At 74.0% G+C, this 113,336-nt stretch carries 94 protein-coding genes and 1 pseudogene (2 of these 95 running past the window's edge); 48 read left to right on the plus strand and 47 right to left on the minus strand.

Features of this window, described 5'->3' with window-relative positions; translation table 11 throughout:
- Window positions 1-656: the 3' portion of an NUDIX domain-containing protein gene (locus ACIGXJ_RS14020; RefSeq protein ID WP_399644292.1), read on the plus strand. Its footprint begins 385 nt before the window's first position; 656 of the gene's 1,041 nt are visible here — the last part of the coding sequence; the start codon falls outside the window, past its left edge; its stop codon occupies window positions 654-656.
- Between the two features lie 59 nt (window positions 657-715).
- Here ACIGXJ_RS14020 and ACIGXJ_RS14025 read toward each other — a convergent pair whose 3' ends face one another.
- Window positions 716-2,071 (minus strand): dipeptidase, encoded by a 1,356-nt coding sequence (locus tag ACIGXJ_RS14025; protein ID WP_399644294.1) that lies wholly within the window; start codon window positions 2,069-2,071, stop codon window positions 716-718.
- Window positions 2,072-2,205: 134 nt separating this feature from the next.
- Here ACIGXJ_RS14025 and ACIGXJ_RS14030 point away from each other — a divergent pair, with 134 nt between their 5' ends.
- The gene (locus tag ACIGXJ_RS14030) at window positions 2,206-3,522 is read left to right on the plus strand and encodes a geranylgeranyl reductase family protein (protein ID WP_399644296.1); all 1,317 of its coding nucleotides are present in this window, start codon (window positions 2,206-2,208) and stop codon (window positions 3,520-3,522) included.
- Here ACIGXJ_RS14030 and ACIGXJ_RS14035 read toward each other — a convergent pair.
- A complete protein-coding gene (locus ACIGXJ_RS14035) occupies window positions 3,512-3,967 on the minus strand; it encodes a nitroreductase family deazaflavin-dependent oxidoreductase (RefSeq protein WP_399644298.1) in 456 nt (151 codons plus the stop codon). The two genes, ACIGXJ_RS14030 and ACIGXJ_RS14035, sit on opposite strands and share 11 nt — an antisense overlap.
- A 643-nt stretch (window positions 3,968-4,610) precedes the next feature.
- Between ACIGXJ_RS14035 and ACIGXJ_RS14040 the strand changes: the two genes are divergently transcribed.
- Window positions 4,611-5,351 carry a TetR/AcrR family transcriptional regulator gene (locus tag ACIGXJ_RS14040; protein WP_399644301.1) on the plus strand — a complete coding sequence of 247 codons (741 nt, stop codon included), beginning with the start codon at window positions 4,611-4,613 and terminating at the stop codon, window positions 5,349-5,351.
- Here the strand turns inward: ACIGXJ_RS14040 and ACIGXJ_RS14045 are convergent.
- Window positions 5,335-6,153 (minus strand): BTAD domain-containing putative transcriptional regulator, encoded by an 819-nt coding sequence (locus tag ACIGXJ_RS14045; RefSeq protein ID WP_399644303.1) that lies wholly within the window; start codon window positions 6,151-6,153, stop codon window positions 5,335-5,337. The two genes, ACIGXJ_RS14040 and ACIGXJ_RS14045, sit on opposite strands and share 17 nt — an antisense overlap.
- 129 nt (window positions 6,154-6,282) lie before the next feature.
- On the opposite strand from ACIGXJ_RS14045, the gene ACIGXJ_RS14050 reads away from it, so the two are divergent.
- The 3 genes from ACIGXJ_RS14050 (at window position 6,283) to ACIGXJ_RS14060 (ending at window position 10,401) form a co-directional block, all read left to right on the plus strand.
- Window positions 6,283-8,418, plus strand: coding sequence for an MMPL family transporter (locus ACIGXJ_RS14050; protein ID WP_399644305.1), 2,136 nt, complete (start codon window positions 6,283-6,285; stop codon window positions 8,416-8,418).
- Window positions 8,419-8,470: 52 nt separating this feature from the next.
- On the plus strand, window positions 8,471-9,673 hold the full coding sequence (locus ACIGXJ_RS14055) for a sensor histidine kinase (protein WP_399644308.1): 1,203 nt from the start codon (window positions 8,471-8,473) through the stop codon (window positions 9,671-9,673).
- Window positions 9,674-9,735: 62 nt separating this feature from the next.
- Window positions 9,736-10,401 (plus strand): response regulator, encoded by a 666-nt coding sequence (locus ACIGXJ_RS14060; protein ID WP_399644310.1) that lies wholly within the window; start codon window positions 9,736-9,738, stop codon window positions 10,399-10,401.
- Here ACIGXJ_RS14060 and ACIGXJ_RS14065 read toward each other — a convergent pair.
- Window positions 10,362-10,676 carry a DUF6332 family protein gene (locus ACIGXJ_RS14065; protein ID WP_399644314.1) on the minus strand — a complete coding sequence of 105 codons (315 nt, stop codon included), beginning with the start codon at window positions 10,674-10,676 and terminating at the stop codon, window positions 10,362-10,364. The genes ACIGXJ_RS14060 and ACIGXJ_RS14065 overlap by 40 nt on opposite strands.
- Window positions 10,677-10,751: 75 nt before the next feature.
- Entirely contained in the window at window positions 10,752-12,245 is a 1,494-nt protein-coding gene (locus ACIGXJ_RS14070; protein WP_399644316.1) for an MFS transporter, read from the minus strand.
- 85 nt (window positions 12,246-12,330) lie between these two features.
- Between ACIGXJ_RS14070 and ACIGXJ_RS14075 the strand changes: the two genes are divergently transcribed.
- The gene (locus tag ACIGXJ_RS14075; protein ID WP_399644319.1) at window positions 12,331-12,744 is read left to right on the plus strand and encodes a MarR family winged helix-turn-helix transcriptional regulator; all 414 of its coding nucleotides are present in this window, start codon (window positions 12,331-12,333) and stop codon (window positions 12,742-12,744) included.
- 12 nt (window positions 12,745-12,756) lie between these two features.
- Here ACIGXJ_RS14075 and ACIGXJ_RS14080 read toward each other — a convergent pair whose 3' ends face one another.
- Window positions 12,757-13,497 (minus strand): maleylpyruvate isomerase family mycothiol-dependent enzyme, encoded by a 741-nt coding sequence (locus tag ACIGXJ_RS14080; RefSeq protein WP_399644322.1) that lies wholly within the window; start codon window positions 13,495-13,497, stop codon window positions 12,757-12,759.
- A gap of 206 nt (window positions 13,498-13,703) precedes the next feature.
- On the opposite strand from ACIGXJ_RS14080, the gene ACIGXJ_RS14085 reads away from it, so the two are divergent.
- Window positions 13,704-14,351, plus strand: coding sequence for a hypothetical protein (locus ACIGXJ_RS14085; protein WP_399644324.1), 648 nt, complete (start codon window positions 13,704-13,706; stop codon window positions 14,349-14,351).
- 70 nt (window positions 14,352-14,421) lie between these two features.
- On the opposite strand, the gene ACIGXJ_RS14090 is transcribed toward ACIGXJ_RS14085, so the two are convergent.
- The gene (locus ACIGXJ_RS14090; protein WP_399644326.1) at window positions 14,422-16,254 is read right to left on the minus strand and encodes a glycoside hydrolase family 15 protein; all 1,833 of its coding nucleotides are present in this window, start codon (window positions 16,252-16,254) and stop codon (window positions 14,422-14,424) included.
- Window positions 16,255-16,317: 63 nt separating this feature from the next.
- Complete coding sequence (locus tag ACIGXJ_RS14095; protein WP_399644328.1) at window positions 16,318-17,097, minus strand: DeoR/GlpR family DNA-binding transcription regulator; 780 nt, start codon at window positions 17,095-17,097, stop codon at window positions 16,318-16,320.
- A 158-nt stretch (window positions 17,098-17,255) separates the two neighbouring features.
- Between ACIGXJ_RS14095 and ACIGXJ_RS14100 the strand changes: the two genes are divergently transcribed.
- Both ACIGXJ_RS14100 and ACIGXJ_RS14105 read left to right on the plus strand, forming a co-directional pair.
- The gene (locus ACIGXJ_RS14100; RefSeq protein ID WP_399644330.1) at window positions 17,256-18,137 is read left to right on the plus strand and encodes an SIS domain-containing protein; all 882 of its coding nucleotides are present in this window, start codon (window positions 17,256-17,258) and stop codon (window positions 18,135-18,137) included.
- A 33-nt stretch (window positions 18,138-18,170) separates the two neighbouring features.
- The gene (locus ACIGXJ_RS14105; protein WP_399644333.1) at window positions 18,171-19,034 is read left to right on the plus strand and encodes a ketose-bisphosphate aldolase; all 864 of its coding nucleotides are present in this window, start codon (window positions 18,171-18,173) and stop codon (window positions 19,032-19,034) included.
- Here the strand turns inward: ACIGXJ_RS14105 and ACIGXJ_RS14110 are convergent.
- A complete protein-coding gene (locus ACIGXJ_RS14110) occupies window positions 19,024-20,157 on the minus strand; it encodes a methyltransferase (protein ID WP_399644849.1) in 1,134 nt (377 codons plus the stop codon). The two genes, ACIGXJ_RS14105 and ACIGXJ_RS14110, sit on opposite strands and share 11 nt — an antisense overlap.
- A gap of 67 nt (window positions 20,158-20,224) precedes the next feature.
- Here ACIGXJ_RS14110 and ACIGXJ_RS14115 point away from each other — a divergent pair, with 67 nt between their 5' ends.
- Together ACIGXJ_RS14115 and ACIGXJ_RS14120 are read left to right on the plus strand one after the other, a co-directional pair.
- A complete protein-coding gene (locus tag ACIGXJ_RS14115) occupies window positions 20,225-21,013 on the plus strand; it encodes an alpha-ketoglutarate-dependent dioxygenase AlkB family protein (RefSeq protein ID WP_399644336.1) in 789 nt (262 codons plus the stop codon).
- Between the two features lie 25 nt (window positions 21,014-21,038).
- On the plus strand, window positions 21,039-22,283 hold the full coding sequence (locus ACIGXJ_RS14120) for an ROK family protein (RefSeq protein ID WP_399644338.1): 1,245 nt from the start codon (window positions 21,039-21,041) through the stop codon (window positions 22,281-22,283).
- 12 nt (window positions 22,284-22,295) lie between these two features.
- Here the strand turns inward: ACIGXJ_RS14120 and ACIGXJ_RS14125 are convergent, their stop codons facing one another.
- Window positions 22,296-23,060, minus strand: a complete 765-nt coding sequence (locus ACIGXJ_RS14125; RefSeq protein ID WP_399644340.1) for an SDR family NAD(P)-dependent oxidoreductase — start codon at window positions 23,058-23,060, stop codon at window positions 22,296-22,298.
- Between the two features lie 225 nt (window positions 23,061-23,285).
- Window positions 23,286-23,870 (minus strand): TetR/AcrR family transcriptional regulator, encoded by a 585-nt coding sequence (locus ACIGXJ_RS14130; protein WP_399644343.1) that lies wholly within the window; start codon window positions 23,868-23,870, stop codon window positions 23,286-23,288.
- Between the two features lie 140 nt (window positions 23,871-24,010).
- On the opposite strand from ACIGXJ_RS14130, the gene ACIGXJ_RS14135 reads away from it, so the two are divergent.
- Window positions 24,011-28,636 carry a DNRLRE domain-containing protein gene (locus ACIGXJ_RS14135; RefSeq protein ID WP_399644345.1) on the plus strand — a complete coding sequence of 1,542 codons (4,626 nt, stop codon included), beginning with the start codon at window positions 24,011-24,013 and terminating at the stop codon, window positions 28,634-28,636.
- Between the two features lies 1 nt (window position 28,637).
- Window positions 28,638-29,081 carry a lipoprotein gene (locus ACIGXJ_RS14140; RefSeq protein WP_399644347.1) on the plus strand — a complete coding sequence of 148 codons (444 nt, stop codon included), beginning with the start codon at window positions 28,638-28,640 and terminating at the stop codon, window positions 29,079-29,081.
- Between the two features lie 49 nt (window positions 29,082-29,130).
- Here ACIGXJ_RS14140 and ACIGXJ_RS14145 read toward each other — a convergent pair whose 3' ends face one another.
- From ACIGXJ_RS14145 to ACIGXJ_RS14155, 3 genes are all read right to left on the minus strand, one after another.
- Window positions 29,131-29,316 carry a DUF1272 domain-containing protein gene (locus tag ACIGXJ_RS14145; protein ID WP_399644350.1) on the minus strand — a complete coding sequence of 62 codons (186 nt, stop codon included), beginning with the start codon at window positions 29,314-29,316 and terminating at the stop codon, window positions 29,131-29,133.
- Between the two features lie 111 nt (window positions 29,317-29,427).
- Window positions 29,428-30,012: a DUF4865 family protein gene (locus tag ACIGXJ_RS14150; RefSeq protein ID WP_399644352.1), complete on the minus strand. Its 585-nt coding sequence runs from the start codon at window positions 30,010-30,012 to the stop codon at window positions 29,428-29,430.
- Between the two features lie 3 nt (window positions 30,013-30,015).
- On the minus strand, window positions 30,016-30,594 hold the full coding sequence (locus tag ACIGXJ_RS14155; protein WP_399644354.1) for a TetR/AcrR family transcriptional regulator: 579 nt from the start codon (window positions 30,592-30,594) through the stop codon (window positions 30,016-30,018).
- A 137-nt stretch (window positions 30,595-30,731) separates the two neighbouring features.
- Between ACIGXJ_RS14155 and ACIGXJ_RS14160 the strand changes: the two genes are divergently transcribed.
- Genes ACIGXJ_RS14160 through ACIGXJ_RS14170 form a run of 3 tightly spaced genes read left to right on the plus strand, consistent with a single transcriptional unit; the run spans window position 30,732 to window position 34,323 of the window.
- Entirely contained in the window at window positions 30,732-31,019 is a 288-nt protein-coding gene (locus ACIGXJ_RS14160) for an SHOCT domain-containing protein (protein WP_399644356.1), read from the plus strand.
- Window positions 31,016-31,765, plus strand: a complete 750-nt coding sequence (locus ACIGXJ_RS14165) for an ABC transporter ATP-binding protein (RefSeq protein WP_399644359.1) — start codon at window positions 31,016-31,018, stop codon at window positions 31,763-31,765. Before ACIGXJ_RS14160 ends, ACIGXJ_RS14165 begins: the two co-directional genes overlap by 4 nt.
- On the plus strand, window positions 31,762-34,323 hold the full coding sequence (locus tag ACIGXJ_RS14170; protein ID WP_399644361.1) for an ABC transporter permease: 2,562 nt from the start codon (window positions 31,762-31,764) through the stop codon (window positions 34,321-34,323). The genes ACIGXJ_RS14165 and ACIGXJ_RS14170 overlap by 4 nt, the downstream gene beginning before the upstream one ends.
- Window positions 34,324-34,488: 165 nt before the next feature.
- Here ACIGXJ_RS14170 and ACIGXJ_RS14175 read toward each other — a convergent pair whose 3' ends face one another.
- Together ACIGXJ_RS14175 and ACIGXJ_RS14180 are read right to left on the minus strand one after the other, a co-directional pair.
- The gene (locus tag ACIGXJ_RS14175) at window positions 34,489-35,034 is read right to left on the minus strand and encodes an ATP-binding protein (RefSeq protein WP_399644363.1); all 546 of its coding nucleotides are present in this window, start codon (window positions 35,032-35,034) and stop codon (window positions 34,489-34,491) included.
- A 364-nt stretch (window positions 35,035-35,398) separates the two neighbouring features.
- Entirely contained in the window at window positions 35,399-35,722 is a 324-nt protein-coding gene (locus ACIGXJ_RS14180) for a hypothetical protein (RefSeq protein WP_399644366.1), read from the minus strand.
- Between the two features lie 439 nt (window positions 35,723-36,161).
- Between ACIGXJ_RS14180 and ACIGXJ_RS14185 the strand changes: the two genes are divergently transcribed.
- The gene (locus ACIGXJ_RS14185) at window positions 36,162-37,286 is read left to right on the plus strand and encodes a PLP-dependent cysteine synthase family protein (protein ID WP_399644368.1); all 1,125 of its coding nucleotides are present in this window, start codon (window positions 36,162-36,164) and stop codon (window positions 37,284-37,286) included.
- Between the two features lie 37 nt (window positions 37,287-37,323).
- Here ACIGXJ_RS14185 and ACIGXJ_RS14190 read toward each other — a convergent pair whose 3' ends face one another.
- On the minus strand, window positions 37,324-37,794 hold the full coding sequence (locus ACIGXJ_RS14190) for an SRPBCC family protein (RefSeq protein WP_399644370.1): 471 nt from the start codon (window positions 37,792-37,794) through the stop codon (window positions 37,324-37,326).
- A 59-nt stretch (window positions 37,795-37,853) separates the two neighbouring features.
- Window positions 37,854-38,732: a DeoR/GlpR family DNA-binding transcription regulator gene (locus ACIGXJ_RS14195; protein ID WP_399644372.1), complete on the minus strand. Its 879-nt coding sequence runs from the start codon at window positions 38,730-38,732 to the stop codon at window positions 37,854-37,856.
- A gap of 371 nt (window positions 38,733-39,103) precedes the next feature.
- On the opposite strand from ACIGXJ_RS14195, the gene ACIGXJ_RS14200 reads away from it, so the two are divergent.
- Window positions 39,104-41,383, plus strand: a complete 2,280-nt coding sequence (locus ACIGXJ_RS14200) for a hypothetical protein (protein ID WP_399644851.1) — start codon at window positions 39,104-39,106, stop codon at window positions 41,381-41,383.
- Window positions 41,384-41,410: 27 nt separating this feature from the next.
- Here ACIGXJ_RS14200 and ACIGXJ_RS14205 read toward each other — a convergent pair whose 3' ends face one another.
- The 4 genes from ACIGXJ_RS14205 to ACIGXJ_RS14220 all read right to left on the minus strand — a co-directional run bounded on the left by ACIGXJ_RS14205 (window position 41,411) and on the right by ACIGXJ_RS14220 (window position 46,347).
- Complete coding sequence (locus ACIGXJ_RS14205) at window positions 41,411-43,840, minus strand: right-handed parallel beta-helix repeat-containing protein (RefSeq protein ID WP_399644374.1); 2,430 nt, start codon at window positions 43,838-43,840, stop codon at window positions 41,411-41,413.
- A gap of 431 nt (window positions 43,841-44,271) precedes the next feature.
- Window positions 44,272-44,874 carry a hypothetical protein gene (locus ACIGXJ_RS14210; RefSeq protein WP_399644376.1) on the minus strand — a complete coding sequence of 201 codons (603 nt, stop codon included), beginning with the start codon at window positions 44,872-44,874 and terminating at the stop codon, window positions 44,272-44,274.
- A gap of 170 nt (window positions 44,875-45,044) precedes the next feature.
- Window positions 45,045-45,866 (minus strand): MOSC domain-containing protein, encoded by an 822-nt coding sequence (locus ACIGXJ_RS14215; RefSeq protein ID WP_399644378.1) that lies wholly within the window; start codon window positions 45,864-45,866, stop codon window positions 45,045-45,047.
- A 43-nt stretch (window positions 45,867-45,909) separates the two neighbouring features.
- On the minus strand, window positions 45,910-46,347 hold the full coding sequence (locus ACIGXJ_RS14220) for a DUF6643 family protein (RefSeq protein WP_399644380.1): 438 nt from the start codon (window positions 46,345-46,347) through the stop codon (window positions 45,910-45,912).
- A gap of 322 nt (window positions 46,348-46,669) precedes the next feature.
- Here ACIGXJ_RS14220 and ACIGXJ_RS14225 point away from each other — a divergent pair, with 322 nt between their 5' ends.
- Complete coding sequence (locus ACIGXJ_RS14225) at window positions 46,670-48,037, plus strand: TerD family protein (protein ID WP_399644382.1); 1,368 nt, start codon at window positions 46,670-46,672, stop codon at window positions 48,035-48,037.
- 10 nt (window positions 48,038-48,047) lie between these two features.
- Here the strand turns inward: ACIGXJ_RS14225 and ACIGXJ_RS14230 are convergent, their stop codons facing one another.
- Window positions 48,048-49,241 carry a glycosyltransferase gene (locus tag ACIGXJ_RS14230; protein ID WP_399644384.1) on the minus strand — a complete coding sequence of 398 codons (1,194 nt, stop codon included), beginning with the start codon at window positions 49,239-49,241 and terminating at the stop codon, window positions 48,048-48,050.
- A 39-nt stretch (window positions 49,242-49,280) separates the two neighbouring features.
- Between ACIGXJ_RS14230 and ACIGXJ_RS14235 the strand changes: the two genes are divergently transcribed.
- Together ACIGXJ_RS14235 and ACIGXJ_RS14240 are read left to right on the plus strand one after the other, a co-directional pair.
- Window positions 49,281-50,075 (plus strand): glutamate racemase, encoded by a 795-nt coding sequence (locus tag ACIGXJ_RS14235; RefSeq protein ID WP_399644386.1) that lies wholly within the window; start codon window positions 49,281-49,283, stop codon window positions 50,073-50,075.
- 115 nt (window positions 50,076-50,190) lie between these two features.
- Window positions 50,191-50,736, plus strand: coding sequence for a hypothetical protein (locus ACIGXJ_RS14240; RefSeq protein WP_399644387.1), 546 nt, complete (start codon window positions 50,191-50,193; stop codon window positions 50,734-50,736).
- A gap of 12 nt (window positions 50,737-50,748) precedes the next feature.
- Here ACIGXJ_RS14240 and ACIGXJ_RS14245 read toward each other — a convergent pair whose 3' ends face one another.
- Together ACIGXJ_RS14245 and ACIGXJ_RS14250 are read right to left on the minus strand one after the other, a co-directional pair.
- A complete protein-coding gene (locus ACIGXJ_RS14245; RefSeq protein WP_399644389.1) occupies window positions 50,749-52,425 on the minus strand; it encodes a SpoIIE family protein phosphatase in 1,677 nt (558 codons plus the stop codon).
- Window positions 52,426-52,547: 122 nt separating this feature from the next.
- Window positions 52,548-53,558, minus strand: coding sequence for an O-antigen ligase family protein (locus tag ACIGXJ_RS14250; RefSeq protein ID WP_399644391.1), 1,011 nt, complete (start codon window positions 53,556-53,558; stop codon window positions 52,548-52,550).
- Between the two features lie 295 nt (window positions 53,559-53,853).
- Here ACIGXJ_RS14250 and lnt point away from each other — a divergent pair, with 295 nt between their 5' ends.
- The 4 genes from lnt (at window position 53,854) to ACIGXJ_RS14270 (ending at window position 58,887) form a co-directional block, all read left to right on the plus strand.
- Complete coding sequence (gene lnt / locus ACIGXJ_RS14255) at window positions 53,854-55,464, plus strand: apolipoprotein N-acyltransferase (RefSeq protein ID WP_399644393.1); 1,611 nt, start codon at window positions 53,854-53,856, stop codon at window positions 55,462-55,464.
- Between the two features lie 56 nt (window positions 55,465-55,520).
- Window positions 55,521-56,000 (plus strand): NUDIX hydrolase, encoded by a 480-nt coding sequence (locus ACIGXJ_RS14260; RefSeq protein WP_399644396.1) that lies wholly within the window; start codon window positions 55,521-55,523, stop codon window positions 55,998-56,000.
- A gap of 54 nt (window positions 56,001-56,054) precedes the next feature.
- Complete coding sequence (locus ACIGXJ_RS14265; protein WP_399644398.1) at window positions 56,055-56,873, plus strand: 3-hydroxybutyrate dehydrogenase; 819 nt, start codon at window positions 56,055-56,057, stop codon at window positions 56,871-56,873.
- A gap of 76 nt (window positions 56,874-56,949) precedes the next feature.
- Complete coding sequence (locus ACIGXJ_RS14270; RefSeq protein ID WP_399644401.1) at window positions 56,950-58,887, plus strand: helix-turn-helix domain-containing protein; 1,938 nt, start codon at window positions 56,950-56,952, stop codon at window positions 58,885-58,887.
- 42 nt (window positions 58,888-58,929) lie between these two features.
- Here the strand turns inward: ACIGXJ_RS14270 and ACIGXJ_RS14275 are convergent, their stop codons facing one another.
- Window positions 58,930-60,321, minus strand: coding sequence for an MFS transporter (locus tag ACIGXJ_RS14275; protein ID WP_399644404.1), 1,392 nt, complete (start codon window positions 60,319-60,321; stop codon window positions 58,930-58,932).
- A 246-nt stretch (window positions 60,322-60,567) separates the two neighbouring features.
- On the opposite strand from ACIGXJ_RS14275, the gene ACIGXJ_RS14280 reads away from it, so the two are divergent.
- Entirely contained in the window at window positions 60,568-61,470 is a 903-nt protein-coding gene (locus ACIGXJ_RS14280) for a universal stress protein (RefSeq protein ID WP_399644406.1), read from the plus strand.
- Between the two features lie 223 nt (window positions 61,471-61,693).
- Window positions 61,694-64,078, plus strand: coding sequence for a phosphoketolase (locus ACIGXJ_RS14285; protein ID WP_399644408.1), 2,385 nt, complete (start codon window positions 61,694-61,696; stop codon window positions 64,076-64,078).
- Between the two features lie 13 nt (window positions 64,079-64,091).
- Here ACIGXJ_RS14285 and ACIGXJ_RS14290 read toward each other — a convergent pair whose 3' ends face one another.
- Window positions 64,092-66,212 carry a SpoIIE family protein phosphatase gene (locus ACIGXJ_RS14290; protein ID WP_399644410.1) on the minus strand — a complete coding sequence of 707 codons (2,121 nt, stop codon included), beginning with the start codon at window positions 66,210-66,212 and terminating at the stop codon, window positions 64,092-64,094.
- Window positions 66,213-66,793: 581 nt separating this feature from the next.
- On the opposite strand from ACIGXJ_RS14290, the gene ACIGXJ_RS14295 reads away from it, so the two are divergent.
- The 9 genes from ACIGXJ_RS14295 (at window position 66,794) to ACIGXJ_RS14335 (ending at window position 82,419) form a co-directional block, all read left to right on the plus strand.
- Window positions 66,794-67,588, plus strand: coding sequence for an SDR family NAD(P)-dependent oxidoreductase (locus ACIGXJ_RS14295; protein ID WP_399644412.1), 795 nt, complete (start codon window positions 66,794-66,796; stop codon window positions 67,586-67,588).
- Window positions 67,589-67,901: 313 nt separating this feature from the next.
- The gene (locus ACIGXJ_RS14300) at window positions 67,902-69,092 is read left to right on the plus strand and encodes a S8 family serine peptidase (RefSeq protein WP_399644853.1); all 1,191 of its coding nucleotides are present in this window, start codon (window positions 67,902-67,904) and stop codon (window positions 69,090-69,092) included.
- A 360-nt stretch (window positions 69,093-69,452) separates the two neighbouring features.
- Window positions 69,453-69,974: a peptide-methionine (S)-S-oxide reductase MsrA gene (gene msrA / locus ACIGXJ_RS14305; RefSeq protein WP_399644414.1), complete on the plus strand. Its 522-nt coding sequence runs from the start codon at window positions 69,453-69,455 to the stop codon at window positions 69,972-69,974.
- A 247-nt stretch (window positions 69,975-70,221) separates the two neighbouring features.
- Window positions 70,222-72,174 carry a rhamnogalacturonan lyase gene (locus ACIGXJ_RS14310; RefSeq protein WP_399644417.1) on the plus strand — a complete coding sequence of 651 codons (1,953 nt, stop codon included), beginning with the start codon at window positions 70,222-70,224 and terminating at the stop codon, window positions 72,172-72,174.
- 183 nt (window positions 72,175-72,357) lie between these two features.
- Entirely contained in the window at window positions 72,358-73,233 is an 876-nt protein-coding gene (gene hchA / locus ACIGXJ_RS14315; RefSeq protein ID WP_399644419.1) for a glyoxalase III HchA, read from the plus strand.
- A gap of 390 nt (window positions 73,234-73,623) precedes the next feature.
- Entirely contained in the window at window positions 73,624-76,884 is a 3,261-nt protein-coding gene (locus ACIGXJ_RS14320) for a type 2 lanthipeptide synthetase LanM family protein (protein ID WP_399644421.1), read from the plus strand.
- Between the two features lie 167 nt (window positions 76,885-77,051).
- Entirely contained in the window at window positions 77,052-77,252 is a 201-nt protein-coding gene (locus ACIGXJ_RS14325; RefSeq protein WP_399644423.1) for a hypothetical protein, read from the plus strand.
- Between the two features lie 219 nt (window positions 77,253-77,471).
- Window positions 77,472-80,453 (plus strand): AAA family ATPase, encoded by a 2,982-nt coding sequence (locus tag ACIGXJ_RS14330; protein WP_399644425.1) that lies wholly within the window; start codon window positions 77,472-77,474, stop codon window positions 80,451-80,453.
- A gap of 175 nt (window positions 80,454-80,628) precedes the next feature.
- Window positions 80,629-82,419, plus strand: coding sequence for a BTAD domain-containing putative transcriptional regulator (locus ACIGXJ_RS14335; protein WP_399644427.1), 1,791 nt, complete (start codon window positions 80,629-80,631; stop codon window positions 82,417-82,419).
- Here the strand turns inward: ACIGXJ_RS14335 and ACIGXJ_RS14340 are convergent.
- The 6 genes from ACIGXJ_RS14340 to ACIGXJ_RS14365 all read right to left on the minus strand — a co-directional run bounded on the left by ACIGXJ_RS14340 (window position 82,409) and on the right by ACIGXJ_RS14365 (window position 88,351).
- Window positions 82,409-83,815 (minus strand): MFS transporter, encoded by a 1,407-nt coding sequence (locus ACIGXJ_RS14340; RefSeq protein WP_399644429.1) that lies wholly within the window; start codon window positions 83,813-83,815, stop codon window positions 82,409-82,411. The two genes, ACIGXJ_RS14335 and ACIGXJ_RS14340, sit on opposite strands and share 11 nt — an antisense overlap.
- On the minus strand, window positions 83,812-84,729 hold the full coding sequence (locus ACIGXJ_RS14345) for a DUF6895 family protein (protein WP_399644431.1): 918 nt from the start codon (window positions 84,727-84,729) through the stop codon (window positions 83,812-83,814). Before ACIGXJ_RS14345 ends, ACIGXJ_RS14340 begins: the two co-directional genes overlap by 4 nt.
- A gap of 2 nt (window positions 84,730-84,731) precedes the next feature.
- Entirely contained in the window at window positions 84,732-85,952 is a 1,221-nt protein-coding gene (locus ACIGXJ_RS14350; RefSeq protein ID WP_399644433.1) for a radical SAM protein, read from the minus strand.
- A complete protein-coding gene (locus ACIGXJ_RS14355; RefSeq protein WP_399644435.1) occupies window positions 85,949-86,911 on the minus strand; it encodes a DUF6895 family protein in 963 nt (320 codons plus the stop codon). Before ACIGXJ_RS14355 ends, ACIGXJ_RS14350 begins: the two co-directional genes overlap by 4 nt.
- A complete protein-coding gene (locus ACIGXJ_RS14360) occupies window positions 86,883-88,103 on the minus strand; it encodes a glycosyltransferase (protein WP_399644437.1) in 1,221 nt (406 codons plus the stop codon). Before ACIGXJ_RS14360 ends, ACIGXJ_RS14355 begins: the two co-directional genes overlap by 29 nt.
- 125 nt (window positions 88,104-88,228) lie before the next feature.
- A complete protein-coding gene (locus tag ACIGXJ_RS14365; RefSeq protein WP_399644438.1) occupies window positions 88,229-88,351 on the minus strand; it encodes a hypothetical protein in 123 nt (40 codons plus the stop codon).
- Window positions 88,352-88,638: 287 nt separating this feature from the next.
- On the opposite strand from ACIGXJ_RS14365, the gene ACIGXJ_RS14370 reads away from it, so the two are divergent.
- The 6 genes from ACIGXJ_RS14370 to ACIGXJ_RS14395 are packed head-to-tail and all read left to right on the plus strand — an operon-like array spanning window position 88,639 to window position 95,599.
- Window positions 88,639-89,721, plus strand: a complete 1,083-nt coding sequence (locus ACIGXJ_RS14370) for a radical SAM protein (protein WP_399644439.1) — start codon at window positions 88,639-88,641, stop codon at window positions 89,719-89,721.
- Window positions 89,718-90,380 (plus strand): iron-containing redox enzyme family protein, encoded by a 663-nt coding sequence (locus tag ACIGXJ_RS14375; protein ID WP_399644441.1) that lies wholly within the window; start codon window positions 89,718-89,720, stop codon window positions 90,378-90,380. The genes ACIGXJ_RS14370 and ACIGXJ_RS14375 overlap by 4 nt, the downstream gene beginning before the upstream one ends.
- On the plus strand, window positions 90,377-90,586 hold the full coding sequence (locus tag ACIGXJ_RS14380) for an aroma-sacti cluster domain-containing protein (protein ID WP_399644443.1): 210 nt from the start codon (window positions 90,377-90,379) through the stop codon (window positions 90,584-90,586). The genes ACIGXJ_RS14375 and ACIGXJ_RS14380 overlap by 4 nt, the downstream gene beginning before the upstream one ends.
- Window positions 90,587-90,619: 33 nt before the next feature.
- Window positions 90,620-94,165, plus strand: coding sequence for an adenylate/guanylate cyclase domain-containing protein (locus tag ACIGXJ_RS14385; RefSeq protein WP_399644444.1), 3,546 nt, complete (start codon window positions 90,620-90,622; stop codon window positions 94,163-94,165).
- Window positions 94,162-94,995, plus strand: a complete 834-nt coding sequence (locus ACIGXJ_RS14390; RefSeq protein ID WP_399644445.1) for a S8 family peptidase — start codon at window positions 94,162-94,164, stop codon at window positions 94,993-94,995. Before ACIGXJ_RS14385 ends, ACIGXJ_RS14390 begins: the two co-directional genes overlap by 4 nt.
- A gap of 25 nt (window positions 94,996-95,020) precedes the next feature.
- On the plus strand, window positions 95,021-95,599 hold the full coding sequence (locus ACIGXJ_RS14395) for a GAF domain-containing protein (RefSeq protein WP_399644447.1): 579 nt from the start codon (window positions 95,021-95,023) through the stop codon (window positions 95,597-95,599).
- A 6-nt stretch (window positions 95,600-95,605) separates the two neighbouring features.
- Here the strand turns inward: ACIGXJ_RS14395 and ACIGXJ_RS14400 are convergent, their stop codons facing one another.
- The 8 genes from ACIGXJ_RS14400 to ACIGXJ_RS14435 all read right to left on the minus strand — a co-directional run bounded on the left by ACIGXJ_RS14400 (window position 95,606) and on the right by ACIGXJ_RS14435 (window position 103,027).
- Complete coding sequence (locus ACIGXJ_RS14400) at window positions 95,606-96,508, minus strand: squalene/phytoene synthase family protein (RefSeq protein ID WP_399644448.1); 903 nt, start codon at window positions 96,506-96,508, stop codon at window positions 95,606-95,608.
- Window positions 96,465-98,243 (minus strand): ABC transporter ATP-binding protein, encoded by a 1,779-nt coding sequence (locus ACIGXJ_RS14405; RefSeq protein ID WP_399644449.1) that lies wholly within the window; start codon window positions 98,241-98,243, stop codon window positions 96,465-96,467. The genes ACIGXJ_RS14400 and ACIGXJ_RS14405 overlap by 44 nt, the downstream gene beginning before the upstream one ends.
- An 8-nt stretch (window positions 98,244-98,251) precedes the next feature.
- Window positions 98,252-98,668, minus strand: coding sequence for a lasso peptide biosynthesis B2 protein (locus ACIGXJ_RS14410; protein WP_399644450.1), 417 nt, complete (start codon window positions 98,666-98,668; stop codon window positions 98,252-98,254).
- Between the two features lie 21 nt (window positions 98,669-98,689).
- On the minus strand, window positions 98,690-98,953 hold the full coding sequence (locus ACIGXJ_RS14415) for a lasso peptide biosynthesis PqqD family chaperone (protein ID WP_399644451.1): 264 nt from the start codon (window positions 98,951-98,953) through the stop codon (window positions 98,690-98,692).
- Entirely contained in the window at window positions 98,944-100,794 is a 1,851-nt protein-coding gene (locus ACIGXJ_RS14420; protein ID WP_399644453.1) for an asparagine synthase-related protein, read from the minus strand. The genes ACIGXJ_RS14415 and ACIGXJ_RS14420 overlap by 10 nt, the downstream gene beginning before the upstream one ends.
- Window positions 100,795-100,874: 80 nt before the next feature.
- Window positions 100,875-100,985, minus strand: a complete 111-nt coding sequence (locus ACIGXJ_RS14425; RefSeq protein WP_399644456.1) for a keywimysin-related RiPP — start codon at window positions 100,983-100,985, stop codon at window positions 100,875-100,877.
- 100 nt (window positions 100,986-101,085) lie between these two features.
- Window positions 101,086-102,063, minus strand: coding sequence for an RNA polymerase sigma factor SigJ (gene sigJ, locus ACIGXJ_RS14430; protein ID WP_399644458.1), 978 nt, complete (start codon window positions 102,061-102,063; stop codon window positions 101,086-101,088).
- A gap of 4 nt (window positions 102,064-102,067) precedes the next feature.
- Entirely contained in the window at window positions 102,068-103,027 is a 960-nt protein-coding gene (locus ACIGXJ_RS14435; protein ID WP_399644460.1) for an NAD-dependent epimerase/dehydratase family protein, read from the minus strand.
- A gap of 293 nt (window positions 103,028-103,320) precedes the next feature.
- Here ACIGXJ_RS14435 and ACIGXJ_RS14440 point away from each other — a divergent pair, with 293 nt between their 5' ends.
- The 5 genes and pseudogenes from ACIGXJ_RS14440 to ACIGXJ_RS14460 all read left to right on the plus strand — a co-directional run bounded on the left by ACIGXJ_RS14440 (window position 103,321) and on the right by ACIGXJ_RS14460 (window position 108,180).
- A complete protein-coding gene (locus ACIGXJ_RS14440) occupies window positions 103,321-103,752 on the plus strand; it encodes a tetratricopeptide repeat protein (protein WP_399644462.1) in 432 nt (143 codons plus the stop codon).
- Between the two features lie 318 nt (window positions 103,753-104,070).
- A pseudogene (locus ACIGXJ_RS14445) lies at window positions 104,071-104,565 on the plus strand (family 43 glycosylhydrolase); the annotation flags it as partial.
- Window positions 104,566-104,665: 100 nt separating this feature from the next.
- Window positions 104,666-106,420, plus strand: coding sequence for a hypothetical protein (locus ACIGXJ_RS14450; RefSeq protein ID WP_399644464.1), 1,755 nt, complete (start codon window positions 104,666-104,668; stop codon window positions 106,418-106,420).
- Window positions 106,421-106,458: 38 nt separating this feature from the next.
- Window positions 106,459-107,205 (plus strand): hypothetical protein, encoded by a 747-nt coding sequence (locus ACIGXJ_RS14455; RefSeq protein ID WP_399644466.1) that lies wholly within the window; start codon window positions 106,459-106,461, stop codon window positions 107,203-107,205.
- A 564-nt stretch (window positions 107,206-107,769) separates the two neighbouring features.
- A complete protein-coding gene (locus tag ACIGXJ_RS14460; protein ID WP_399644467.1) occupies window positions 107,770-108,180 on the plus strand; it encodes an SseB family protein in 411 nt (136 codons plus the stop codon).
- A gap of 245 nt (window positions 108,181-108,425) precedes the next feature.
- On the opposite strand, the gene ACIGXJ_RS14465 is transcribed toward ACIGXJ_RS14460, so the two are convergent.
- From ACIGXJ_RS14465 to ACIGXJ_RS14490, 6 genes are all read right to left on the minus strand, one after another.
- The gene (locus ACIGXJ_RS14465) at window positions 108,426-108,836 is read right to left on the minus strand and encodes a MarR family winged helix-turn-helix transcriptional regulator (protein WP_399644469.1); all 411 of its coding nucleotides are present in this window, start codon (window positions 108,834-108,836) and stop codon (window positions 108,426-108,428) included.
- A gap of 81 nt (window positions 108,837-108,917) precedes the next feature.
- A complete protein-coding gene (locus ACIGXJ_RS14470; protein WP_399644471.1) occupies window positions 108,918-109,268 on the minus strand; it encodes a VOC family protein in 351 nt (116 codons plus the stop codon).
- 244 nt (window positions 109,269-109,512) lie between these two features.
- Window positions 109,513-110,544 carry a LacI family DNA-binding transcriptional regulator gene (locus ACIGXJ_RS14475; RefSeq protein WP_399644474.1) on the minus strand — a complete coding sequence of 344 codons (1,032 nt, stop codon included), beginning with the start codon at window positions 110,542-110,544 and terminating at the stop codon, window positions 109,513-109,515.
- Window positions 110,541-111,446, minus strand: a complete 906-nt coding sequence (locus ACIGXJ_RS14480; protein WP_399644476.1) for a carbohydrate ABC transporter permease — start codon at window positions 111,444-111,446, stop codon at window positions 110,541-110,543. Before ACIGXJ_RS14480 ends, ACIGXJ_RS14475 begins: the two co-directional genes overlap by 4 nt.
- Entirely contained in the window at window positions 111,443-112,366 is a 924-nt protein-coding gene (locus tag ACIGXJ_RS14485) for a carbohydrate ABC transporter permease (protein ID WP_399644478.1), read from the minus strand. Before ACIGXJ_RS14485 ends, ACIGXJ_RS14480 begins: the two co-directional genes overlap by 4 nt.
- On the minus strand, window positions 112,363-113,336 hold the 3' portion of the coding sequence (locus ACIGXJ_RS14490) for an ABC transporter substrate-binding protein (RefSeq protein WP_399644480.1). The gene runs 355 nt beyond the window's last position; 974 of the gene's 1,329 nt are visible here — the last part of the coding sequence; its start codon lies off the right edge, out of view — the gene reads right to left on this strand; the stop codon is at window positions 112,363-112,365. Before ACIGXJ_RS14490 ends, ACIGXJ_RS14485 begins: the two co-directional genes overlap by 4 nt.

Raw genomic sequence — 113,336 nt, forward strand, 5'->3', positions numbered from 1 at the left:
CCGGCCTCGCGGACGGCGAGCTACGCCAACGCCAGTGGGCCCACGACCACATCGAGCCCTACCGCGCCGCCCTGGCAGGCTGGCTCGGCGCCGACGCCCACCCCGTCGACAACGGCACCCTCACCCCGCGCCAGACCGCCGTACGCATCGCCGAGGCCGTCGCCTCCGAGGCCGCGCCCGCCTGCGCCATCGTGCAGACCGCCGAACCCACCGCGGAGACCGTCGCCGCCGGTGTGCTGCTCTTCGACGACCACGACCGGGTGCTGCTCGTCGACCCCACCTACAAGCCCGGCTGGGAGTTCCCCGGCGGTGTCGTCGAACCCGGCGAGGCACCTGCCCGCGCCGGCGTGCGCGAGGTCGCCGAGGAGACCGGCATCCGCCTGGACGACGTACCCGCTCTGCTCGTCGTCGACTGGGAGCGCCCCGCACCCCCCGGCTACGGCGGACTGCGCCTCCTCTTCGACGGCGGCCGCCTGGACCGCGCGGCCGTCGAGGGGCTCCTGCTGCCCGGCCCCGAACTGCGCGGCTGGCGCTTCGCCACCGAGGACGAGGCCGCCGCCCTGCTGCCGCCCGTCCGCTACGAACGCCTGCGCTGGGCCCTGCGGGCGCGCGAGCGGGGCGCGGCCTACTACCTGGAGGCCGGCGTGCCCGTGTGACGGGCCGCCCGAGGGCCCCGCCCGCAGGCGAGGCCCCTTCGGTCACAGCCCGGCGAGTGTCAGCCCGCCGCGTAGTTCCGCAGGAACAGCGCCTCCGCCACCGACAGGCGCTCCAGCTCCTCGGGGGACACGCTCTCGTTCACGGCGTGGATCTGCGCCTCCGGCTCGCTCAGGCCGATCAGCAGGATCTCCGCCTGCGGGTACAGCGCGGCCAGGGTGTTGCACAGCGGGATCGAGCCGCCCTGACCGGCGTACTGCATCTCCTCACCCGGATACGCCACCGCCATCGCGTCGGCCATCGCCTGGTACGCCGGGCTCGAGGTGTCCGCCCGGAACGCCTGGCCCTGGCCCACCTGCTCGGTCGCCACCCGGGCACCCCACGGCGTACGCGCCTCCAGATGCGCCTGCAGCAGCTTCGTCGCCGCGGCCGCGTCCACGCCCGGCGGAACCCGCAGGCTCACCAGCGCGCGGGCGCTGGCCTGCACCGACGGCGTGGCCCCCACCACCGGCGGGCAGTCGATGCCGAGCACGGTGACCGCGGGGCGCGCCCAGATCCGGTCCGCCACCGTGCCCGAACCGATCAACCCGACCCCGTCCAGCACCTTGGCGTCCTTGCGGAACTGCTCCTCGTCGTACTGCAGCCCGTCCCACGGCGCGCCCTGCGCGAGCCCGTCGACCGTCGTGGAGCCGTCCTCCGCCCGCAGCGAGTCCAGTACGCGGATCAGCGCGGCCAGCGCGTCGGGCGCGGCACCGCCGAACTGGCCGGAGTGCAGGTTGCCCCGCAGCGTGTCCACCTGCACCCGCAGCAGCGTCATGCCGCGCAGGGTGGTCGTCACCGTCGGCAGGCCCACCCGGAAGTTCCCCGCGTCACCGATCACGATCGTGTCCGCCGCGAGCAGCTCCGGGTGCGCCTCGGCGTACCGCTCCAGACCGCCGGTGCCCATCTCCTCGGAGCCCTCGGCGATGAACTTGACGTGCACCGGTATGCCGCCGTTCGCCTTCAGCGCGCGCAGCGCCAGCAGGTGCATGATCACGCCGCCCTTGCAGTCGGCGGCACCGCGCCCGTACCAGCGGCCGTCGCGCTCGGTCAGCTCGAACGGCGGGGTGTCCCAGCCGGCCTCGTTCAGCGGCGGCTGCACGTCGTAGTGCGCGTACAGCAGCACCGTCTTGGCGCCCTCGGGCCCCGGCAGAAAGCCGTACACCGACTGCGTGCCGTCCGGCGTGTCCAGCAGCGCCACGTCCTCGAAGCCCTCCGCGGCCAGCGCGTCGGCGACCCAGCGGGCCGCGCCCTCGCTCTCGCTCCTCGGGAACTGGTCGAAGTCCGCCACCGACTTGAAGGCCACCAGCTCGGCGAGCTCCGCCTTCGCCCCGGGCATCAGGGAGGCGACGGTCTCGGCGACCGGATTCGACGACATGGGCACGCTCCTCGTAGGTGCGACGTTGTACCTGTGGGTATCGAGATCCTCCCACAACGGCCTGCGGCGATCACCGCCGTAGGATGCGGGGGACAGGATGCGGCAGGCGGCTGGACCGGGAGCGGTAGACCAACGTGAGCAGCGAGAACTCTTCGGCGGACGACGAGCGGCAGGTGTGGGACGTCGTCGTGGTGGGCGCGGGACCCGCGGGGGCCTCCGCCGCATACGCGGCGGCGGTCGCGGGGCGGCGCGTGCTGCTGCTGGAGAAGGCCGACCTGCCCCGCTACAAGACGTGCGGCGGCGGCATCATCGGCCCCTCGCGCGACTCCCTGCCGCCCGGCTTCGAACTGCCCCTGCGAGACCGGGTGCACGCGGTCACCTTCTCCCACAACGGCCGCTTCAGCCGCACCCGCCGGTCCAAGAACATGCTGTTCGGCCTGATCAACCGCCCCGAGTTCGACCAGCAGCTGGTCGACCACGCCCAGAAGGCGGGCGCCGAACTGCGCACCGGCGTCACCGTCTCGCGCGTCGAGCAGCACGGCTCGGCGGTGCCCGACCGGCGCACGGTCGCCGTGGTCCTCCAGGGCGGCGAGACCCTCCTCGCCCGGGCGGTGGTCGGCGCCGACGGCAGCGCCAGCCGCATAGGGGCCCACGTCGGCGTCAAGCTCGACCAGGTCGACCTCGGCCTGGAGGCGGAGATCCCGGTGCCGGAGACGGTCGCCGAGGACTGGAAGGGCCGGGTGCTCATCGACTGGGGCCCGATTCCCGGCAGTTACGGCTGGGTCTTCCCCAAGGGCGACACCCTGACCGTCGGCGTCATCTCGGCGCGCGGCGAAGGCGCCGCCACCAAGCGCTACCTTGAGGACTTCATCGGCCGCCTCGGCCTCGCCGGGTTCGAACCGAGCATCTCCTCCGGCCACTTGACCCGCTGCCGCGCCGACGACTCCCCGCTCTCCCGCGGACGCGTCCTGGTGTGCGGGGACGCGGCGGGACTGCTGGAGCCGTGGACCCGCGAGGGCATCTCCTTCGCGCTGCGCTCCGGGCGGCTCGCGGGGGAGTGGGCCGTCCGCATCGCCGAGGCCCACGACGCCGTGGACACCCGCCGCCAGGCCCTCAACTACGCCTTCGCCGTCAAGGCGGGCCTCGGCGTCGAGATGGCCGTCGGCAAGCGTCTGCTCGCCGCGTTCGAACGCCGCCCCGGGCTGTTCCACGCCGCCCTGACCGGGTTCCGGCCCGCCTGGCGGGCCTTCATGGACATCACCCGCGGCTCGACGTCCCTGGGCGAGATCGTCCGCAACCGCCCGATCGCCCAGCGCGCGCTGACCGCGCTGGACCGGCGTACGGGGGCCGAGCCGGTGCCTGGCGGTGACGCGAACGGTGGCGCGGACGGTGACGCGAACGGTGGCGCGGACGGTGACGCCGAGGGCGTGACGGGGGGCGTCACCTCCTGACGTCGATCCGGAACACCGGGTGGTCCGAGGCCGCGGCGAGGAGTTCGTCGTCCGAGGACTTCGCGGTGACGCCCAGGAAGTACTGGTTGACCTCCCAGCCCCACTTCTCCAGGTAACTCCGCAGGATCGGGAGCTTCTCGGCGTCGGGAAGCTCCTGCGCGGTGAACGTGCGCACCTTCCGCCCGACCCGCAGCTCGCCCTCCCCGGCCGCGCGCATGTTCCGCACCCACTGGGAGTGACCGCGCGCCGAGACGAGGTACTGCGCGCCGTCGTGGTTGTGCGGGTTCACGGGCAGCCGCAGCATCTTGCCGGTCTTCCGGCCGCGAACGGAGAGCTCCGCGGTGCCGGCGAGGCTGATGCCGTGCCGGGCGAGCCAGCCGATGGCCTGGTTGAGGCGCGTGGCGACGGGGCCGGCCTTGAGGTAGTAGGGCGCGGATGACGACATGGTGGTCCCCCTGGGGTGTGAGTGGTTGTGAGCGGGTTGCGAGCGGATGGGGTGGAGCGGGTGGAGCGGCGGAGTGGGTGAAGCGGGTGGAGCGGCTGGAGCGGCGGAGTGGGTGGAGCGGTGCTCTGCTTTGTGAGCGGTGCTCTCGCTTGAGATCAGTGTGCACTGGGTGGTGCTGCTGAAGCAAGAGCGGTGCTCTCTTTTTTGTGCAGTGCTCTTGGTGGGAGGTGGTGCTCGGGCTGGGGGCGGGGCTCTTGGGGGCGAGGCTGCTCGGTGGGGGGTGCGCTTCGGGGGCTTGGGCTGCCTGCGAGCGCCGCTTTTTGCTGGGCGCTGCTCTCTGTGTCGAGCGGCACTTTCCTCGCTGGGCGCTGCTCTCGATGGTGAGTGCTGCTCTCGATGGTGAGCGCTGCTCTCGACCTTGAGCGCTGCTCGGCCTGCCAAGCGCGGCCGGCCGGGCGCGGGCTCCACTCGTGAGGGCCGCTTCCTCCGGCGAGCGCTGCTCTCAACCCCTGAGCGCTGCTCTCACCCCTGAGTGCTGCTCTCGCAACTGCGCGCCGCCGCTCTCGCCCCCGAGCGCCGCTCTCACAACTGATCACCGCTCTCGTTCGTGTGCACCGCTCTCCTCCTATGGCAAACTGCCCCCATGACCACCCCGCAAGGACCGCAGGGAGCCCGCGCCCGGGCCAGGATCGAGATCACCGCGGCCATCAAGGACGAGGCCCGCCGGCAGCTCGCCGCGGAGGGCGCCGCCAAGCTCTCCCTCCGTGCCGTCGCCCGCGAGCTCGGTATGGCCTCTTCCGCGATCTACCGCTACTTCCCCAGCCGCGACGACCTCCTCACCGCGTTGATCATCGACGCGTACGACTCCCTCGGCGCGGATGCCGAGGCGGCGCACGTCGCGGTCGCCGACGCCGGCCCCCTGCGCCGATGGACCGCGGTCTGCGAGGCGGTGCGCGCCTGGGCGCTAGCGCATCCGCACGAGTACGCGCTGATCTACGGCTCCCCGGTGCCCGGGTACGCCGCGCCGCAGGCGACCGTGCAGCCCGCCTCCCGGGTCGGCCTGCTCCTCATCGAAATCGTCCGCGACGCCCACCGAGGGCTCGGAGTGGCACGCACCAAGCTCCCGGCCGAGTTGCGCGCGGAGGCCGACCGGATGGCGGCCGACCTCGCGCCCGACCTGCCCGCCGAGGTCGTGGCGACGCTGGTCGCGGCCTGGGCGCAGCTGTACGGGCTGGTGGGGTTCGAGTTGTTCGGGCAGTTCAACCGGATCGTGGAGGACCGCGAGCCGTTCTTCCGCCACGCGGTGACCCAGCTCGCGCACACGGTGGGCCTGGTCTACCCGCAGAAGGGCAGGGCGAAGAGCGCGGTCAGCCCACAGGGGTAGCCAGCAGCGCCGGATCCTGGCGCAGTACCCGCACGTGCAGGGCGCGCAGCGCGGGCCCCGGGTCGGCGCCGAGCGCGTCGGCGAGCCGCCGCCGGGCCGCCTCGTACGCCGTCAGGGCGTCGCTGGGCCGCCCAGTCCGGCACAGGGCGAGCATGAGCAGTTCGACGAGCCGCTCGCGCAGGGGGTGGGCGGAGACGAGCCGCATCAGTTCGTGGACGTGGCCGAAGGCGCGGCCCAGCTGGATCTCGCCCGTGAGCCGCTCCTCCAGGACGGTGAGCCGTTTCTCGGTCCAGCGCAGCCGTTCCGCCGTGAGGCAGGGCGCCCGGAGCCCCTCGGCAAAGTCGCCGCGCCACAACTCCTCCGCGCGGCGGGCCAGTTCGACGGCGCCCTCGACGTCTCCGGCGTCCCGTGCCGCCAGTGCCGCGTCGACCAGGAGCCGTCGCTCGCGCAGGTCGGCGACGTCCGCGCCGGTGAGCCGGTACCCGGTGCCCGTCCACACCAGCTCGGGTCCCGCGCCGAGTGCCCGGCGCAGCCCGGAGACGTACTTCTGGACGAGGTTGCGCACATGGACGGGCGGGGCGCCGCCCCACACGGCCTCGACCAGAGCGTCGTAAGAGATCGGCCGCCCCTCCTGGAGCAGCAGGACCGCGAGCACCGCACGCTGCATGGGCGGACCGAGCGGGATCTCCACGCCGTCGCGCAACGCCCGCAGAGGGCCCAGCAGTTCGAAGCGCAGCCCGCGCGGCGCCCCGTCCGCCTCGACCCCCGGGCTCCCCGAACTCTCCCTCGTGCCCTCACCCATGCTCCGAGCCTAACCCGCACGACCCGCACACCGCGTTCCAGTGGATCTTCCAGCGGGCGTTCCAGCGGCCCTTCCAGCGGGCCGGGTGACGGTGTCCCTCACCCCGAACCCCCGGAGAAAGGCCACCTCATGCTCACCCGGCTCGGCCGACTGGCCGTGCACCGCAGCCGTGCCGTCCTGATCGGTGCCCTGCTCACCTTCCTCGGCCTGCTCGTGTACGGCGCCGGCGCGCAGGACGATCTCGACCTCTCGCGCTGGAGCTCGCCCGGCACGGAGTCGGTGCGTGCCGCCGATGAACTGCGCGACACCTTCCGCACCGGCAACCCGAACCTCGCCCTGCTGGTCACCCCGCGCGACGGGGACGTGGACAGTCCCTCCACCGAGCGAGCGGGGCGGGAACTCGCCGCCGAGGTCGGTGAGTTGCCGCTGGTCACCGACGTCACCTCCTACTGGGACGCCGACAGTGCCGCCCTGCGCGCCCGTGACGGCCGCAGCGCGCTGGTCCTGGCCCGGCTCGAAGGCACCGCCACCGAGACGCGCAGGGAACTGGCGGAGCTGTCGCCCGAGTTGACCCGGACCACGTCCGCGATCGACGTCCGGGTCGGTGGGCAGGAGGAGATCTCCCGACAGGTCGGTGAGGAGGCGAGGGCGGACTTCCTGCGGGCGGAGGCGTTCGCGCTGCCGACCGTGCTGCTCCTGCTGGTGCTGGTGTACCGGCGTACGGTCGCCGCGCTGCTGACCGTGGCGGTCGGACTGTTCGCGGTCGTCGGGACGCTGGCCGGGCTGCGGGCGATCGCACAGTTCACGGAGGTGTCGACGTTCGCCGCGAACCTCGCGCTGGTCCTCGGACTCGGACTGGGCATCGACTACAGCCTGTTCGTCGTCACCCGCTACCGCGAGGAGCGGGCGGCCGGACACGAACAGCCGCACGCGGTCGTCCGGGCGACGGCGGGGGCCGGGCGCACGGTCGTCTTCAGCGGCATCACGGTCGCCGTGTCGCTGTGCGCGCTGTTGGTGTTCCCGTTCTTCTTCCTGAGCTCCTTCGCGTACGCCGGAGTTCTCGTCGTCCTGGCCGCCGTCACGGGGGCGGTGCTGTTCCTGCCCGCCGCGCTGGCCCGCTGGGGGCACCGGGTGGAGCGGTCCGCGGCCCCGGCGTCCGGTTTCTGGCATCGCACCGCGCTGCGTGCCATGCGCCGCCCGCTGCTCGCCGGCGCCGGGGTCCTCGCCGTGCTGCTGCTGGCCGCGTCCCCGGTGCTCGGCCTGCGTTTCGGCCTGCCGGACGAGCGCACGCTGCCCGAGGGCACGTCCTCGCGCACCGTTTCGGCGATCGTGCACCGGGAGTTCGCGGCCGAGCCGACCGACACCGTCCAGGTGGTGCTGACCGAGAGGGCCGGCACGCGCGGCTACGCCGCCCAACTCTCGCGTGTGCCCGGCGTGTTCCAGGTCGACGCGCCCGAGGGCACCTACCGGGACGGCGTGCGTACCGGCGCCCCCGGCCAGGACCGGCTCACCGCGCCCGACGGCAGGGTGCGGCTGGGCGTCGTACCGACGCAGGAGGCGATGTCCGGGGATGTGCCGGGGTTCGTCGAGCGGCTGCGGGACACGCCGTCGCCGGTGCCCGCGCTGGTGGGCGGGTACCCGGCGGAGACCACCGACTTCCGGGCGACGCTGCTGGAGCGGCTGCCGTTCGCGGTCGGGCTCGTGCTGGTGGCGACGTACGTGATCCTCTTCCTGATGACGGGCAGCGTGCTGCTGCCGGCCAAGGCGACCGTGCTGAATCTGCTGAGCCTGTCGGTGATGTTCGGCTGCCTGGTGTGGGTCTTCCAGGACGGGCATCTGTCCGGGCCGCTCGGCTTCACCCCGACCGGCACGATCGAGCCGAGCATCCCGGTGCTCATGTTCTGCGTGGCGTACGGCCTGTCGATGGACTACGAGGTGTTCCTGCTGGCCCGGATCAAGGAGGAGCACGACCGCACCCGGGACACCGGGCGCGCGGTCGCCGAGGGCATCCGGCGCAGCGCCCCGCTGATCACGGCCGCGGCCGGGATCCTGGCGCTGTCCTTCCTGTCGTATGCCACCTCGGGGGTCGTCCTCCTCAAGGAGCTGGGCATCGGCACGGCCCTGACGATCCTCGTGGACGCCACCCTGATCCGGGTCGTGCTGCTGCCGGTGGCGATGCGGCTCGCGGGGCGGGCCAACTGGTGGGCGCCGCGGTGGCTGGCCCGGATGAGGGTGCGGGAGGTACTTCGTGGGGAGTACGTGTGATCACCTCGCCCGGCTGACGCGGCGCGCGGCGGGCGCGGTCTAGCGTGGCGGCATGGAAGCACAGCCCGTCCGACGGCTCCCGTGGGCCCGCGACCACGGCGAGGAGGGCGAGCGCCCCCGGTGGCCGTGGCGCTCGACCGTGCTGATCACCGCGTTCGTGCTGGTCGGCTCCCAGTTCGCGGCCGAGCAGCAGGAGGGCGAGCGGGCGGCGCTGGACGTCTTCGCGCGAGTCTTGCTGGTGCTGGCCTGCGGGCAGCTGCTGTGGCGGCTGCGGCGTCCGGTGCCGGTGGTGTTCGGTACGGCGGCCACGGCGGCCGTGTACCTGGGCGCCGGGTATCCCTACGGGCCGGTGTTCCTGACCGTCGCCGTGGCCTGCTTCGGCGCGGTCGTCGCAGGTCATCGGCGGGCCGCCTGGACGGCCGTGGGCATGCTGTGGGCCGCGCACATGCTGGTGGCGCACCGGCTGTACCGGTGGCTGCCGCCGTCGGGGGACTCGGCCGCGTCCTGGGGGCAGGAGGCGGTGATCGCCGCCTGGGTGGCCGCGATCGTGGCGCTGGCGGAGCTGGCCCGGGTACGGCGCGAGCAGTGGGCCCGCGACCGGGCCGAGCGCGCCCAGGCGGCCCGCCGCCGCGCCGACGAGGAACGGCTGCGCATCGCCCAGGAGCTGCACGACGTCCTCGCGCACAGCATCTCCGTGATCAATGTGCAGGCCGGTGTGGGGCTGGCCCTGCTGGACAGCGACCCCGAGCAGGCGCGGGCCGCGCTCACCACCATCAAGTCCGCCAGCAAGGAAGCGCTCGGCGAGGTCCGCCAGGTCCTCGACACCCTGCGCGCCCCCGGTGACGCGCCGCGCGCTCCCGCACCCGGTCTGGACCGGCTGCCGGAGCTGGTGGAGCAGGCGGCGAGCGCGGGCCTCACCGTCGAGGTCGAGGGCGAGGTCCCGCGTCTGCCGCCGGGCGCGGACCTCGCGGCGTTCCGCATCGTGCAGGAGGCCCTCACCAATGTCGTACGGCACTCGGGGTCCCGCCGCGCGCGGGTGACGCTCGATCACGGTGACCGTACGGCGCTGCGGCTGTGCGTCGACGACGACGGACCGGCGACGGGCGCCGACGCGGGCGGCAGCGGCAACGGGCTGGCCGGCATGCGGGAGCGGGCGGCCGCGCTGGGTGGCACGATCGAGGCGGGGCCCCGGCCCGACGGCGGCTTCCGGGTGCTCGCCGTGCTGCCGTTGAGGGGTGAGGAGGGCGGCGGGTGAAGCATGTGCCGCTGTGGAGGCGTGAAGCGTGTGCCGCCGTCGAGGAGTGAGGAGGCCGGCCGGTGATCCGTGTACTGCTCGCCGACGACCAGTCGCTGGTGCGGGCCGGTTTCCGCGCGCTGCTGGACGCGCAGCCGGACATCGAGGTGGCCGGTGAGGCCGCCGACGGTGAGGAAGCGCTGCGCGCGGTGCGCGAACTGCGGCCGGACGTCGTCCTGATGGACATCCGCATGCCCGCCCTCGACGGCCTGGCCGCCACCCGGGGCATCACCGGGGACGCGGACCTGAAGGACGTGAAGGTGGTCATGCTGACCACGTTCGAGCTGGACGAGTACGTCTTCGAGGCGATCCGCTCGGGCGCGTCGGGGTTCCTGGTGAAGGACACCGAGCCGGACGAACTGCTGCGCGCGGTGAGGGCGGTGGTGGCGGGTGACGCCCTGCTCTCACCGGGTGTGACCCGTCGGCTGATCGCCGAGTTCGCGGCCCGGTCCAAGGAGCCCGCCGCGGCGGGGGAGCTGGCCCGGCTCACCGAACGGGAGCGGGAGGTGATGGCCCTGGTCGGCATCGGCCTCACCAACGACGAGATCGCCCGCCGGCTCGTCGTCAGCCCGCTCACCGCGAAGACCCACGTCAGCCGCACGATGGTGAAGCTCGGCGTCCGCGACCGGGCCCAACTCGTCGTCCTGGCCTACGAGTGCGGGCTGGTGCGGCCGGGCTGGCTGGGCTGAGCCGGCCGCCGGAAACGTACGAGGACCGTGATCACGCGGGCGGCGAACAGGACGGCCGCGAGCACCGTGCCCGCGCGCAGGAGCAGGGTCTCCGGCGTGGCCGGCAGGTCGAAGAGCAGCGCCGGTCCGGCGATCGCCCCGAAGACGACCGCGGCCGCGAAGGCCGCGCTGAACAGCGCGTATCCGATCTCGACGGTGATGGCGTCGCGTTGGGCCTGGGTGCGCCGTGCACCGTTTTCGTGTCGGTCGATGCGGTTTCCCCCGTGCATGGTCATGACCGGAGTGAAACAGGCGAGTGCCCGGCGGGGCAAACGGCCCCGCCGGGCACTCGGGGGAGGCGGTGCCCCCGTTCAGTCGCGGACCGCAACGCGCTCCGCGTCCGCCTCCTTCACGGTGGACCTGGCGACGACGACCGAGTGCGCCTGCGGCCGGCGTCGGGTGAACAGACCCGGGAGGGTGATCAGCAGGCCGAGCGCGGCGATCGCGGCGACCACGATCAGGCCGGGCCGGTAGCTGTCGAGGACGGCCTGGGCCGTGGCCTCCTCGGGGGCGCCCGCCGTGACCACCGCCGTCACGACGGCCAGGAAGATCGCGCCGCCCACCTGCACGGAGGTGTTGAGCAGTCCGGAGACCATGCCCTGCTCGTGGTCCTCGACGCCGTTGGTGGCCTGGATGTTGAGCGACGGGAAGACCAGCGCGCAGGCCGCGCCGATCAGCAGCATGCTCGGCAGGATCGCGACGGCGTACACCGGGTCGAGGTCGACGCCGAGGAACAGCGTGTATCCGACGACCATCAGGGCGAAGCCGACCGCGATCAGCCGTTGGGTGCCGAACCGGTCGACGAACGAGCCGACCTTCGTCGAGGAGATCGCGACCAGGGCACCCGCGGGCAGGAAGGCGAGCGCGGTGTGCAGGGCGGACCAGCCGAGCAGCGACTGCATGTACAGGGTGACCAGGAACTGGAAGCCGACGTACGAGCCGAAGAAGGTCATGGCGCCGAGCTGGGCGCGGATCTGGTTGCCTGAGCGCAGTACGCCCAGCCGGATCAGCGGGCCCGCCGAGCGCCGCTCGACGAGGACGAAGGCGGTCAGCAGGACGGCGACGGCCAGGAAGGACAGCAGGGTGCGGGCCGAGGCCCAGCCGCTCTCGGGGGCCTGGACGACGGTGAAGACCAGCAGCAGCATCGAGGCGGTGCCGAGGACGGCGCCGGGGACGTCGTAGCCGTTGTGGTCCTTCTCGCGGGTGGTGCGCGGCAGCAGCTTCAGGCCGGCGGCCAGGGCGATCAGGGCGATGGGCGCGGGCAGCAGCATGGTCAGCCGCCAACTGGCCTCGGTGAGCAGGCCGGAGAGCACCAGGCCCATGGAGAAGCCGGTGGCGGCGCAGGTGGTGTAGATGGACAGGGCACGGTTGCGCAGCGGGCCCTCGGGGAACGTGGTGGTGATGATCGACAGGCCGGCCGGGGCGGTGAAGGCCGCGCTGAGGCCCTTGATGAAGCGGCTGGCGATCAGCAGGGGGCCGGAGTCGACGAGCCCGCCGAGCAGCGAGGCGAGCGCGAAGACGCCGAGGGCGACCAGGAACACCTGGCGCCGGCCGAGCAGATCGGCCGTGCGTCCGCCGAGGAGCAGCAGGCCGCCGTAGCCGAGGATGTACCCGCTGACGATCCACTGCAGCGTCGAGGTGGACAGGCCCAGGTCCGAGCCGATGGACGGAAGGGCGACGCCGACCATGGAGACGTCCAGGGCGTCGAGGAACATCGCGGCGCAGAGCACCAGCAGGGTGCCCCACAGCCGGGGAGTCCAGCGAGCCGCCGACGCGGCCGCCGTAGTGGTGAGCGGAGAGGTCATGGCGACGACACTACATGCATATGCATGAGATGCAAGCGCATTTTATTCTCGTGCAATAAATGCGCGGCTCTGCTACGGTGCGGCCATGTCGGCGAAGAATGCCCAGCAGGCGCTCGTGGACCAGTGGCGCGACCTCCTCGCGCTGCACGCCCGCACCCAGTGCGAACTCGACCGGGCGCTCGGGCAGCACGGTCTGTGCGCGAGTGACTTCGAGGTCCTGGACGTGCTGGCGGAGGGCGGCTCCTACCGGGTCCAGGAGATCTCCGAGCGTGTGCACCTCAGTCAGAGCGCACTGTCCCGCCTGATCGCCCGGCTGGAGAAGGACGGCCTCGTCGAGCGCGGCATGTGCCCCGAGGACCGCCGTGGTGTGCGTGTGGCGCTCACCGGGAAGGGGCGCGCGCTGCACGGGGCGGTCCTGCCCGAGCAGCGCGCTGTGCTGACGAGGATGCTGACGGAGCCGGCCGGGCCGGCCGAGCCGCCCGGGCCGGAGGGCTGTTAGCCGATCGGGCTGTCAGCCGATCGGCGACAGCTCGCGCCACAGCTCGGCGAGCGCCGCGTCACCGGTGATCCGTGGGACGGGCACCCGGTTCCACAGGGCGAGATACAACTCCCGTGCGGGCCCGGACAGTTCGGCGTCCGCCGGGCCGTCCTCGTCGACCGTGGTCACCGGCGGCGCCGCCGCCGACAGCCGTACGCTCCACACCCCGTCCGGTTCCGTCGCGCGCACCCGCAGCAGCCGCGGCTCGTCCGTGCGCACCCGGCTCTTGGGGCGCGCGTGGAAGCCGCGCAGCAGCTCGTCGATGCCGTCGGCCGCGAATTCGTCGTCCACCGGTGTCGGTTGTACGCCGAGGGCGGTCTGCGCGTCGTAGCGGTGCACGGTCGTCTCATGGGCCTGGCGGCGGGTCCAGAACGCCAGCGGCGAGGGGTTGGGCGCCGGGTGGAAGGTCCAGCACCGCACATCGGCCGGAGCCTCGGCCAGGGTGTCCACGAGCCGGCGGTGGCTGTCGCGGTACCAGGCGACCAGCTCGGCACCGTCGAGGCCGGGCTCCTCGCCGAGGGGGCGCGGCTCGGTGATCCCCTCCCGTACGAACGCGGCCGCCCACACATGCACGGCCCCCGTGTGCCGCAGCAGGTCGCGCACTTGCCAGCCGGGGCAGGTGGGCACCTTGGCGTCCACACCGGCCTCCGCCGCGGCGTCCGCGAGCAGCCGGCCTTCGGTGTCCAGGGTGGCGAGGTGTCGTGCGATCTCCATGGGCAGGAGTCTGCCGGATGGAGGGCGCTCCAGCGCAAGGCGTTTTCCGCACCGGTTCGCCGGCGGTTGCCGCGGTCCGCACCGTGGCCCAGAGTCGAAGGAGAAGGACGGGGAAGGACGGGGAAGGACGGAGAAGGACGAGGCAGCCGCCTGCACCGGTGGAGGTGGAGACCATGTCCGGACGAGTCGGATGAGGCGGAGGACCTATGCGGACTCCTCGATGCCTGACGGCCGCGCTGACCGCGGCCCTGCTGTGGACCGTCACCGGCTGCGGCGCCGCGTCCACGGCGGAGGCGGCGCCCGGCCCCACCCCCGGACAGCGCTACACGACCAGGGCCTTCGCCGTACCGTTCACCGTCGAGGTCCCCGCGTCCCTCGGCAGCCGTCCCACGAAGGACACCCGCACGTTCCTGACCTGGCTGAAGTCCGACGGCGACAGGGTCAGGTTCCTGCTTCCCGCAGCGGTCTACCGGCCGGGCCGCACCACCCCCGAGAAGCCGCCCGCGAGCTACGAGAAGTACCTGGCGTTCCTGCGGGGCCACACCGACTACCACGCCCAGTGGCGGGACAGGCGCGAGACGACCGTCGACGGCCACCCCGCCACCCTGATGACCGGCACCACCGACTGGTCCCTCGACGGCACCCTCGGCTGTCCCACCCGCACCGGTGACGCGGGCGACGACTGCTACGGCCTCCAGCCCGAGTTCTCCCTGCGCCTGGCCGTCGTCGACCTCGACGACAGGTATCTGGTGGCGTGGACGAGCGTGAACGTGGAGAAGGAGCCGGACACGGCACCGGACTTCACCCGGTTCGAGACGATGCTGCGCAGCCTCAGGTTCGCCCCGGGCTCCTGACGGGGGCGCCGTCCGGCGCGTGGTCAGCCGGCCGAGGCATACCTCGGCGGGGCCCGGTCAACGGCCCGGTTCAGCCGAGCGCGCGGTCGAGGTTGAAGGCCGCGCTGATCAGGGCGAGGTGGGTGAACGCCTGCGGGAAGTTGCCCTGTTGCTCCCCGGTGCTGCTGATCTCCTCGGCGTAGAGGCCGAGATGGTTGGCGTAGGTGAGCATCTTCTCGAAGGCGAGACGGGCCTCGTCCAGCCGGCCGGCGTGCACGAGCGCCTCGACGTACCAGAAGGAGCAGATGGAGAACGTGCCCTCGTCGCCGCGCAGCCCGTCGGGGCTGGCCTGCGGGTCGTAGCGGTAGACCAGTGAGTCGGACACCAGGTCCTGGGTGAGGGCGTCCAGCGTGGACAGCCACTTGGGGTCGGTGGGCGCGATGAACTTGGCGAGCGGCATCATCAGCACGGCCGCGTCCAGCACCTCGCCGTCCTCGTGCTGCATGAACGCCTGGCGGGACGCGGACCAGCCCCGGCTCATGATCCGCCGGTAGATGGTGTCGCGGACCTCCCGCCAGTGGCTCAGGTCGGCGGGCAGCCCGCGCCGGTGGGCCATCCGGATGGCCCGCTCGATCGCCACCCAGCACATCAGGCGCGAGTAGAGGAAGTTCTTGCGCCCGCCCCTCGTCTCCCAGATGCCCTCGTCCGGCTGGTCCCAGTGCGCGCACACCCAGTCGACGAGCGCGCACACGTCGTCCCACTGATCGCTGGAGACGGGCTTGGCCCACTTGTCGTAGAGGTAGACGGAGTCGATGAGCGCGCCGTAGATGTCGAGCTGGAGCTGGTCCGCGGCCGCGTTGCCGACCCGGACGGGCGCGGAGCCGCGATGGCCGTCCAGATGGGGGAGTTCACGCTCCGTCAGATCGGTGCGGCCGTCGATGCCGTACATGATCTGCAGCGGTCCGGAGGCACGGCCGTCACCCGGGGTGATGTGCCGGGTCACGAACTCCATGAACGCCTCGGCCTCGCTGCTGAACCCCAGTCGCAGCAGGGCGTAGACACAGAACGCGGCGTCGCGCACCCACACGTAGCGGTAGTCCCAGTTGCGTTCACCGCCGAGCTGTTCGGGCAGGCTCGTGGTGGCCGCGGCGACGATCGCGCCGGTGGGGGCGTAGGTGAGCAGCTTCAGGGTGAGGGCGGAGCGGTGCACCATCTCGCGCCAGCGGCCCCGGTAGCGGGACTGGGCGAGCCAGCGGCGCCAGTACGCCACCGTCGAGGTGAACTGGCGTTCCGCCTCGGTGCGGGCGCAGCCGCGCGGCTGGACGTCGCCGCCGACCTGGTCGAGCGCGAACACCGCGGACTCGCCCTCGGAGAGCTTGAAGTCGGCCCGCGCGTCCGGGCCTCGGAGTTCCAGCGGGACGGTCGCGGTCAGCGCGAGGGAGAGGTTCTCGGACGCGAACACCGCCATGTCGCCGACCATGCGCAGGGTGTGCGGCTGGGCGCCGTAGTCGAAGCGGGGCGCCACCCGCACCCGGAACGGCAGCGACCCGCGCACGCACACCACCCGGCGGATGAGCCGGTGCCGGTCGGCCTCGACCGAGCCGCCGCCGACCGGCATGAAGTCCTGCACCTCGCCGACGCCGTCCTCGGCGTAGAAGCGGGTGATCAGGACGTTGGTGTCGGGGAAGTAGAACTGCTTGGTGCGGGCCGGGCCGATCGCCGCGAGTTCGAAGCAGCCGCCGCGCTCGGCGTCCAGGATCGCGGCGAAGACGCTGGGCGCGTCGAAGGCGGGGCAGCAGTACCAGTCGATCGTGCCGTTCGTGCCGACCAGGGCCACCGTGCGCAGGTCGCCGATCAGGCCGTGGTCGGAGATCGGCAGGTACGGGTCCCCGCCGGCCGCCTCGAACGTCGGTGTCCCGGCCATCGCAGCCTCCCTCACGGGCTCGCAGCACAGCGCGGCTACCAGCTTAGACAGGAAACCCGGAGGTCACACGGCGCGGACGGTGATCCCCGCCTCCTCGAAGCGGCGGACCGTGTCCTGCTCCACCGCCGAGTCGGTGACCAGGGTGTCCACGGCCTCGGCCGCGCAGATCCGGGCGAAGGCGCGGCGGCCCAGCTTGCTGGAGTCGGCGGCGACGACCACCCGCTCGGCGCGCTCGCACAGCAGCCGGTTGATGGCCGCCTCGGCCTCGTCGTGCGCGGCGGCCCCGTGCGTGACGTCGAAGGCGACGACCCCGAGCACCGCCACATCGAGGGTGATCTGGCCGAGCACCCCGTCCGCGAGCGGCCCGATCAGCTCGTACGACTGGGCGCGGGCCACCCCGCCCGTCACCACGATCTTGAACTGGGGCCGCACGGCCAGTTCGTTGGCGATGTTCAGGGCGTTGGTCACGACGGTCAGCGCGGGGGAGCCCGAGCCGAGGTCCGCCCGCACCGCCAGCGCGCGCGCCACCTCGGTCGTGGTGGTGCCGCCGGTCAGGCCGACCGCCTCGCCGGGCGCGATCAGATCCGCCACCGCCCGCGCGATCCGCTGCTTCTCGGAGGCCCGGCGGGCCGTCTTGTAGCGCAGCGGCAGCTCGTACGACACCCCGTGCACGACCGCGCCGCCCCGGGTGCGCACGAGCATCTGCTGCTCGGCGAGCTGGTCGAAGTCGCGCCGGATCGTCGCGGCCGACACCCGCAGCTCGGCCGCCGCCTCCTCGACGTCCAGCCGGCCCCGCTCGACGAGCAGCTCCAGCAGCGTCTTCCAGCGGGCGTCCCGCGACATCCGCACCTCCAGCGGTTCCTTGCGTCTTCCTTGCGTCCCTCGGGTTCCCGGCGACCCTAGCGCACCCGCCGCCAGCAGGAACGACGGCGAAATGCTTGAAGATGCTCGAAAGCTCGCGCTATCTTGCACGAACAATCACCACTCGGGAGGGGTACGGCATGACCCATGTCGAGGACGAGCTCAGCAGCCAGCCGGAGTGCTGGACGCGGGCCGCGCAACAGGCACCGGAGCACCGCGCGGCACTGCCGGCGGCGGGGGAGCGGGTCGCGATCGTCGGCTGCGGCACCTCGTACTTCATGGCGCAGGCCGCCGCCGCCCTCCGCGAGGGCGCGGGACAGGGCGAGACGGACGCCTTCGCCGCCTCGGAGTTCCCGCACGGCCGCTCCTACGACCGGGTCGTCGCGCTCACCCGGTCCGGCACCACCACCGAAGTTCTGGAGCTCCTGCGCGAGTTGAAGGGACGTGTACGCACCGGCGCGGTCACCGCCGACCCCCGCACCCCGGTCATGGACGCCGCGGACGACCTGGTCGTCCTCGACTACGCCGACGAACGCTCCGTCGTCCAGACCCGGTTCGCCACCACCGCGCTCACCCTGCTGCGCGCCCACCTGGGCCTGCACAATGAGGCCGTCGTCGCCGACGTCCGCACCGCCCTCGCCGAGCCGCTGCCCGAAGGCCTGGTCGACCGCGCCCAGTTCACCTTCCTCGGCCGGGGCTGGACCGTGGGCCTCGCCAACGAGGCCGCGCTGAAGATGCGCGAGGCGTCGCTGTCCTGGGCCGAGGCATACCCGGCCATGGAGTACCGGCACGGGCCGATCAGCGTCACCGGGCCCACCACCGCCACCTGGATGTTCGGCCAGGCGCCCGAGGGGCTCGCCGAGCAGGTGCGGGCGACCGGCGGGCGCTGGCTGGCCGGGCGCCTCGACCCGCTCGCCGAACTCGTCCGCGCCCAGCGCCTCGCCGTCGCGGTCGCCGCGGCCCACGGCCTGGACCCGGACAACCCGCGCCATCTGACGCGCTCGGTGATCCTCACGCCCTGAACATCCGACACCCTTCGTCTCCGGGGAGCCCGCGTGTCCCTCAGCACCACCGGTGAGCTCGTCGCCCGCGCCGCCGCGGCCCGCCGTGCCGTCGCCGCCTTCAACGTCGTCACCCTGGAGCACATCGAGGCCGTCATCGCCGGCGCCGAGAACGCCGGTGCGCCCGTCGTGCTCCAGGTCAGCGAGAACGCCGTCAAGTTCCGCTACGGGCGCCTGCTGCCGCTGGCCCGCGCCGCCGTCGCCGCGGCCGAACGGGCCGGCGTGCCCGTGGCCCTGCACCTGGACCACGTGCAGAGCGACGCACTGCTGCGGCAGGCGCCCGAGGCCGGGTTCAGCTCGGTGATGTACGACGCCTCACGGCTGCCCTACGCCGAGAACCTCGCCGCCACCCGTGCCGCCGCCGACTGGGCGCACGCTCAAGGCCTGTGGATCGAGGCCGAGCTGGGCGAGGTCGGCGGCAAGGCGGGGCGTCCAGCGCTGGACGCGCACGCGCCGGGCGCCCGGACCGACCCCACTGAGGCCCGGGCGTTCGTCGCGGACTCCGGCGTGGACGCCCTCGCCGTCGCCGTCGGCAGTGTGCACGCCATGACCACGCGCACCGCCGCCCTCGACCACGAACTGCTCAAACGCCTCGCGACCGCGCTGGACGTGCCGCTCGTGCTGCACGGCTCCTCGGGCGTCCCCGACGACGAACTCACCGCCGCGGTCACCGGCGGCATCACCAAGGTCAACATCGGCACCGCCCTCAACGTCGCCATGACCGGCGCCATCAGGGAGCACCTCGCCGCCCACCCCGAGGCGGTGGACTCCCGCACCTACCTCAGCGTCGGCCGCGAGGCGATGGCGCACACCGTCACCGGCCTGGTGCGGCTGCTCGGCTCCACCGCTACCGCCTGACCGCCTTCAGCACCACGAACTTCGGGTCGCTCGCGACGAGTTCGCTGTTGCCGAAGACCTTGCGCAGCTTCACGTGGTACCCGAGGTGCCGGTTGCCGATCACCCACAGCTCACCGCCCGGCCGCAGCACCCGCCGCGCCCCGGTGAACATCCGCCACGCCGTGGAGTCGGTGGTCGCCTGGTGGGAGTGGAAGGGCGGGTTGTTCAGCACGAGGTCGACGCTGCCCTCCGCCACGCCCGCCAGCCCGTCCCCGACCCGGAACTCGGCGTGCCCCGGCACGCCGTTGGCGCGGTACGTCGCCTCCGCCGAGGCCACCGCCTGGAACGACTCGTCGGTGAACAGCACTTCGGCCTCCGGGTTGGCCAGCGCCACCGCCGTCCCCACGACGCCGTTGCCGCAGCCCAGGTCCACCACCCGGCGGGCGCCGCGCGTCCCGGGCAGGTGCCCGAGGAAGAACCGGGTGCCGATGTCGAGGCGGTCGGCGCAGAACACCCCCGCGTGGTTGACGACCGTACGGCCCGACACGGGACCGACCCCGCCGGGCAGGTCGTAGCGGTACGGCCACGGGTTGGCGGGCCGCTCCAGCGACAGGTCGGGTGTGCAGAAGATCAGCCGCGCCTTCCTCTCGGCGAGCGAGGTGCGGGTCGGGCCGATGATCCGCTCGAACAGCTGGAGCGTGGAGGTGTGGATCTCCTTGACCATGCCGGTGCCGACGACGACCGTGCCCTCGTGCAGCGCGGGTGCCAGCCGCTGGAGCTGGTCCTCCAGCAGGGCGAGGCTCTTGGGCACCCGCACCAGCAGCACGTCGATCTTCCGCGGCGGCGTGTCCTGGGTGGTCAGCAACTGCACGGCACCCGGCTCCACACCGGCCCGGGCGAGGTTGGCCCGGCTCGCCTCCTGGCCCAGATAGGAGTCGGTGATCTGCACCGGCCGGTGCGCCGCCAGAGCCGTCACCAGCGCGCCCCACCGGTCGCCGAGCACCACGACCGTGCCGGACAGGTCGACGCCCGTGCCGGCGAGATGCCGCAGCAGGTACTCGTCGGAGGCGTCCCAGGCGCGCAGCCTGTCGCGCGGGTCCTCGGGGAAGCGGGCCAGCCGAAGCTCGCCCCACGGAGTCGTCATACGGTCGTTCATCGTGCGTCCAGGCTAGCCGAGCCGCAGCTCAGCGCGGGTGGGGGAGGATGGGCGCATGGAAGCCGAGCTGTTCCCCCGCGCGCGCACCGAGCTCGCGCCGGGCGCGGTGCACGTGCCGGACTGGCTCGACGAGGCCCGCCAGCGCGAGCTGCTGGCCGCCTGCCGGGCGTGGGCGCGGCCTCCGGCCGGGCTGCGCACGGTCCGCACCCCCGGCGGCGGCACCATGACCGCCCGCCAGGTCTGCCTGGGCTGGCACTGGTACCCGTACGCCTACGCCCGCACGGCCGTCGACGGCGACGGCACCCCGGTCAAGCCCTTCCCGGCCTGGCTCGGCGAACTGGGCCGACGGGCGGTGACCGACGCCCTGGGCTCACCCCTGGCGGACGAGGCCCTCGCACCACCGGCGGCGGGCGAGCCCCTGGGCTCACCGGCGGTCGGCGAGCCCCTGGGCTCACCGGCGGGGAAGGCTTCGGCCTCACGGGCGGCGGGCGAGACCCCCGGCGGGCAGGCACCCCCGTACGACATCGCGCTGATCAACTTCTACGACGGCGACGCCCGCATGGGCATGCACCGCGACGCCGACGAGCGCTCGGACGCGCCGGTGGTGTCGCTGAGCCTCGGCGACACCTGCGTCTTCCGCTTCGGCAACACCGAGACGCGCAACCGGCCGTGGACCGAGGTCGAGCTGCGCAGCGGGGACCTGTTCGTGTTCGGCGGGCCGTCGCGTCTCGCGTACCACGGGGTGCCGAAGGTGCTGCCAGGCACCGCGCCCGCCTGGCTGGGGCTGACCGGACGGCTGAACATCACCCTGCGGGTCAGCGGCTTCCCGGTGGCCGGGCCCTGACGCGGATCATGGGAGACTCGCCCTCATGAGCGGCAAGGCGGACCCCCGGCCGGCGGGGGAAGGGACCACGTCGAGGACGCGGTTGGACCGGGGGCGCGGTGCGCTCGGGCCCGCGTTGGAGCTCGTGCACACCGGACGGGCCCCCACCCGCGCCGTGCTGACCGCGGAACTCGGCGTCACCCGCGCCACGGCCGGCGCGGTCGCGGCCGAACTGGAGGCGCTCGGCCTGATCCGGGTCGACGCCCGGCCCGGTGCGGGCGCGGGATCGCAGGGGCGGCCCTCGCACCGGCTGGAGGTAGCCGGGAACGGCCCCGTGGCGCTGGCCGCGCAGGTGCACTCCGACGGGTTCCGGGCGGCACTGGTCGGCCTCGGCGGCCGGATCGTGGCGACCGCGCCGGGCTGCGAGGTCGTCGACGCCGACCCGGCGAAGGTGCTCGGCTCGGTCGTGGAGGCGGGCGCCCGGCTGCTGCGGGAGACCGGGCTGCGCTGTGTGGGCGCCGGGCTCGCGGTGCCGTCCGCGATGGCCGAGCCGGAGGGCCTTGCTCTCAACCCGCTGCACCTGGCGTGGCCGGCGGGCGCTCCGGTGCGGGAGATCTTCGCCGAGTGCGTGCGCGCGGCCGGTATCGAGGAGCCCGCCTTCGCCGCCAACGACGTCAACCTCGCCGCGCTGGCCGAGCACCGGCACGGCGCCGGACGCGGCGCCCGTGACCTGCTGTGCGTGGCCACCGGGCACCGCGGCGTCGGCGGCGCCCTCGTCCTCGACGGCCGGCTGCACACCGGCAGCGGCGGCCTCGCCCTGGAGGTCGGCCACCTCACCGTCAACCCCGAGGGCCGCCCCTGCCACTGCGGCAGCCGCGGCTGCCTGGACGTCGAGGCCGACCCGCTGGCCCTCCTCACCACCGCCGGACGCACCCCGGGACCCGAGGTGTCCCTGCTCCAGCAGGCCAACGACCTGCTCCGTCGGGAGTACGCCGACCCGGTCGTGCGGATGGCCGCCGAGGCGCTCATCGACCGGCTCGGCCTGGGCCTCGCCGGGCTGGTGAACATCCTCAACCCGGACCGCATCATCCTCGGCGGCCTGCACCGCACACTGCTGGAGGCCGACCCGGACCGGTTGCGGGCCGTCGTCGCCGACCGCAGCCTGTGGGGCCGCAGCGGCGGCGTCCCCATCCTGGCCTGCTCCCTGGACCACAACAGCCTGGTCGGCGCGGCCGAACTGGCCTGGCAGCCGGTCCTGGACGACCCGCTGGGGGCACTGGCCAGGACCTGACCGGACGCCGCGCTACAGCGCCGACCCGCCGTCGATCACCAGGTCGGTCCCCACCACGGCGTCCGCCGCGTCGGACGCCAGGTACAGCACCGCCTCGGCCACCTCCCGCGTCGCCGCGACCCGGCCCAGCGGCGACTCGTCCTTCATGCGTACGGCGCGCTCGGCCTCGCTCTCCCCGGGGCGCAGGGACATGGACGTGTCGGTGGCGCCGGGGCTGACGGTGTTGATGCGCACCCCGTCGGCGATGTACTCCAGGGCCGCGCCCCGGGTCAGCGAGGTCACGGCCGCCTTGCTCGCCGAGTACGCCGTCGTGCCCGGCACCTGCTTGTGCCGGCCCAGGTTGGAGGAGACGTTGACGATCGCGCCGCCGCGCGGCTGGGTCCGCATCTGCGCCACCTCGGCCCTCAGCGCGAGGAACACCCCGGTGACGTTGGTGTCGAACAGGTCCCGCCAGTCCTCCTCCGCCATGCCGGCGAGCGGCCCGCCACGGAAGACGCCGGCGTTGTTCACGGCCACGTCCAGCGACCCGAACCGCTCGGCCACGCCCCGCACGAGCGCCTCCACGTCGGCGGCCCGCGACACGTCGGCGACCCGGGCGACGGCCGTACCGCCCGCCTTCCCGGCGAGGGCGACGGTCTCCTTGAGCGCGGCGATGCCGCGCCCGGCCGCCACCACCCGGGCCCCCTCGGCGGCGAACGCGAGGGCGACGGCCCGCCCGATGCCGGAGCCGGCGCCGGTGACGAGGACGGTCCTGCCGCTGAAACGGTGAACTGACATGGGAGCAACTTCCTTTGTCGTCTGGATGGAGCCGAGTGATGCGCGGCGGATGCGCCGCGCGTGCCGGGTGCGGTCCGCGTGGAGTGGGCAGTCGCGGTCACGTCCCCCTTACTTGACCGATCGGTTCAGAATCCGGGCGTGCGAAACCCATGGCGCAACCCGTGACGGGGCCCATGGCGCAACCCGTGACGGAGCCCACGACCCCATCGCGGCGGCCCCGCAGTTTCAGTCCAGCAGCCGCAACGCCTGTTCCGCCGCGTCCCGTACGCGCGCCGGGTCCGTGGAGGCCTTGCCCACCACCCGCAGCCCCTGCATCAGCACCAGCAGCATCCGGGCCAGGGCCGCGGGGTCGCGGTCCGCGGGGAGTTCGCCCTGTTCCTGCGCGCGCACGAGCGCCGAGTGCAGCAGGGTCTCCAGATGCTCCCAGCTGAGCTCCACGCGGCGGGCCATCGCGCTGTCGTGCGGCGCGAGTTCGGCGGCGGTGTTGGTCACGAAACAGCCGGACTCGCGGCGTTCGTCGTCCGCGGCCTCCGCCGCGAACCGGCGCACCACCGTGCGGACCGCCGGCAGGGCGGGCCCCGGCCGCGACAGCTCGCGCAGCAGGTCGGGGTCGGACTGCTCGCCGTACCGGTCCAGCGCCTTCAGGTAGAGGTCGCGCTTGTTGCCGAACGTGGCGTACAGGCTGGCCCGGCCGATGCCGAGGTGCTCGACGAGGTCGGCCATGGAGGTTGCTTCGTAGCCGCGCCGCCAGAACAGCTCCAGCGCGGACTGCAGTACGGCGTCGGGGTCGAACTCCTTGGCTCGGGCCATGAGTTGAACCCTAGGCAATTCAAGAACGGTCGGTCAAGTATGACCTATGGAAGCGGAGCGTGATCTTCCCCTTGTTGGTGTGACATGCACAGGTCTAAGCTCAGCCGATCTTCAGCCAGGATGACTTGAAAGGACCCTCTGTGCCTCACTCCGCGCCGGCCGGCCCGGCCCCCGACGGGCGAAGATCCCGCCGGAAGCAACGAGCGCTGACCGCGGCGCTGCTGGCCGCACTCGTGTGCGCCCCGCTGCCCCTGCTCACCGACCCCGCGCACGCCGAGGACACCGACGCGGCCGCCGAGGCCCCCGCGGTGCCCCAGGTGCCCGGGCCCGCGCGGACCGAGATCGTCTCCGCGCGCACCGAGTCGACCACCACCTGGGCCAACGCCGACGGCACCACCACCGTCGAGTCGTACACCGGTCCGATCCGTGTGAAGCAGCCCGGCGGCGGCTGGAAGCCGGTCGACACCACCCTCGTCGCCGAGGACGGCGTGGTGCGGCCGAGGACCGCGGCCGCCGACATCACCTTCTCCGGCGGGGGTTCGGGCACACCGCTCGCCGAGGTGTCCCGCGGCGGCCGCACCCTGGGCCTGGACTGGCCCGGAAAGCTGCCCGAGCCGCGCCTGGACGGCCCGACCGCCGTCTACCCGGGCGCCGTCGAGGGCGGCGACCTCGTGGTGACCGCCCTCAAGGAGGGCTTCTCCCACTCCGTCGTCCTCAACGAGCGCCCCGACGGCCCGGTCAGCTACCGGCTGCCCGTCTCCGCCGACGGCCTCACCCTGCACGAGACCGCCGACGAACGCCTGCGCTGGAGCGACAGCAGCGGCCGTACGGTGGCCACCGCGCCACTGCCGGTGATGTGGGGTGCGGGGGAGGAGACCGCCTCCGGTGAGCCCGAGGACCTCGCGGCCATCGACGTCACCGTGGAGCGGGACGCCGTCACCGGTGACCAGGTGCTGGTGCTGGAGCCCGACGAGGAGTTCCTCGCCGACCCCGGCCTGGAGTACCCGGTCACCATCGACCCGACCGACTCCCTGCTCGGCCCGGTCACCGACACCTGGGTGCAGTACGACGACTACCTCACCTCGCAGCGCGGCTCGACCGAGCTGAAGGCCGGCACCTACAACGGCTCCGAGAAGGCCCGCTCGTACCTGAAGTTCGACGTGGCGAAGTACGCGGGCAAGCACGTCCTGGACACCGACCTGCGGCTGTACTCGTACTACTCGTCCACCTGCAGCACCACCAACGCCGGCAACCAGGTCCGCCGTATCACCTCCTCCTGGGACCCGTCGGCGATCACCTGGGACGCGCAGCCGACGACCACCTCGACCGGTGCCGTGACCTCCACCGCGGCCAAGGGCTACAACTCCACCTGCCCCGCCGGGCACGTCTCCTGGGACATCGACGGCATCGTGCAGGCATGGGCGGACGGCCAGCCCAACCACGGCGTGCGGATCGCCGCCGTGGACGAGACCGACCCGCTGACCTGGCGCCGCTACTACTCGGCGAACCAGACCGACGGCTCGCACAATGCCGCCTACGAGCCGTCCCTCACGGTCACCTACAACTCCAAGCCCGGCACCGCGACGGCCGTCGCCCCGCTGTCCGGCACCTACACCCCGGACACCACGCCCACGCTGTCCGCCAAGGCCGGCGACGCGGACGGCCAGCAGCTCACGCTGACCTTCGAGGTGTGGACGGCGACCGGCACCACGGCCCTGCAGACCGGCACCTCCGCCTCCGTCGCCTCGGGCGCGGTCGCCACCCACACGGCCGCCGCGCTGACGCCAGGCGACTACAAGTGGCGGGCCAGGGCGTCGGACGGCACCGACACCGGGGCCTGGTCGGCCTGGCAGACGTTCACCGTCGACACCACCGTCCCGGCCACCCCCACCGTCACCTCCACCAGCCACCCGTCCACGACGGCCTGGTACGGCGCCACCACGTTCGCGGGCACGCTCGCCGCGACCGACGCCTCCGGCGTGAGCGGGTACGCGGTCAAGCTCGACCAGAGCCCGACCACCGCCGCCGGCACCACCGCCACCCAGACCTCCCCCGACGTGAACTGGTCCGGGCGCACCGACGGCACCTGGTGGGTGCACGCGGCAGCCCAGGACAAGGCCGGACTGTGGTCGCCGACCCGGCACTTCTCCTTCAACGTCGACACCACCGCGCCCGGCGCGCCCGGTGGCCTGGTCTCCTCCACGCACCCGGTGCCGACCAGCGCCTACGCGAGCCGCACCGCGTCCTTCAGCTGGTCGGCGCCCACCGACCTGTCCGGCGCGGCCGGTTACGCGGTCACCGTCGACCGCGTCGCCGACACCCTCCCGGCCACCACCGGCACCGTGCAGACGGGGACGAGCCTGACCACCACCGTCGACGCCGACGGCACCTGGTACCTACACGTACGGGCCAAGGACCGGGCCGGCAACTGGTCGGCCGTCGCGGCGCACCTGGCGTTCCGGGTCGACATGACGCTGCCGCCCACACCGGTGATCAGCTCCACCACCCACCCGGACCAGACCGGCGCGTACAAGAGCGGCTCCTTCTCCGCCACCTGGACCGCGCCCTCCGGTGCCTCGGCCGGCTACAGCGTCGTCGTCGACGCCGTCGCCGACACCGTCCCGGACGCCACCGCCGAGACCACCGCCACCTCGTACACGACGACCCGCACCGAGGGCACCTGGTACCTGCACGTGCGCGGCATCGACGGCAACGGCACGGGCGGGGCGACCTCGCACTACCGCTTCACCGTCGACACCACCGCGCCCGGCGCCCCGGCCGTGACCTCCGCTGCCTACCCGGTGGACGCCTGGGCCGGCGGCGCGAACGTCACCGGCACCTTCACGCTGACGCCCGCGGGCACCGACACCCGCAGCCTGACCTACAGGCTGGACGGCGGTGCCGCGCAGACCGTCACCACCACCGGCGGCCCGGTGGACCTGCCGCTCACCCCGGCGACCGAGGGCAGCCACCAGCTCACCGTCACCGCCACCGACCGGGCCGGCAACGTCTCCACCACCACCCAGCGCGCCTTCCACGCGGGCCGGGCCGTGGTGAGCGCGCCCGCCAACGGCGAGGTGCTCGTCGGCCAGGTCGACCTCGCGGTCACCGCCCCGGCCTCCCTGACGGACGTCACCTTCCTTCAGCGGGCCTCCTCCTCCGACCCGTGGCAGGTCATACCGGCCTCCCAGGTCACCCTCGCCGCCGACGGCTCCGCCGTGACCTGGCCGGTGCCGTTCACCGGCGGCAGCGCGCCGAAGCTGCTCTGGGACACCTCGTCCCTGTCGGGCAGCAGCGGCCTGCAGATCGGCGCCCGCTTCGGCGGCGCGTACGCACCGCCCGCGGCCGAGCCGGTCTCGGCGGTCGTCGACCGGATCGAGGTCATCGACGGCGCCGGCACGGGTGACGTGCCGGAGGCCGAGCCCGCCCAGGCCTACGCCCTGGAGCAGGCCGAGGACCGCGCGGCCGGCGCCCCCGACGCCTTCGCCCCGCCCTACGTCGACCAGGCCACGGGCGAACTCGTCGCGCCGGTCGTCGAATCGGCCTCGGCCGACGAGGCGTCCGCTCCCATCCAGGTGACGCAGGCTCCCGCCGACGAGGGCAGCGGACAGCCCGCCGCGGACACGGAGGACGGCACCAAGCCCGACACCGTGACAACGGAGTCGGAGACCGCCACACCGCCCGCCGACGGGTCCACGGAGACCACCGGCGAGGAGTCCTTCCCGATGCCCGACGACAGCACGGAGACCGCTCCCGCGCCCGACGGGCCGACCGTCACCGCGCAGGTCACCCCGCGCACCGAGGTGGTGGAGCACAGCGTCACCGCCCTGGAGTCCGTGCGCGACGAGGTCCTCCAGCTGCCGGAGGCGGAACTGCCCGGCGTGAGCGGACTGCGCATCGCATACGTGGACGCCGCCGAGAACCGGGTCGTCGTGGAGACCGAGACGGCAGACCCGGAGCTGGTCACGGCCCTGGGCGAGCGGTACGGCACCGACACCGTCGCCGTGAGCCTCACGCCCGGCGCCGACATGGCGGAGCCCCAGGCCAACCGCCAGTACGACACCTCGCCGTACTACGGCGGCGCGCGCATCCACTCGGACCTGACCACCAGCTCGGCGGTCTGGTGCACGGCGGGCTTCGCCTGGCGGTACGACAGCAAGTGGTACATGGTCACCGCGGGCCACTGCACCAGCGGCAACGGAGCCATCACCAACCCCAGCGGGACCGACTACATCGGCCCCGTCGTCCGGGACAACTGGAAGAACGGGTACGGCTCGGTGAAGCTCTCCGGTCAGAGCTACTACTCGGGTGACCTGTCGCTCTACCGCGTCAACAGCGACAGCTCCGCGACGCCCCGGATCTACAAGGGCGGCAAGACGTCCAGCTCCTCACGGATGGTCCACGGCTACTGGAAGCGCTGGGCGCAGAGCGGTGACAAGGTCTGCACGGGCGGCATGATGACCGGCGAGATGTGCGGCTGGCAGATCACCGCCACCCAGGCGACCGTCCACTACTCCAGCGGCACCACCGCGAAGAACATGGTCGTCGCCAAGAAGACGTCCGGGTCGTGCACCATCAAGGGCGACTCCGGTGGCCCGGTGTACACGGTCGACGGCAGCGGGAACGCCATCGCCAAGGGCATCCTCTCCGGCGGCGGTGGCGGCGGAGGCGACAACAGCGGCGGTTTCTTCGACCCGTGCTGGCTGTACTTCACCGACATCGGGCTGGCCAACAGTGCCTTCCCCGGAACGGTAGCGTGGTACTGACATGCGCCGATACCTCTTCACACCGCTGCTGGCGGTGGCCCTCACCGGATGCTCCCTGCTCGGTCAGGACACGCCGTGCACCCAGGCCGACGCGGACTCGCAGGTGTCCGCCGTGTGGCGGCCCGCCGACTTCGGCGGCCGGCACGCGGCGACGATCCGGCTGTGCGTGGACGACGCCTGCGAGGAGCGGGCGTCGGGCGACCCCGAGGATCCCTTCATGTCGGTGTCCGTCCGGCTCGCGGACGACATCGAGGCGGCGGCCGTCCCGGTGCGGCTGCGCGTGGAGTTCGCCGACGGCCGGCCGCCGCTCGCGCGGAGCAGCACGGCGAAGCTGACGGAGCAGCACCCCAACGGTGCCGCCTGCTCGCCCACCGTGCGGACGGCGACCTACCGCGTCGACCCCGTCAAGGGCCTCACCTCACCGAAGGGCATGTCCCTCCAGTAGCGGCCACGGGCCCGTCCCCCGGCACAACCGGGGGACGGGCACCCGTCGTTCACGCCCCGACCGCGCGCCGCGGCCTGGCGACCAGCTCCCCGCCGCAGTTGGGACACACCCCCGCCATCGCCTCGGTGCACGGCACGCAGAAGGTGCACTCGTAGGAACAGATACGGGCCGGCGCGTCGTACGGCAGTTCCGCCGTCGTGCACCGCTCGCAGCGGTCGCGCATCTCCAGGGCCATGGCCGGTCTCCTCACCTCACGCTGTCCGTTCACCTTGATCATCGGCCCGCCGCGGCCCCCCGTCAGCGGCCCGCGGGGCCAGGGAACGTCAGGATCGGGCCACCGGCCGGCTCACCACTGCCGGCCCCGGGGCAGCGACGCCCGGCCCGGCGCCGACAGATGCAGCACCCGGAAGAGATCGCCGTCCGCCTCCGGCTCCTCGTGCGCCCACAGCGAGAAGTGCACCGTCTCCCACCGGCTCGGGTCCACGGCCGCCGCCGCGCACACCGCCCCCTCGCGCCCCGCGAGCCGACCCGCCTCACGCGCCGCGTCCTGCATGGCGTCCGCCAGCACGACCCCGTCCGGCACCGGCCGGGTGTGCCGTACGGCGACCAGGGCGGGGGCGTCGGCCGCACCGCCCTCCTCGTAGGCGAGGCCCGTCCACTGCCGCACCACCGGCCGCCCGAAGTCGTCGGGGATGCCCTGGAACGGGCCGCCCCACAGGAAGGAGTTCATGCCCTCGACCGTGTTCCACAGGTAGAAGGGGGCGTACTCGTTCACCGGCGACCCGGCCACCCCGCGCTCCCGCATCAGGTAGGCCTTGAAGCCCAACCCCGCGAAGCCGTCCATGAGATGACCGCGGGTGGCCACACGCGTGCGGATGATGTCCATGTCGTAGTCGGCGGGCAGGGTGACGGGGTAGTGCAGTGCGTGCATGTGTCATCTCTCCTCGGGGGCCAGCAGGGTGAGCAGACCGCGGACGCCCGCGTCGAAGGCGGCCGTCGAACCGGAGGCACGGGCCAGGACGTAACCGCCCTGCACGGTGGCGACGACCGTCGCGGCGATGTCCTCGGGCACCAGACCGGGCCCGAACTGCCCCTGGTCCTTGCCCTCCTGGACGATTTCCGCGAGCCGCGCGCGCAGCCAGGCGAGCGTCTCGTCGACCGGCGCCCGCAGTTCCTCGCTCGCGATCACGTCCGGGTCCATGGTCAGCCGGCCGACCGGACAGCCCCGGAGCACATCGCGCTCGCGCAGCAGATACGCCCGGACGCGCTCGTACGGCGTGCCGGGCCCGCCCAGCACCGCCTCGGCGACGCCGCGCATCTCCTCCGCCGTGCGCCGGACGGCGGCCAGCGCGAGATCGGGCTTGCCCTTGAAGTGGTGGTACATGCTGCCCTGTCCGGCGCCGGCGCGCTCCAGGATCGCCTTCGGGCTCGTGCCCACGTACCCGCGCTCCCAGAGCAGCTCCCGGGTGGACTCGATCAGACGCTCCGAGGTGCTCATGCCCTCACTGTACATACTAGTAGTTACAAAAAGATGGGGGTACTCCCGCGGAGGTATCCGCACTGCCCCCGCCCGTACGACGACCGGGGCACCCTCCCGGAGCCAGGCTCGGAAGCATCAGTCGAAGTCCGTGCCGAGGGAGATGAACCCCCATGCAGACGCTCGCCCACTGGGACGGCGGCCCCGGGCCGTGGATCCTGCTCTTCCCGCTGATCTGGGCGGCCGTGGCCGTCACCGCGGTCACCGTGCTGCGCCGCACCCTGTGGCGCGGACGCCGCGCCCCGTGGCGGCTGCCCGAGGACCGCACGCCCTCCGGGGACTCGCCCGTCGCCATGCTCGGCCGCCGCTTCGCCTCCGGCGAGATCGACGAGGACGAGTACTGGCGCCGGCTGTCCGTCCTGGACGAGCAGTTCGGGCGCCCGAAGGGAGGCGCGGCATGACGGTCACCACCGCCACCCGCACGGCCGCCCGGGTCGTCGACGCCGTCAAGGTCTACGGCCGCGGCGACACCGAGGTCAGGGCTCTGGACGGGGTGAGCGTCGGCTTCCCGGCCGGCCGCTTCACCGCGATCATGGGGCCCTCCGGCTCCGGCAAGTCCACCCTGATGCACTGCGCGGCCGGACTGGACACGCTCACCTCGGGCACCGCCTTCATCGGCGACACCGAACTGAGCGCCCTCGACGACCGCGCGCTGACGCTGCTGCGCCGCGACCGGGTCGGGTTCGTCTTCCAGGCGTTCAACCTCGTGCCCACGCTGACCGTCGCCGAGAACATCACCCTCCCGCTGGACCTGGCCGGACGCGACGGCGACCCGGAGTGGATCGACGCGCTGATCGACGTCGTCGGCCTGCGCGACCGGCTGCGCCACCGGCCCGCCGAACTCTCCGGCGGCCAGCAGCAACGCGTCGCCGTCGCGCGGGCGTTCGCCGGCCGCCCCGACGTGGTGTTCGCCGACGAACCCACCGGCAACCTCGACTCCCGCAGCGGCCAGGAGGTCCTCGGCCTCCTCGGCCGTGCCGCCCGCGAGACGGACCGCACGGTCGTCATGGTCACCCACGACCCGGTGGCCGCCGCCCACGCCGACGAAGTGCTGTTCCTGGCCGACGGACGCCTCGTCGACCGGATGGAGTCCCCGACCGCCGACAAGGTCCTGGACCGCATGAAAGCCTTCGAGGTGCCCTCATGAACGCCTCCCTGCGCCTGAGCGTGTCGTCCCTGCGCGCCCACGGACGACGCTTCGCCGGTACGTTCCTCGCCGTGCTGCTGGGCGTGGCCTTCCTGGCCGGGACGCTCGTCATGGGCGACACCCTGCGCGCGAGCTTCGACTCCCTGTTCGGCAACGCCACCGCCGGCACCGACGCGGTCGTCCGCAGCGCCGACGCCATCACCACACCGGGGGAGAGCCAGGGCGTGCGCGAGCCGGTACCCGCCGCACTCGCCGACCGGATCGAGGACGTGCCCGGCGTCGCCGCCGCCGCGCCCGACATCCAGGGCGCGGGCCAGCTCGTCGGCGAGGACGGCGACCCCATCGGCGGCCAGGGCCCGCCCACCCTCGCCGGCAACTGGATCACCGACCCCGACCTCAACCCCTACCGGCTCGCCGAGGGCCGCGCCCCCGAGAGGCCCGGCGAGGTCGTCGTCAACCGGGGCGCCGCCGAACAGGGCGGCCTGGAGATCGGCGACACCACGACCCTGCGCACACCCGACCCCGTACGGGTCACCGTCGTCGGCCTGGCGACCTTCGGCGGCGAGGACGGCATGGCCCAGGTCACCTTCACCGGCATGACCCGCGCGGACGCCGAGAAGCACCTCACCGCCCGACCGGGTGAGGCGGCGTCGATCCTGGTGCGGGCCGAACCCGGAGTGGGCCAGCAGGAACTGGTCGACCGGCTGGCCCCCGTCCTGCCGAAGGGCGTCGAGGCGGTCACCGGCCAGGACTCGGCCGCCGAGAACACCGACATGATCTCCAGCCAGTTCCTGACCCTGTTCACGACCTTCCTGCTGGTGTTCTCCGGCGTCGCACTGCTCGTCGCGACCTTCTCGATCCACAACACGTTCGCCATCGTCGTCGCCCAGCGCACCCGCGAGAACGCCCTGCTGCGCGCCCTCGGCGCATCCCGCCGCCAGGTCACCGCCACCACCCTCGCCGAGGCGACCGTCGTCGCCGTCACCGCGTCCGCCGCCGGCCTCGCGGGCGGCATCGGCATCGCGGCCGGCCTCCAGGCACTCTTCCCGGCGATCGGCTTCCCCTTCCCGGACGGCGACCTCGTCGTCACGACCCTGTCGATGGCGCTGCCCCTCGCCGTCGGAGTCGTGGTCTGCCTGGCCTCCGCCCTGCTGCCCGCCGTCCGCGCCGGCCGCACCGCGCCCCTGGCCGCGCTGCGGGACACCGCCGTCGACGCCTCGGGCGCCTCACGCGCGCGTGCCGCCACCGGCCTCGCGCTGCTGTTCGCGGCGCTCGCCCTGACGCTGAGCGGCGTCCTGCTCACCCCGTCCCTGTGGCCGGCGGGCACCGGCGCGGTCCTCGCCCTGGCCGCGTTCGTGGTCCTCGGCCCGGTCGCCGCCGGTTCGGCCGTACGGGTCCTCGGCGGACCCCTCGACCGGCTGCGCGGCGTCACCGGCTCACTCGCCCGGCGCAACGCCCTGCGCAGCCCCGGGCGGACCGCCGCCACCGCGAGCGCGCTGATGATCGGCGTGGCCGTGGTGTCGCTGTTCACGGTGTTCGGGGCCTCGCTGAAGGCGACCATGGACCAGACGGTGTCCCGCTCCTTCGCGGGCGACGTCGCCGTCAGCACCCCGTCCTTCGGCGCGGGCGGCAGCGGGCTGAGCCCCGGGCTCGCCGCAGCCGTGGCCGCGCTGCCCGAGGTGGACACGGCGGTCGGACTCGGCCGGGGTGTCGCGAAGGTCGAGGGGGAAGGGCGGGCCCTGACCGTCACCGACCCCGCCGCCCTGGAACGCACCTTCGACCTCGGCCGGGTCGAGGGCTCCCTCGCCGACCTCGGCCGGGACGGCATCGCCCTCACCGAGAAGGAGGCCGGACGGCAGCACCTGACGGTGGGCGACCCCGTCCGCCTCACCTTCACCGACGGCGCGCGCGAGACCTTCACCGTCCGCGCGGTGTACGAGCGGCCGGAACTCGCCGGCGACTACGTCGTCACCCGCGCGGCCTGGGCCCCGCACCGCACCCAGGACGCCGACTCGCTGGTCGCCGTCTCGTTCGCGGACGGCGTGGACTCCGCGGTGGGCAAGGCCGCCGTGGAACAGGTCGCCGAACACCACGGCAGCCCGGAGGTGCAGACCCGCGAGGAGTACGCCGAGTCCTCGGCCGGCGGCATCGACATGATGCTCACCCTCGTCTACGCGCTGCTCGCCCTGGCCGTCCTGATCGCGCTGCTCGGCATCGCCAACACCCTCACCCTCGCCGTCCACGAACGCACCCGTGAACTGGGCCTGCTGCGCGCCGTGGGCCAGACACGGTCCCAGCTGCGGGCCATGGTCCGCTGGGAGTCCGTCCTGGTGGCCGCCTTCGGCACCGTCGGCGGCCTCGGTCTCGGCGCCTTCCTCGGCTGGGTCCTGGTCAGGTCCGCGGACGCGTCGAGCGACAGCGCCTTCGCGTTCGCCCTGCCGCCGGCGCGGCTGGCCGTCGTCGCCCTGGTGGGCCTGGCGGCGGGCGCCCTGGCGGGCCTGCGCCCGGCCGGAAGGGCGGCTCGCCTGGACGTCCTGAGGGCCATCGGCGTGGAGTGACCCGCTTGTGAAGGGCAGGGCGGCAGTCCGCTGTTCGAAGCGCGGCGGCAGTGCCCTGAGGGGCGCGGGGGACCGCGCGACAAGCCACGACGAACCGGCACCCGAAGATACGGTCTGCCCCACGGAGTACCGGCCCCCTCCGGCGAAGCGTCCCTCACCGCCCGGTCAGCCGACAACGGCCGACCGGGCGGGAGCGTGTTCGACCAGCGGCGCGTCGGCCGCCTCGAGCGCGTCGGCAGCGACGACGACCGGCTCCACCTCGGCGAACCCGGGCACGGGCTTCCGCGGCAGCGCAGCCGCGCCGTTCATCCCCGCGGCAGCGGTCGGCAGGCTGAACCACACCACCTTGCCGTCCTCACCGTCCGGCCGCGCTCCCCAGCTCTCGCTGACGGCGGCCACCATCGCCAGCCCGCGCCCGCAGGTCGCGAGCGGATCGGCGTCCTCCACGACGGGGAGGCGGGGGTCGTGGTCGCGCACCGAGACCGTCAGCCGGTCGAGCAGCAGCTCGATCCGCACGGTGCACGTCTTGTCGGGCCGGGCATGCCGGTGGACGTTCGACAACAGCTCGGTCACACCGAGTGTCGCCCGGTCTATCAAGGGATCCAGATGCCAGTAACGCAACTGTGCAGAAAGGATTCTGCGGACCTGGCCGATCCGCGACGGCAGAGCTTGGAGCTCCACCGTGCAATGTCTGCTTGGGTGACTGATCACGGCTGCGACTCCCCGACGTTGAGGTCCGGAAGAACACGGAGTACGGATCCAGCAGGAGTACCGAGTCGAGACGACCGCCTGCTGTCGTGCCCGGCGGGCTGGTTCGCAGCGTTGTCGCCGGTAAACCCAGAGTGACGTGAGACCAGAGTGACGCAAGGTGTGGAGAGCCGCAACTCGCCGTGCCGCAACGGTGACGCGGCGCAGCCGGCCGGAGGCTCGCGGGTCGTACGCCACGGGCTCTGCCGGCGAGGGTCGTACGCCACGGGCTCTGCCGGCGAGGGTCGTACGCCACGGGCTCTGCCGGCGAGGGTCGTACGCCACGGGCTCTGCCGGCGAGTACGGCGGCCCTGCTCTGCCGCAGACCTCAGCGGTTGCGCCCCGAGGCCCGGCGCACGGCCTCCACGAAGCGGCTCGCCGCGGGTGGCCCGGGCTCGCCGGGGGCCGGGTCGTGGTCGCCCAGCGTCAGCGTGTACCGCTTGCCGCCGAGGTCGGCGACGGCCCGGTCCTCGGACCCGAACCACGGCTTCGACGCCCGCACCGCCTTCAGCGGGGCGCTGTCGATCTCGCTGCCGTAACTGGTGAGCAACTCCAGTCTGCCGTCGCTGATCCGGACCTGTCCGGCCCGGGTGAGCGAACGGAGACCCTTCCCGATCCGCACGCCCGTGGCCGTGAACTCCGGCTCCGCCATGGCGTCCTGCCCCCTTGTCGCATGTGCCGTATGCGGCCGTACGCCCGAACGGGCCGCCGGCCGCGCGTGCCGTGATCCCCTGTCGACACCGACGGGACACCCCTTCGGCTACCCCGCGCGTGCAGTCTGCCTCCACCCGGCGCCCCGCACCAGTGCGCGTATGGGGCTCACGCCGGGCGTGAAAGCACTCGGCCGAATGCGCCCCTCTCGGGCGCCGGCCGGGGCCGGCACTCCGGGGGCTCGCGGGTGGGTGCCGCGAGGGCGCGCGCCGGGGCCCCCTCGGCGGCCGCGCAGAGGGCTTCGTACACCCGTGCCCCAGGGGGTCTTTGGGCGGCTCAAAGATGCGTTTATGCAGGTGGGAAGCGTGCCGAGAGGTGCCTATGATCGGAGGGACGGCACGTGCGGACCGCGGGTGCCGCGCAGCGTGAGGAGCGACGCCGTGAGCACCGTCCAGCAGATCCCGACCGGCGCGACCCTCGATGTCGACCGCACCGACGCGCGCTACCGCGACTGGCTGAAAGAAGCCGTCCGCAAGGTCCAGGCCGACTCCAACCGCTCGGCCGACACGCACCTGCTGCGCTTCCCGCTGCCGGACAGGTGGGGCATCGACCTCTACCTCAAGGACGAGTCCACCCATCCCACCGGCAGCCTCAAGCACCGGCTCGCCCGCTCGCTGTTCCTGTACGGCCTGTGCAACGGCTGGATCCGCCCGGACCGTCCCGTCATCGAGGCGTCCAGCGGCTCGACGGCCGTCTCCGAGGCGTATTTCGCGAAGCTGATCGGCGTGCCGTTCATCGCCGTCATGCCGCGCACGACCAGCGCCGAGAAGATCCGCCTGATCGAGTTCCACGGCGGACGGTGCCACTTCGTGGACGACCCGCGCACCATGTACGAGGCCTCCGCCCGCCTCGCGGCGGAGACCGGCGGCCACTACATGGACCAGTTCACCTACGCCGAACGGGCCACGGACTGGCGAGGCAACAACAACATCGCCGAGTCCATCTTCCGCCAGCTGGAGCTGGAACGGTTCCCCGAGCCCGCCTGGATCGTCGCCACGGCCGGCACCGGCGGCACCTCCGCGACCATCGCCCGCTACGTCCACTACATGCAGCACGACACCCGTATCTGTGTCGCCGACCCCGAGAACTCCTGCTTCTTCGAGGGCTGGACCGCCGGCGATACGGACGTCACCTGCGACTGCGGCTCGCGCATCGAGGGCATCGGCCGGCCGCGCATGGAACCGAGCTTCGTGCCCGGCGCGATCGACCGCATGATGAAGGTCCCCGACGCGGCGAGCGTCGCCGCCGTCCGCGCGCTGGAGCGGGCCATCGGACGCAAGGCGGGCGGCTCGACCGGCACCGGTCTGTGGAGCGCGCTGAAGATCGTCGCCGAGATGGTCGCGGCGGGGCGTACGGGCAGTGTCGTCACGCTGCTGTGCGACCCGGGCGACCGCTACCTCGACAAGTACTACTCCGACGCCTGGCTCGCCGAACAGGGCCTGGACATCGCCCCCTACGCCACCGCCATCGACACCCTGCTCGACACGGGCGTCTGGCCGGACTGACCCACGGAAGGGGCGAAGTGACCGACCGGGGGGCCGCTCAGCGCGTCAGTCGCCGGTCCAGTGCCGTCACCGCGTCCCGGAAGGCACGGTCGAGGCCCGGGCGGGCCAGCCGCAGCGCGAGCCGGAAGGGGGGCGTGCCGTCGGCGGCGAAGGTCCAGCACACGCGTGTGCCCGTGACGACGGGCGCCAGCCGCCACTCCTCGACCAGGGCGTGCGCGCCCGGCGCGCCGGCGACGTCCACGCGGTAGACGTACAGCTCGGGCTCCTTCGCGACGAGGACCGTCTCCTCGAAGCGCATACCGCCCCGCAGCCGGATCTCCCGCCCGGCGCCCTCCCGCAGGGGCCGGGCGAGCGTCACCGCGCCGAACCACTCGCTCCAGCCGGGCACATCCTCGGCGAGCGCGCGGTAGACCCGCTCGGGCGCGGCGGAGACGTTGCGGGCGAAGACATGGCGTACGGGCGCGTCCCGCACGAAGCCGGCCTCGACCGGACGCAGACGGCGAGCCATACGAACCCCCAGGGCGGTGCACGACGGCAGGACGGCCGCCCACCCTACCTGACCATGCGTCAGGCGTCTGCACCGTCCGGCTCGTTCTCGTCCCCGCCCAGGTCCGCCGGGTCCGTGTCCCCGTCCCCGTTCTCGCCCGCCACCACCAGGCGCCGCAGATGCTCCGACACCTGCGCACGCGCCTCGGCCGGAAGCCCCGCGTCGGTCACCAGCGTGTCGACCTGGTCGAGCGTGGCGAACGAACTCAGGCCCACCGTGCCCCACTTGGTGTGGTCGGCGACCACGACCACCCGGCGCGCCGCCTGCACGAGCCGCCGGTTGGTCTCCGCCTCGGCGAGATTCGGCGTCGACAGACCGGCCTCGGCCGATATCCCGTGCACACCGAGGAACAGCAGGTCGAAATGGAGCGTGGAAATGGCCTGATCCGCCACCGGGCCCACCAGCGAGTCCGACGGCGTGCGCACCCCGCCGGTCAGCACGACCGTCGCCGCGCCCTGCCGCGGACCCGTCGACCGCTGCGCCGCGTGGAAGACGTCAGCCACCCGCACCGAGTTGGTGACGACGGTCAGATCGGGCACGTCCACCAGCTGCTGCGCCAGCGCGTACGTCGTCGTACCGCCCGACAGCGCGATCGCACTGCCCGGCGGGACCAGCCGAGCGGCGGCCCGCGCGATGTCCTCCTTGGCCGTCGGCTCCAGACCGGACTTGGCCTCGAAACCGGGCTCGTGGGTGCTGGCCTCCACGACCGGGACCGCGCCGCCGTGCACCTTCTCCAGCACGCCCTGGCGCGCCAGCGCGTCCAGATCCCGGCGTACGGTCATGTCCGACACGCCGAGCTTGCGGGTCAGCTCGTTGACCCGGACCCCGCCGCGGCGCCGGACCTCGTCAAGGATCAGGGCGCGCCGCTGCTCCGCGAGGAGGTTCTGATTCTCGCTCACGTACGCTCCGGTCCTTTCGTCCACTGCCGTCCGACCCGCCCTCGCACCGCCTCCGACTAGGGCGTTCCCCCGTCTCCGCGCGCGCGGGCGTCCCATCCTCGCACGACCCCGGACCGGCCGCGCCACCGGCCGTCCCGCCGCGTGCACGCCACGGACGTCCCCCGTTCGCCGTACGGATCGAGGGAGATTCGGTGACAAGGGGTGTACGCGGGACGCCCGGTCGAGATCCTGATGGGTGCACACACTCGCCGACGCAGCGTCACGGGGGAAGTGGCACAGTGGAACGCACCCAGGAAGAGACCCTCCCGAAGGACCCGGCCGACGCGCTGGAGCTCCTGGTCCACGGCGTGGGCGGCACGACACCCCAGAGGATGCTCGACGACCCGCGCACCGTCCGGATCACCGGGGACGACACCGCGGCCGTCTTCCGCCGCGCCACCGACGTCGAACCCGCCGCCGGCACCGGACCCGCCGCCGGCACCGGACCCGCCGCCGGCACCGGACCCGCCGGCGGCTCCGCGGGCCGGGGGCCGGTCCCCGAGGCGTACGTCTGGTGCAACCTCACCTCCGGCGACGGTACCCGCGCCCTGTGGCTGCTGTTACTGCCGTTCATGGTGGTCAACCTGGCGCACTGGATGCGGCCGGACGCCCGCGGCCGGGTCCGCACCCTGCGCCTGTACGGACTCCTGGTGCGGCTCGCCGCGCTCACCCTGACCGTGCTGCTCGTGGCCGGCGCCTGCGAGGTGGCGCTGGACCTGGCGGCCTGGCAGTGCGCGGGCACACCCGCGTGCGCCGAGCGGCACACCTGGCTGGGCTTCCTGTCGCCGGCCGGCTCCGACGGCGGCTGGTGGAGCCGCCCCGGCCGCAGGCTCGCACTCGCCGCCCTGCTGCCCGCGGCCCTGACCGGCCTGCTCTGGTACCTGTCCCACCGCACCTGGAACGCGTACGAGTCCCAGCGGCCGCTGCCCTTCGAGGACCGGCCCGGCGAGGACAGCGGCGGCACGGCGCTCGGCAGGCCCGGCTTCTGGTACGGCCGCCGCCTGGTGGCCCGGCTGCGTGCCGCGCACACCGCGGCGGGGCTGCTGACGGTCGCCGCCGTCCTCACCGCGGCGGCCTTCGGACACGACCGCGAGCCCGGCGGCCCGGCCGCCCTCGACCTGCTGGGCCGGCTGTTGGGCGCGGCCCTGCTCGGCGGGGCGCTCGCCGTGGTGTGGGTGGTGTGCCGGCGGGGCCGCAGCGAGCGGCGCCCGGACCGCGAGATCGACACCCTCCTGGTCCGGCTGCTGCCGCTCGGCGCCCTCGCCGCCCTCGTGCTCGCCCTGCTGTACGCCGGCTGGGAGCGGCCCGGCTGGCGCTCGGCGGGCCGGCTGCCCGGCGACACGGCCTTCGGCGGGATCGCCCTGGCGCAGGGCCTGCTGGTGATCGCCCTGGCGGTCGTCGCGCATGTGCTGCACCGGGCCCTGCCCGACCCGCGCGTCGCGCTGCGCGGCCTCGGCGGGCCCGCCGTCGCCCTGCTGGCCTGCGCGCTCGGCGGGGTCATGGCCGGCGGGGTCTCGCAGCGCGTGGCGGACTGGCTGGACGGCACCGGCGCCTCCATCCCGGGGCCGCCGGTGCTGCTGACCTGGCAGGCCTCCGTCATCCCGCCGCATCTGGTGGTGCTCCTCGCCGTCTGCGCGCTGCTCGCCCGGCGCACCCTGCGGCTGGCCCGCGCCGAGCGCGAGGCGGTCGAGCGCGACTACCCCGACGAGACCCGGGAGCCCGCGCGCACCCGCCGTATCGCCCGGGTCCGCGCCCTCGCGACGCTCACCGACAGCGCGCCGCTCGTCGTGGCCGTCACCGCCGTCACCACGCTGCTGCTCGGCGCCGGGGCCCTCGCCGGCGCCCTGCTCAGCGACCGCACGCCCGGCCGGGCCGCCGAGCACGCCCACCCCTTCGTCCAGGGCGCCGCCGACACCGCGCAGGCGCTGGGCTCCTGGCTGATCGGCCTCGGCTTCATCCTCTTCGTCACCTGGGGCCGCCGCGCCTACAAGGACCCCTCCGCCCGCCGCACCATCGGCATCCTCTGGGACGTCGGCACCTTCTGGCCGCGCGCCGCCCACCCCTTCGCCCCGCCCTGCTACGCCGAGCGCGCGGTGCCCGACCTGACCTGGCGCATGACGAGCTGGACCCGGGCCACCGGCGGGCGCCTCGTCATCTCCGGGCACTCCCAGGGCAGCGTCCTCGCGGCCGCCGCCGTCTGGCAGCTGAGCCCGGCCGACCGCGGCCGGGTCGCGCTGCTGACCTACGGCTCCCCGCTGGAGCGCCTCTACGGCCGCTGGTTCCCGGCCCACTTCGGGCCCGACGCGCTCGGCGCGCTGCACCGGGAGCTGGACTGCTGGCGCAACCTGCACCGGCCCACCGACCCGATCGGCGGGCCGATCCGCCTGCCCGGCGACTGCGGCCCCGAGGTGGACAGACCTGCGCTGAAGGACCCCCTCGCACACGGCCGCACCGACCGGCACCCGCTGCCCGCGCCGGTCCTCGGCCACTCCGACTACCAGGCCGACCCGGCCTTCGCCGAGGAACGCGAGCGGCTGCTGGCCGACCTGCGGCCGGGCGGCGTACCGGCCCCGCGTCACACGCCCGTCCGGGAGGAGACCCCCGGAGGATGAGGTGTACGAGGCCGCTTCGCCTGGGCGTCAGGGGATCTCGGGCAGGTCCTCCGGGAACAGCAGCGTCAGATCGTCCGTGCTCGGCTCCGCCACCTGCGCCACCCGGCCCGCGTGGCGCTCCACCATCGCCTCGAACGTCTGCCGCGCGGTACGGCCGTTGCCGAACGCGGGCCCCTTCGGCAGGTCGGTGAAGTACTTCAGCAGTGCCTCCCCGGTACCCGGCGCCAGCCGGTACTCGTGCTCCTCGGCCTGCTGCTCCACGATCCGCAGCAGCTCCTCGGGACCGTAGTCACCGAAGGTGATGGTCCGTGAGAACCGGGACGCCACACCGGGGTTGACGGACAGGAAGCGCTCCATCTCGGCGGTGTAGCCGGCGACGATCACCACGACCGCGTCCCGGTGGTCCTCCATCAGCTTCACCAGCGTGTCGATGGCCTCCTTGCCGAAGTCACGGCCCGCGTCCTCGGGCGACAGCGCGTACGCCTCGTCGATGAACAGCACACCACCGCGCGCCCGTTCGAACGCCTCCTGGGTGCGGATCGCCGTCGAGCCGATGTGCTCGCCGACCAGATCGACCCGGGACACCTCCACCAGATGGCCCTTCTCCAGCACGCCGAGCGACGCCAGGATCTCGCCGTAGAGCCGGGCGACGGTCGTCTTGCCGGTGCCGGGGGAGCCGGTGAAGACCAGATGCCGCTTGACCGAGGCCGCCTTCAGGCCCGCCCGCTGCCGGCGCCGGCCCACCTCGATCATGTCGGTGAGCGCCCGCACCTCGCGCTTGACGCTCTCCAGGCCCACCAGCGCGTCCAGTTCACCGAGCACCGCCTGCGAGGTGCGGGCCGGTTCCGGTGCCGGGGAGGGTTCGGCGGTCACGGGGCGCTGCTCCGGGACCGCGCCGAGCAGCCCGGCGGTCTGGGCGACCGTCACGACGGCCGGGTCGGGCGCGGCGGGCTGCCTGCGCACGCCCGCGCTCTCGTCACTGGTGCAGTCCTCGACGATCGGCCCGGAGCCCGACCCGGTGTCCGGGCCGCCGTCCGCGAACTCGTAACCGCCGCGCGCACACCGCTCGGTGCGGCACTTCTTCAGCGTCGTACGGCAGCCGTCGATCACATGGAAGCCGTAGCCGGCACTGCCGGTCACCCGGCAGCCCAGGAAGCTGCCGCGGCCACCGGCCGACACATAGAACCCGGCCTCGGCGGGGGAGTCGACCGTGCAGCGCTCCACGGTCGGGTCGGCGCCCTTGGTGACGATCACACCGGTCTGGGTGCCGTCCAGGGTGCAGTTGCTGAGCGTGCCGCCGCTGCCGTGGTCACGGAACCACGCGCCCGTCGCCGCGTCCCTGATCCGGCAGTCGTCGAGCTGCGCAGTCGCCCCGTCGCTCACCGACACGGCCGTGTTGCGCACCTGCGACAGGTCGGTGTCCACGACGTCGGCGCGCGAGCCCCGGTCGAGCACGAACAGCGCGTCCGGCACGTCGTGCACCCGGCAGGAGTCCAGCACCGCGGTCGCGCCGTCGCTCACCCACACCGCCGGGTAGTCACCGGTGCTGTCGAAGATCTCGCACTGGTGGGCGTCCACCCGGGTGCCCGGGTCCCACACCGACAGCCCGTTGCGCCCGAACTGCCGCACGCTGGTGCGGGTCAGCGTGAGGACCGAGCGGGAGCGCAGGTCGACCGCGTTCTCGGGGATGTCGTGGATCCGGCAGTCGGCGAGGGTCAGCACGGCGTCCGTGTCCAGGGTGACGCCGTCGGCGGTGGTGCGGTGCACATCGCAGTCGACGAGGTGTCCGGTCGCGTGCGCGGTGACCTGCACGCCGCTGCCGCGCACCTCGTAGACCTCGCAGCCCACCGCCTCCAGCGAGGAGTTCTCGCCGGTCACCGCGAGGCCGGTGCCCGCCGCGTGGTGCACCCGGCAGCGTTCCAGCCGCGGATGGCCGCCCCCGCGCACGGCGACGCCCGCCTGCCCCGCCGCCAGCACCTCGCACTCCTCGAACACGCCACCGCCGCCGTCGACCACCGCGATGCCGATACCGGCCGGGTTGTCGACGGTGCAGCGCCGCACGGTGGGCCGCGCCGCGCCGCGCACCTCGATCCCGGCCGCCGACCGCGTCACGATCCGTACGTCCGAGATCTCCGGGGTGCCGTCCTCGACCAGCAGCGCGGGCGCGGCCGCGTCCTGTCCCTCCACGTGCAGGTCCTGCACGACGGCCGAGGCCCGCACGGTCAGCGGCACCCCCTCCGTCGGCGCGATCCGCACCGAGCCGGGCGATCCCTCCGGGCCTCGCAGGGTCACCGCCCGCTGGACGACGAGGTTCTCCCGGTAGGTGCCGGGGGCGACGGTGAGCACATCACCGTCGGCCGCGGCCTCCAGGGCGGCGGCGAGCGATGCGTACTCACCTGTGCGGCGCCGCCACCGCGAAGTGCCGGTGTGCGTCACCTGGACCGTGCCCTGTGCCATGGCGTTGCTGTGCCCCCACCTCGTCGTACTGATGGCTCGCTCACGCGGGTTGCTGCCGAAGGGGTTCGGCCGGTCCACCGTAGCGTGCGGGAGGGCGGGGGGTTGACCGGAGCGGGAAGGCGACCGAAGGCGGTCAACTCTGCGCGAGGCGCTGGAAGGAGGGGGTCGGTCGCGTCAGGCTGCCCCTGCCCCTGCCCCTGCCCCTGACCCTGCCCCTGACCGTCTGCGCCAGACCGTCGTGCGCCCCTCCCCTTCGCCCGCCCGCGCCTGCTGCGCCGGGCCGCCCGCCCGGCCGGCCGCGAGTCCGCCCGCCCGCCCGGCCGGAGCCGTCCGGCTGTCGCCCGCCCCGCCCCGCCGGAGCCGTCCGGCCGTCGCCCGCCCCGCCCCGCCGGAGGCACCCGGCTGTAGTCCGCCCCTCTCCGCCGGTGGCGTCAGCTGCCCGTGCCCGTGCGTCCCCAGTCCGGGCCCGCTCGGTCCCAGGCCTGGTCCCAACGGGCGTATCTGCGGCGGAGCATGCGCCACAGGGTCAGTCGGCGGGCCAGTTCGACGAGGAGGGCTGCCAGGATCGCCGCGCCGGTGCCGGCGAGGACGGCGTGGGTCGTGGCCGTGGCCGGGTCGAGGGGTCTCACGGCGGGGCGGCCGTGGCGGTCGGTCCATATCGCGAAGCGGTCGCCGGGCTCCGGGTCGCGGAGCGGGGCGGTCAAGGGCCCGCGCCGGTCGGTGCCGTCGGGGGCGGTCCAGGAGGCGAGGACGCGGCTGCGGGTGTCACGCGCGGCTGTTTCGGGGTCGGCGGCGGGCGCGGTGTGCTCGAGCTCCTCGATCACCCGGGCCGTCACCTGGTGGCGTCGGCGCTGCTGCTCGCGCACGGAACGCTGCAAGGAGTCGTCGGCGGCGGAGCCCACGAGGGTTCCGATCACGGGCGCGGCGACGAGTATCAGCAGCAGCGCGGCCAGGCACAGCCACGCCTCGGCCAGGTCCGTCCCGCGGCGCAGCGGGTTGTGCCGCCAACGCCAGAGACCGCAGATCGCCCGCACTCTCCGCCCCCTCCCCGCTCCGTGATACCTCCTGGCGGAGGCGTCCACCGCGGACCCGGCCGAAGAGGGAGCGGCATCACCATCAGGGAAGGGCGACACCGCGTCGGCCGGGACCTCTCACGAACCGCTCACGAAAGCCCAACGCGCAAGCCCCCGGCCGGGGTTCCCGGCTACTCCAGGATCCGCACCTCGTCGCCGACGCGGATCGTGCCGCCGGACTGCGGGACCAGGTTCTGGCCGAACACCAGGGAGCCGGCGAAGCGCCGGTGCCGGCCCAGAGTGTGCAGAGGCTCCTTGCCCCGTACGCCGGTGTCCTGGTCGGTGGTGGTCACCACGCAGCGCCCGCAGATCTTGGCGACACGGAACGTGACCTCCCCGATGGCGAGGCGCGACCAGTCGTCCTCGGCCCACGGCTCGGTGCCCGACACGACCACGTTCGGCCGGAAGCGGTTCATCGGCAGGGGGCCCTCGGCGGCGTGAGGACCCTGTGCGATCAGGGAGTTGAGGGAGTCGAGCGAGGACGCGGAGGTGACCAGCAGCGGGAAGCCGTCGGCGAAGGAGACGGTCTCACCGGGCAGCGCGTAGTCGGGGTCGACGGGCCGGCGTGTGGCCGGCTCGTCCATGTGCACCAGCCGCACCGGGACGCCGAGACAGGTGCTGGCCCACTCGTGCGCGGCCGGGGCGGCGAGGACCCCCTCGAGCTTCTCGCCGAAGAGGTCGAGCGTGACCGTGTCCCCCGGCTCCGGGACGGCGACGGTCAGCGGCTCGAGCCCGGGCGCGGACAGCACGACGCCGCCGGACACGAGTCCGGCGGCGGCCTGTGCGAGATGCGGCTGCTGGCGTTGCGTGACGACCTTTCCCCCGTCGTCGATCAGCACCCAGCGTCGGTCTCCGGTCAGCCCCCAGGGCTCCACGACGGCCTCCCGGGGTGCCAGACCCCGGAACGCCTTGACCGGATAGACGTGTATCGACTGCAGCTTCGCGTTCCCCATGGGGCCATCGTGCCATCAGACGCCGACGGCCCGGGAGATCGCGTCAGTAGCCGCGGTACTGCTGGTTGTCGTACGGATCCTGGTACGGCGCGGGCGCCGGACGGGGAGCCGCGGGACGCATCGACTCGTAGCCGGCGGCACCCGACATCGGGGGACGCTGCGGCTGCTGCGGGCCGGGGTACCCGCGCGGCGCGGCGGCCTGCTGCGGGATGTAGGCCGTGGGCGCCGCCTGATACAGCGGTGCGGGCTGCTGCATCTGCTGCGGGTAGCCGTAGGCGGGCTGGGCGGGGGCCGCCGGGAGGGCGGGCAGCGCCGACGGCAGCGCGGGCAGGCTGCCGCCCGGCGTGTCGTAGGCGGCGGGGACCCGGATCGGGGCGATCTGCGGGGTGCCCCGCTCGGCCACGAGCGAGTCGTAGATCGGGGTGTCCGGGAAGGAGGCGGAGTAGTAGCCGCCGCCATAGGTGGAGCGGGGGGAGGTCATGGCACATAAGTTAAGCCCACGATGTGCTGGTTGGGGAGACCGATAAGAGGGTTGTTTTCCGTGCTCGCGGAGGCCCGTGTTCCCCAATGCGAGCGAATTCGGAGAAAACGGGTCGCCAAACCTGGCCTGCATCGTGTAAAGCCTCAGCTCCCGAGGGGTTACCGACGGTTGCGGCCCCCGTCCTCCGAGCCCCCCGGGAGGGCTCGTGGAGCCGTCCGCATAGGTTGTCCGCCGCGCTCCGCATAGGTTGGGCGGACACAGGCCGATGGGCCGATGGAACTGCCGGGCGCGACCGGCACGGTGACCCGTGATGGGGGCGGACATGTCAATGCCGAAGGGATCGAACGTTCCGGTGCCGACGACGGCCCTGCGGGTCGAGCTGGGCTGGCGCGCCGGACCGGGCGTGCCCGACGCCGACGCCTCGGCCCTGCTGCTGGCCGGCCGGAGGGTGCGGTCCGACGCGGACTTCGTCTTCTACAACCAGCCCGCGCACTCCTCGGGAGCCGTCCGTCACGAGGGCAAGCGCACCTCCGGCGGGCAGGTGACCGACACCCTCCTCGTCGACCTCGCGCGCGTGGAGCCCTCCGTTGACACCGTGGTGCTCGCCGCGTCCGCCGACGGCGGAACGTTCGGCCGGGTGCCCGGCCTCTACATCGAGGTGCGCGACGCGGGCAGCGGCACGGTGGCCGCACGGTTCGACAGCACGGACGCGAGCGTCGAAACGGCCTTCGTGCTGGGCGAGTTCTACCGCCGTCAGGGCGCCTGGAAGTTCCGCGCGGTGGGCCAGGGCTACGACAGCGGCCTGGAGGGACTCGCCACGGACTTCGGCATCACCGTCGACGAGCCGCAGCACACGGCCCCGCCGGTGACACCGCCGGCGCCCACCGTCGCCACGCCGCCCCCCGCCCCGCCGACGCCCCCCACGCTCGCGGTGCCGCCGGTGACGCCCGCGTACACGCACACGCCTCCGCCGCCGCCCGCCCCGCCCGTCACCGTGCCCCCGCCCGCGGGCCTCACCGCACCCGTGCCGCCCCCGCCGCCGACCGCGCCGGTGAGCCTGTCCAAGGTCACGCTCACCAAGGCGGCCCCGTCCGTGTCGCTGACCAAGCAGGGCGGCACCTCGGGTGCGATGCGGGTGAACCTCAACTGGGAGGTGCGCAAGCAGTTCTCCGGCTGGGCCGGCAAGTTCGGCCGCCCCGTCGCCATGCACTCCGACCTCGACCTCGACCTGTGCGCCCTCTACGAGCTCTCCGACGGCAGCAAGGGCGTCGTGCAGGCGCTCGGCAACGCCTTCGGCGCGCTGCACCAGCCGCCGTTCATCCACCTCGACGGCGACGACCGCACCGGCGCGGTCTCGACCGGCGAGAACCTCACCGTCAACCTCGACCACAAGCGGTTCTTCCGGCGCATCCTCGTCTTCGTCACCATCTACGAGGGCGCCCGCTCCTTCGCCGACCTGCACGCCACGGTCACCCTCCAGCCGCAGTTCGGCGCCCCCATCGACTTCTCCCTCGACGAGTGCACGGTCCCGTCGACCGTCTGCGCGCTCGCCCTGATCACCGCCCAGGGCGACGACCTGATCGTCCAGCGCGAGGCCCGCTATCTGGTGCCCGAACGCGGGGTGAGCCCGCAGCGCACCGTCGACTACGCCTACGGCTGGGGCATGAACTGGACGCCCGGCCGCAAGTAGCGAGGGGCCCTCAAGCCTCGTCGGCGACCGTGTCCGGACGCGCGTAGGTGCGGCCCTTCCAGGCCGCGCCACGCCCCCGGTGGTGCTGCACCGCCGAGTCGACCGTCATCAGCAGGTACAGCAGCGCCGTGAACGGCAGCAGCGGGGCGAGCCACAGCGGCTGGCCGTAGTGGCGCAGCATCGGCGTGTACGTCGCCGCCATCACCAGCCACGCCGACCCGCCGCACACCGCCGTCGCCGTGCTCCCCGCGGCCAGGCCCCCCAGCAGGGCCGCGGGCGGCACCAGGTACACCAGCGCCAGCCCCGCCACGGTGCCCGCCAGCAGCAGCGGGCTGTGCCGCAGCTGCGCGTAGGCGCTGCGCGAGACCATCCGCCACAGGTCGGCCAGGCGGGGATACGGCCGTACGCTGTCCACCCGGTCCGCGAGCCCCAGCCAGATGTGCCCGCCGCCCTTCTTCACCGCCCTCGCGAGCGCCACGTCGTCGATCACCGCGTGCCGGATCGCGTCCGGGATCCGCGCCCGCTCGGCCGTCTCGGTCCGCAGCAGCACGCAGCCGCCCGCCGCTGCCGCCGTGCGCGAGCCCCGGCGGCCGATCCGGCGGAAGGGATACAGCTGCGCGAAGAAGTAGACGAACGCCGGTACGACCAGCCGCTCCCAGCCGCTCGCCACCCGCAGCCGCGCCATCAGCGACACGGCGTCGAACCCGCCGGTGCGGGCGGCCGCCACGAGCGTGCGCAGGCTGTCCGGGGCGTGCGCGATGTCGGCGTCGGTGAGCAGCAGGAACTCCGGCTCACGCGCGCGTGCCAGCGCGATGCCGTGCCGCACCGCCCACAGCTTGCCGGTCCAGCCCGCGGGCGGCTCGCCCGGTGAGCCGACGGTGAGGGGCAGCCCGCCGTGCCGCCGTGCGAGCTCGCGCGCCAGCTCGCCGGTGCCGTCCGTGCTGCCGTCGTCGACGAGGAACACCTCCGCGCGCCCCGGGTAGTCCTGCGCGAGCAGGGAGGGCAGGCTCGCGGGCAGCACGGCCGCCTCGTCCCGGGCGGGTACGACGACACAGACCGGCGGCCAGTCCTCCGGGTCGCGGCGGTGCGGGAGCCGTACGTCCGTACGCCAGAAGAAGCCCTGGCAGAGCAGCAGCCAGACCCAGGCGGCGAGTGATCCGGCGGAGATCCAGACGAAGGCGCTCACCCGCGCAGTGTGCCCCACGCGAAGGGGCGGCCTGAGCACATCGTCTATCGTGGCCGGGTGAAGATCGCGCTCATGGACTCCGGAATCGGCCTGCTGGCGGCCACCGCCGCGGTACGGCGCCTGCGGCCCGACGCCGATCTCGTGCTCTCCCTCGACCCCGACGGGATGCCCTGGGGGCCGCGCACCCCCGAGGACCTCACCCGGCGCGCCCTGGCCGTCGCCGAGGCGGCCGCCGCGCGGGGGCCCGAGGCGCTGATCGTCGGCTGCAACACCGCCAGCGTGCACGCCCTGCCGACGCTGCGCGCCCGGCTGGAACCCGCGCTGCCGGTCGTCGGCACCGTCCCGGCGATCAAGCCGGCCGCGGCCGGCGGCGGCCCGGTGGCGATCTGGGCCACCCCCGCCACCACCGGCAGCCCGTACCAGCGCGGACTGATCCGGGACCACGCCGACGGCGTCCGGGTCACCGAGGTGCCCTGCTGGGGTCTGGCCGAGGCGGTGGAGCAGGCAGACGAGGCGGCGATCGACACCGCCGTCGCCGCGGCCGCCGCCCTCACCCCTGACGACGTGACGACCGTCGTCCTGGGCTGCACCCATTACGAACTCGTCGCCGACCGCATCCGCGCGGCCGTGCAGCGCCCCGGCCTGCCGCCGCTCGTCCTGCACGGCTCGGCCGGCGCGGTGGCCGCGCAGGCGCTGCGCCGCATCGGCGGGGTCCCGGCCCCCGACGCCGCCGCGTCCGGGACCCTGACCGTGCTCCTCAGCGGACGGGAGGGCACGCTGCCGCCCGCCGCGCTGGCGTACGAGGAGGGCAGGACGCTGCCTGCGGCGAGCGTGGCGGCGGACCTGCGGTAGCAGGTCAGGAGGGACGGCGGCGGCTCATCCGGCCGGCCTGCCCGGCACGCCCATCCGGACCAGTCACGCTCCGCGACCCGGTACCGGCGGAGCGAAACCTGAGTAACCTCGAACCATGAGGGAGCACCCGCACGGCGACGACGCGCCGCATCCCGATGTCTGGACCTGCCGGGCGACCAACCACTTCCAGTGGCTGCTCGCCCTGTTCGGCGCCGCCTGCCTGGCCCTCGGCGTCAAGCTGGCCGTGGACTCCCCCCGGACCTTCGACACCGGCCCACTGGTGATGTCCGTCGTCGGCTGCATCGCGGCCGGCCTGCTGATCCTCTTCGGCACCGTGGCCTTCGTGAACGTCGCCCTGCGGATCGACAAGGAGTCCCTGGAGGTGCGCTGCGGCCACATGGGTGTGCCGCGCCGCCGTATCCCCCTGTCACACGTGGCGGGCGCGGACTTCGCCCCGCACGTCACGCCGCGGCACTGGGGCGGCTGGGGCTACCGCTGGCGTCCGGAGAAGGGCACCGCGGTCGTCGTACGCCGTGGTGAGGGCGTGGTGCTGCGGCTGTGGGACGGCCACACCTTCACGGTCACCGTGGACGACGCCGAGGCGGCCGTCCGCGTCATCCGGGACCGCCTGGGCGCGGCGCGGCCGGGCGCCGCGCACTGACCTTCGGCTCCCTCAGGCGGGCCGTACGGCCAGTACGGCCACGTCGTCGTCGTTGTCCGGTGGGCGCGACCGCTCCAGCAGCTGGTCCGTGAAGGGCTCCAGCGGCAGGTGGGCCAAGGACGCGGCGTTGCGGCGCAGCCGGTCGAGGCCCTCGTCGAGGGAGCGGCGGGGGGACTCGATCAGGCCGTCGGTGTACAGGAGCAGGGTGGACCCGGGTGGCAGTTCCGTCGTCGCGTCGGGGCGGACCCTTTCGGGTGCGACGCCCAGCAGGAGGCCGTGGCCGTCGGTGAGACAGCGGGCCACCCCCTCGCGGGTGACCAGCAGCGGGGGCGGATGTCCCGCGTTGGTCCAGGACAGCTCGCACCGGCCGTCCTCGGTGTCCGTCATGCGGGCGAAGACGAGCGTGGCCATGGAGACCTCGGCGATGGTCAGGGTCGCGTGGTCGAGCCACTCCACGATCTTGCTGGGCGGTTCCTGCTGGGACACGGCGTACGCACGGAGCATGTTGCGCAGCTGGGCCATGCCGGCCGCCGCGTCCAGGTCGTGGCCGACGACGTCACCGACGGCGAGGGCGGTCGCCCCGTCCGTCAGGGTGAACACGTCGTACCAGTCACCGCCGACGTGGGAGGCGTCCGGCGCGGGCAGGTAGCGGACGGTCATGCTGCGTCCGGGGGTGGGCGGGAGGCTCGGCAGCAGATGGCGCTGCATGGTCTCGGCGACCTTGCGCTGGCGCTGGTAGAGGCGGGCGTTCTCCAGTGCGAAGCTGGCGCGGCGGGCGATGTCCTCCAGCAGGGCGGTGTCGACGGCGGTGAACCGTTCCACCTGGTCGGCGCGGCCGAGGGTGAGGGCGCCCAGGACCTCGTGCAGGCTGCGCAGGGGGACCACGACGGCCGAGTGCATGCCGGTCGCCTCGAACAGGCGCTTCTGCTCGACCGCGATGCCGGAGTCGGGCGGCCCCTGATAGGTCTCGGGGCCCGCCAGGGAGGAGGCGATACCGCGCAGGGCGCGGGACAGGGGCATGGGGGACTCCGCCGGTACCGGTGGCATCGGCCCCTGGAGGTCCTCCCGGAACACCACGGTGCCGCCCTCGGCATGGGCGACGGCGAAGCGGCGCACCTCCTGCCGCTCGCCGGTCAGGTCGATGACGGCCCAGTCGGCGAGGCGCGGCACGACCAGGCCGATCAGGCGGCGCAGCGCCTCGTCGATGTCCAGGGTCGAGGTGAGCACCGTGGTCGTCTCGGCGAGCAGCGTGAGCCGTTCCAGTTCCGAGAGCCGGCCGACGGCCGGGGGCCGCTGCGCGGGCGTCCCGGACCGTCCCTCGGTGTGCAGCAGGACGAGCGTGGCCGACGGACGGATGCCGATGTCGCAGGGTGTGGCCAGCCAGGCCACCGGCACCAGTGTGCCGTCGCCGCGCTCGAGCCACTCGCCGTGGTCCTGTTCCGTGTGCCCGCCGAGGATGCTCGCCCTGAGCCGGCACTGGGCCCCCGGCACGGGCTCCCCGCAGCGGTTGCGGTGCAGCAGGTCGTGGGCGTCCCGCCCGACCATGTCGGCGGCGGAGCGGGCCATGAGCCGTTCGCCGAGCTCGTTGACCGCTACGATCGAGCCGGCCGCGTCCACCAGACAGGCGGCCGTGCCCAGGGAGTGGAGGGCCTTGGCGACCACCCCCGGTGAACCAGCTGGGCCGACCATGACCCGCCTCCCGTCGTCACGAACAGCGCCTCCCCCGCCACCTGCCTCCGGGTTCCCTCAGGTGCACACGCGATGCCCGCCCGAGGGGAGACACACGTGGCCCGCGGGATCGCGGACCGGGGTCAGGGCTGCTCGCCGAGCGGCCGGGCCGTGGCCAGGCCCGCCAGCAGGCCGGCGCCCACCGACACGGTGGTGAAGCTGAGCGCGTTGCCGACGGCGGCGACCGCCGCGAGCGCGGTCAGCGCGGCTCCCGCGGTGAGCGCGACGGGCGTGGGGCGGGCCGTGCGCCACAGCGCGTGCAGCACCCAGGCGAACGCGGCCCCCAGCAGCACCAGCCCGACCAGCCCCTGTTCGGCGAGCTGCTGCAGCGGCGCCGAGTGCGGCTTGCCGTCGGGGTGGGGCGCGGCGGCCGCGGCCCGGCTCAGTTCGCCGAAGCGGCCGGGGCCCACGCCCAGCAGCAGCTCATCGCCGCCCAGCCGCAGGGCGTCCTGCCACAGGTCGACCCGCTGCGCGGTCAGCCGCGCCTGGAGGGACACGGTGAGGCCGTCCGGCAGGGCCTGTCCGGCGACGGCCCAGACCGTGCCGGTGACCAGCGTCGCCGCCACGGCGAGGCCCGCGATGCCGGCCCCGCGCGGGCGCAACGCACCGGCGGCCGACGAGCACAGCAGCACCGCGGCGCACAGGACGGCCCCGGTCGGCGAACCCAGTAGCGCGGCGGTCACGGCGATGCCCGCGGCGAGCGCCCGCAGCGCCAGTCGCAGGGCCGGGACGGAGGTGCCCCAGGCGGCACAGCAGGCCGCGCCGGTGCACAGCACGAGCAGGGCCGCGGTGGCACCCGCGTGCCCGAGCGGCACGCCCGGCTCCGGCCCGGGCACGAGATACGGCGTGCCGATGGCAAGGCCGAGACCGGCCAGGGCGGCGCCACAGGGCGCGGCGACCGGCAGCAGCGCGCCGCAGATCCGCCCGGCCGCGTAGCCTGCGGCCACCGCCAGCACCGCGAGCAGCACCCCCTCGGGCCGGCCGCCGTGCACGGTCGCCGAGACCAGCGACCAGACCGCGCAGGACCCCAGCACCACCACGCCTGCGGCGTCGGACACCCCGCGTCTTTCCCCGTCGGCCTGTGGCCCGGCCATGGACGTCGTCCTCGTCGCCCCCACCTGTCCCCCCGTACCCCGGTCGCCCCCGACCCGTGTCGAGCCCGGCGCCCACCCGCCCCCGCGGGCCGGACGTACGGCTCGGGCACACCGTAACGGCTCGGGGGCCGAATGTGGATGACTGGGTGCGAGTGGTGCAGGAACGTTGCGGCAGGGGTGCGGTGGCACTACCGCGCTGTTCTGCGGAAACGTTGCCGCAACGCCGCCCCACGGGACGGGCGAGGCCTCCCGGCCGCGCTGTCGGCGCAGGCGGCGGGCGCCTTACACTCCGGGAGTGACCGTCACCGCAACCACCGTGGGTGAGTCGGACCAGGCCCCGCCGCAGACCGTGCCCGTTTCGGGGCGCGCGCGGCTGCTGCGCCTGGTGCCGGCCGCCGTCGCGGCGCTCTCCGGAGTGCTGCTCTACGTCAGCTTCCCGCCGCGCACCCTGTGGTGGCTCGCCCTGCCGGCGTTCGCCGGTCTCGGGTGGGCCCTGCGCGGCCGTGGCCTCAGGGCGGCGCTCGGTCTGGGCTATCTCTTCGGCCTGGGCTTCCTGCTGCCGCTGCTGGTGTGGACGGGTGTGGAGGTGGGCCCCGGGCCGTGGCTGGCCCTGGTGGTGATCGAGGCGGTCTTCGTCGCGCTGGTCGGCGCGGGCGTCGCCGCCGTGTCCCGGCTGCCCGGCTGGCCGCTGTGGGCCGCCGCCGTCTGGACCGCGGGCGAGGCGGCACGCGCGCGTTTCCCCTTCCACGGCTTCCCCTGGGGCAAGGTCGCCTTCGGCCAGGCCGACGGCGTCTTCCTGCCGCTGGCCGCCCTCGGCGGCACCCCCGTGCTCGGCTTCGCGGTCGTCCTGTGCGGGTTCGGCCTCCACGACGTCGTACGTCTGCTGCTGGAACAGCGCCGCACACGCGTGTGGCGCAGGGGCGCGGCAGCCGCCGCCCTGCTGAGCGTGGCCGTGCCGGTGGGCGGGGCGCTGGCGGCCCGCGCCCTGGTCAGCGACCAGGCGGAGGACGGCACCCTGACGGTCGCGGTCGTGCAGGGCAACGTGCCGCGCGCGGGGCTGGACTTCAACGCCCAGCGCCGGGCCGTGCTCGACCACCACGCGCGTGAGACGCGGCGGCTGGCCGCCGAGATCGACGCCGGCCGGGTGCCGAGGCCCGATGTGGTGCTGTGGCCGGAGAACTCCTCCGACATCGACCCGTTCGCCAACTACGACGCCCGCGCGGTCATCGACGGGGCCGCCGAGGCGGTCGGTGCGCCCGTCTCCGTCGGCGGTGTGGTCGAGCGCGACGGCCGGCTGCTCAACGAGCAGATCCTGTGGGACCCGGACAAGGGCCCGGTCGACACCTACGACAAGCGGCAGATCCAGCCCTTCGGCGAGTACCTCCCGCTGCGCGGGCTCGTCGGGGCGATCAACGACAGCTGGACCGGCATGGTCCGCCAGGACTTCAGCCGCGGCTCGGAGCCGGGCGTGTTCACCGTCGCCGGCGCCAGGATCGGTCTGGCCACCTGCTACGAGGCCGCCTTCGACTGGGCGGTGCGCGACACCGTCACCGGCGGCGCCCAGCTGATCTCCGTGCCCAGCAACAACGCCACCTTCGGCCGCAGCGAGATGACCTACCAGCAGCTCGCCATGTCCCGGATCCGCGCGGTCGAGCACAGCCGTACCGTCACCGTCCCGGTGACCAGCGGGGTCAGCGCGATCATCCTGCCCGACGGCACCATCACGCAGCGGACCGGCATGTTCGTCGCGGACTCGCTCGTCCAGCAGGTGCCGCTGCGGTCCTCCGAGACCCCCGCGACCCGGCTGGGCGTCCTGCCGGAGATCGCCCTCGTGCTGCTCGCGGCCGGCGGACTGGGCTGGGCCGGCACGGTCGTGGTGCGCCGGCGGCGCGCGGACGGCGTGTAGCGGTACGCCCGGCGAACGCCCCTGAGCCTCAAGATCGACCCGGTTAGGGTCGGGGCATGGCTATCCCTGACTTCATCCGCAACCTCAGGGCCTCGGTCGGTCACGACCTGCTCTGGCTCCCCGGCGTCAGCGCCGTCGTCCTCGACGACGAGGGCCGGGTGCTGCTCGGGCAGCGCTCCGACAACCACCGGTGGTGCGTGCCCTCCGGGATCCCCGACCCGGGCGAGCAGCCCGCACAGTGCGCCGTGCGCGAGGTGTACGAGGAGACGGGCGTGCACTGCGTCGTCGAGCGGATCGTGGCCGTCAGGTCCGGCAGGGAGGTGACCTACCCCAACGGCGACCGGTGCCAGTTCATGGACGTCACCGTGCGCTGCCGGGCCGTGGGCGGCGAGGCGCGCGTCAACGACGACGAGTCGCTGGCCGTCGGCTGGTTCGAGGTGGACGCCCTGCCGGAGATGAAGGAGTCGCAGCTCTTCCGGATCAAGCAGGCCCTCTCCGATGAACCCACATGGTTCGAACCTATGCCTTCGGACTGAAGTGTGGTGTCTGGCCATATGGGTCGGGGTGTGGACGCTGCCTAGGGTCGATCCATGACCCCGCCCACCCCGCCCTCCGTGCTCCCGGGCCAGACCGGCCCCCACGCTCCCGCCCTCGACCTCGGCGGCCGCACCGCCCTCGTCACCGGCGCCGCCGGCGGCATCGGCCGTGCCTGCGCGCTGCGCCTGGCGGCCGCCGGGGCCAAGGTCAGAGCGGTCGACCGCGACGACGCCGGCCTGCGGGCGCTCGCCGAGGGGGCCGCGGGCCTGCCCGGCACGGTCGAACCCCACCTGCTGGACCTCACCGACCTGGACGCCGCCGAGAGCGCCGCCGCGGGCACCGACGTGCTGGTCAACAACGCCGGACTGCAACTCGTACGGCCGCTGGAGGAGTTCCCGCCCGAGGTGTTCCACACCGTGCTCACGGTGATGCTGGAGGCGCCGTTCCGGCTCATCCGCGGCGCCCTGCCGCACATGTACGGGCAGGGGTGGGGCCGGATCGTGAACATCTCCTCCGTCCACGGACTGCGCGCCTCCGCCTTCAAGTCGGCGTACGTCGCCGCCAAGCACGGCCTGGAAGGGCTGTCGAAGACCGCCGCGCTCGAAGGCGCGCCGCACGGCGTCACCTCCAACTGCGTCAACCCCGCCTACGTCCGCACGCCCCTGGTCGAGAAACAGCTCGCCGACCAGGCGCGGGCGCACGGCATCCCCGAGGAGCGCGTCCTGACCGAGGTGCTGCTCCAGGACAGCGCCGTCAAGCGGCTGATCGAGCCGGCGGAGGTCGCCGAGGCCGTGGCCTACCTGTGCGGCCCCCAGGCGTCCTTCGTCACCGGCACCTCTCTGGTCCTCGACGGCGGCTGGACCGCCCACTGACCACGGCCGAGGCCGGGGCGCCCCGAGTTTTCCACAGGGCTGCCGGGGCGCCCGGGTCATGGGGAATCCTGTGAGCATGTCCCGCGATCACGTGCAGTCCGCCGAGCGCCCGGCCGGCGCCTCCTCCGCGAGCGAGGAGGCGCCTTTCCTGGAGCTGCTGGCCCGAGGCGCCGCCGCCGACGCCTACGAGCAGCCGGTGCTGGCCGCCCGCGCCCAGGGGCAGCCCGCCGAGCGGATCGCGGCGCTCGACCGGGCCAAGCTGCTCGCCCTGCGGGTGCGGTCCGAGCTGGAGGGCCGGCGCCGCCGGGAGGCCGAGCTGTCGGCGCTGTTCGAGACCGCGCACGACCTGGCGGGTCTGCGCGACCTCGACGCCGTCCTGCAGGCGATCGTGCAGCGCGCCCGCTCCCTGCTCGGCACGGACGTGGCCTACCTCAGCCTGAACGACCCCGCGCGCGGGGACACCTACATGCGGGTCACCGAGGGCTCGGTCGCCGCCCGCTTCCAGCAACTGCGCCTCGGCATGGGGGAGGGGCTCGGCGGGCTGGTCGCCCAGACCGCGCGGCCGTACGTCACCGACGACTACTTCAAGGACGAGCGCTTCCAGCACACCAGCAGCATCGACGCCGGCGTCCGCGACGAGGGCCTGGTCGCCATCCTCGGCGTCCCGCTGATGCTCGGCCACCATGTGATCGGTGTGCTCTTCGCCGCCGACCGGCGCGCCCGGGTCTTCGAGCGCGAGCAGATCGCCCTGCTCGGTTCCTTCGCCGCCCTCGCCGCGGCGGCCATCGACACCGCCAACCTCCTCACCGAGACGCGCTCCGCCCTCGCCGGCCTGGAGCGCGCCAACGAGATCATCCGCGACCGCAGCGCCGTCATCGAGCGCGCCTCCGACGTGCACGACCGGCTCGCCGAACTGGTGCTGCGCGGCGGCGGGGTGCACGACGTGGCGGCTGCCGTCTCCGAGGTCCTGGAGGGCACCGTCGAGTTCACGGAGGCCCACTGCGCGCCCCCGGCCGCACTGGAGGCCTCCCGTGCCGAGGGCCACGCCGTGCGGCACCAGGACGACTGGATCGCCGCCGTCGCCGCAGGCGGCGAGCTGCTCGGCGCGCTCGTGCTGCGCGGCCACCCGGGCCTGGACCCCGTCGACCAGCGCACCCTGGAGCGCGCCGCGATGGTGACCTCCCTGCTGCTGCTCGCCCGCCGCTCCGCCGCCGAGGCCGAACAGCGCGTGCGGGGCGAGCTGCTGGACGACCTCCTCGACGCCCGCGACCGCGACCCACGCCTGCTGCGCGAGCGCGCCGCCCGGCTGCACGCCGACCTGGACGCCACCCATGTGGTCCTCGCCGCGCGCCTCGACGGCCCCACGGCCGACGCCGAGCAGGAGGCCGACGCCCGCAGACGCCTGTGGTCCGCCGCCTCCCATCTGGCCGCCACCCGGCAGGGCCTGGCCGCCGCCCGCGACGGCGGCACCGTGCTGCTGCTGCCGCTCGCACCGGGCGACACCGCCACCGAGCTGGCCCGCCGCACCGCACGCCAGCTCGGCACCGCCGTCCACGAGGCCGTCACCGTCGGCGCCTCCGGGCCCGTCGAGCACCTCGCCACCCACCCGGACGCGGTCGCCGCGGCCTACGCCGAGGGCCACCGCTGCCTGGACGCGCTGCGCCTGCTCGGCCGCAGCGGCGACGGTGCCGCCGCCGAGGACTTCGGCTTCCTCGGCCTGCTGCTCGCCGGGGACCGGGACATCGCCGGCTTCGTCGACCGTACGATCGGCCAGGTCGTCGCCTACGACGAACGCCGCGGCACCGACCTGGTGCGCACCCTCGACGCCTACTTCGCCTGCGGTATGAGCCCGGCGCGGACCAAGGACGACCTGCACGTCCACGTCAACACCGTGGCGCAGCGGCTGGAGCGCGTGGGCCGGCTGCTGGGCGACGACTGGCAGAGCCCGGCCCGCGCCCTGGAGATCCAGCTCGCCCTGCGGCTGCACCGCCTGGCCTCACCCGCACAGCGCTGACCCCCGTACGCGCGGAGCGTACGGGGGCCGGTGGGAAGCGGGTCAGATGGTGTGCGCGTCGGCAGGGCGGGAGGGGGCGGAGCCGTCCGGGGTGACGGCGTCCGCGTCCGCCTCGGCCAGGTCCCGGTGGCGGGTCTCCTTCGCCACCCCGACCGCGATCAGCGTGATCACGGCCGCCCCGATCACATACAGGGAGATCCAGGTGGAGCCGCCGGTGCCGTCCAGCAGGGCGGTGGCGATCAGCGGGGCGGGCGCACCGGCCGCGACCGAGGCGAACTGGGCGCCGATCGACGCGCCCGAGTAGCGCATCCGGGTCGCGAACATCTCCGAGAAGAACGCGGCCTGCGGGGCGTACATCGCGCCGTGCAGCACCAGGCCGACGGTCACCGCCAGCAGCAGACCGCCGAAGTCGCCGGTGTCGACGAGCGCGAAGAACGGGAACATCCACAGCCCGACACCGGCCGCGCCCAGCAGATAGACCGGACGCCGGCCCACCCGGTCCGACAGGGCACCCCACAGCGGGATCACCGCGAAGTGCAGCGCGGAGGCGATGAGCACCGCGTTCAGCGCGGTCTGCTTGGAGACGTCGGCGGCGGTGGTGGCGTAGACGAGGATGAACGCGGTGATGACGTAGTAGCTGATGTTCTCGGCCATCCGGGCGCCCATCGCGATCAGCACGTCACGCCAGTGGTGGCGCAGCACCGACACGAGCGGCAGCTTCTCGGCGGTGCCGCCGCGCTCGGCCTTGCGGGCCTCGGCCTGCGCCAGCGCCCGCTTGAACACGGGCGATTCATCGACAGAGAGACGAATCCACAGACCGACGATCACCAGGACCCCGGACAGCAGGAACGGGATCCGCCAGCCCCAGGTGTTGAAGGCGGAGTCGGACAGCACGGCGGTCAGCAGCGACAGCACGCCCGTCGCCAGCAACTGCCCCGCAGGCGCGCCGGTCTGCGGCCAGGACGCCCAGAAGCCGCGCCGCCGCGCGTCCCCGTGCTCCGACACGAGCAGCACCGCGCCGCCCCACTCGCCGCCCAGCGCGAAGCCCTGCACCAGCCGCAGCACCGTCAGCAGCACCGGGGCGGCCGTGCCGACGGTCGCGTGCGTCGGCAGCAGACCGATCGCGAAGGTCGCCCCGCCCATCAGCAGCAGGCTCAGCACCAGCAGCTTCTTGCGGCCCAGCCGGTCGCCGTAGTGCCCGAACACCAGCGCGCCGAGCGGCCGCGCCGCGAACCCGACGGCGTACGTCAGGAAGGACAGCAGGGTGCCGACCAGGGGGTCGGAGTCCGGGAAGAACAGCTTGTTGAAGACGAGCGCCGCTGCGGATCCGTAGAGGAAGAAGTCGTACCACTCGATGGTCGTGCCGATGAGGCTGGCGGCGACGATGCGCTTCAGATTGCCGGGCGTTGGGGGAGCGGTTGCTGCGGAGGCCATGTGCGCCACTTCCTCGTGTGCGGTGGGGACGGGTACGTGCTGGCACACCGTAGGAAGCCGCAGGTCAAGGGCACATGTGGTGGGGCACCATAGTTCTGGGGCCAGGTATGCGTCCGGCCACCATGCCGGGGATGAAGGGGCGGTACGGGCCCCCAGCCGGGACCGGTCGTCCCTTCCCCGGCCCGGGGCGGTGGACCACCCTGGAAGCGGGGCGTCGACCAGGCGGTGACCAGGGAGGTGAGGGTCATGATCAGGTCGGTCGTGGCCGGAGTGGACGGTTCGCCCGACAGCGTGGCCGCGGTGGACTGGGCCGCCCGGGAGGCCCTGCGCCGAGGACTGCCGCTGCGGCTGGTCCACGCCTGGGAGGCGGGCCTGCCGGACGACGGCGACGAGGCTCCCCTGCCGGAGCTCAGGGCCCCGCAGCGGCACGCCCGGCAGGTGCTGCGAGGCGTGCTCGACCGGCTGAGCGAGCGGTACCCGCCGCTTCCCGTCTCCGCCGAGCAGGTCGGCAGGCCGCCGGTCCCCGCCCTGCTCGCCGAGGCCGAGAACGCCGACCTGCTGGTGATCGGCAGCCAGGGGAGCAGCGGCCTGAGCGGCTTCGTGTCCGGCTCCGTCGCGCTGGCCACCGCGGCCCGTGCCCACCGGCCGCTCGTGCTCGTGCGGGCCGCCGAGAAGGCCGAGTCCGAGCATCTTCCCGACGCCCACGGCCGGCCGTCGGTCCGCACGCCCTTCCGCGACGTCACCGTCGCCGTCGACATCGACGGGGCGTGCGAGGAGGTCCTGGACTTCGCCTTCCGGGCCGCCGAGGTGCGCGGAGCGCCCCTGCGCGCGGTGCACGCCTGGCACGTGCCGTTCTCCCACACCCACCCCGCCGCCGGGGAGCGCGCCGGCCTGCGGGCGGCCGCGGAGGACGAACTGGCCGGGCTGATGGCGCCCTGGCGGGTGAAGTACCCGGCCGTCACCGTCCGGGAGAACCTGTACGAGGGCCGCCCGGCCCACGCCCTGGTCCGCGCGGCGAGCGGATCCGGCCTGCTGGTCGCCGGCATCCGCCGCCCCCGGACTTCGGCCGGCCGGCCCACCACCGGGCCGGTCGCGCACACGCTGATCCATCACGTGAGGTGCCCTGTCGCGCTGGTCCCGCACGAGTGATCGGGCGGTCCGCCACGGGTACCAGGGGCCCACGGGTACCAGGGGCCCGTGGAGCAGGCCGAGCCGGCCCCCGCAGCCCCTCGGCACGGCCACGCATGGCGGAATCCGGCTCCTCCGGATGGGCCGATCGGCCCTGTCGGGTACCCACGGTCACGGGGAAGGCTGGTCGGGTGCCGACCGGTACGCACTTCCCACCGCACGCCGAAACGGAAGGGAACCCCAGATGTCCGTCGACACCCGGCAGGCGTCCACGCCGCTCACCGAGGACGAGCTGAGGAGGCTGGACGCCCACTGGCGCGCCGCGAACTACCTGTCCGTCGGCCAGATCTACCTCATGGCCAACCCGCTGCTCACCGAGCCGCTCCGCCCCGAGCACGTCAAACCCCGGCTGCTGGGCCACTGGGGCACCTCGCCCGGCCTCAACCTCGTCCACACCCACCTCAACCGCGTCATCCGGCAGCGCGGGCTCGACGCCCTCTGCATCTGGGGCCCCGGCCACGGCGGCCCCGCGGTCGTCGCCAACTCCTGGCTGGAGGGGTCGTACACCGAGACCTACCCGGACATCACCCGGGACGCGGCCGGCATGGCGCGGCTTTTCAAGCAGTTCTCCTTCCCCGGCGGCATCCCCAGCCATGTCGCCCCCGAGACGCCCGGCTCCATCCACGAGGGCGGTGAGCTCGGCTACTCGCTCTCCCACGCCTACGGTGCCGCCCTGGACAACCCCGGCCTGCTCGTGGCGTGCGTCGTCGGCGACGGCGAGGCGGAGACCGGCCCGCTGGCCGCCTCCTGGCACTCCAACAAGTTCCTCGACCCCGTGCACGACGGCGCCGTCCTGCCGATCCTGCACCTCAACGGCTACAAGATCGCCAACCCGACCGTGCTGGCCCGGCTGCCCGAGGACGAACTCGACGCACTGCTGCGCGGCTACGGCCACGACCCGATCCATGTCACCGGCGACGAGCCGGCCGCCGTGCACCGCGCCATGGCGGAGGCCCTCGACACCGCGCTGGACCGGATCACCGCCTTCCAGCGCGCCGCCCGCGAGGAGGGCGCCACCGAACGCCCCCGCTGGCCGGTCGTCGTGCTGCGCACGCCCAAGGGCTGGACCGGTCCCGCCGAGGTCGACGGCCTACCCGTGGAGGGCACCTGGCGCTCCCACCAGGTGCCCCTGTCCGCGGTCCGCGACAACCCCGAGCACCTGCGGCAGCTGGAGGCGTGGCTGCGCTCCTACCGGCCCGAGGAACTGTTCGACGAGGCCGGCCGCCCCCGCCCCGACGTCGTCGCCTGCATCCCCGACGGCACCCGGCGCCTCGGCGCCACCCCGCACGCCAACGGCGGCCTGCTGCTGCGCGAACTCCCGCTGCCCGACCTCGACACCTACGCCGTGCCCGTCGACAAACCCGGCACGACCCTCCACGAACCCACCGCCGTACTCGGCGAGTTGCTGGAGGACGTCATGGCCGCCACCGCCGAACGGCGCGACTTCCGGCTCGTCGGCCCCGACGAGACCGCCTCCAACCGCCTCCAGGCCGTCTACGGCGCGACCGGCAAGGCATGGCAGGCCGGCACCCTCCAGGTCGACGAACACCTCGACCGGCACGGCCGCGTGATGGAGATCCTGTCCGAACACACCTGCCAGGGCTGGCTCGAGGGCTACCTGCTGACCGGCAGGCACGGACTGTTCTCGTGCTACGAGGCGTTCGTGCACATCGTCGACTCCATGGTCAACCAGCACATCAAGTGGCTGCGCGTCACCCGCAGGCTGCCCTGGCGCGCCCCCATCGCCTCCCTCAACTACCTGCTCACCTCGCACGTCTGGCGGCAGGACCACAACGGCTTCTCCCACCAGGACCCCGGCTTCGTCGACCACATCCTCAACAAGAGCCCCGAGGCCGTACGCGTCTACCTGCCGCCGGACGCCAACACCCTTCTGTCCGTGGCCGACCACGCGCTGCGCAGCCGCGACTACGTCAACGTCGTCGTCGCGGGCAAGCAGCCCTGCTACGACTGGCTGTCCATGGACCAGGCCCGCGTCCACTGCGCGCGCGGCGCCGGTGTGTGGGAGTGGGCCGGCACCGAGGACGGCAGCCGGGAACCGGACGTCGTCCTCGCCTGCGCGGGCGACGTCCCCACCCAGGAGGTCCTGGCCGCGGCCCAGTTGCTGCGCCGGCATCTGCCGCAGCTCGCGGTGCGGGTCGTCAACGTCGTCGACATCGCCCGGCTGCTGCCCCGGGAGGAACATCCGCACGGTATGAGCGACTTCGAGTACGACGGCCTCTTCACCGCCGACAAGCCGGTCGTCTTCGCCTACCACGGCTACCCGTGGCTCATCCACCGGCTCGCCTATCGCCGCAACGGCCACGGGAACCTGCATGTGCGCGGCTACAAGGAGATCGGCACCACGACCACGCCGTTCGACATGGTCGTCCGCAACGACCTCGACCGCTACCGCCTCGTCATGGACGTCATCGACCGCGTCCCCGGCCTCGCGGTGCGCGCGGCGGCCCTGCGGCAGCGCATGGAGGACACCAGGCTGCGGCACCACGACTGGATCCGCACCCATGGCACCGACCTGCCCGAGGTCGCCGACTGGTCCTGGAACGGCTGACCCCGGCAGGCCCTTAGGCCCCCTCCGTGTGGTGCAGCACCAGCAGGGCGATGTCGTCGGTGCGCAGTTCGTCCGTGCCCGCCTTGTCCACCAGCGTGTCGATGAGCCGCTGCAGGTCCCGGTCGTCGGCGTGGGCGAGGTGGCGGGCGAGGTCGGCGATGGAGTCGTCGAGGTCGGCACCGGGTGTCTCGACGAGACCGTCGGTGTACAGGGCGAGCATGAGCCCGGGGGTGAGCGGAATCTCCGTCAGCGGGAAGACGGCGCCGGGGTCGATGCCGAGGAGCGGCCCCGGCGGCACGTCCACCGGCTCGGCGCCGTACCCGGGGCGCCGCACGACCGGGGGCGGATGGCCGGCGCTCGCCAGGGACACCTTGCGGCCGGCGAGGTCGAGGCGGACGTAGAGGCAGCTGGTGAACAGTTCGACGTCCAGGTCGATGAGGAGCCGGTTGGTTCCGGACAGCACCTCGTCCGGTGTCGCCCCGACGGCGGAGTGGGCGTGAACGGCCGTCCGGACCTGCCCCATCAGGGCGGCCGCCGCCGCGTCATGACCCTGGACGTCGCCGATGACGGCCGCGACGGCGTCGTCGCCGAGCGGGAACAGGTCGTAGAAGTCCCCGCCGATGTCCATGCCCCGGGTGGCCGGCAGATAGCGGGCGGCCACCCGCAGTCCGGGGACCCGCGGCAGGGTCCGGGGCAGCAGGGCCTCCTGGAGGCTGTGCGCGAGGTCGTGCTTGGCGTCGTAGAGGCGGGCCCGGTCGAGGGCCTGGGCGACGAGGCCCGCGAGCGAGGTCAGGACGGCCCGCTCCTCGGCCGAGAACGCGTGCGGCCGGTCGTACGACAGGATGCAGCAGCCGACCGGCCGGCCGGAGACGATCAGCGGCAGGAACGCCCAGGCCTGCTTCCCGCTGATGTGCGGCGCCTCCGGGTAGCCGCGCCGCATCTCCTCCAGATCGGAGAAGAACGCGGGCATACCGCTGCGCAGCACGTCGCCGGCCGGGGTGAACGTGGTGTCCAGGGGCAGGCCGTTCAGGCGCTCGACGGCCTCCGCGGAGTAGCCGCGGTGCCCGGTGATGCGCAGCCGCCCCGCGTCGGCGGTGGACAGCACCAGCCCCTGGGCGCCGAAGGCCGGCACGATCTGGTCGGCGACCAGATCGATGACGTCCTGCACGCCGACGACCTCCGTCAGCCCCGCGGCCAGGTGCGTCAGCTGGTAGAGCCGGCCCGCGCGTGCCGGGGTGACCGAGCCCCGCGGCCGGTGCGGCGCGGGGGACGGCGGCGGACGCTCACCGCTGGGCACGATCCGCACGCTGATGCCGCTCGCGTCGGGGTAGAGGTGGAACTCCAGCCAGCGGTCCGGAGGGCGGCACGCGGTGAACGCCACCGGCTCGCGCGAGAGCACCGCCGCGCGGTAGCGGTCCTCGTACGACGGGTCGTCCAGCCAGCGCAGCGAGTGCCACGGCCAGGTGCCGAGCAGCTCACCCGCCTCGCGGCCGAGCAGCTCGCAGGCGCCCGAGCTGAGGTAGGTGAAACGGCCCTCCAGGTCCAGCGCGCAGCTCCCGCCCGGCAGCCGTTCGACGAAGTCCGCGGCACTGCGAGCCGGGTCCATCGGCAGACGACCCCAGCCCGCGGACAGCACGCGAGGCCCGTCGGCGGGCGCCGGAGGGGGCCCGCTGTGCAGGGCGTCCTCCAGCGCCCGGGCCAGCCGTCCACAGCTCGCGGCGATGTGCTGTCGCTCGCGCCGGGTCATGTACGACGGACGGGTGGCCGGCCACATCAGCATCAAAGTCCCCCACCGGCGCACGCCCGCGACCGGCGCGGCGGCCAGCGCCAGCGGGTACGGCAGGGCCATCGCGGTGCGCGGATAGTCGCGGGCCATCTCCTCCTGGCTGCCCACCCACACCATGCGGTCCTCCCGCGCCGCCACGGCCACCGGCGCGGGAGCGGTCAGCGGGATCCTCGTCCAGGGCTTCGCCAGCTCCGCCGGCGCCCCGCACAGCGCGTCCAGGAACAGCTCCCGTCCGTCCGGCGTGAGCAGGAACAGGGCGCCCACCGACGCGCCCGTCGCCCGTACGGTCTCCGCCAAGGCGGCGTCCAGGGCGTCCGCGTACGCCGCCGTCCCACCGGCTCCGGCCACGACGCACCTCCCGCGCTGGTCGGGGAGTCCGGGCCGGCCGCCCGGGCCACCCGCCACGACCACGCCGACTTCCCCCTACCGGGACGCTACGCCCCTGCGCTGCGGTCGGCACCCCTGTGAGGTGAGGAGGCTCCGGCTCGGGCGTGTGCTCGGCACAACCGGGGGAGGGCGCCGGGCACGGCCGGGGGCTGTGCTCGGCATGGCCGGGGGGTGTGCGGGCCCGGGCCCCCGGTTCGGGGCCGGGCCGGGTCGCCCTGGGGTGGTGCGGCGGGCTAGCCCCGGGGTGTGGTGCGGCCGGCTTGCCCCTGGCTGTGGTGCGGCCGGCTTGCCCGGGTGGTGCGGGTCCCTCGCCGGAGGCGGTTCTCGGGATCGTCGGGACCCTCGGGATCGTCGGGAGCGTCGGGTCTCGGGACCCTCGGGACCCTCGGGACCCTCGGGACCCTCGGGATCGTCGGGACCGTCGGACCACACGGCGTAGCGCCGGGTGCGCCCACGGCCACGGACCGACAGCATCGTGAGGGTCGTGTCCGCCACCGGAACGGGCGGCCCGCGGCTCCGCCGCCGTCCAGGAGGGAAACCCCGTGCAGATCGATCTCACCGGCCGCACGGCCCTGGTCACCGGCTCCACCCAGGGCATCGGCCTCGCCATCGCCACCGGCCTGGCACGCGCGGGTGCCTCCGTCGTCGTCAACGGGCGGGGTGAGGAACGCGTGGCGGAGGCGGTGCGTGCCGTACGGTCCGACTCCGGCGGCGACCGCGTCAGCGGCGCCGTGGGCGACCTGGCGACGGCGGAGGGCGCCGCCGCCGTGGTGGAGGCCGTGCCCGAGGCCGACATCCTGGTCAACAACCTCGGGATCTTCGGCTCCGCGGCCCCGCTGGAGATCGAGGACGCCGAGTGGCTGCGCTACTTCGAGGTCAACGTGCTGTCCGCAGTCCGGCTCATCCGCGCCCTCCTGCCCGGTATGAAGGAGCGCGGCTGGGGGCGCGTGCTGAACCTCGCGAGCGACTCGGCCGTGGCCGTCCCCGCCGAGATGATCCACTACGGCATGACGAAGACCGCGCTGCTCGCCGTCAGCCGAGGCTTCGCCAAGGACGCCGCCGGGACCGGTGTCACCGTCAACTCCGTCATCGCCGGGCCGACCCACACCGGTGGAGTGGAGGAGTTCGTCCGTGAACTCGTCGGCGAGGAGCTGCCGTGGGAGGAGGCGCAGCGCGCCTTCATGGTCGCCCACCGCCCCCAGTCCCTCGTGCAGCGCCTCATCGAGCCCGAGGAGATCGCCCACATGGTCGTCTACCTCGCCTCGCCGTACGCCTCCGCCACCACCGGCGGCGCCGTCCGCGTGGACGGAGGCTACGTGGACTCGATCCTGCCCTGAGGCGCGGCGGGCCGTCGGCGTGTACGGACGGTGAAGAAATCCGCACGGATTATCCGAGCGCGTTCCCCGGCGACTCCTTGGCCGTTCAACCACCCCGAGGTGCTGGGCGTTTGCAGTCGGGTTGCTTCGCCGGTGCGGGAATCCTGTGGAGATCGTCCGCCTCCGCCGACGACAGGCGCACGTCAGGGGATTGATCTGCTCGCGACAAGTCGGCAGTCTCCAGGGCACGCGCAGCGCTGCCGTTCGAACGCAAATCCCTCACGCAACCCCCCACTTCACGAGGAGACCCCTCTTGACGGCGCATCACATACGCATGGGCAAGGCCAAGATCGTCACCGCGATCGCGGCCGCCGCCACCGTCGCCGGCACGGCACTGTTCGTGTCGCCCGCCGCCCAGGCGGACCAGCCCGCGCAGGGGACGGTGTACGGCCTGAACGCCGAAGGTTCGGTGCCCGGCAGCTTCATCGTCCTGCTGGACGAGAAGACCTCCACGGCCGAGAAGCGAGAGCTGGCCGCCGAGTACGGCGGCAGCATCGGCCGTACCTACGGCTCGGCGGTCAACGGCTTCTCGGCGCGCAGCCTCACCGCGACGGAGGCCAGGCGCCTCGCCGCCGACCCGGCCGTGTCGACCGTGGTCCAGAACAAGAAGTTCCACATCACCGCGACCCAGGACAACCCGCCGTCCTGGGGCCTGGACCGCCTCGACCAGGCGGACACGGCAGGTGACGCCAAGTACACCTACCCGGACAAGGCGGGAGAAGGGGTGACCGCGTACGTCATCGACACCGGCGTACGCGTCAGCCACAAGGACTTCGAGGGCCGCGCCTCCCACGGCTTCGACGCGATCGACAACGACGACACCGCCGACGACGGCAACGGCCACGGCACCCATGTGGCGGGCACCATCGCCGGCGCATCCTACGGCGTCGCCAAGAAGGCCGAGATCGTCGCGGTCCGCGTGCTCGACGACAACGGCTCCGGCACCACCGAGCAGGTCGTCGCCGGCATCGACTGGGTGACCAGCCACCACCAGGGGCCGTCGGTGGCCAACATGAGCCTCGGCGGGGGCGCCGACCCGGCGCTCGACGCGGCCGTCCAGAAGGCCATCGCCTCGGGTGTCACCTTCGCGGTCGCCGCGGGCAACGAGTCGTCGGACGCCGGCCAGGGCTCGCCCGCCCGGGTCCCCGAGGCCCTCACGGTCGCCTCCAGCACCAAGGACGACGCCCAGTCGGACTTCTCCAACTTCGGCCAGGTCGTCGACCTGTACGCGCCCGGCTCGGACATCACCTCGGCCTGGAACGACAGCGACGAGGGGACCAAGACGATCTCGGGCACCTCCATGGCCACGCCCCACGTGACCGGAGCCGCGGCCGTCTACCTGGCCGGACACCCCGACGCCACCCCTGTCCAGGTGGCCACCGCGCTCGTCGGCGCGGCCACCGGCGACAAGATCACCAACCCGAGCAGCGGAACGCCCAACAAGCTGCTCAAGGTGACCGAGTGACCGGGTGACCGGGTGACCGGGTGACCGCGGAGGGTCACGCCGCCGGTGGGGGTTCACCCTGACGTCGGCCCGTTGAAAGCCCTGAGGCCGGTTCGGGGATCGTCCGGACACCGGTCGGGGATCGTCCGGAGGCCGGTCGGGGATCGTCCGGAGGCCGGTCCGGGTGCGCCCCGAGCCCGGTCCGGAAAACACCCTGAGGTCGGTCGGGGAAACACCCTGGGGCCCGGTGGCGCCGCCCGCACATGCGCGGTGGCACCGCCGGGCCGCTCGGTCTCCCGGCGGGCGTCGTAGGCTGGGACCTGCACTAGCCGGGGGAGCCGGGAGCCGTACCGCCTGCGCTCGAATGTGAGGGAGCAACCGATGACGTCGCAGACCGAACGAGCCGTGCTGGCCGGCGGTTGTTTCTGGGGCATGCAGGACCTGATTCGCAAGCAGCCGGGCGTGGTGTCCACGCGTGTCGGGTACAGCGGCGGGGACACGCCGAACGCCACCTACCGCAACCACGGCGACCACGCCGAGGCGATCGAGATCGTCTTCGACCCGGCGGTGACCAGCTACCGCGACCTGCTGGAGTTCTTCTTCCAGATCCACGACCCCACCACCCGGGACCGCCAGGGCAACGACATCGGCCGCAGCTACCGCTCCGCGATCTTCTACGTCGACGAGGAGCAGCACCGCGTCGCCCTGGACACCATCGCCGACGTCGAGGCGAGCGGCCTGTGGCCCGGAAAGGTCGTCACCGAGGTGGAGCCGGTGGGCGATTTCTGGCAGGCCGAGCCCGAGCACCAGGACTACCTGGAGCGCTACCCGAACGGTTACACCTGCCACTTCCCGCGGCCCGACTGGAAGCTGCCGCGCCGCAGTTCGTCCCAGGCCGGCTGAGCATCGCCTCTGCCGCCTCCGCCGGCCGGACCCGTCACCCGGGTCCGGCCGGCTTTTTCATGCCCGTGGTGCCCCGCGCGCCGAAGGCGGATCCCGGCAGCCGGCGGAACCCGACGGCGCCCCCGGGGCGGCGGGGAGAGCGATGCGCCCGAAGCGACAGGGAAAGTAACGCATTCAAACATTGCCGAACATCGAAGTCCGACAGATTTCTTGACGACGCATCAGCGTCTCTCTACCCTCACCCGCAGTGTGGGAGCGTTCCCACACCCTCCCCAAGGCGCACCCGCACCCGCGCACCCCCCTCGCATCGGAGGTCGTCGTGACCGACGCACGCACCCCAGCACGCCCCCGGACGGTGAGAAAAAGGCTGATAGGCGGTATCACGGCCGCCGCCGCGGTGGCCGCCTCCACGCTCGTCGGACTGCCGCAGACCGCGCACGCCGCGACCGCCCGGCAGGTGGAACGCCTCGACCGAGGACTGACCAGCGTCCACACCAGCAGCGGCAACCTGGTGTCGTGGCGCTGGCTGGCCACGGACCCGAACGACGTGGCGTTCAACGTCTACCGGGGCTCCACCCGGCTCAACTCCTCGCCGATCACGGCCTCGACCAACTACTTCGACGCGGGCGCACCCGACTCGGCGGACTACACCGTACGAGCCGTCGTCGGCGGCACCGAGCAGCCCGCGTCCGAGCACGCGCTGCAGTTCAGGGCCGGTTACCTGGACGTGCCGCTCTCACCGCCGGCCGGCGGCTCCACCCCCGACGGCGTGGCCTACACCTACGAGGCCAACGACGCCTCCGTCGGCGACCTCGACGGCGACGGCCGCCTCGACCTCGTCCTGAAGTGGCAGCCGACCAACGCCAAGGACAACTCCCAGTCGGGCTACACCGGCAACACGATCGTCGACGGCATCAAGCTCGACGGCACCCGGCTGTGGCGCGTCGACCTGGGCCGCAACATCCGCTCGGGCGCGCACTACACGCAGTTCCAGGTGTACGACTACGACGGTGACGGCAGGGCCGAGGTCGCCATGAAGACCGCCGACGGCACCCGGGACGGCACGGGCACGGTGATCGGCAACTCCTCGGCCGACCATCGCAATTCCTCCGGCTACATCCTGTCCGGCCCCGAGTATCTGACCATGTTCGACGGCCGGGCCGGCCGGGCCATGCAGACGGTCGACTACGTCCCCGCCCGCGGCACCGTCTCCTCCTGGGGCGACTCCTACGGCAACCGCGTCGACCGCTTCCTCGCCGGCACGGCCTACCTGGACGGCGCCCGCCCCTCCCTGATCATGGCCCGCGGCTACTACACGCGTACGGTGATCGCCGCCTGGGACTGGCGGAACGGACAGTTCACCCGCCGCTGGACCTTCGACACCAACTCCTCCACCAACGCGGGCAGGGGCTACGACGGCCAGGGCTCGCACAGCCTGTCCGTCGGGGACGTCGACGGCGACGGCAGGGACGAGATCGTCTACGGCGCGATGGCCGTGGACGACAACGGCAACGGCCTGTGGACCACACGCACCGGGCACGGCGACGCCCAGCACCTGGGCGACCTCGACCCGTCGAGCGCCGGCCTCGAGTACTTCAAGGTCTCGGAGTCCAGCTCCCAGCCCGCCGAGCTGTACATCGACCCGGCCAAGGGCGCCGTCCGCTGGCAGCTCGCCGCCTGCTGCGACAACGGCCGCGGTGTCGCCGGGGACGTCTACGCCGGCAACGACGGCGCCGAGGTGTGGTCGGCCTCCGACACCTCCATCCGCGACGAGGCGGGCGCCACGAAGGGCCGCGAGCCGTCCTCGGTCAACTTCCTGTCCTGGTGGGACGGCGACACCGTCCGCGAACTCCTCGACGGCACCCGCATCGACAAGTACGGCACCTCCGGCGAGACCCGCCTGCTGACCGGCTCGGGCGTCTCCTCCAACAACGGCACCAAGTCCACCCCGGCCCTGTCCGGCGACATCCTCGGCGACTGGCGCGAGGAGGTCGTGTGGCGCACCGGCGACAACCGCGCCCTGCGCATCTACGCCACCCCGCACCAGACCAGCACCAGGATCACCACCCTGCTGCACGACCCGATGTACCGCACGGGCCTCGCCTGGCAGAACACCGCCTACAACCAGCCCCCGCACCCGAGCTTCTTCCTCGGCAACCGCATGCCCACCGCACCGCGGCCGACCGTGTACACGCCCTGAGCCCGTGACCTGCACGGATCGGGGCCGCCGCAGCGACCGCGCCGCCGCGAGGACGAGCCGCCGCTGCTCGTCCTCCCGGCGGCCCGCCGAACCCCGCCCCGGGGTCCTGTCGGGTCGCGGTGTGTGAGGTGGCCGGGCAGTATGGCGGTGTGATCCGCAGCCCCTAGCGAAACGGGTCGTCGCATGTCGCACGCCACGCCTGAGCCGAGCAAGGCACCCACGCCGGACCCGGCCGAGGACGACGCCTACTTCCCGTCCCCGTACTCACTCGCCCAGTACACCGCGCCGCGCACCGACTTCGACGGGGTGCGGCACAAGGGTGCCTACACCCAGGGCAGGTGGAAGATCCTCGTGATCGCGGCGGAGGAACGTTACGTCCTGATGCGGAACGGCACCCAGTTCTCCAGCGGGAACCACCCCGTCGAGACCCTGCTCCCGCTGCACCACCTGATGGAGGCCGGCTTCGACGTCGACATCGCCACGCTCGAGGGCTACCCCGCGAAACTGGAGCTGTGGGCCATGCCGCGCGACGACGAGGCCGTCATGGGGACGTACGAGGCGCTGAAGCCGAAGCTCAAGCGGCCCAGAAGGCTCGCCGACGTGGTCGCCAAGGAGCTGGGGCCGGACTCGGACTACCTCGCCGTCTTCGTCCCCGGCGGACACGCGGCGATGGTCGGGCTGCCGACCAGTGAGACCGTGGGCCGCACGCTCGACTGGGCCCTGGCGCACGACCGCTTCATCATCACCCTGTGCCACGGCCCCGCCGCGCTGCTCGCCGCCACGCTGGGCAAGAGCGAGTCGCCGTTCAAGGGTTACTCGCTGTGCGTCTTCCCCGACGCGGCCGACGAGGGCCCGAACGTCGACATCGGCTACCTCCCCGGCCGCCTGCCCTGGCTGGTCGCCGACCTGCTGGCCAAGCAGGGCCTGACCGTCCTCAACGACGACCTGACCGGCAGCATCCACCGCGACCGCAGGCTCCTCACCGGCGACAGCCCCCTCGCCGCCCACAAGCTCGGCCTGCTCGCGGCGGACGCCCTGGTCGAGGCGGCCGCCGGATAGCCGGAGATCCGCGGGCGACACCCTCGTGCCGTGTCTGAGCGTGCCCGGCACGGAGAACGCGCTGCCGCTGATGTCGGCTTCGCAGGACTGGAACCCGGCCGGTCGCAAGGCCGTCCTGCCGGGAGTCGCCCGAACGAACCCCTCCCCCCGCGCCCGAGCCGATCACCGAGGCCGTGCGCCGCGCGACCGCCGCCCCCTCCCGGCCCCGCCCCGAAAACATGGGGGGTTGTTCCCCATGTGGCCGTGGGGGCCCTCGTACGAGGATCAGGCGTGGCAGGGAACGAGGCACCGGGACCGGACTGCGGGGGAGGGACGATGGCGGCGGAGGCCAGGCAGGCACGGATGGGGGCGTCGCCGTCGGGAGCTGGGCACGTCGGGGCGGGAGTGCTGTTGTCGGAGGTCGGGCAGGTCGGGCAGGTCGGGCACGCGGGGTCGCCGTCGGAGGCCGTACAGGGACGCGCGGGGGCGCCGCTGTCCGAGGCCGGGCGGTGGTGGGAGGCCGGACTGGTCAGCGGTGAGGGCGGTGAAGTCCGGCCGGACTGGGCCGAGTTCGCGGAGGCGGCCTCGGCCGCGGCCCCGGAGCAGGCCGTCGCGCCCGAGGGGGACCACCCGGGCCTGAGCGGGTTCGAATGGGTGCTGCGGCCCTTCACGACCCTCGCGGGGGAGCGTCTGGAGCGGGGCGTGTCCGAGCGGGCCCGCGCCCACGTCGACATCACCTCCGTACGCCATGACCTGGAGCGGCAGCTCGCCGGCAGACTGGCGCGGGCGGCGGCACGGACGCTGGTGCTGGAGCTGCACGAGGCGCGGACCGCCGAGCGGCTGCACGGGGACGACCCGCGGGCCCGGTTCCGCGACTTCCTGGGACGGGTCGCCTCCCGGCGCGGCCTGGCCGCCCTGCTGGCCGGACGGCCGGTGCTGGCCCGGATCCTGGGGCGGACGGCGCTGGACGCGGCGGACGCCATGACGGAGATGCTGGAGCGGCTGGCGGACGACCATGCCGTACTGACCGGGGGAGTGCCGGCGCAGGGGCGAGCCCTGCGGGGCGGGGGCGTGCCGGCGGACGGGCGAACCGTGCCGAGCGCCGGCCTTGGCGTGCCGGCCGGGGGCGTACGTACCGGTGATCGAGCCCCCTCGGACGTCGGCCCGGCCGTGCCGGCCTCCGAGCTGCCGGCCGACAGTCAAACCCCCCTGGACGCAGGGTTGTCGGCGCGGTCCGGCCGCGACCCCGGCCCGCTCGTGGGAGTCGAGGCGGGTGCCGGTGACGGGCACCAGGGCGGGCGTGGTGTGATGCTGCTGCGTTTCGCCGACGGCACCCGGCTGGTGTACAAGCCGCGGCCCCTCGCCGCGCACCGGCACTTCAACGACCTCGTGGCCTGGTTCAGCCGGTTGCCCGGCTCGGTCGACCTGCGCACCCTGCGCCTGCTGGACCAAGGCGCGTACGGCTGGGTGGAGTTCGTGGCCGCGCGGCCCTGTGGGTCCCTCGCCGAGGTCGAGGCGTTCTACCGCCGTCAGGGCGCCCTGCTGGCGCTGCTGCATCTGCTGGACGGGACCGACCTGCACCACGAGAACCTGATCGCGGCCGGGGCGCATCCGGTGCTGGTCGACGTGGAGACGCTGTTCCACCCGCCGCTGACGGGTGCCGCCACACCGGATCCGGCCGCCCGTGCCCTGCACGACTCGGTGTACCGGGTCGGGCTGCTGCCCCAGCTGCTGGTCGGCGACCACAGCGCCCTCGACGTGTCCGCGGTCGGCGGCGGCGACGAGGCCGTGTCGCCCGTGGTGCGCGCCGACTGGGCGGACACCGGCACCGACCGGATGCGCCTGGTGCGCAGGGCCGGCAGGTTCGCCGAGTCCGCCAACCGGCCGCGCCTGGCGAACGGCGAGCCCATCGAGCCGGGAGACCATGTGGAGGCGCTCTGCGCCGGGTTCCGCGCGGGGTACTCGGCGATCAGTGCGGCGAGGAAGGAACTGCTCGCCGAAAGGGGCCCGTTGGCCGCATTCGCCGAGGACGAGGTGCGGGTGGTGCTGCGTCCCACCTGGATCTACACCACGCTGCTCGACGAGTCGACCCACCCCGGTCTGCTGAAGGACGCCGATGCCCGGCAGCAGGTCCTGGAGACCCTGCGGACCGACCTGTTCGGGGCGGCCCCCGAGCCCGGCCTGGTCGACGAGGAGATCGCCCAACTGTGGGCGGGGGACGTGCCGTTGTTCACCGCCCGGCCGGGGCACGACGGCCTGTGGGGCACGCCGGGGCGGGGGCCGGCCGGGCGCACGGAGCTTCCCGGGCTCGACCGTGTCGCCGCGAAGGCCGCGGCGCTGGACACCGTGGACCGGCAGGACCAGGAGTGGATCGTGCGGGCGGCGATGGCGACGGCCTCCCGCGAGCCGGCACACCGGCCAGCCGAAGGCCGCCGCCACCGTACGGCGGACCGCGCCCCGGAACCCGACCGGCTGCTGTCGGCGGCCCGGTCGGTGGGGGACCAACTGGTCTCCCTCGCCTACCGCGAGGGCGCCCGCAGCAACTGGATCGGCCTGGAGCTGCTCGACGACCGCTACTGGCGCATCGGGCCCATGCCGGCCGACCTGGCCGGCGGCTACACCGGACCCGCCCTGTTCCTCGCCCAGTTGGCCGAGCTCACCGGCGCCGGGCACTACGCCGAGGCGGCCCGCACGGCCCTCGCGCCGGTGCCCGCGCTGCTGGACACGCTCCGGGCCCGGCCCGACGACCTGGGCGCGGTGGGCTCGGGCGCCTTCACCGGCCTCGGCGGCATCGCATACGCCCTCACGGAGACTGCACGGCTGCTGGACGACCCGGAGGCCGGCTCCTGGGCGTCCGCCGTGCTGCGGCTCGTCGGCGCGGCGAGCCGGTCCGAGCGGGAGTACGGGGTCGGCACGGGCGTGGCGGGCGGGCTCGTCGCCCTGCTGGCCGCGCTCGAGGGAGGTGCGGGCACGGAGGAGGACCGCCAGGAGACACGGCTCGCGGCCCGTGCCTGCGCGGAGCGGCTGCTCGGCGCCGACCTCACGGCGGCCGGCCGGGACTTCACCACAGGGGCCGCCGGGATCGGCTGGGCACTGCTGAGGTTCGCGGAGGCCGCCGAGGCGACCGGATCCGGCCATGAACTCGCCGCACGCTGCCGCACGAAGGGCCTGGCGGCGCTGCGGATGGCAGCGGGCCGGCAGGAGGGAACCGCCTCGCGGGACGCCCGGCCACCTGCCGTCGGACCCGAAGCCGGCGCCCGGCCCTCCGCCTGGTGCCGTGGCCGGGCCGGGATCGCCCTGGCGGTGCTGGACGCGCCCGGGGCGACAGAGGACCCCTGGCTCGCCGACTGGTCCCGCGCGACGGCCGAGGAGCTCGGCCGGGACCGGCCGGCCCCGGACGACAGCCTGTGCCACGGGGAGGCCGGACTGTGCGAACTCCTGGGCCACGGCGCGCTGCCCGAGGCACGTCCGCACTGGCTCCGCCGCGCCGGAGCGCTCCTCGCGTCCGTCGAGGAGAACGACATCCGCAGCGGCGCCCCCGACGGGGTCCCGCACCCAGGGCTGCTGACCGGCCTCGCGGGGATCGGCCACGGGCTCCTACGGGCGGGGTTCCCGGAGCGCGTCCCGCCTCTCCTGCTCCTGCGCACGACCGACCCGAAGGCCCGCCCCTAGCCCCCACCGGTGCACCTCCGCACCACCGAAGCACACCTCCGCATCACCGAAGCACACCTCCGCACCATCCGAAGCACCACCACCGCACCACCCGAGGCACCACCACCGCATCACCGCACTGCTCGCACCACCCCACACCCCTGCGGACAAAGGACGAGCGAGGACTCATGCAGATCAGTGACTCGATGGGATACGTCGACGGCGGCGCCGGTCCGGAGACCGCGGCCCAGGACCACCCGGTGGGCGAGGTGACGCTCGGCGCGAGCGCCGCGCTGGGGCTGCGCAGCCGCCTGCTGAGGACAGTCGACTGCGACGCGGTCGCCTCCCTGGATCTGCCCTTCACCACCGGCACCATCACGGTGGCCTGAGACACGGCCACGCAACCACGCACACAGCGAGCGGAGGGCCGGGGGACTCCCCGGCCCTCCGCCGTGCGAACCCCCTGGGTCCGTCCCCGCGGACCCCGTCCCTGGGCCCCTGCGGACCCCGTCCCTGGGCCCCTGCGGACCCGCCCCCGTGGCCCCCACCCCCGGCCCCGCGGCCCCGGCCCTCTGCCGTGCGAAAAAAGGATCAAGTAGCCTGCGCCCATGCGTGCGACGTCGTCGGTCATCGTGGGGCGGGACGCCGAGGTCGGGCTGCTGGACGAGGCCCTGGACAGTGCCGGGAGGGGGGCCGGACGGGCGGTCTTCCTGGTCGGCGAGGCGGGGATCGGCAAATCCCGGCTGGCCGGCGAGTGCGCACTTCGCGCGTACGACCGGGACATGCCGGTGCTGCGCGGGCGCGCCACGTCCACCGGGCTGGTCGTCCCCTTCCGGCCCCTGGTCGAGGCGCTGTCGTCGCGGTTCCGCGCGGCAGGCACCCCCGACGACCCCGAACTCGACCCCTACCGGCCCGCGTTGGCCGGGCTCGTGCCCGAGTGGCGGTCCGGGGCGACGGCGCCCGGTTACACGATCTCCCTGGTCGAACTGGCCGAGGCGCTGCTGAGGCTGCTGGCGGTGCTCGGCCGCGAGCGCGGCTGCGTGATCCTCCTGGAGGACCTGCACGACTCCGACACCGAGACGATCGCGGTCGTCGAGTACGTCGCCGACAACGTGGCCGGCCTGCCGGTCCTGCTGGTCGGCACCCTGCGCCCCGATCCCGGCCCGGCACTCGACCTGGCGCTCGCGGCGGAGCTGCGCAACACCGCCGAGTTACACGAGCTGGTGCCGCTGGACGAGGCCGCCGTACGGGACATGGTGGAGGCGTGTCTGGACGCCGGGCCGGGTGAGGTGCCCCCGGCCGCGCACCGGCACCTCGCGCAGCGGGCGGGCGGCAACCCCTACCTGGTGGAGGTGCTGCTGGCCGACCTGCTGGACTCGGGACGGCTCAGCCGGGCCGAGGGCGGCTGGCGGATCGCCGACCAGGGCGGAGCGACCGTACCGACGGGAGCCGTCCGCAGCTGGGCGCGCAGGCTGAGCCGGCTGGACGAGCCGGTGCGCGAGCTGCTGCTGCTCGCGGCGACGCTCGGCGGGCGGTTCTCCGTCGAGGCGCTCAGGGCGGTGACCGGGCTCGACGACCGCGCGCTGTTCGCCCATCTGCGTTCGGCCTCCGAGGCGGGCATCATCGCCCCGGACGGGGCCGCCCACGACCACTACACGTTCCGTCACGTCCTGACCGCGGACGCCCTGCGGGCCTCGCTGCCGCCCGCCGAGCAGGCCGCGCTGGCCCGCCGAGCGGCCACCGCCATCGAGCAGTCCGCCGGTGAACTGAGCAGTGAGCAGCGCCAGTTGGTTGCGACCCTGCGGCTCGCGGCGGGTGACAAGGTGACGGCGTCCCGGCAGTTCGCCCAGGTCGGGCAGGAGTTGCTGGACGCCGGCGCGTCGGGCTCGGCCGCGGTGCTGCTGGAGCGCGCACGGGGTCTCGCCGCCGACGAGGACCGCGACGCCATCACCGTGCAACTGGCTATCGCCGAGGCCGAGTCCGGGCGGCTGGACGCCGCGTCCGCGCTGCTCGACGACCTGCCGCCGGCGCCCGCCGGGTCACGCGCGGCGCAGGAGCGGGCCCAGGCGCACACCCAGGTGGCGTGGGTCGCGACCATGGCGGAGCAGCAGCACGAGGCCCACCGCCGCATCCGCGCGGCCCGCGCCCTGCTCGGCACCGCACCGCGCCCGGAACAGGAGGCGGCGCTCGTGGTGGTCGAGGGCCACCTCGCCCTGCTCCCTCAGCCGGCCGGCAACCGCGGCGACCGCGAGCGGCTCCCGGACCGGCTGGAAGAGGCGGAACGTTCCGCCCGGGCCGCGGCCCTCACCGCGGAGGAGCGCGGCCGGCCCGTCGTGGCCTGTCGGGCCTGGCAGCTGCTGGCCCTGCTGTCCCGTGAGCGCGGGTTCGACGAGGCCGACGCCTGTCTGGTGCGGATGCTGGAGGTGGCCGAGAAGCACCGGCTCGCGTCCTGCCGGGCCGAGTCGCTGGTGCGGCTCGGTACGAACGCGTTCATGCGGACCGGCGAGGCCACACAGCTGGAGACCGCCCGCGCGGCGGCCCAGGAGCTGGGCTCGCTGGCCCTGCTGCAGACCACCGACGGCCTGCTCGCCATGCAGAGCGTCCTGGGCGCGCGCTGGGACCGGGCCCGGGAGATCGTGGAGCGCTCGCTGGAGGCGAGCGCCCGGCTGCAGAACCTGTCGGCGCACCGCTATCTGCTGCTGGTCGACGCCACGCTCGCCGCGCACCAGGGCCGCGCCCGCGAACAGGACCGCGCCCTCGCCAGGTTCCGCCGCGCGGGCGGCGAGGAGTCGATGCTGGTGCCGCTGCAGCGCGGACTCTGCCAGGCCGTGGGCGCGCTCATGGCCGAGGACCGGCGGCGGGCGGCCGCGGAACTCGACGCCGCCCTGGCCTGGGAGCGGCAGCACCCCAGCTTTTTCTACCTCAGCGGCCGCTACGGGCTCAGCCCCCTGCTGCGGGCCCTCGACGGCGACGCAGGCAGCCGGGACGCCTACGAGGAGGCGCTGGCCTCCCCGGGCGGGCAGCTCGCCTGGAACCGCATGTTCCTCGGTCTCACGGACGCCGTGCTGCGCGGCCGGGCCGGCGACCCGGACGGCGCCCAGCACGCCGTGGCGCGGGCCGCCCGGGCGGCGGCGGTGTTCCCGCAGGTCTGGCACCTCGCCCTGCGCCTGACGGCCGAAGGCGCGCTCGCGGACTCCTGGGGCGAGCCCGTCACCTGGCTGCGCACCGCCGAGGAGTACTTCCACGAGGCGGGCGTACCGCCCGTGGCCGGAGCCTGCCGTGCCCTGATGCGGCAGGCCGGGGTCAGCGTCCCGCAGCGCCGCGGCGGTCGCGAGCGCATCCCCGCCGAACTGCGTGCCGCCGGTGTCACGCCGCGTGAGTACGAGGTGTTCGTGCTGCTCGCCGAACGCCCCGGCAACCAGCAGATCGCCCAGCGCCTGTGCATCTCGCCCCGCACCGTGGAGAAGCACATGGCGAGCCTCATGACCAAGACCGGCTCCGCCGACCGCTCGGCCCTGTGCAAGCTGTCCGCGGAACTGGCCGAGGACCCGGGCCGGCCCGGCGCCGCCCGCCCGATGACGCCCGCCTGACCCGCGTGGACGGCGGTTCCTGGGGGCCGGAGGGGCCCGGCATGGGGGACACCCTCACCTATATGGGGGTCCGGCGGCGCGACTGTGCGGGCCGGACACCGATGTGGGCCGGTCCGGACAGGCGGATCATCGACGCGACCGCACAACTTCTCCTGACCACAGGGAGGTTCGCTCGATGCCGCGTCCGTCCGCGCAGTCCGCAGCGTCACCCGGCACGCTCCGGTTCTCCGTCCTCGGCCCGCTCACGGTCCACCGCGACGGCAAGGCGCTGCCCCTCGGCCCGCTCAAGCAGCGCGTCGTCCTGGCGACGCTGCTCGGCTCGGCCGACTCACCGGTCTCCGTGGACACGCTGACCGACGCGGTCTGGGCCGACGAACCCCCGCGCACCGCCCGCAAGAACCTCCAGGTGTACGTGAGCGCCCTGCGCGCCCTGCTCGGGGAGGCGGGCGGCGGGCCTCGGCTCACCCACACCTGCGGCGGATACGTCCTGCGGGTCACGGACGACGAGCTCGACCTCCAGCGGTTCCGCTCCCTGGTCCGTGCCGCCGAGGGGCGACCGCCCGCCGCAGCAGCCCCGTTGCTGCGCCAGGCCCTCGACCTGTGGCAGGGCCCGCCGTTCGGCGACGACCTGCGCCACTCGCCCCGGCTCGCCGAGGAGGCCGAGCGTCTCGAACTGCGCCACCTCACGGCGTACGAGAGCTGGGCGGAGGCCGAACTGGCGCTGGGCGGCGCGTCGGCCGTCGTGGAGGAGCTGCCCGAGCTGGTGGAGCGGCACCCGCTGCGCGAGCGGCTGCGCTCCGCGTGGATGTGCGCGCTGAGCCGCTCCGGACGGCAGGCCGAGGCGCTCGCGGTGTACGACGACTACCGTCAGCTCCTCGCCCGCGAGCTGGGCCTGGAGCCGAGCGGCGCCCTGACGGCCCGCTACCGTGCGATCCTCGCGGGCGACGACCGCCCCGCCGGAGCACGGGCCGTCCCCGCACGCCGGGCTCTGCCGCCCGACATCGGCGACTTCACCGGCCACGGCGACGAACTCGACGACCTGCTGAAGCTGTTGGACGGCTCCGGCGGGGTCGTCCTGCTGTCCGGCCCCGCCGGAGCCGGAAAGACCACCCTCGCCGTACGGGCCGCCCATCTGCTCGGCGACCGCTTCCCCGACGGCCGGCTCTGCGTCCGCCTGCGCGACCCCGACGGCACCACCCGCCCGCTGCCCGCAGTCCTCACCGAACTGGCCGAACAGATCGGCCCGCGCGGGCCGTCGACGCCCGAGGCGTGGCGGGAGTGGCTCGCGGCCCACCGCGTCCTGGTCGTCCTGGACGACGTACCCGGGGAGAGCGCCGTACGCCCCCTGCTCCCGTACGGCGGCCAGGGCCGGGTCCTGCTCACCGCGCGCGGCCAGCTCGGCGGGCTGGCCCCGGTGCACCGGATCCCCGTGCCGCCGCTGGGCGCCGCCGAGGCCCTGCACCTGCTCGCCGGGCTCGTCGGCGGCAGCCGGGTGCGGGCGGACCGGGAGGCCGCGCTGCGTATCGTGCGCGCCTGCGGGGGCTCGCCCCTGGCCGTGCGGGTGAGCGGGATGCGGCTCGCGGTGCTCCGGCACGTTCCGCTGCGGGAGTTCGCGGACCGCCTCACCGACCCCGCCGACGCGCTGGACGAACTGACCTCCGGTGACGTGTCCGTACGGCAGTGGCTCGCGCGCGGCTGGCAGGCGCTGCCGGGCGAGTGCGGGCGGCACGCGTCACGCCTGGCCGAGGGCACCGGCGACGGCCCGTTCGGCCTGGCGGAGGCGGCCGAGGCCCTCGGCTGCGACGAGCGGCACGCCGTACGGATCGTGGAGACCCTGATCGACGCCGGGATGGTCACCTCACCGGGCGGCGAGGTGACCGCCCACGCGGCGCAGTACGAACTCCCGCACCTGATACGGCTCTACGCACGCGGCACCCGCCCCGGAACGCCGGCACTCACCCCGTGACCTGGTCGTCGTCGCGGTGGGCGGCGACCTCGACGTCCTCGCTCTCGGTCCGCCGAGAGCCGGCGGCCCCCTCCGCGCTCTCGTCCTCGCCCTTCGCGGCCCCCTGGGCTTCCTCGGAGGCGGGCAGCGCGAACCAGGCGTAGACGCCGGCCAGCACGACGATCAGGCCGGCCGCGGCGAACACCAGGTCGACGGGCCCGAACCGGAGCCCGCCGAACGAGCCGCCGGCGTCCCGCAGCAGCGAACCGGCCAGCCAGCCCGACAGCACCGCGGACAGCATCGACGCGAGCTTGGTCACCGGGTAGAACACGGCCATCACCCGGCCCCGGTACTCGGCTGGCGCCGCGGCCAGCAGCAGGGGCGACATCGCCGTGTTCAGCACGGTGAGCGGCACGGTGAAGACGAAGAGCAGGACGAGGCCGCCGAGGAAACCCGTCTGCCGCGAATACGCCACCAGCAGCACACCGCTCACCAGCAGACCCGCCCAGGTGGCCCGGCGCGCCCCGAACCACTGCACCACCCGGCCCCCGCACAGAGCGCCGATGATGCCGCCGACCCCCATCGCCATACCGAGGTAGCCGTACAGACCGGCGTCCGCGTGCAGGTTGTCGGTGGTGAAGAAGACGTTCAGCGTGCTCAGCGCGCCCACCCCGAACTGCCCGATCACGGTGAGCACCAGCAGCGCGACCAGGAACCTGCTGCCGGCGAAGAAGCGCAGCCCGTCCACGAACTCCGGCAGCAGCCCCCTGCGTCGGGCGGAGGCCCGCTCGCTCCGACCCGGCGTGCGGATGTCGATGGAGCGGATCGCGACGTACGACACGACGTACGTCAGGCCGTTGAACAGGAGCGCCCACTGCAGTCCGGCGGCGAACAGCAGAGGTGCGGCCAGCGGCGGCCCGATGATCCAGGCCGTCTGCCCGGTCGCCTGGCCGATCCCGGCGGCGCGGGCGCGGTCGGCCTCCCCCTTCACCAGGTCGGCGAGGACGGCGAAGCGCGCGGGGTTGAAGAACTGGCCCGCCGTGTTCAGCAGCAGCACGGTCGTGTAGATGACGGCGAGCCACACCCCGGCCGGCAGGGCGTCGAGCGGCAGCAGCGTGACGGCGGTCAGCACCGCCACGAGCCCGGCCCGGAACCACTCGGTGCGCAGCATCGTGGCCCGCTTGTCCCAGCGGTCGACGAACACGCCCGCGAGCGGCCCGATCACCAGCACGGCCGCGCTGGACGCCATGAGGATGCCACTGACCGCGACCGGCGCCCACGGCTCGTCCTTCGCCAGCACGGTCGCCACCCACAGCACCAGCGTCGTGCCGAACACGGCGTCCCCGACGGACGAGACCGCCTGACCGAACCACAACCGCGTGTAGTCGCGGTTGATCAGGGTCAGCCGCGCCCTCATGACGGCCTCGGGGAGGTGACGATCAGCGCCGTCAGGGCGGTGACCAGGGTCGTGTGGTACGCCTGGGCGAAGAACTCCCCGGGTGAGGCCGAGGATTCCTGCGCGAGCGCGGCCGACCGCGCCGGCAGCGCCCCGTCCGGCCGCTGGGCCCGCGCCAGACAGGCCACGGCCGCGGCGCCCTCCGGTGTGTCCAGCGGCTCGCTGCCCAGGATGAACTGCGTGAGCACCAGCTCCGCCGCGAGGTCCCACAGATCGTGCTCGGCGCTGTGCCGCAGCAGCCGGCCCACCAGGTCCCGGGCGTGCGCCAGCGCCCCGCCGCCGAGACCGGGCGCCGTGCGGCCGAAGTCCCCGAGATAGAAGGCCGTGTGCGTCAGGGCGTACGCCTGCGGCGTGCTCAGCGGCGCCCCGTCCTGCGCCGACCCGTCGGCGCGGTACGCCACGAGCGGGCTGTGCGCGAGGAGTTCGGCGTACGGCTCGACGGTGTGCCGGACACCCGCCTTGTCCGCGTAGTGGCGGATCTCGATGCGCTGGTAGGGCGACTTGTCCCGGGGCGAGAGGAACTCCGGTTCCAGCAGGGCGAGTCGGGCGCGCACCTGCGTGGTGTCGATGCCGTCGGGGGCGAGGGCGGCGTAGATCAGCCCGTACGTGTCGCCGTGCCGGGGCACGCCGTCGAAGAGGCGGGGGAAGTCGGGGTCCTGCCAGAGTTTGCGGACGAGGGCCGTCGCCCCGCCGAGCGTGTCCGGGGGCTCGGCCAGGCGGGCCGCGCAGTGGCACAGCAGCGCCAGCTCCAGCGCGGCCTTCGCCCGGCCGTGGGCCGCCGGCCGGGCACTCGCCGAGAACGGGTCGAAGTGGTCGAGGTTCCCGCCCAGCCAGCCGAGCGCACCGGCGGCCAGCCGCTCCAGGGGCCCGGCCATGACTACAGCCGCCCGGTCGCGTGCAGATGGTCGAGCAGGGCCGTGTCGACGGTGTCCCGGAACCGCGCGAGGGTCCGCGCGTCCTCGTCGTAGCGGTACAGGTCCTGGCAGCCGATCCAGCGGTCGCGGGTCACCGCGCCCGGCAGATAGCCGTCGGTGACCGTGCCGACCTCCCAGTCCGGCTTGCCCGCCGTCTCCCAGCAGCTGGCGAGGGTGCCGTCGGCGCTCACCACCGCGCCGTAACGGCCGTCGGTGTGGCCGCAGGTGACACAGGTCTTGCGGGCGCCGGGGCGGCTCACCCCGAAACCGAGTTCGAGCGCCCGGCGCTGCCAGCGGGTGAAGGCGGCCGCCAGGTCGCCGTTGTGCAGCAGGCTGTTGGCGTAGCCGACGCCCACGTCACCGATCCGGGCGAAGTACAGCGAGCAGCGGGCGGGGTCGAGCGTGGCGGCCAGCCGGTCGATCAGCGCGTCGACGCCGTCGAAGGTCTCCTGCGAGACGTTCACCCGCAGGGTCCACTGCAGGGGTGAGACCTCCGAGGCCCGGGCGATGTTGCGGACGATCTTGTCGAAGGTGCCGCCGCCGTCCGCCCTGCCGATACGGATCCGGTCGTGGTCGGGGCGGTCGCCGTCGAAGGTCACCTGGACCGACGTCAGGCCCAGTTCGGCGAGCCGGCGCGCCAGACGGGGAGTGAGCAGAGTGGCGTTGGAGATCATCCACGCCGAGGTGGGCGCCATCTCGCCCGCCCGCTCCAGGAGTTCGACACAGCCGCGCGGATTGAGCAGCGGCTCCCCGCCGAACAGCAGTATCCGCAGCTTCTCCAGGCCCACGGCGGCCATCTGCCGCTCGGTGAAGCCGAGGATCGAGGTGATCGTGTCCGAGGTCAGCCGGGTCCGGGCGATCCGCGGCGGCCGGCTGCCGCCGCCCAGGTCCTGGGCGGTGTTCTGGAAGCAGTAGCCACAGCCCAGGTTGCAGTGGGTGCTGGTCAGGACGGTCAGCGAGTAGGCGCCGATCCCGGGCGTCGTGAACAGGCCGCTCTCGCGCAGCCGTTGCTCCGCCTCGGGCCGCAGGCCGCCGTCGGCCGTGACATGCCGGCCGGCCAGGCGCGCCACTCCGCCAGGGCCCAGGAACCACCAGTTCCGCTCTCCCTTGAGCAGCCGCGCCCCGGAGGGCAAGGGGTCGGACGCCGCCGTCCGGGTGGGACTCACCGCTTGGTCGATGCTCACCGGGCCTCCCCTGCTGCCGATGCTCCCGCCGTGGTCAGCGCCGTGGCCGGGCCGTTCGTCACGGTCAGCGTCATCAGCGCCACGATCAATGTCACCTTGTACGCCTTGCGGAAGTACTCCACCGGCGTCGCGTCCGCCGGGGCCCGCTCACCGGCCGCTCGTCCCGGCATCGCCCCGTCGGCGGCCTGGGCCGCGGCGAGCATCCGCAGGGCCGCCGCGCCGGACGGGGTGCGCCGCGGATCGGCCCCCAGACAGGACTGGGCCAGCACGAGTTTCGCGGCGATGTCCCAGTCGGCGAGCCGTACGAAACGGTCCGTCAGCCGTTCCACGACCCGCAGCGCCCGCTCCCGCTCGTTCTCCGTCAGGCCGGGGTCGCGGGAGCCGAAGTCGCTGAGGTAGAAGAGGGTGTGCGCCACCCGGCAGCCGTCCAGATCGGCCACGGGCAGCGTCGCGGCCGGCGGCAGAGGGCTCGCCTCGTACAACTCCCGGTAGGAGGCGAACCGGTGCTCGGCGCCCGCGAGATCGGCGTAGAACCTGGCCTCCAGGTGGAGGAACGGCGGTTTGCGCCCCGGCGTCAGATAACCGGCGGACGCCAGCCGCTCCCGTACGGCGCGTGGCGCGTCGCCCGGCACCCCGGCCGGGGCGAGCGCCGCGTACATCAGCTCGAACTGCGGCCCGTACCGTGCCTCCGCGGTCAGCAGGCGCGGGAAGTCCGGCCGCCGCCAGACCTGTTCGACGACCGCGGTGACCTCCGCCAGGGCGGGGTCGCCGGGCGCGCACTTCTCCCACTGGCGCCGAAGCGTCGCGAGCTGCAGCAGCGCCTTCACCCGCGGGGTGAGCGGCAGCTCGGCATGGGCGGCCGGGGAGTCGAGGTAGGCCGCGTGCAGCCGTATCCACTGCCGGGCGCCCGCAGACAGGCTCGTCACGGCCTCATCGAGGCCCGCTGGTCGCGTACTCATGGTTCTCCTTCGAGAGAGCGGAGGCCCGGGCCGCGGGCGCGGACGCTCCGGCGACCTGCTCGATGACGTCGGCCGCGCGCGCCGCGCCGTCCGCCGCGGCCAGCCTGCCGCCGAGGACCTGGGCGTGGGACCGCAGGCCGTCGTCGCGCCAGGCGGACTCCAGCAGGGCCGAAGCCGGCACGGCGGGACTCTTCGGGAAGTGCACGGCCACACCCGCGCGCATACAGGCGCCGGTGAGCACGGGTTGCTCGGAGCCGTTGGGAGACAGGGCGAGGGGCCGGCCGCGCAGCAGGGCCGCCAGCACCGGGGCGGAGGTGCCGTTGCTCAGCACCAGCCCGGCGCGGTCGACGAGCGGGCCCAGCCACCGCTTGCGGACCAGCAGGATGTCGGCGTCCGGGGCGGGCGCCGGATCGGTGGAGCGGCCCTGTTCGACGACAGCCTGGAACCGGCCGCCGGTGAAAGCCTCGTTGAGGCGGGGCCACAGACTCCTGCCCTCGAAGAAGCGGCCCAGATGGACGTAGACGACGGGTTTGCCGGACCGTGCGAGATGCTCCTCGATCGCCGCGACCTCCCCCGGGTCGGGCGTCGGCTCCCAGCTCAGCGGCCCCACGTGCCGCACCCGCTCGGGCAGTCGGGCCCCCGGGTACTCGAGCGCCGGGTCCCCGCGCAGCAGCAGCACGTCACCCAGCAGCGCGCCGTCCCCCCACCGGCAGGCGCGCCCGGCCAGTCCGGCCTGCTCCCGCACGGCCGCGTGCAGGCGCAGGGTGTCCCGGGTCCGGCTGTCCCGGGTGCGGCCCAGCTGCGGTTCCCCTTCGCCGCCCGACCGGTAGTCCCACAGATGCACCGAGAGTCCGACCACCACCACCGGAAGGTCCAGCGCCTCGGCCGCGACCAGGGCGCCGTTGCACAGCACGGACGTGACCAGCAGGTCCGCCCCCGTCTCCCGCGCCGCGCGCAGGACGGCCCGGTACTGGTCCGGCCCGGTCTGCCCCCACCACGTCGCGGAGAACGCCCGGCGTCCGCCGAACTCCTCCGCCGCCGCGAACGGCAGCCCGGCCTCCGCCACCACGGGCGCCACCGACGACCGGCCCAGCACACTCACGTCGTGTCCGCGCAGTCGCAGTTCACGGCCCGCGGCGAGCACCGGATAGAGATAGCCGCCGTCGCTGAGCGGGCAGAGCAGGATCTTCACGACGTGCCGCTCCCTCGGTGTGCGCGGGTCCGCTGCCGGGACGGATGGCCGCGGGCCCCCGGTTCCGGCAGAGAACTGCCGGGAACCGGGTGGCCCGCGCGGTGCTCAGGTGCGAGGACCCTGTGTCAGGAGAGCTCGCTGGAGTTGTTGATCACGCAGCCGGAGTCGACGACCTCTTCGGTCTCGCCGTGCGCGACGACCTCGATGTCCTCGTTCTCGGTCGGCTCGGGGTTCGTGTTCTCGGACATGTGGATCCTCCTTGGTCGACGGCGTCGCTGCGCCGGCTGAGAAAGAACGTACGGACCCCCGGTATGGGAACGCCTGACCGGCGGTTCGACGCCGGTAAAAGCCGACCGTGCGGCACCGGAACACCCCGCCGGCCACCACCCCGACCCGCCCCCGCGGCCACCCCGACCTGCGATTTAACCGATCCCCAGGCGTCCGCGAACCGGAACTGTGCCGGCCGCGGGCACGATCCGGGGCATGCTCCGCGCGCGGCACGAGCTCGCGGGGGAGGCAACCCGGAGGAGACGACGTGGACCTGGCGGAGCTCATCGGCCTGCGGCCCGTGCCCTGCGGCGGTCTCCTGGTGGCGCTCACCCGTCGCTGCCCCCTGAGCTGCGCCCACTGCTCCACACAGTCGTCCATGACGGCCACCGAACGCCCCGACCCGCGGCAGCTGCTGCGTTTCGTCGGCTCGTTCGGCCCGGACGACCGCCCCGACGTGGTCCTCCTGACCGGCGGCGAACCCCTGCTGCTGCCCGGCCTCGCCGCCCGGCTGGCCATGACGGCGCGTGCCGCGGGCTCGCGGGTCGCGCTGCTCAGCGGGATGTTCTTCGCCCGCGACGGAGGCGTACCCGACCGGATCATGCGCACCGTCGAGACCCTCGACCACTTCTCCGCGAGCCTGGACGCCCACCACGAGCGCGAGGTCCCGCGCGCACAGATGCTGCGCGCCCTGCGGACCGTGCTCGACGCCGGCGTCCCCGTCAGCATCCACCTCACCGGCACCGGCGCGGACGACCCGTACCTCGCGGACGCCGTCGCCGACGTCGACCGCACGTTCGGCGGCCGAGTGCCCCTGCTCGTCAACGAGATCAGACCGCTCGGCCGCGCCGCCCGCCTCGTCCCGGCGACACCGCCCGGACCCGACGGCACCCAGGCGGCCCCCTGCACCCTCGCGGCCTGGCCGGTCGTCGCCTTCGACGGGACCGTCGCCGCCTGCTGCAACCAGTGGACCGTGGACCGGCGCCCCGTCCCCGCCCATCTGCGGCTCGGACACATCGCCGACGACGACTGGGCGACCGTACGCTCCCGCTCGCTCGGCTCCCCGGTGCTGCGGATGCTGCGCACCGTGGGCCCCCGGCGACTGCACGCCCGCCACGGCACCACGCCCGCCCCGGCCGGCTACTGCGGCAGCTGCCACGCCCTCGCCGACCGCCCCGACGTCCTCGCGGGCGCGGCCCGCGACGCGGGCGGCCGGGTCGGGGAGGTCCTCGACCGGCTCGGCGCCGAACAGCAGCTCGCCGCCGGACCCGCCGCACTCGTACGCCGCATGGGCTGCGCCCGCTACGCGCACCTGGTGGAGGCGCCCGTCCCGCAGAGGAGCCGTCGATGACCGCGCCCGCGTCCGTCGCGCTCGGCACCAAACTCGCCCCCGTCACACCGGTGTTGCGGGCGGCGACAGCGGCGCTGTGGCGCCCCGACGGACTGCGCCGGCGCTACGTCCGCTACCTGACCGCCATGCACCCGCTCGTACGGGCCTCCGTACCGCTGCTGGAACGCGCCGCCGAACGGTGCGCCGAGCTGGACGACCCCGACGCCGCGCGCCTCGCCGCGTACTACATCCGGCACGCCGCCGAGGAACGCGACCACGACACCTGGCTGCTGGACGACCTGGCCTGCGCCGGCGCCGGTCCCGCGGCCGTCCCGCACCCCGTCGTCGTCGAGCTGGCCGGGGCGCAGTACTACCGCGTCGAACACGAGCACCCCGCCGCGCTCCTGGGCTACATGGCCGTCCTGGAGGGCAACGCCCCCGGGCCCCGGCTCGCGGACCGCCTCACCGCGGCCACCGGGCTCCCGGCAGGAGCGTTCCGCACCCTGCGCGAACACGCGGAACTCGACGGCGGGCACCTCGCCGACCTGTACCGGCTCCTCGACGGCCTCCACCTGACGCCGGACCGGCAGACCACCGTCTGCGTCAGCGCCCTGCACACGGCCCAACTGCTCACCCGGCTCTTCCTCGCCCTCGCCGCCGACCCCGGAGGACAACCGTGACCGACAACGACCCGTCCCGGCCCACCCTGGAGACGCTCGCCGCCGCGGGGTTCAACGTGGACGCCCTCAGCGACGAGCAGCGGGAGGTCGTGGCCGCGCTCACCACGGAGGAACTGACCCTGCTCATCGAGATCAGGGGACGGCTCGACGCGGCCGCACCCGAGGTACAGGCCCACGCCGACGTGGCGGGCGGCGCCCTCTTCTGACCCCCACGCCCCCGCGCCCACCCGGAGGAACCCATGCCCTGCGCCTCGTGCCGCGCCGCGCTGCCGCCCGACGCCCGGTTCTGCCCCGCCTGCGGCAGCCCGTGCGCCACCCGGCCGGTCACGGCCAGGCCGACCGGCCGCAAGGTGGTGACCCTCCTCTTCTGCGACCTCGTGGGCTCCACGGCCCTGTCCGGGGCGCTGGACGCGGAGACCCTGCGCTCGGTGACCCTGCGCTGGTTCGACCTGATGCGGCAGCGCATCGAGGAACAGGGCGGCACCGTCGAGAAGTTCATCGGGGACGCCGTGATGGCCGTCTTCGGCGTGCCGACCGTGCGCGAGGACGACGCCCGCCGGGCCGTGGCCGCCGCCCTGGCCATGCGTGAGGCCCTCGCCGGCCTCAACGCCTGGCTCAAGGACTCCGTCGGCGTGACCCTGCAGATGCGCATCGGCGTCAACACCGGCCAGGCCGTGACCGGTTCGGCCACCGCACGGCAGGCGATGGTCTCCGGTGAGGTCGTCAACGTCGCCGCGCGGCTGGAGCAGAACGCCGCCGCCGGGGAGATCCTCATCGGCCCCGGCACCCTGGCCGCCGCCGGACCGGGCGTCCGCACCACACCGACCGGGCCGCTGCTGCTCAAGGGCAAACGCGACCGGGTCACCGCCCACCGCCTGCTCGGCCTGGACGACAAGGACGACCCCGAGGCGCTGCGCCGCTTCGACCTCGCCTTCGTCGGCCGCGCACACGAACTCGCCCTGCTCGACGAGGCGTTGGACCGGGCGGCCCACACCCGGCGGCCCGGCCGGCTGGTGATCGGCGGCGAGGCCGGCCAGGGCAAGACCCGACTCGTGAGGGAATGGCTCCACCGGACCGGCCCGACTGCCGTGGGCGCCCCCCGCAACGGTGTCGGCCGCTGCCACGCACGCGGCGAACAGCCCAGCCTCGGCCCGCTCGCCGACGCCGTGGCCGACCTGCTCAGGACGGTCGCCCCGGCCGAGCCGACACCCGAACTGGACCTGCTGAACCAGGGGTTGCTGCTCGACGGCACGCCCAATCCCTCACCCGCGGACACCTGCGCGGCACTCGCCAAGGTCCTCGCCGACCTGTCCCGGACCCACCCCGTCGTCCTGGTGCTCGACGACTGCCACTGGGCCGCACAGCCGCTCTTCGACGCCCTCGACCGGCTGGAGCGCGCGCTGACCGACGCGGCCGTCCTGATCGTCCTGCTCACCCGCCCCCAGCTCTTCGACGAACGCCCCGCACTGGCCCGGGACGCCGTACCCCTCGGCGGGCTCCGCGACGCCGAGGCCCAGCTCCTCGCGGCCGAACTCACCGGCCGCACCGCGGACGGCGAACCCCTCGCACCGCACATCCTGGCCAGGGTGGGCGGAAACCCCCTGCACCTGGAGCAGCTCCTGCTGGCGGGGCAGCCCCTCGACGCGGACAGCGTCCCGCTCCCGCTCCAGGCCCTGATCGGCGCCCGCATCGACGCGCTCGACCCGCCCGAGCACCGCGCCCTCGGCCTCGCCTCGGTGCTGGGCGGCGACTTCACCGCCGACGAACTGACCGCGCTCGCCGGCCGCCCCGAGGAGACCTGGACCGCGCCCGAGCTGCGCTCCGTCCTGCACCGGCTGGTCCGGCACCGGCTGATCCGCCCGGACGGCGGTGCCTACCGCTTCGCCGGGGGGCTCATCCAGGAGGTCGTCTACGCCAGCCAGTCCAAGCAGGACCGCGCCGACCGGCACGAACGGGCCGCACGGCTGCACTCCGTGCGCGACCGGGGCGGCGCCGCGGTCGGCGCCCACCTCGAACAGGCCCACCGCTACCGCGTCGAGCTGGGCGCCGCCCAGGACCCGCACACCGACCGGCTCCGCCGCCGGGCCGCCGACGCCCTCGCCGAGGCCGGCCGGCTCGCCCTCGCCCACGCGGACCCGGTCTGGGCCGCCGACCTGCTCTCCCGCGCCGCCTCCCACTACGCGCCCGGCGAACCGGGCCGCACCCCCACCCGCCGCCGGCTCGGCCAGACCCTCCTGGACCTGGGCCGCAGCGACGAGGGCAGGACCCTGTTGCAGGAGGTCCTCGCGGACACGGGCGCGGCGTTCCCGGCAGGGCGCGCGGCGGAGGCCGTCGCCTGTGGCGCGGACGCGGGGGAGGCCGTCGTCCGGGACACGGATGCCGGAGAGGTCACCGCCCGTGACACGGACGCCGGGGAAGTCGTCGCCTGCGGCGCGGACACCGAGGAGATCGTCGCCGTTGGCACGGACGCGGGGGAGTCAGTGTTCCCGACCGGGGGCGCGGTGGGGGCCGCCGGCCGTGACGCCGCCTCCGACGCCGCGGATGTCGCCGCCCCCGGCGCCGACGCCGCGTGGGTCGCCGCCCTCGGCGTGGACACCGGCTGGCCCGCCCACCCCGGGGCCGACGTCGGGCAGTCCCGAGCCCTCGGCCCGGGCCCCGGGGCAGATCCCGCCCATGACGCCGGTCCCGCGGAGAGCACCTTCCGCGCCCCGGTCCCCGGAGCTTCCGCGCCGCACACCTCCGACGCCGTGGAGGCCGCCCACGCGCGGCTCGCCCTGGCGTCCGTCGGGCCGGCCGAGGGCAGGGGCGAGTCGCCCGCCGAGGCAGCCGCCGGAACCCTGCCCGTATTCGCCGCGGCCGGGGACGAGCTCGGCCAGGCCCGGGCCTGTCTGCGGCTCGCGCAGGCCGCGCAGGAGCACGGGCGGCACCGGGTCGCGGAGCGGCTGCTGGACAGGGCGCTGGGGCACGCGGTGCGGGCCGACGCCGAGCCGGAGCGGGCCGCCGCGCTCGGGGCGATCGGGGTGTCGCTGTGGCGCGGCCCGCAGCCGGTGGGGGAGGCCGTGGCCCGCTGCCGGGCCCTCCTCGCCGACCAGGGGCCGGGCCGCCGGGCCGTACGGCTGACCCTGAACTGCCCCCTGGCGGTGGTGCTCGCGCTGCACGACGACCGCGACGGCGCCCAGGCATGTCTCGCCGAGGCGGAGCACCTCGCCAGGGGCCTCGGCTACGCGGAGGCCGACGCCTTCCTGCCGATCTTCACCGCGACCGTGGCCGACCTCGCCGGCCGCCCGGAAGAAGCGCTGGCGAGTCTGGAGCGGGCCGCCTCGGCCGCCCGCGACCTGGGCGCGGCGGCGCTGCTGCGCGGAGCGCTGCTGGACGCCGCCCGCATCCGGCTGGACCTCGGCGACCTGCCCGCCGCCGAGGCCGCTCTCGCCGAACTGGCCGGACCGGACGGACCGGCCCGGCCGCGTGCCGAGGCGGCCGACCTCGACGGGCTGCGCGCCCGGATCGCCGCCGCGCGCGGGCAAACCGGGACCGCGACCCGGCTGGCCGCCCGCGCGTCGGCCACCGCGGCCTGCACCGACTCGCCCATCGTGCAGGGCCTGGCCGCCCTCGACCTCGCCCGCACCGCCCTCGCGCTGGACCGCCCGTCCGAGGCCGTGCGGGCGGCGTTCCGCGCCCGCCGGCACTTCGCGGCCAAGGGCCACCTTCCCGCCGTACGCCACGCCGAGGCCGTGGCCGCCGGGTGCCGCGGCGGCACCGCAGCCGGACAGGAGGCACGACGATGACCACCGCGCAGCGACCGGCGCCCGGACTCACCTGGGGCCTGCGGGGGCGCGGCCCCGACGACGTACCCGTGGAGGCCGACGGGCCGCCCGACCCGCCCCGCCAGGGCCTGGTCGGCGGCACCGGGCGAGGCGTACGCGTGTGCGTGGTCGACTCGGGGGTCGAACGCGACCACCCCATGGTCGGCCCGCTCGCCGGCTCCTATCGGGTCTTCAAGGACGACACCGGCGTCCACGTCGAGGAGACCGGCGAAGGGGACGCCTGCGGCCACGGCACGGCCTGCGCCGGCATCATCCGCCGCACCGCGCCGGAGTGCGAGCTGACCAGCGTACGGGTGCTCGGCGAGCGCTTCTCCGGCAGCGGTGACGTCCTCCTGGAGGGCCTGCGCTGGGCCGTGCGCCAGAGGTTCGACGTGGTGAACCTCAGCCTGTCCACCAGCCACGCCCGCTTCGTGGAGGAGCTGCGCCGGCTGGCCGACGAGGCGTACTTCCAGCAGACCGTGATCGTCGCCGCGGCCCACAACACCCATGTGGAGAGCTTCCCGTGGCGTTTCTCCTCGGTGATCTCGGTCGGCAGCCACCAGGAGGACGACCCCGACCTGCACCTGTACAACCCCGACCCGCCGGTGGAGTTCTTCGCCCCCGGGCAGCGGGTCCAGGTGGCCTGGCTCGGCGGCACCTCCATCCGCAGCTCCGGCAACAGCTTCGCCACGCCGTTCGTGGCGGGCCTGTGCGCGCGCATCCTGTCGAGCCGGCCCCGGCTGACACCGTTCCAGCTGAAGAACGCCCTGTACCTGTCCGCAGCCAACGTCCGTGTCCACGGACGCCGGTAACGACCGGCGCCGGAAGGGAAGTTCCATGGCCCAGACGATCGTCCCCGCCGTGTCCGCCGCACCCCGCCCCGACCCGGCCCTCGCGGAGCTCCTGCAGTCGGTGGTGGACACCGCGCGCGCCATCTTCGGCGCCCAGGCCAGCTCCATCATGCTCCTGGACGGCGCGGCGGACGAGCTGGTGTTCGAGGCCGTCTCCGGGCAGGGCCAGGAGTTCCTGGTGGGCCGGCGCTTCCCGGCGGGCCGGGGCATCGCCGGGTGGGTCGCCGCCTCGGGCGAGCCGATGGTGGTCGACGACCTGCGCGACAGCACCGCCTTCGACCGGGACATCGCCGAGTCCACCGGCTATGTCCCCAACGCCCTGATGGCCGTGCCCCTCCTGCACGGCGAGAGCGTCCTCGGCGTCCTGGAGGTCCTCGACCCGTCCCCGCAGGCCCGCGCCGGCCTGCCCGAACTGGACCTGCTGTGCCTCTTCGCCCGCCAGGCCGCCGTGGCGCTCCACCTCCTGACCAGGCAGGCCTCCCGCGACCCGCTCCCGGCCGCCCCCGACGACCGCACCGAACTCCTCCGCCTCCTCGGCGAGGCCCGCCGCCTCCTCGGGGACTGACCCGGACTACCCGCGCGCCGCCCGGCGTTCCCGCAACAGCGTCCGCACCGTCCCGGCCGGCGGCGGTGACGCCGGGCCCCGCAGCAGACCGGCTCCGCGCTCGAGTGCCGCGTCCGCCGTACGGAGTTCGATGTCGACCAGCGCCCGCATCAGCGGCCGGCCCTCCGGCGCCGCCAGGTCGCTCTGTGCCCCGGCCGCCCGCAACGCCGCCCCGGCCGCCCGCACTCCATGCGCGACCAGCTCCACCAGCCCGGCCGGGCGGCGGCCCTCCCACAGTTCCTCCACGCTCACCGAGAAGCGCCTCAGCGTCTCCTGCGGGATGCCGAGCCGCCCCTCCCGCAGGTCCTCGGCGAGATCGTTGACGAAGTCCAGCCGCTGGCTGCCGTCGATGAGCGTGCGGCAGGCCGCCCGGAACGGGCCGTCGTCGTCCTCGGGCCCGAGCAGCGTGGCGACCAGCATGAAGGCGGGATGCGAATAGGCGTCGACATACGCCTGGTAGTCACCCTCGGTGGCGAAGCCCTCGAACTCCAGCTCGGCCGTGGCGGTGGTCAGATAATCCTCCACGACCGGGCGCAGCCGGGGGCACGCGCCGATGGTGTGCAGCATCGCCCCGATCAGCGGGTCGTCGCCCTGCCCGCTCTCCAGCGCGGTGCGCACCCGACGCTGCCACACCGTCCAGGCGGCCGCCCGCTGCGTGGCGGTGCCCGTGTCCAGGACGTCGTCCCCGTGGTGCATGAAGGCGGTGGCGGCCACCGCGTGCGGCAGCAGCGCCGGGGGCAGCAGGATCCGCGCGGCCAGATAGGAGCTGCGGCGGAAGCGGCGTACCGCCTTCCGCTGCGCCGAGTACGCCCGGCGCAGCTCCGGTTCAAGGATTCCCGCCGCGTCCAGGCCCCGCTTCCACGCGCTCATCCGCCGATCGTAGGCGGCCGTCGGCGCGGAGCAGTTCGGCGGGGGTGCCGGTGGCGGCGACGCGGCCGTCCGCGAGGGCGATGAGGTGGTCGGCGGCCTGGACGGTGGAGGGCCGGTGGGCGATGACGAGGAGGGTGCACTCGCGGCTGACGCGGCGCACCGTGCGGCGCAGGGCGGCCTCGCTGACCGGGTCGAGCTGCGAGGTCGGCTCGTCGAGGAGGAGCAGCGCGGGCCGGGCGAGGAGGGCGCGGGCGATGGCGACGCGCTGCCGCTCGCCCCCGGAGATGCGGACGCCGCGTTCGCCGACGTCGGTGTCGAGGCCCGCGGGGAGCCGGGCCACCAGGGTGTCGAGGTCGGCCAGGGTCATGGCGCGGCGCAGGTCGGCGTCGCCCGCGCCGGGGGCGGCGTAGAGGAGGTTCTCGCGGAGTGTGCCGTACAGCACGGGCGTGTCCTGCTCGACCAGCGCCATCCGGCCGCGGGACTCCCACAGGTCCAGGCCGCGCAGGTCCTCGCCGCACAGGAGGATGCGGCCGCGGTCGGGGTCGTAGAACCGCTCGGTGAGCGCGAACACCGTCGACTTGCCGGCGCCCGACCGGCCGACGAGCGCGGTGGTCCGCAGCGCAGGCACCCGGAACGACACCCCGCGCAGCACCGGCCGGCCCGGCTCGTAGCCGAACCACACGTCCCGGAACTCCAGGGCCGTGTCGCCGCGCCGGGGCCTCGGCGCGACCGGGACCCGGCCGCGGCCGGGCAGGGGTTCCGGAGGCAGCCGCAGGGCGTCCTCGATGCGCTGCAGGGCGCCGCTGCCCTGCTGGAGCGCGCTCATCGCCTGGAAGACGGCGTCGATCGGCATCACCAGATACGTCATGTACAGCAGGAAGGCGACGAGGTCGGCGACCGAGCCCTTGCCCTGTGCGACGCGCAGCCCGCCCACCAGCAGCACCACCAGGAAGGAGCCGTTGACGGCGAGCCGGGTCGCCGGGCCGATCACCGCCTCCAGGCGGGCCATGCGCAGGCTCGCCGTGTACGCGCCGCGCGCCTGTACGGCGATCCGGTCGCACTCGCGCTCCTCGGCCCGGCTGGCCCGCACCGTGCGGATCGCGCCGAGCGCCCGTTCCAGGTCGGCGGCCATGGCCCCCACCGCGTTCTGCCGGTGCAGCGACGCCCGCCGCAGCCCGCGCAGCGCCGCGGCCACCGAGAGCCCCCCCACGGACACCAGCACCAGCACGATCAGGAACAGCACCGGGTCGAGCCACACCATCAGCGCCACGGCGCCGGCCACCCCGACCACGCCGGTGACGGCGTCGGCGAAGGAGTCCGCGACCAGCCGGCGCACCTCCGCGCCGTCCGTGCCGAGCCGCGAGATGAGGTCCCCGGTGCGCTGCCTCTCGTACTGCGGCATCCGCAGCCGCAGCAGCCGCCCGATCAGGCCGAGCCGCAGCCCGAGGGTGACCTGCTCGCTGGTGCGGGCCAGCACATAGCGCGCGGCCGTCTCCACCGCGGCCTCCGCGACGAACAGCCCGACCAGCGCCCCGACGAGCCCCGCGGAGACGCCGCCGCCCGCGGTCTCGATGACCCGCCGCACCAGCAGCGGCTGCGCGAGCGCCAGCCCGGCCCCGGCGAGGGTCAGCGCGCAGGCCACGAGCACCCACCGGCGGTACGGGCCCAGCAGCCGCAGCACGTGCCGCAGTCCCGCCCGGCCGTCCGGCGGGTCCGGCTCCCGAGAAGTGCGCACGGTGTCCTTCACGGCACGGTGAACAGGGTCCGGAAGTAGCCGGGCGGGAAGTCCTCGCCGACGGCCTCCCCGCCGGCCTCCACCCAGGCGTGCGCCCCGAACGGCGCGGTGTAGCGCACCCCGAGGCACCAGACGGGCCAGCGGCCGTGCAGCCGGCACAGCAGCGCCGTGGCGAGCGACCGGACCAGACAGCCCTCCGGTCCGCCGCAGGCGAGACTGACCGCGACGACCGCGTCCCGAGCCTCCTTCGTCTCGACGCACCCGGCGGGCCGGGCACCGCGCCGGACCAGTCCGAGCACGCCGCGGATCCGGCGCGGCGAGCGGGTCGCGAGCAGCCGTGCCGCGCCCACCGCCGCGTGCGCCGCCAGCCGTTGCGGGAGGGGCACGGACCGCGGATCGTGCAGCACCACCCCCTGCATCGTCATGCGGATCGCCTCCTCACGGACCTACGGCGTGTTCTCGATCAGCCCGGCCGTGCGCAGCGCGGCCTCCAGTTCCACCACGTCGTGTTCCGCGGTGGCGGTGTCGACGGCGTACTCCTCGGCGATCCGCCGGGTCGCCTCACCGGACGTCCCGCCGTCGAGGAGCGTGCGCAGCACGACGGCCCCGGTCGGATTGAGCGCCCAGTACCGGCCCGAGTCCTCGTCGAGCAGGGCGACACCGTCCTCGGTCGGGGCGAGCGACACATGACCCCGCAGTTTCACAGCCATGACTCCTCCTGCTGGTCGGATGCACCGGTGAAGTGCCGTTCCAGGGCCCGCAGCCAGGTCTCGCAGGCGACGGTCTGGTAGAGCACGTCCATGCCGAGCCGCGGATCGAGCGGCCGGGCGCACACCTCCCGTACGGCGCCGGCGTCGATCAGGCCGAGCCGGGCCAGCCGCGAGTCCTCCCACAGGGCCAGCAGCTCGGCCCGGTGCCGGCGCAGCCCGGGCGCCTCGTCGCAGTCGGCGGTGGCCTTGGTCTGCCGGGTGCGGCTCTCCTCGGGGACGACGCCGCGCATGGCCTCGACGATGAGCGGCTTGTACCGCCAGGGGCTGATCCGGTCCTCGGGCCGTACGGCGAGAGCGGCCTCGACGACCCGGTCGTCGTAGTACGGCGAGGCGACGGTCACCCCGATCCGCGCGCCCAGCTCCTCCACCTCGGCGGCGACCCGGGACACGGCCTGCATGGCGGCCAGCTCCCGGTGCTGTCCCCGGCGTTCGGCGAGCGGCGGCGCCCCCCGCGCGACCCGTCGCACGAGATCGCGTACGGCGGTGACGGCGTCCGGCGTCGTCCAGGGCGGCAGCCGCGGGGTGAAGCCCCAGGCCAGCAGCGGCTCGTTCAACGGCGTGGGCGGCTCGGTGAGATGGTCGGCGACCGAGGCGAGCCAGGCGCCGTAGGGGCGGCTGTCGGCGAGCTGGCGCAGCACGGCGGCGCGCGGCCAGCGGTACTTGGCGGCGAACCCGCGGATCAGCCGGGCGGCGGACGCGGGGCGGGTGCGCGCCAGGGTGTGCAGATGGGCGAGCGACCCGTACAGCAGTTCGTCGCCGCCCATCCCGGTCAGATGGGTCCGCGACCCGAGCGCGGCGGCGCGGCGCACGGTGACGAGCCCGCGCTCGCGCTCGCCGCTGGAGGTCGGTTCCTCCAGCGGGTCGTCGAGGCGCCGCACCCCGGCGTAGAACAGCGGCACGTCCTCGGCCGCGATCACCTGGTGCTCCACCGCGTCGAGCGCGGCGGACGTGCGGGCGGCCCACAGGACGTCGTCGCCGCGGGCGTCGCGCAGGGCGACCGTGCAGGCGATCACCCGGGGTGCGCGGTGGGCGGCGAGGGAGCAGACGGCGGTGGAGTCGAGGCCCCCGAGGTCGCAGCTGACCGCGGCCCGGCCGTCGGTGCGGACGGCGACCGCCGCGCCGAGCGCGTCGCGCAGGGCGGGTGCGCCCTCCGTCATCGGCAGCACCGGCTGCGGCGGCGTCCACCAGCGCACGTGCCGGGGCCGCCCTGCCGGGTCGAGGAGGAGCCAGCTGCCGCCGGGCACGTCGGTCACTCCGCGCCAGACGGGGGTACGGGTCAGCGGCGGCAGGATGAGCGGCTCCAGCAGCCGCAGCGCGAGCCGGGACTCGTCGAGGGGTGCGCCGGTCAGCCGGGCCAGGACGTCGGCCCGGTCGGCGGCGACGGTCACCTCGCCCACACGCGCGTGGCAGAGCCGCCGCATCGACGTGATGCTGCCCTGGACGCGGACCACGCCGTCCACCGAGGCGATCAGATGGGCGCTGCCGGGCGTGCTCCGGGCCAGGCCGTCCAGGGCGAAGGGGCTCTGGAGACGGGCGGCGGCGTGGGACAGCTCCCGCGGGGTGACGGTGTGCTGGCCGAGCAGCGCGACGCGGCTGCGGCCGGCGCCGCCGAGGGCCAGGGCGTGGCGGGGCCAGTGGCCGAAGATCCAGGGGCGCCCGGACGGATGGTCGATCCGCTCGGGTGCGAGATCCCGCAGGGCCGTCGCGGCGGGCGCCGCCGACGGGCAGTCGGGGAGCACCGCGAACCAGGTGCGTGCCGGTTCCGTGGACGTGCGCGTCACCGCCCTCCTGCGCGAGCAGCGGACCGGGCCGCAGCGGCGTGCGCTGCCCGGCCCGCCGGGTGGGATGCGTTCCTTCGGCGTCAGAGAAGCTGGTGCCGGAAGAGCAGGTCCCTGGGGCCGTGCCCGCCGAGACCGGTGAGGCTCCGGAAGGAGCCCGCCAGGGTCAGGGTCGGAGGCTCGTACGTACGCATGCCGTCCACCTCCCTTCTCCACGCATCTGCGTACCCTGTTCATCCATCCTTATCACCAAATATCCGATTTTCTGAGGGGATTGAATGGGCGAAGCTTCAACTATTCAGCGCGACCAGCCCATTTGGCCGACCACAGACCGACACCCCCGCCCCCGGCGAGGTGGCCCAGCTTGTCGGGGTTGAAGACGGAGTGGACCGTCGCGACCCGGCCGTCGCCGGTGATGCCGAGCCCGATCACCCCGACCAGCCGGCCCTCGGCGTCGTACGCCATCGCACCCGGCTGGCCGTTGACCTCGGCGGGCCGCAGTCGCGCACCGTACGCGGCGAAGGCGGCGAACCCGGCCGCCAGTTTCCGCGCCACCCGCTCCCGGCCGCTCATCGGCCGCCCCAGCGCAGGCACCTTGCCGCCGCCGTCGGCGTGCAGTGCCACGTCCTGCGCCAGCATCGCCTCCAGGGCCCCCAGGTCGCCCTGCTCGGCCGCGGCGAAGAAGCGCCGTGCCAGCTCCTCGCGCTGCCGCCGCGAGGCGTGGTAGCGCGGCCGGCGGTCCCGCAGCCGGGCGCGCGCCCGCGCGACCAGGTGCCGGGCGCCGTCCACGTCGGTGCCGACGATCTCGGCGACCTCCGGGTACGCGTAGTCGAACACCTCGCGCAGCAGGAACGCCGCCCGCTGGTGCGGCGACAGGCTCTCCAGCAGCACCAGGAACGCCAGCGACAGCGAGTCGGCGGTCTCGGCGCGCTCGGCCGGCGTCGGCTCGGTGACCAGCGGCTCGGGCAGCCACTCGCCGAAGTACCGCTCCCGCCGCACCCGCGCCGAGCGCAGCTGGTCGATGGCCAGCCGGGTGGCCAGGGTGGCGACGTAGGCCCGCGGCGAGGCGATCGGCTCGTCCTGCCGCAGCGTGCGGTGCAGCCGCAGGAACGTCTCCTGTACGACGTCCTCGGCCTCGCTGACGCTGCCGAGCATCTGGTAGGCGATCGCGAACGCCCGCGGGCGCAGCTCGCCGTACAGGTCGGAGGCGGAGGCGGAGGGGTGAGGGGTGAGGGGTGTGGTCCCGGGGGCGCCGGGCTGGGGGGCACTCACCGCGCTACCCCAGTCCCTCGGCGAAACCCGTGCGCCAGCTCGGGTACCGCGGCGTCCACCCCAGCTCCCGCTTGGCCTTCTCGCTGGAGATCCCCGGAGCGCGCGTCATCATGTCCACGGCCGCCGGACCGGCGATCACGCGGACGAGCCAGGCCGGCACCCGGCGCGGGCGCCTCGCGCCCAGCAGCCGCGCCAGCTCCGGCAGCCACTCCGCCACCGGCGCCGGATCGTCGTCGGCGACGTGGTAGATCCCGGCCCTGCCGCGCTCGACGGCCGCCACCGTGGCGGAGGCGGCGTCGGCGATGTGCACCAACGACCACACGCCGGTGCCGCCGCCCACGACCGGGAATCTGCGCCCGCGGATCTGCTCGGCCATGACGGCGCCCGGTTCCCTGCTCAGCCCGGTTCCGGGGCCGTAGAAGCCGCCGTAGCGCAGCGCGATGCCGTCGGCCCAGGTGATGCCGGTCACCGCGCTCTCCAGGTGCCGCAGGGTGGCGACGGCCTCCGCGCCGTCCGCGGGCGGGTGCGGTTCGAGCGGGCGGCTCTCGTCGGCGACCGGCCCGCGGCCGCGCTCCATCCACATGGCGTTGCTCTGCGCCACGAACCGGCGGACGCCGACGGCGCGCGCGGCGGCCAGCAGATGGTCCGTGCCCTCGGTGCGCAGCCGGTTGGTGTCCGCCGCCATCCGCTTCAGGTTCCGGAAGTCCATCGGACCGCCCAGCGCGGTCAGCTGGTGGACGATCACCTCCGGTTCGGCCTTGGCCACCGCGTCGGCCACCGAGTCCGGGTCGAGCGCGTCGACGACGACCGGTTCGGCGCCGAGCGCGCGCAGCGCGCCGGTCCTGGCGGCCGAGCGGGTCGTGCCGACGACGTCGTGGCCGCGCGCGACGAGCTGCGGGACCAGGTGGCCGCCGATGGCGCCGGACGCGCCGGCGATGAAGATCTTCATGTCGTCTCCGTTCATCGGGGTGAGGCAAGGGTCGGGTGAGGCAAGGGTCGGGTGAGGCAAGGGTCGGGTGAGGCAAGGGTCGGGGTGGGGCAACGGTCGGGGTGGGGCAACGGTCGGGGTGACGCTATGAAGACGAGATGCCGCGGCGGCGCATGACCGGGTGTGACCCGGTTCACACGATCCATATCGGCCGGGGGCGAGGAATAGTGCCGCGCGGGACGGTGTTCGGGCGGATGTAGTTGATGCATCAACCAACCGGTGCCGATCAGGTGTCCCACCGGCCGCCCGACGACCCGAACGGAGAAGAGATGGCCACCGACTTCACCGGCTACGCGCCGAACGACGGTGTGGCGCCCGACCGTTGGGCCAGCGCCCTGCACCTGTTCGACAACGGCCCCGGCGGCCCGCGCGAGGAGACCGCCGCGGAGCGCTGGGAGCGGGCCCGGCTGCTGTTCGAGGCCAAGGACTACGCCGGTGCCGCACGGCTGCTCGCCGCGGTGGTGGAGGAGGTCCCGGAGCAGACGGGCCCCCGGCTGCTGCTGGCCCGCGCCTACTACCACTCCGCCCAACTGAGCCGTGCCGAGGAGCAGTTGCGGATCATCGTCGAACGCGACCCGGTCGAGCACTACGCCCACCTGATGCTGGGCCGCACCCTGGAACGCCAGGGACGCCCGCAGGAGGCGGAGCCCTGGCTGCGGATGGCCGCCGCGTTCGCGGGGGACTTCCCGGACGGCGGCTGAGCCGGCACACCGAGACCAGGCCCTGGCGGGGAGCCCCCGCCAGGGCCTGCCGTCGGCTTCGCTGCCGTTGCCGCCGCCTCCGTCGAAGGCCCCTGGTCCGAGCCGCAGTTGCTGCACGCGCGCGGCTTCGGCTCCTCGCTCTTCCATGACGGAATCCGACTCCTGGCTGCTCAACCTCGCCCAGACCGGCGCCCGGGACACGGCGGTTCGGCGGGCCTGGAGGCCCACCGCCTCGACCGGGCCACGCTCCGCCTGGTCGGTGAGCCGGTCCGGATCGCGATGCCGCCGAAGGCGGGGTGGATCTAGGGGCCGAACCTCTACCGCCGCAGCGGGTGGTACTACCTGCTGACCGCGGACGGCGGCACCGGCCACGCCCACCAGGTCACGGTCGCCCGGTCGCGCACCCTCACCGCCCCCTGCGAGCGCGACCCGCACGGCCCGCTGATCACCGCCCGCGACCACCCCGGACTGCCGCCGCAGAGGGCCGGGCACGGCAGCCTGGTCCGGGCCGGGGACGACGGGCCGGCACCCCGTCGGCCCGGTCCTCGACGCGACCGTGCCGTCCGACGAGCACGCCGGGGACATCGAGGACGGCGGCATCCGCTCCCTGGGCTTCACCGGGGCGTTCGTCGGCCTGTGAGCCTGGGACCTCACCGGGCAGGGCCGGCACGCCGACTTCGACGAGACGGCGTACCGGGATCTGGCGTGACCGGTACCGGGTCAGGGGCCGGTGTCCTGCACCGGGGTGGGGGCGTGGTCCGGTACGGCCGTCCGAAGGCCGCGGAAGCCTCCGTACCGCGCGCGACCGAGTGATTACAGGGCGATCGCGGCGCCGCACCGGCGTGGACGCGGGCCGATCCGCGAGGTGCATGAAAAGCATGACCATATGCTTTTCGTACGGATCTGCTCGCGCGTGGCGTTACTGCCGCTCGTCCTCGTGGCCGCAGCAGGCCCGGCCCGGCCGGCCGCCGCCGACGGCACGGGATCGAGCGGACTCGCGCTGGAGGTGTCGGTGAACACGCGCCCGGGCCTGGGCGCGCTGGACCCCGGCATCCGTTCCGGCCGCCCGGTCGTCAAGACGTACCGGCTGGTCAACCGCGGGGGAGCCGACCTGTACGGCCTCCGTCTGACCGACCCGGGCCTGCCCGGGGCGCGGATCCGCTGCCCCGGGGGCCGTGACCACGTCCCCCTGCTGCGCGGACTGCGCTCGACGACCTGCCGGGCCGAGGCCCGCGCCCGGCAGGGGACCTGGATCGCCGAGGTGACGGCCCGCGGCCGCATCCCCTACCTCGGCACAGAGGCACGCGCCCGGGCCCGGTCGGGCTACGCCGGTGTCGGCGGCGCCCTCGTCCTGTCCGAGTCGGTCCGGGTGCGCGGCTCCCGTGCCGTGGTCACGTACCGCCTGGGCAACCCCGGCAACCGTGCCGTGCACGGCGTCCGGGTCACCGACGTGGCGCTCGGGCCCGCTCGGATCAACTGCGGCGGGTTCCGCGCCGTCGTCCCGGTGCTGGCGCCCGGCAGGTCCACGCGGTGCACGGCGGTGGTACGGCGACCGCCCGGCACCCACTTCAGCCGTGGCGTCGCCCGAGGTGACGACCGGGTGCACACGCTCGGGCCGACCGGACGCACCGAGCCCCCGCCGCCGCTCACGGCCCGGGACGGGCTGCGCTTCACGATCCCGGAGCCGCCTCCGCCTCCACCCCCACCCCCGCTTCCGTCTTCACCTCCGTCTTCGCCGCGGGCACCCGTACCCGTGCAGCCGACCTCGCCGGCCCCGGCCTCTCCCGCGCCACCGGCCTCAGCGCCGTCGGTGCCCCCACCCCCACCGCCACCGCTCGCCGGTCCGCCCGCCGTCGCCCTGCTCCCACCGCCCGTGCTTCCCCTCAGGCCCGGCGTGGCGCCACCCCCGCCGGGGATCGCCGCACCCGGGGTGACGGGGGCGGGAGAGGCGGCGGGAGCTGGGGAGGCTGCGGCGCCCGGGCAGTCCGGGGATCTCGGTGCGGCCGCCGGCGGCACGGCTGCCGGACCGGGCGGCGGGGCCGCCGCCGCCGGTGCGGGGGCTGGTGCTGGTGCTGGTGCTGCTGCCGGTTCCGCTGAAGGTGCGGGTGCGGGTGCCGGTGCCGCTGCGGGGGCGGGCGCCGGCGCCGGTACTGCTGCCGGTGCGGGCGCTGGGGCCGCCGCCGGTGCGGGGGCTGGGGCTGCCGAGGGGGCGGGCGCCGGTGCTGGGGCGGGTGCCGGTGCTGCAGCCGGAGCCGGTACCGGAGCCGGAGCGGACGCCGGTACGGCTGCCGGAGCTGCCGCGGGGGCGGGTGCTGCTGCCGGAGCGGATGCCGGTGTCGCAGCCGGGGCGGACGCCGGTACTGCTGCCGGAGCGAACGCCGGAGCGAACGCAGGTGCGGCCGCCGGTGTCGGCAGCGGGGCCGCCGCCGGACAGGGGGACGCTCCCGCCCGGCCCGATCAAGCAGGCCGAGGCGCCGCCGAGACCCCCGGCGCCAGGGACACCCCGCCCCGCGACCAGGCCGTCACCCCCGCCACCCCACTCCTGCGCCGGCTGGTCCGCCCGGACGGCGGGCCCACCGGACTCGGCCTGCTGGCCGTCCTGTTGCTGCTGCTCCTGCCCGCCGCCGTGGCGGCCGCGATCGTCGGATCGCGCCGCCTCGGCCGGTAGGCACGTACCTCCGCACCCAGAGGAGCCACTGACCCCCTATGACCGAGACCTTTGCCATCGTCCTCGGCTGCGCCCTGCTCGCCGCGGCCGGCATCCTCGTGAAGCACCGCCTGTGGCCCCCGGCTCCGGACGACGAGCCGCGCGAGGACGTGGCGGAGTACATCTCGATGATGGTCGGCGTGCTCTACGCCCTGGTGCTCGGGCTGGCGCTGGTCTCCGTCTGGGACACCAGGTCCGGTGCGGAGGAGCACGTGCAGGCCGAGGCGAGCGCCGCGCACCAGATCCGGATGCTGTCCGAGGGCCTGCCGTCCGGGCAGGCCGAGCGCACGCGCGAAGGCATCGAGGCGTACGTCCGGCATGTCACGTCCGCCGAGTGGCCGGCCATGGAGGAGGGGTCGTTCCCGGCCGGGGAGGGCTGGGTGCTGCTCGACCGTCTGCGGGCCGAGGGGCAGATCCCGGCGGACGCCACCGCGGCCCAGCAGATCACCGCGCAGGAGTCCCTCGCCCAGCTCTCCGCGCTGGGCGAGGCCCGGCGCGGTCGGGAGACGGACGCCGGGCAGGCGTTGTCGCCGGTGCTGTGGTTCGGGCTGATCGTCGGCGGGCTGCTCACCGTCACCTTCATGTTCATGTTCGGTGTGAAGCGCAGCATCACCCATGTGGTGATGGTGATGGGCCTGACCGCCCTGATCACCTTCACCGTGCTGCTCATCTACCAGATGAACACGCCGTTCAGCGGCCTGTTCGCGGTGGACGACGGCCCGTTCACGCGCTACTTCGATACCTAGGGCCGCTCCCGCCTCACCCCAGGTCGAACAGGTCGGACGGCCCCAGCCGGTACCGGGTCAGGTCGTGCCTGCGCAGCGGCGCCGGCTCCGGCGCCTCGAACAGGGGCGTGACCGTGCAGCGGGGAGCGGTCGAACCCGTGACGTCCAGCAGGGCGCTGACCGACTGGCGGGCGGAGGCGTTTGTCGTTGAGCGCCGCCTTCAGCTGGGCCCACACCTCGCGGGGTCGGACAGAACTGGACGCCCGTCATCCAGTCCGTCCGCAACGCGTCGCAGCGCGCCAGCCGGGGGTCGGCCGCGCGCAGGCCGGAGCCCCAGGTGCGGCGGGCGTGCTCGACCGGCATCGCCGAGATGTAGTGGTCGGCCGTCACCCGCTGCCGTAAGCCCTGGCGGCCCTCGAATCCGGTCCCCGAGGCGGCCCTCGAATCCGGTCCCTGTCAGCGCCCCGCGGACCCCGTCGCCGGCGCATGGCATGGTCCTGGCCGCACCGGGTACGCGGGGGGCACCGCACCGGGGCCGATCTTGCCGCGGCCCGGTCCACGACCGCCGTCAGCAGGGAAGTCGTCATGGACACACCCGCCCACCGCAACAACTACACGCCGGCCCAGCACGCTCTCGACGTGCTCGCCGAGAACACCGAGGACGCGGCGGCACTGGACACCCTGGCCGGGAGTCACGTCCTGGTACCCGTGCCCGACGACGCCACCGACGCCGAGGCCGCCGACCCGACGATGGTGACCCTCCCCGTGATCGAGCATCCGGGCGGCGCCCCCGTGGTGCCGGTGTTCACCTCCGAGCCGGAGATGGCCCACCTGCTGCCGTACGTGTCCCGCTACCGGCTCGTGCCGCTGGGCGCGCTCGCCTCGCAGTGGCCCACGGACGAAGGGCTGGCGCTGACCATCGACGCGGCCTCCGAGCACGGGCTGACCCTCTCCTCGGAGGGCGTCCGCACCCTGCTGGCGCGGCCGCAGGGCTGACTCAGGACAGCAGGGTGACGTCCTCGGGCGCGGTGATGCCGAAGCGTTCGTCCAGGATGCGCCGGGCCTCCTGCTCGTCGGTGAGCTTGCGCGCGGTCAGCCGATGCGGCGCAGCTGGGCGTCGAGGCCGAAGTCAGTGGTCTCGGACATGTCATCGGCTCCAGGCGATCGGGCGAATCGGCCGAGAGCCGATCACTCTTTTCCGCAAGCCCCTGAGCAGCCCCCTCGGACGCCTGCCGAGCGCGCTATGCGGAGGGCTCCTGACCGGCGCCGCCCAGCATGCGCTCCAGCACCGACCGCTGCAGCGGCAGCACCTCGGCGTGCAGATCGCGGCCCTTGCGGGTCAGCGACACCCACACACCGCGCCGGTCCTCGGCGCACACGGAGCGCTCGACGAGGCCCTCCTTCTCCAGCCGGCCGATCAGCCGGGACAGCGCGCTCTGGCTGAGATGCACCCGTCCGGCGAGGTTCTGCACCCGGCACTGCTCGCCCTCCTCGCCCAGATCGGCGGCGAGGAGGTCGAGCACCTCGAAGTCGCTGGCGCCCAGGCCGTGCGGGTGCAGGGCCCGGTCGATCTCGCACATCGTGCGCGCGTGCACCGACAGGATGTCCCGCCACCGCTCTTCCAGCCGGGCGTCGGCCGTGTTGACTGCCATACCCGCACGGTAACACCGTTCCGGCCATTGTTGACTGTGCAACTATCCCTGGATCGTCTGAGGCAGATCGTCCGAGGCGAATCAGGCTTCGGGGTCCTGGAGCAGCCCCACGAGGTTGCCGTCCGCGTCCTTCACCGACGCGATCAGCCGGCCGCCGCCGACGTCCCGCACGTCCTGCAGCGGCTCGGCCCCCGCCGCCAGCAGCGCGGCGAGCGTGGCCCGGATGTCGGACACGTGCCAGTAGGGCACCGGCCCGGTCAGGCCCTGGGCGTGCCCGTTGGGGTCCAGCCCGACGTCCTGCCCGGCGTCCTTGTAACCGACGTAGTAGGGCTCGTCCGCGTACGGCTCCACCCCCAGCAGCGCCTTGAACAGGGCCTTCGCCCGGTCCAGGTCCTTGACGGGGTAGATGATCGTCTTCAGCCCTGCGGTCATGGCGTACTCCTCGACGTTCCGCGTGCCCCGGCACCCGTGGTGGCGCCGGTGACTCCCACGCTAGGACCGGGCGGGCCCGGGCGGCTTCTCCGATCCTGACCGGTTGCTCCGGCCGGGCACGGTTCCGCGGCCTCACACCACGGGCGTGCGGCGCAAGACCCGCCGCCGCGCGTCACGGGCTGTACGGGAAGCCCCCCCGCCGCCGCGCGTCACGGCGTGTACTGGCCGCCCCCCCCGCCTCACATCACGTCGACTCCCGCTTCACCAGCTCCGTGGGCAGGATCACCGCCGCCGGGTCCTCGCCGCCGATCTGGGCGAGCAGTACGCGGACCATCTCGGCGCTGATGCGGTCCCAGGGCTGTCGTATGGTCGTCAGCTCGGGGCTGGCGGCCACCGCGGCGGGGGAGTCGTCGAAGCCGCCCACGGCGATGTCCTCGGGCACCCGCCGCCCGGCCCGTTGCAGGGCCGTGAGCACGCCCTGGGCCATCAGGTCGGAGGCCACGAACACCGCGTCCAGGTCGGGCGCCCGGGCGAGGAGCCGGTCGGCGCCCGCCTCACCGCTGGCCCGGCTGTAGTCGCCGGAGACGATCAGCCGGTCGTCGATCTCGATGCCGGCGGCCGTCAGCACCTCCTTGTAGCCGGCGAGCCGCTCCACACCGCCGGGGGTGTCGAGCGGGCCGGTGACCACGCCGATCCGGCGGCGTCCCAGTGACAGCAGGTGCCGGACCATGTCCCGGGCGCCGTCGCGGTCGTCGGCGGCCACGTAACTCACCTTCGAGCCGAGCCCGATCGGCTTGCCGCACGCCACGAGCGGCACGCCCGCCTCGCGCAGCTGCTCGGCGACCGGGTCGCCGGAGTGGCTGGAGACGAGCAGCACCCCGTCGACGTGTCCGGCGGTGATGTAACGCGTTATCCGCCGCCGTTCGTCCTGCGTGCCGGCGATCATCAGCAGCAGCGGGATGTCGTGCGCGGCCAGCGCCTGGGTGCAGCCGCGCAGCAGGACGTTGAAGTTGGGGTCCTCGAAGAACCGTTCCTGAGGCTCCGTCAGCAGGAAGCCGACCGAGTCGGAGCGGCCGGTGATCAGCGAGCGGGCGTGCCGGTTCACGACGTAACCCGTCTTGCGGATGGCCGCGTTGACGGCGTCCGCCGCTGCCGGGCTGACGTAGTGGCCGCCGTTGAGGACGCGCGAGACGGTGCCGCGCGAGACACCCGCCTCGCGCGCCACGTCGTGGATCGTCGGTGGCTTGCGCCGGCCCCCCGTGTTGCTCATGGTCATGACTTTACGGCTCCGGACAGCAGATCCAGGCTCCAGAACCGCTGAACGACCAGGAACAGCGCGATCAGCGGGAACACCGCGAGGAACGCGCCGGTGATCACCAGGGTGTACAGGGCGGGGGTGTTGGCGCCCTGCTCCAGCAGGGTGTGCAGACCGACGGTGATCGGGAACTTCTCGTCGTCGCTCAGCATGATGTACGGCAGCAGGAAGTTGTTCCAGATGGCGACGAACTGGAACAGGAACACCGTCACCATGCCGGGGATCATCATAGGCAGCGCGATCCGGGTGAAGATCCGCCACTCGCTCGCGCCGTCCATCCGGCCGGCTTCCACCACGTCACCGGGCACGGCCGCCGCGGCGTAGATGCGCGCCAGGTACACGCCGTACGGCGACAGGATCTGCGGCAGCAGCACGGACAGGTAGGAGTCGGTCAGGTCCACCTCGGCCATCAGCAGGTACTGCGGGACGGCGAGGATGATCGGCGGCATCAGCACACCCGCCAGCAGGACGTTGAACATGGTCTCGCGGCCACGGAAGCGGTAGGTCGCCAGTGCGTAGCCGCTGAACGCCGAGACCACCGTCGACAGCAGGGCGCCGAGCCCGGCGTAGAGGGCGGAGTTGCCCATCCACTGCCAGTAGACGCCGTCCCGGTAGGCGTTGAGGTCGGCGAGGTTGTCGGTGAAGCCCGTGCCCGGCAGGAAGGTGAACGTGGAGAACAGCTCACGGCCGGTCTTGGTGGAGGCGATCACCACCCACGCCACGGGCAGCAGGCAGTACAGCGCGCCGATCAGCAGCGTCACCGTCGGGACGAGCGCGATCCGGTTGCGCAGCGGAGGCCCGCTGTGCGCGGCGCCCGTGGCACCGGCCGCCGAGGGAGTCTTCCGTACGGCAAGAGAACTCATCCCGCTGCCCCCTGCTTCTCGGTGCGGTTCGCGGTGCGCAGGAAGCCGAAGCTCAGCACCAGCGTGACGACGGCGATGATCACGGCCTCGGCGGCCGCCGCGTAGATGTCACCGGTGCCGAAGGCGTCCCGGTAGACCTTCATCAGCGGACTCCAGGTCGTCGACAGCGCGTTGGTGAGCGGTTTGAGCGTCATCGGCTCGCTGAACACCTGGAGCGTGGCGATGATCGAGAAGAAGAAGGTCAGCACCAGCGAGGGCGCCACCATCGGGATCTTGATCCTGAGCGCGATCTGCAGCGGGGTGGCGCCGTCCAGCTTCGCCGCCTCGTACACCTCGGCCGGGATGGCCTGCAGCGAGGTGTAGATGACGATCATGTTGAAGCCGGTGCCGCCCCAGACGGCGATGTTCGACAGGGCCAGGTAGAGCGGCCCGCCGTCCAGCAGGTCCGGCTGCGGCAGTCCCAGCTTCTCCAGGACGTAGTGGAACGGGCTGACGTCCGGCAGGTACAGGAAGCCCCACAGCAGCGCGGCCACCACCCCGGGGACGGCGTACGGCAGGAAGATCGCCAGGCGGGTGAAGGGGGCGAGCCGGACCTTGTCCGAGTCGAGCATCAGCGCGAACAGCAGGGCGAGGCCCAGCATGACGGGCACGACGATGCAGCCGTAGCCGAGGACGCGCAGGGCGCCGTCGAGGAGCTCGCTGTCGGTCAGGGCGGAGGTGTAGTTCTCCAGCCCGGCCCAGACCTCCTTGCGGGCGCCGGACCCGAGGCCGAGCCCGGAGACCTTCACCTTGTGGAAGCTGAGCCAGACCGCGTAGCCGATGGGCAGCGCGAAGAACAGCGCGAACAGGATCGTTGCGGGGAGGAGGAAGGCGTACGGGGCCCCCTTGACCCCGTACGGCTTCCGGCGTGCGGTCGTCACTCGGAGACCTCGAAGCCCTGCTTCTTCATGTCGGCGACCGTGTCGTCCTGCATCTTCTTCAGGGCGGCGGTGAAGTCCGACTTGTTCTTCGCGGCGGCGCCGAAGGCGTCCTTGAAGCTGGTGTAGGCGACATTCACGTTCGGCCCCCACGCGGCGGGCGCGGTGGTCTTCGCGATCTTCGCGGCCTGCTGGTAGAAGTCGGGCTGGTTGGCGAAGTACGCCGGCGGTGTGGTGAAGGCGCCGCTGAGCTGGGCGGCGGAGGACGCCGGGTAGATGCCGCTCTCCTTGGCGAGCGCGTTGAGCGCGTCACCGTCGGTGTTCAGCCAGGCGGCGAACTCGGCGGCGGCCTCCTTGTGGGCGGAGTCGGTGGTGACCGCGGTGGAGGAGCCGCCCCAGCTGCCGGTGACGTTCTCGCTGTCGGTCCACTGGGGGAGCGGGGCCATGGCCCACTTGCCCTTGGTGTCGGGCGCGGCGGTGGTCAGGGTGCCCGGCGCCCAGACGGCGCTGACCCAGGCGATCTGCTTGCCGGTGTTGAGCGCCTTGTTCCAGGCCGGGGTGTACATCGGCTGGTTGTCGATGGCGCCCTCCGCGACGAGGCCGCCCCAGAACTCGGCGACCTTCCGGGTGGCCGCGTCGTCGATGCCGACCTTCCACTTCTCGCCCTCGGTGGTCCACCACTTGGCGCCGGCCTGCTGGGCGAGGCCCGCGAAGAGGCCGGAGTCGTTGGCGGAGAACGTCGTCAGGTCGGTGTCCGGCGCCTTCTTCTTCAGCGCGCGGGCGGTCTCGGCGAACTGCTCCCAGGTGGTGGGGACCTTCAGGCCGTACTTCTCGAACAGGTCCTCGCGGTAGTAGAACATCATCGGGCCGATGTCCTGCGGGACCGCGTAGACCGCGTCCGTGCCCAGTGTGGTCTGCTGCCAGACACCCTCGGCGAACTTGCCCTTCGCGTCGTCCACGTCACCCGATATGT

This window comes from Streptomyces sp. NPDC053367 (assembly GCF_044545925.1).
In the GTDB taxonomy this organism is placed as follows: domain Bacteria; phylum Actinomycetota; class Actinomycetes; order Streptomycetales; family Streptomycetaceae; genus Streptomyces.

What these genes read in the sequence shown, in the direction of transcription:
- ACIGXJ_RS14090 (WP_399644326.1), bottom strand. Translation starts at nt 16,254, where the DNA reads ATGGCCGGGACACCGACGTTCGAGGCGGCCGGCGGGGACCCGTACCTG.
- ACIGXJ_RS14285 (WP_399644408.1), top strand. Translation starts at nt 61,694, where the DNA reads ATGTCCGTCGACACCCGGCAGGCGTCCACGCCGCTCACCGAGGACGAG.
- ACIGXJ_RS14340 (WP_399644429.1), bottom strand. Translation starts at nt 83,815, where the DNA reads ATGAGGGCGCGGCTGACCCTGATCAACCGCGACTACACGCGGTTGTGG.
- ACIGXJ_RS14085 (WP_399644324.1), top strand. Translation starts at nt 13,704, where the DNA reads ATGCGGACTCCTCGATGCCTGACGGCCGCGCTGACCGCGGCCCTGCTG.
- ACIGXJ_RS14150 (WP_399644352.1), bottom strand. Translation starts at nt 30,012, where the DNA reads ATGCACGCACTGCACTACCCCGTCACCCTGCCCGCCGACTACGACATG.
- ACIGXJ_RS14200 (WP_399644851.1), top strand. Translation starts at nt 39,104, where the DNA reads ATGCTCGACGACCCGCGCACCGTCCGGATCACCGGGGACGACACCGCG.
- ACIGXJ_RS14115 (WP_399644336.1), top strand. Translation starts at nt 20,225, where the DNA reads ATGGAAGCCGAGCTGTTCCCCCGCGCGCGCACCGAGCTCGCGCCGGGC.
- ACIGXJ_RS14095 (WP_399644328.1), bottom strand. Translation starts at nt 17,097, where the DNA reads ATGTCGCGGGACGCCCGCTGGAAGACGCTGCTGGAGCTGCTCGTCGAG.
- ACIGXJ_RS14240 (WP_399644387.1), top strand. Translation starts at nt 50,191, where the DNA reads ATGAGGGAGCACCCGCACGGCGACGACGCGCCGCATCCCGATGTCTGG.
- ACIGXJ_RS14365 (WP_399644438.1), bottom strand. Translation starts at nt 88,351, where the DNA reads ATGTCCGAGAACACGAACCCCGAGCCGACCGAGAACGAGGACATCGAG.
- ACIGXJ_RS14045 (WP_399644303.1), bottom strand. Translation starts at nt 6,153, where the DNA reads ATGGGTGAGGGCACGAGGGAGAGTTCGGGGAGCCCGGGGGTCGAGGCG.
- ACIGXJ_RS14190 (WP_399644370.1), bottom strand. Translation starts at nt 37,794, where the DNA reads ATGGCTCGCCGTCTGCGTCCGGTCGAGGCCGGCTTCGTGCGGGACGCG.
- ACIGXJ_RS14465 (WP_399644469.1), bottom strand. Translation starts at nt 108,836, where the DNA reads ATGGCAGTCAACACGGCCGACGCCCGGCTGGAAGAGCGGTGGCGGGAC.
- ACIGXJ_RS14100 (WP_399644330.1), top strand. Translation starts at nt 17,256, where the DNA reads ATGACCCATGTCGAGGACGAGCTCAGCAGCCAGCCGGAGTGCTGGACG.
- ACIGXJ_RS14180 (WP_399644366.1), bottom strand. Translation starts at nt 35,722, where the DNA reads ATGGCGGAGCCGGAGTTCACGGCCACGGGCGTGCGGATCGGGAAGGGT.
- ACIGXJ_RS14215 (WP_399644378.1), bottom strand. Translation starts at nt 45,866, where the DNA reads ATGGGGAACGCGAAGCTGCAGTCGATACACGTCTATCCGGTCAAGGCG.
- ACIGXJ_RS14080 (WP_399644322.1), bottom strand. Translation starts at nt 13,497, where the DNA reads ATGGAGATCGCACGACACCTCGCCACCCTGGACACCGAAGGCCGGCTG.
- ACIGXJ_RS14070 (WP_399644316.1), bottom strand. Translation starts at nt 12,245, where the DNA reads ATGACCTCTCCGCTCACCACTACGGCGGCCGCGTCGGCGGCTCGCTGG.
- ACIGXJ_RS14460 (WP_399644467.1), top strand. Translation starts at nt 107,770, where the DNA reads ATGGACACACCCGCCCACCGCAACAACTACACGCCGGCCCAGCACGCT.
- ACIGXJ_RS14145 (WP_399644350.1), bottom strand. Translation starts at nt 29,316, where the DNA reads ATGGCCCTGGAGATGCGCGACCGCTGCGAGCGGTGCACGACGGCGGAA.
- ACIGXJ_RS14390 (WP_399644445.1), top strand. Translation starts at nt 94,162, where the DNA reads ATGACCACCGCGCAGCGACCGGCGCCCGGACTCACCTGGGGCCTGCGG.
- ACIGXJ_RS14025 (WP_399644294.1), bottom strand. Translation starts at nt 2,071, where the DNA reads ATGTCGTCGAATCCGGTCGCCGAGACCGTCGCCTCCCTGATGCCCGGG.
- ACIGXJ_RS14075 (WP_399644319.1), top strand. Translation starts at nt 12,331, where the DNA reads ATGTCGGCGAAGAATGCCCAGCAGGCGCTCGTGGACCAGTGGCGCGAC.
- ACIGXJ_RS14425 (WP_399644456.1), bottom strand. Translation starts at nt 100,985, where the DNA reads ATGCGTACGTACGAGCCTCCGACCCTGACCCTGGCGGGCTCCTTCCGG.
- ACIGXJ_RS14335 (WP_399644427.1), top strand. Translation starts at nt 80,629, where the DNA reads ATGCCGCGTCCGTCCGCGCAGTCCGCAGCGTCACCCGGCACGCTCCGG.
- ACIGXJ_RS14415 (WP_399644451.1), bottom strand. Translation starts at nt 98,953, where the DNA reads ATGGCTGTGAAACTGCGGGGTCATGTGTCGCTCGCCCCGACCGAGGAC.
- ACIGXJ_RS14475 (WP_399644474.1), bottom strand. Translation starts at nt 110,544, where the DNA reads ATGACCATGAGCAACACGGGGGGCCGGCGCAAGCCACCGACGATCCAC.
- ACIGXJ_RS14130 (WP_399644343.1), bottom strand. Translation starts at nt 23,870, where the DNA reads ATGGCCCGAGCCAAGGAGTTCGACCCCGACGCCGTACTGCAGTCCGCG.
- ACIGXJ_RS14065 (WP_399644314.1), bottom strand. Translation starts at nt 10,676, where the DNA reads ATGACCATGCACGGGGGAAACCGCATCGACCGACACGAAAACGGTGCA.
- ACIGXJ_RS14170 (WP_399644361.1), top strand. Translation starts at nt 31,762, where the DNA reads ATGAACGCCTCCCTGCGCCTGAGCGTGTCGTCCCTGCGCGCCCACGGA.
- ACIGXJ_RS14275 (WP_399644404.1), bottom strand. Translation starts at nt 60,321, where the DNA reads ATGGCCTCCGCAGCAACCGCTCCCCCAACGCCCGGCAATCTGAAGCGC.
- hchA (WP_399644419.1), top strand. Translation starts at nt 72,358, where the DNA reads ATGTCGCACGCCACGCCTGAGCCGAGCAAGGCACCCACGCCGGACCCG.
- ACIGXJ_RS14280 (WP_399644406.1), top strand. Translation starts at nt 60,568, where the DNA reads ATGATCAGGTCGGTCGTGGCCGGAGTGGACGGTTCGCCCGACAGCGTG.
- ACIGXJ_RS14375 (WP_399644441.1), top strand. Translation starts at nt 89,718, where the DNA reads ATGACCGCGCCCGCGTCCGTCGCGCTCGGCACCAAACTCGCCCCCGTC.
- ACIGXJ_RS14120 (WP_399644338.1), top strand. Translation starts at nt 21,039, where the DNA reads ATGAGCGGCAAGGCGGACCCCCGGCCGGCGGGGGAAGGGACCACGTCG.
- ACIGXJ_RS14395 (WP_399644447.1), top strand. Translation starts at nt 95,021, where the DNA reads ATGGCCCAGACGATCGTCCCCGCCGTGTCCGCCGCACCCCGCCCCGAC.
- ACIGXJ_RS14330 (WP_399644425.1), top strand. Translation starts at nt 77,472, where the DNA reads ATGCGTGCGACGTCGTCGGTCATCGTGGGGCGGGACGCCGAGGTCGGG.
- ACIGXJ_RS14325 (WP_399644423.1), top strand. Translation starts at nt 77,052, where the DNA reads ATGCAGATCAGTGACTCGATGGGATACGTCGACGGCGGCGCCGGTCCG.
- ACIGXJ_RS14225 (WP_399644382.1), top strand. Translation starts at nt 46,670, where the DNA reads ATGTCAATGCCGAAGGGATCGAACGTTCCGGTGCCGACGACGGCCCTG.
- ACIGXJ_RS14470 (WP_399644471.1), bottom strand. Translation starts at nt 109,268, where the DNA reads ATGACCGCAGGGCTGAAGACGATCATCTACCCCGTCAAGGACCTGGAC.
- ACIGXJ_RS14055 (WP_399644308.1), top strand. Translation starts at nt 8,471, where the DNA reads ATGGAAGCACAGCCCGTCCGACGGCTCCCGTGGGCCCGCGACCACGGC.
- ACIGXJ_RS14160 (WP_399644356.1), top strand. Translation starts at nt 30,732, where the DNA reads ATGCAGACGCTCGCCCACTGGGACGGCGGCCCCGGGCCGTGGATCCTG.
- ACIGXJ_RS14035 (WP_399644298.1), bottom strand. Translation starts at nt 3,967, where the DNA reads ATGTCGTCATCCGCGCCCTACTACCTCAAGGCCGGCCCCGTCGCCACG.
- ACIGXJ_RS14040 (WP_399644301.1), top strand. Translation starts at nt 4,611, where the DNA reads ATGACCACCCCGCAAGGACCGCAGGGAGCCCGCGCCCGGGCCAGGATC.
- ACIGXJ_RS14400 (WP_399644448.1), bottom strand. Translation starts at nt 96,508, where the DNA reads ATGAGCGCGTGGAAGCGGGGCCTGGACGCGGCGGGAATCCTTGAACCG.
- ACIGXJ_RS14140 (WP_399644347.1), top strand. Translation starts at nt 28,638, where the DNA reads ATGCGCCGATACCTCTTCACACCGCTGCTGGCGGTGGCCCTCACCGGA.
- ACIGXJ_RS14270 (WP_399644401.1), top strand. Translation starts at nt 56,950, where the DNA reads ATGTCCCGCGATCACGTGCAGTCCGCCGAGCGCCCGGCCGGCGCCTCC.
- ACIGXJ_RS14410 (WP_399644450.1), bottom strand. Translation starts at nt 98,668, where the DNA reads ATGACGATGCAGGGGGTGGTGCTGCACGATCCGCGGTCCGTGCCCCTC.
- ACIGXJ_RS14155 (WP_399644354.1), bottom strand. Translation starts at nt 30,594, where the DNA reads ATGTACAGTGAGGGCATGAGCACCTCGGAGCGTCTGATCGAGTCCACC.
- ACIGXJ_RS14435 (WP_399644460.1), bottom strand. Translation starts at nt 103,027, where the DNA reads ATGAACGGAGACGACATGAAGATCTTCATCGCCGGCGCGTCCGGCGCC.
- msrA (WP_399644414.1), top strand. Translation starts at nt 69,453, where the DNA reads ATGACGTCGCAGACCGAACGAGCCGTGCTGGCCGGCGGTTGTTTCTGG.
- ACIGXJ_RS14355 (WP_399644435.1), bottom strand. Translation starts at nt 86,911, where the DNA reads ATGAGTACGCGACCAGCGGGCCTCGATGAGGCCGTGACGAGCCTGTCT.
- ACIGXJ_RS14480 (WP_399644476.1), bottom strand. Translation starts at nt 111,446, where the DNA reads ATGAGTTCTCTTGCCGTACGGAAGACTCCCTCGGCGGCCGGTGCCACG.
- ACIGXJ_RS14300 (WP_399644853.1), top strand. Translation starts at nt 67,902, where the DNA reads ATGGGCAAGGCCAAGATCGTCACCGCGATCGCGGCCGCCGCCACCGTC.
- ACIGXJ_RS14345 (WP_399644431.1), bottom strand. Translation starts at nt 84,729, where the DNA reads ATGGCCGGGCCCCTGGAGCGGCTGGCCGCCGGTGCGCTCGGCTGGCTG.
- ACIGXJ_RS14440 (WP_399644462.1), top strand. Translation starts at nt 103,321, where the DNA reads ATGGCCACCGACTTCACCGGCTACGCGCCGAACGACGGTGTGGCGCCC.
- ACIGXJ_RS14125 (WP_399644340.1), bottom strand. Translation starts at nt 23,060, where the DNA reads ATGTCAGTTCACCGTTTCAGCGGCAGGACCGTCCTCGTCACCGGCGCC.
- ACIGXJ_RS14050 (WP_399644305.1), top strand. Translation starts at nt 6,283, where the DNA reads ATGCTCACCCGGCTCGGCCGACTGGCCGTGCACCGCAGCCGTGCCGTC.
- ACIGXJ_RS14250 (WP_399644391.1), bottom strand. Translation starts at nt 53,558, where the DNA reads ATGGCCGGGCCACAGGCCGACGGGGAAAGACGCGGGGTGTCCGACGCC.
- ACIGXJ_RS14455 (WP_399644466.1), top strand. Translation starts at nt 106,459, where the DNA reads ATGACCGAGACCTTTGCCATCGTCCTCGGCTGCGCCCTGCTCGCCGCG.
- ACIGXJ_RS14110 (WP_399644849.1), bottom strand. Translation starts at nt 20,157, where the DNA reads ATGACGACTCCGTGGGGCGAGCTTCGGCTGGCCCGCTTCCCCGAGGAC.
- ACIGXJ_RS14260 (WP_399644396.1), top strand. Translation starts at nt 55,521, where the DNA reads ATGGCTATCCCTGACTTCATCCGCAACCTCAGGGCCTCGGTCGGTCAC.
- ACIGXJ_RS14165 (WP_399644359.1), top strand. Translation starts at nt 31,016, where the DNA reads ATGACGGTCACCACCGCCACCCGCACGGCCGCCCGGGTCGTCGACGCC.
- ACIGXJ_RS14265 (WP_399644398.1), top strand. Translation starts at nt 56,055, where the DNA reads ATGACCCCGCCCACCCCGCCCTCCGTGCTCCCGGGCCAGACCGGCCCC.
- ACIGXJ_RS14220 (WP_399644380.1), bottom strand. Translation starts at nt 46,347, where the DNA reads ATGACCTCCCCCCGCTCCACCTATGGCGGCGGCTACTACTCCGCCTCC.
- ACIGXJ_RS14385 (WP_399644444.1), top strand. Translation starts at nt 90,620, where the DNA reads ATGCCCTGCGCCTCGTGCCGCGCCGCGCTGCCGCCCGACGCCCGGTTC.
- ACIGXJ_RS14245 (WP_399644389.1), bottom strand. Translation starts at nt 52,425, where the DNA reads ATGGTCGGCCCAGCTGGTTCACCGGGGGTGGTCGCCAAGGCCCTCCAC.
- ACIGXJ_RS14205 (WP_399644374.1), bottom strand. Translation starts at nt 43,840, where the DNA reads ATGGCACAGGGCACGGTCCAGGTGACGCACACCGGCACTTCGCGGTGG.